This window comes from Mesorhizobium sp. B2-8-5 (assembly GCF_006440675.2).
GTDB lineage: Bacteria > Pseudomonadota > Alphaproteobacteria > Rhizobiales > Rhizobiaceae > Mesorhizobium.
Genome location: NZ_CP083951.1, coordinates 5,745,459 through 5,859,377, shown reverse-complemented (window position 1 = coordinate 5,859,377; position 113,919 = coordinate 5,745,459). Strand labels below are relative to the sequence as shown.

Here is a 113,919-nt window from a genome sequence, read left to right as displayed (position 1 = left end):
GAGGCCGTGCCGTGCAGCGGCAGCACCTGGCCGACATCGACATTGACGCGGTTGGCCTTGGCCGACAGTTCGACATGCAGCGTAAGCAGCGCGCCGGCGCTGAACTCGGACAGATGCACCGTCTCGCCGGTTTCGAGCGACAGCTCGCGGATGACTGGCGCGGCCAGCCGCACGAAGGGGAAATGCGCGTCGCGGATGCGCGCCAGCCGCGACAGGCCGGCGCCCAACCGGTAGCGGCGGCTGCGCGGCTCCTGCTCGATCAGCCGGTGCGCGGCAAGCGCCATCAGAAGCCGCCTGGCGGTGGCCTTATCGAGGCCGGCGCGGCGCGCGAGGTCGGAGAGGCCGATCTCCGGTTCGTGTAGCGTGAACAGCTCCAGCAGCGACACCGCCTTGCCCACCGTGCTCATCGCGCATTCTCCAGGATACTTCGCGTGTGAATTAACTTGACAGACGCCCTTCCTGCCTTCAGTGTTGTCTATAACATACAAAACGCTGGTTCAAATAGTGAACCGAATTGGGAACAGCTACGCGCTCCGGAATTTGGCGCGCCAGGGAGAGTTCAGCGCCGTGACGGTCGCCAGCAAGACCGCTTTGCAATCAGCAACGATCGAAGACCTGCTCGACCGCGAGCAGGCGCGGTTCCTCGACACGCATCCGCGCTCGGCGGCGGCCTGGGAAGAGGGCAAGACGCATTTCCTCTATGGCGGGCCGTCGCACTGGATGCGTCGCTGGGCCGGCGGTTTCCCGGTCTATGCCGCCTCGGCCCGTGGCGCGCATATCACCGACATCGACGCCCACGACTATGTCGACTTCGCGCTTGGCGACACCGGCGGCATGTGCGGCCATGCGCCCGAAGCGGTGACGCGCGCGGCAATCCACCAATTGCAGAACGGCACGACGATGATGCTGCCCACCGAGGACAGCCTCTGGGTCGGCGCCGAGCTCACACGCCGTTTCGGCCTGCCTTACTGGACGCTGACAACCTCGGCCACCGACGCCAACCGCGGCGCCATCCGCATCGCGCGCATGATCACCGGGCGCCCGAAAGTGCTGGTCTTCTCCGGCTGCTATCATGGCGGCGTCGAGGAGGCGCATGTCGAGATCCGTGACGGCAAGATCGGCATGCGCAACATGATCCATCCGAACGGCGTCGATCATTCAGCCGTCTCCAGGGTGGTCGAGTTCAATGACGTCGCGGCGCTCGAAGAAGCGCTGTCGCATGGCGACGTCGCCTGCGTGCTGACCGAGCCGCTGATGACCAATTTCGGCATGATCCCGGTCGCCGAGGGTTTTCACACCGCACTGCGCGAGATGACGCGCCGCACCGGCACGGTGCTGATCATCGACGAGACGCACACCATCTCCAGCGGGCCTGGCGGCTACACCGCGCTGCATGGGCTGGAGCCGGACATGCTGGTGGCCGGCAAGGCGATCGCCGGCGGCATTCCGGCCGGCATCTTCGGCGTCTCGCGGGAGATTGCCGAGCGGCTTTGGAAGATCGTGCCGATGGTCAACCCGCGCGTGCGCCAGTCGGCGCATCTCGGCATCGGCGGTACGCTGGCCGGCAACGCGCTCACCGTCGCCACCATGCGCGCGGTGCTGGAAGAAGTGCTCACGCCGGCCAATTTCGAGCGGATGATCGCCAACGCCACGCGCCTTGCCGAAGCCGCGAGCAAAATCATCGCCGTGAACAAATTGCCCTGGCACGTGACGCAGACCGGCGCCCGCGCCGAGATCATGTTCATGCCGAACCCGCCGCGCAGCGGCGCCGACGTCATCGCCGGCCGACGCGGCGACCTCGAGACGCTGCTGAATGCCTTCTATATGAACGAAGGCATACTGGTGACGCCCTTCCACACCATGTTCCTGATGTGCCCGGCGACGTCACCGGCCGATATCGACCGCCATACGGAAGTCTTCGGCCGTTTCGTCGATCTCGTCCGTGGCTCGGGCGTCGTCTGAACGATGGCGACCCCGTTCGATCTCACGGGCAGGGTGGCGCTGGTGACCGGCGGCGGGCGCGGCATCGGTGCCGCCATCGTCACGCGCTTTGCCGAGGCCGGCGCCTCGGTGGTCATTGCCAATCGAACGCTCGATGTCGCCGAGGCGCTTGCCGCGGAGCTCTCCGCGCGCGGCCTGCCCGTACGCGCCGTTGCGCTTCCCGGGCTCGACCGCGCCGCGCTTCACACACTTGTCGGCAATGTCGCGCGCGAGGCCGGCCGGCTCGACACCGTCGTCCACAATGCCGGCGGCTGCCCCTGGGCCTCGGTCGAGGAGCTCGACGAGGACAAGCTCGAAGAGGCGCTGGCTATCAACCTGAAAGCCTGTTTCTGGCTGGCACAGGCGGCGGCGCCCGCAATGCGCATCAACCGTTTCGGCCGCATCCTGGTCACCTCGTCGGTTTCGGCGCGCGTTGCCATGGCGGGCGGCGCGCACTATTCGGCAGCCAAGGCCGGCGTCAACGCCTTCATCCGTGGCGCCGCCTTCGAATTCGCGCGCGACGGCATCACCGTCAACGGCGTCGAGCCGGGCTTTATCGCCAAGCCCGGCCGCGGCACGATGAGCAAGCCGGAGGTGGCGGACCGCCTAGGCCAATTCATTCCCATGGGCCGTCTCGGCGAGGCGGACGACATCGCCTACGCGATGCTCTACCTCGCTTCGAGCCAAGCGAAATACACCACGGGCCAGACCATCGTCGTCGACGGCGGCTCGACCCTGCCGGAGACCGGCTACGCTGTCGAACGGCATTGGGGGCTGGCATGAGCCGGCGCCTCGAAGGCCGCACGGCCCTGGTTACCGGCGCCGCCACCGGCATGGGTCGCGCCACCGCCGAGCTGTTCGGGCGAGAGGGCGCCAGGGTCGTCGCCTTCGGGCATGGCGGCAAGGTGCTGGAGGAGGCGGCCGAGGCCAGCGGCGGCACCGCCGTGCGCGGCGACATCACGGATGCCAACGATATCGCTCAGGCCATCGATGCCTGCGACGGACGTCTCGACATCGTCGTCAATGCCGCCGGCGTCATGATCCTCGACGAGCCTGAGACGCTGAGCGACGAGACCTGGACCAAGAGCTTCGCCGTCAACGTCACCGGCTCTATGATGGTCTGCCGCGCCGCGCTGCCGCTGCTCAAGGCGCGCGGCGGCGCGATCGTCAACATCGCCTCGGTCGGAGCCTTCAACGCCAGCGGCCAGAACGCCGCCTATTCGGCGAGCAAGGCGGCGCTCGTCTCCTACACCCGCTCGCTCGCGTTCGCGCACGGCGTCGACGGCATCCGCGCCAATGCGGTGGCGCCCGGCTGGGTGCGCACGCCGATGAGCGTCTACGAGATGAAGGTGGCAGCAAGCGCCAACGGCTCGACTCCCGACGAGGAGTTCAAGGCGCTGACCAACCGCATCGCCCTGCGCCGCGTCGCCGAGCCTGAAGAGATCGCCTCCTGCTGCCTGTTCCTTGCGTCGGACGAAGCGTCCTTCGTCACCGGTGCGGTGCTGGTCGCGGATGGTGGCGGCCGCGCCCCGACACAGAACAGGGCGGTGTGACGTGAATTGAAACTTGCTCGCTCGCCAGCATGAGGGTGCGGTTAGCGGAGAGGAGGAGAGAGAATGCTCGACAGAAGCGCCGACCTGGTTTTCACCAATGGCCGCATCTACACGCTCGACCGCAAGCGGCCCTGGGCCTCGGCCGTCGCCGTCAAGGGCGGCCGCATCGTCGCGGTCGGCGAGGGCGCTGACGTCGCCGCGCTGACAGGCGCTACCACCCGTGTCGTCGACCTCAAGGGCGCGATGATGATGCCTGGCATCGTCGACGTGCATGCGCATCTGATGATGGGAGGCCAAGCCGAGCTTTTCGAGTTCCGCTTCCCGCCGACGGGGAGCTTCGAGACGCTGATCGCGCGCGTCGGCGAGGCGGCGGCCAAGGCGCCGGAAGGCTCCTGGATCATCGGCGGACAATGGGGCAGCGATCTGTTGCCGAAGCTCAACAGGCTGGAGGCGCTGGCGGCGCTCGACCGGGTGAGCCAGGGCCGGCCGGTGATGCTGCGTGACGACACCTATCACAACCGCTGGATCAACTCGCAAGCGCTTGGCTTGGCTGGCCTTTCCGCGTCGTCGCCCGATCCGGAGAAGGGCTCCATCGGCCGCGATCCGGCCACCGGCGCGCTGACCGGCATGATGATCGAATCCGCCGCCGGCATCGTCGAGCGCACCATCGCGCAATCCGGCCACTACACCGAGGAAATGGACCGCGCCGCGATGGCACGCTCGATCGCGACGCTCAACTCCTACGGCGTCACAGCATTTCTCGACGCCGCCGCCATGCAGCCGATCCTCGCGGCGCTGAAAGGCCTCGACGATCGCGGCGAGCTGACCGCCTGGTCGGTGTCGGCCATGCCGGCCGTCGAGCCCTCCTTCATGTTCGGCATTGCCGGCGACGAGCTGATCGCCCTGCGCGAGCAATATCGCGGCGTTCACGCGAAGCCGGATTTCGTCAAGATATTCCTCGATGGTGTGCCGGGTGCGCGCACCGCCGCTTTCCACGAGCCCTACACCAAGGACCCGGTGCTGGGCTGCTGCTTCCGCGGCTCGACCATCGTCACCGTGCCGGAGCTGATCCGCTGGATCGGCAAATGCGAGAAACTCGGGCTCGGGGTAAAGATCCACTGCGCCGGCGATGCCGCCGTCAGCCAGGCGCTCGACGCGATCGACGTCGCGCGCTCCTTCAATGGGCCGACCAAGCTGAAGCATCACATCGCGCATGCGAGCTACATCGCGCCGGACGATATCGCCCGCTTCGCCGAGCTCGGCGTTGTCGCCGATCTCTCGCCTTTCCTGTGGTATCCGACCAGCTTCCTCGAAGGCCACAAGCAGACCATGGGCGAGGCGCGGGCACTGCGCTTCTGGCCGAACAAGGACCTGCTTGCCGCCGGCGCGCTGCTGGCCGGCGGTTCCGACTGGCCGGTGATGCCTAACCCCGATCCGTGGGACGGCATCGAAGGCCTGGTGACGCGCCGCAACCCGAGCGGCGAATTTCCGGGCGCGTCGCTTTGGCCGGAGCAGGCGATCGATATCGCTACCGCGCTCGAAATCTTCACCATCAATTCGGCCCGCGCCATCGGTCTCGCCGAGACCGTCGGCTCGATCGAGATCGGCAAATCGGCCGATCTCATCGTGCTCGACCGCAACGTGCTGGAGACGCCGGCCGAGGACCTCGCCGACACAAAAGTGCTGACGACCTGGTTCGAGGGGAGGGTGGTCTATGAGCGCGCCTGATCCCTCAAGCGACGCGAGGATACCGGTGACAATCCTCACCGGCTTCCTCGGCAGCGGCAAGACGACGGTGCTCAACCGCCTGCTAGGCCAGCCCTCGCTTGCCGGCGCCGCCGTCATCGTCAACGAGTTCGGTGCCGTCGGGCTCGACCATCTGCTGATCGAGGCCAGCGAGGAGCAGTTCACGCTGCTCGACAATGGCTGCGTCTGCTGCACGGTGCGCGGCGATCTCGTCGCCACGCTGAAGGAGCTCGGCCGCAGGAGCCGGGCCGGCGAAACGCCACCGCTCAGCCAAGTGATCATCGAGACCACCGGTCTTGCCGACCCGGCGCCGATCCTGCACACGCTGATGGCCGAAGCTGAGCTCACGGCTCGCTTTCGCATCGGTGGTGTCGTCACCACCGTCGATGCGGTGAATGGCGCGGCGACGCTTCAGCGTCATCGGGAAGCCGCCAAGCAGGTCGCCGTCGCCGACCGGCTGCTGATCACCAAGACCGATCTCGTCTCGAACGAGGCACTCGGCGGCTTGCAGCACCGGCTGGAGCATCTGGCACCGGCCGTCGAGCAAACCGTTGCCCGCAACGGCGAAATCGAACTCGATCTGCTGAAGAGCCTGCCCGCCGATGCTGCGGCGGATGTGAACCGCATCGCCGCGCGGCTCGAAGCGGCTGATCACCACGACCATGAATGCGGAGCTGATTGCCACCATGGTCACGATCATCATCGCGACACACACCACGGCATCCGGTCCTTCAGCTTCATCATCGACAAGCCAGTCGAGTGGGCCGCTTTCGCCCGCTGGCTGGACTATGTCGCGGCGCTGAAGGGCGAGGATCTGCTGCGCTTCAAGGGCATCGTGCACACCACGGACGAGCCGGAGCCGCCACTGGTGCTCCACGGCGTGCAGCATGTCTTTCATCCGCCGGCGCGGCTCGACCGCTGGCCGTCGGCGGACCGCCGCACCCGGCTGGTGTTCATCGTCCGCGACATCGAGCGCGAGACCATCGCCCGCACGCTGGTGAAATTCGCCGCCATCGACGCCGCCAGCATTGCCGCGCCGGCGCTGGCTGCCGCCTGAAAACAAATAACGCATGACAAAAATGGGAGACTGAAACATGCATTGGAAATCGAGACTACTCGCAGCGGCATTTGCCGGCATCGGCCTTGCCGCCATGGCCGGCACGGCGTCCGCCGCCGGCCCAACCTGCAAGGATGGCGCCATCAAGGTCGGCGCGGTGTCGACCGTCACCGGCCCGGCTGATTTCTCCGAAGTGCCGAAGGCGACCCAGGCCGCCTTCGATGCGGTCAATGCCGCCGGCGGCATCAATGGCTGCAAGATCGACTACACCATCGCCGACGACAAGGCGGATCCGGCGGTCGCCGCGCAAGCCGCGCGCGACCTGATCGACAACAAGGAGGCGGTAGCGCTGGTCGGCTCGGCCAGCCTGCTCGACTGTGCCGTCAACTCCGCCACCTACAGCCGCAAGAAGATCCTCTCGGTGCAGGGTCTCGGCGTCGACGCCGCCTGCTTCTCCTCGCCCAACGTCGCACCCGTTAACGTCGGCCCTTACACGCTGTCGACGGCGATGGCCTACTACGCCACGAACGAATTGAAGACGAAGAAACTCTGCGCCTTCTTCATCATCATCGGCGGTACCCAGGAGGCCTACAAGAAGGCGATCGAGACCTGGGAACAGATCAGCGGCCAGAAGATCCACCTGATCGATCTGACGCTGCCCTTCCAGGGCGATCTCACGCCTTACGTCATCAAGGCGCGCGACGCCGGCTGCGACGCCGTGTTGACCAACCAGGTCGAGCCGCAGGTGGTGCAGCTGATCAAGACGGTGGATGCACAGAAGATCACCGGCATCAACTGGCTCTTCCTGGCGCCCGGCTACACCGAGCAGGTTGCCAAGGCGCTGGCCGACACAAAGCAGCCGATCTATGTCGGCACCGAGTGGGAGCCCTACACCGAGAAGAACTCGGCCGCCAACGCGCAATGGATTGCCGACATGCAGAAGGCGAACAGGCCGCTCACCGCCTTCTCGCAGGGCGGCTACCTCGCCGCCGAGCTGTTCCTCAAGGTGGTCGCTTCGATCGACGGCGAGGTGACGCGTGAAAGCGTGGCCAAGGCGCTGCACGACATGCAGCCGCTCACCAACTCGCTCGCCGGCTCGCCTTACGTGTTCGGCAAGGCCAAGACGCATTCGCCGATGCAGGCCACCAAGGTGATGAAGCTCGAGGCCGGCGCCTGGAAGGTCGAGACCCCGGACTGGATCGTGCTGCCGCAGGCCAAGTGATGGCCGCTTGAACCGGACGGCGCGGCTGGCCGCGCCGTCCTCCGGATCGGGATACGAGATGAACGCAATGCTCACATCCGCCGTGGCGGGACTGACGGCCGGGGGCACCTATGCCCTGCTCGGCGTCTGCGCCGTCTTCACCTACCGGCTCGTCGCCGTGGTGAATTTCACCGGGGCCGCCATCGGAACCGCGGGCACCTTCGTGCTGATCGCACTGTTCGAGGCCGGGTTCCCGATCTGGCCCTCGGTGCTGGCGGGGATTGCGGGGGGCACGGCGACCGGCGTCGCAATCGGCTACATCATGACGCGGTGGTTCGGCGAAGCGAGTGCTTCGACCAAGGCGGCCGTGACGGTGGCGTTGCTCGTCGGCCTGATCGCCATAGGTCTGCGCCTGACAGGCGGCCAGCATCCGCATAACATGCCCGAGTTGTTCCCAGGCTCGGCCTTCCGCCTCGCCGGCGTAGAGGTGACCATCGCCTCGGTGCTCACCATCGGGCTCGCGGTGCTGTTCACCATCCTTTCCGACCTCTTCCTCAACCGGACTAAAATCGGCCTCAATCTGCGCGCGCTGGCCGACCGGCCTATGGCGGCGGAACTGCTCGGCGTGCGGGTGCAGATACTGTCGCTGCTGGTATGGGGCATGACGGGCGCCTTCACCACTTTCGCGCTGATGATCATCGCGCCGCAGCGCTCGCCGAACTTCATGACGCTTAGCCTGCTTGTCGTGCCGGCGCTCGCCGCGGCACTCATCGGCGTCTTCCGCAGCTTCTGGTGGACGCTGGCCGGCGGCATTGCGCTCGGCATCGTCGAAGGGCTGGCGAGCTCCATCGACAGCATCAGCCAGTATCGCAGCGCCATTCCCTTCCTGGTGGTGCTTGCCGTTCTTCTCTGGTCGCAGCGGGAGGCCCGTTGGGATGAAGCGCGCTAGTTTTCGGGCCTCATTGACCCTCATCGTCGTGGCGCTTATCGCCGGCGGCGTCGCCTATGCCGGCCTCCTGCCGTCTTATTGGGTGTTCCTTGCAACCTCGGTCCTGATCACTGGCGTCGCGCTGCAGAGCCTCGGCCTCGTCGCCGGCCGCACCGGCATGATCGCGCTCTGTCAGATGTCCTTCGCCGGCGTCGGCGCCTGGACGGTTGGCTATCTCAACCTCGCCGAAGCGCCAGGTGGCCTCGCCACATGGATCCTGGTCGGTGGCCTCGCGGCCGTGCCGTTCGGCGTTGCCATCGGCCTGCCGGCGCTGAGGCTGCGCGGCATCAACCTCGCCATCGTCACGCTCTCCTTCGCCACCGCCTTCGACACCATCCTGGCCACCATGACCTATCCCGGCCAGACCGACTTCCTGCAGGTGCCACGGCCGGAACTGTTCGACAGCGACGAGGGCTATTTCGTCTTCGTGCTGCTGTTCTATGTGGCGATCGCGGTTTCGCTCGAATTCATCAGCCGCGCGCGGCTCGGCGCGTCCTGGCTGGCGGTGCGTCACTCGGAGCGCGCCGCCGCCGCGCATGGCGTCCGCATCGCCACCGCCAAGCTCACGGCTTTCGCGCTGAGCGCCTTCGTCGCCGGCATTTCCGGCGGTCTGCTCGCTGGCTATCTCGGCACGCTGGTCGCCGAGAATTTCAGCATGATGCAGTCGCTCTCGCTCTACGCGGTGTCGGTGATGGCCGGCGCGCATTTCGCCGAGGGTGCGATCATCGGCGGCCTGCTCGTCGTCATGTTCCCGGAAATCCTGCGCCGGCTGGACTGGCCGCAGGACATCGGCAATGTGCTGTTTGCCATCGGCGCAACCCAGGCGCTGTCGACCGGCGAGACGATGAGCGAGACCTTCCGGCGCCAGTTCCGCAAACTGCTGCCGGCGCGCGCGCCGAAAGCCGCTGCCGCGTCCGCCTCCGACCTGCCGGCAGCAGTCGAGCGTGCCGCCGGCCCGGTCCTCGCCATCGAGGGATTGACGGTTCGCTATGGCAGCGTGGTCGCGCTGAACAATGTCAGCCTGAGCGTTGCCGCCGGTACGGTTGCCGGCTTGATCGGCCCCAATGGCGCCGGCAAATCGACCTTCATTGATGCCGTCGCCGGCTTCCTATCGTCCTATCAGGGGAGCGTGCGGCTGGGCGGCAAGCCGCTCGAAGACGTGCCGGCGCATCTGCGCGCCCGAGAAGGCGTGCGCCGCACCTGGCAGACCAACCGCATCGCGCCGGAGCTGACCGTCGGCGGCTACCTGGCGCTGGCGGCCAAGGGCCTGTCGGTGATCGAGACCAAAGCTGTGCTCGACTGGCTCGACTGTCCGCATCCCGACACGCTGGTGGCTTCGGTCGATGCCGGCACAAGGCGGCTGCTCGACGTCGCGGGCGTCGTCGCTGCCCGCCCGGCCGTCGTGCTGCTCGACGAGCCGGCCGCCGGCCAGTCGCATGAGGAAACGCTGCGGCTTGGCCGGCGCATCGCCGAGATCCCGAAGCTGTTCGGATCGGCGGTGCTTCTGGTCGAGCACGACATGGACCTGATTCGGGCCGTCTGCTCGGAGGTCACCGTGCTCGATTTTGGCCAGGTCATCGCCTCAGGCCCGCCGGCCAAGGTGCTCAGCGAGCGGGCGGTGAAGAAAGCCTATCTCGGCATTGAGGAAGAGAGCGTGGCGGCATGAGCAGGCTCGTCGTTTCCAACCTGTCGATCAACCGCGCCGAGTTGCCCGTCGTCACGTCGGTCGATCTCACCGCCGAAAGCGGCGCGATCAGCGTCGTGCTCGGGGCCAATGGCGCCGGCAAGACAACGCTGCTCGAAGGTCTGTCGGGCATCATCCCGGTCGCAGGCGGCAGCATCGCCATCGATGGCCGCGAGCTGCAGAAGGCACGGCCCGGCGCCCGCTCGCGCGAAGGGCTCGCCCATGTCGAGCAGGGCCGCACCGTCTTCCGCCAGCTGACGACCGAAGAGAATTTGCGCGTCAGCCTGCATCCCGGCGCCGACATAGCGGAAGCCTATGCGCTGTTTCCCGAGCTGGTGCAGCGCCGCACGGTGAAGGCGAGCCTGCTTTCCGGCGGCGAGCAGCAGATGCTGGTGATCGCGCGGGCACTTCTCACCCGCCCGAAAGTGCTGCTCATCGACGAAATGTCCGCCGGTCTCGCCCCGGTCATCGTCACGCGGCTGATGACGGCCGTGCGCAAGCTCGCCGATGACGGCCTGGCCGTCGTCCTCGTCGAGCAGTTCGCGGCGCTTGCGCTGTCGATCGGCAACCGCGCCTATGTCATGCGCCGCGGCCGCGTCGTCTATGACGGCGATTGCGCGAAGCTGCGCCAATCGCCCGACGAACTGCACCGGCTTTATCTCGGAGAGGCGGAGATGGCTGCCACATCCTGATCCTGCTCAGGACGAATTCTCGCCGATCACGTCGAAGCGCTCGACCGTGCAATGTTCACCGACTACGGCCAGCGCTTCGGTCGAAGGCCTTTCCGCGTCGGGCTGCTTCCATTGCACCTTGAAAGAAAATACGAAGCGTTGGTGGTCGACGTCATGTTCCATGCCCACGAAGCGGGCATCGTAGCCAAGCGGCCGCACAATGTCCGGGAGATCGGGCGGCGAGCTTTTCGGCCATGAGACCGACAGGATCGCCTTGTGGTTGCGCGCGATCTTGAGGTCGACCCATTTCAGCGCCTGCAACGTCACCAGCGTCAGTACCGTCGCGATCGCGCCGAGGCCGTACTGGCCGCCGCCGAAGGCAAGGCCGATCATGGTCATGATCCACATCGTCGCGGCTGTGGTGACGCCGGTGACCAGATCGCCGCGCCGCAGGATGGCGCCACCGCCGATGAAGCCGACACCGGTGAGCACGCCCAGCGCAAAGCGCATGACGTCCATGCGCACGAAGGAATCCGGCCCCTTGCCGGAAACATCGAGCAGCATGTTGGCCTGGATCATGGCCACGCAGGCCGCCAAGCCGACCAGAATGGTTGTCCTCAGCCCGGCGGAATGCCCGCGCGCCTCGCGATTCAAGCCTATGAGAAAGCCTGCCAGCAACGTGACCAAGAGCCGCCCGACGAGGTCCGGCCAGGTCGGATGAAGCGGCATGTCGCAGCAAAGCGTCTCGAACATGGTTTCGACACGGCGGTGAACGGTCGCCGCGCCTCAATTTCGTCTGCGACGTTCAACCGGCGGAGCCGGTGATGGTTCCTTGGCGCAAGCCCGGCTTTTCGCGGGCGCCAACCCTCAATGCGCGGCGAGACTGACCACCAGCGCCAGCACCACGATACCGACCAGCCCTGCGATGAAGATGATGCGTTGCGTGCGCGTATGCAGGATGATCTCGCCCTGCCGGGCATTCTGGCCGGAGAAAACCGGCCCTTCGTCGTCGCGATCCTTGCTCATGACGTGCTCCTTCCCTTCGATGGGTGCGGAAGGTCTCTGAGCAGGAACCACTTTGTTGGCTTGAAGTTCCGCCCCGCTTCGGTGGGGTACATGCCCGCGACCGGGATCGAACCGGTCGCGGGGATTGATCGGCTCAGCCGAATTTCGGATCCAGGCTGCCCGACTTGTAGCGCTTGGCCATGTCCGCCAGCGGGATCGGCTTGATCTTCGGCGCGTTGCCGGCGGTGCCGAACTGCTCGAAACGCTCCTTGCAGAGCTTCTTCATGGCCGCCATGGCCGGCGTCAGATATTTGCGCGGATCGAATTCCGACGGATTCTCGGTCAGCACCTTGCGGATGGCGCCGGTCAGCGCCATGCGGTTGTCGGTGTCGATGTTGATCTTGCGCACGCCATGCTTGATGCCGCGCTGGATCTCTTCCACCGGCACGCCCCAGGTCGGCTTCATCTGGCCGCCATATTTGTTGATGATCTCCTGCAGATCCTCCGGCACCGAGGACGAGCCATGCATGACCAGATGCATGTTGGGCAGGCGGCGGTGGATCTCCTCGATCACGTTCATCGCCAGCACCGCGCCGTCCGGCTTGCGCGAGAATTTATAGGCGCCGTGGCTGGTGCCCATGGCCACCGCCAGCGCGTCGACATGTGTGTCGCGCACGAATTGCTCGGCCTGCACCGGATCGGTCAGCAACTGGTCATGGCTGATCGCGCCTTCGACGCCGTGGCCGTCTTCCTGCTCGCCGCCGCCGCTTTCCAGCGAGCCGAGCACGCCGATCTCGCCTTCCACCGACACGCCGCCCCAATGCGCCATGTCGACGACGCGGCGCGTGATGCCGGAATTGTAGGCGTAGTCGGCCGGCGACTTGCCATCCTCCTTCAGCGAGCCGTCCATCATCACCGAGGTGAAGCCGTACTGGATCGCGGTGACGCAGGTGGCTTCGTTGTTGCCGTGGTCGAGATGCATGCAGACCGGGATGTCGGGATGGATTTCGACCAGCGCGTCGATCAGCTTGGCCAACACCACGTCATTGGCATAGGCGCGAGCGCCGCGGCTGGCCTGCAGGATGACCGGCGACTTGGTCTCCTCCGCCGCCTCCATGATGGCGAGGCCCTGTTCCATATTGTTCATGTTGAAGGCAGGCACGCCATAGCCATGTTCGGCGGCATGGTCGAGCAATTGTCTCAGTGTGATGCGAGCCAACGAATAGTCTCCCGTATCTGGTTCGAGCCCGTGTTTGAAAAGGCCGCCCGGGCGTCGGGCGGCCCCGTTGCTTCTGGCCGGATTTCGGGCCCACCGCAACCTTTCGGAGCCTTTTCGGCCGCAATTCTTGTTGCAGGGGCTGAAAACCGGCCGCGGCCGGGCCTAAAGCGCGTCGCGCTGAAACGGATTCAGGCGCCGCGCTTTAGGTTTTTGCTTTCATGCGGCGATGCGTGAGCGCGCGGCGAGGATCTCGACGCAGGCCTTCGCCGCTTCCTTGCCCTTCACGGTGAAATGCTCGTGGAAGAAGCGATGGTGCTCGGCGCTGTCATGGTAGTTGTGCGGCGTCAGCACCGCCGACAGCACCGGCACGCCGGTCGCAAGCTGCACGTTCATCATGCCGTCAATGACGGCGCTCGCCACGAAGTCGTGCCGGTAGATGCCGCCATTGACGACGAAGGCGGTGCCGAGGATCGCGGCGTAACGGCCGGTCTCGGCAAGCGTCTTGGCGTGCAGCGGGATCTCGTAGGCGCCCGGCACGTCGAAGGCCTCGACGGCAAAGCCGCCGAGCGCGGCAAGCTCCGTCCCGAAGGCCGCCACGCATTGGTCGACGATATCGGCATGCCAGCGCGCCCGGATGACGGCGACATGACGGACAGTATGGTCTTTGAGGAAATGCTGATTCATGGGTCCTTCCTTCCGTTTCGAACCAGAATCAGGACGCACGACGCAAAAACCCGGCCCGCGCCAGCGAGCCGTCTTGCGTACGTTCTCTTCCATCCGGACTGTAACCGTCGGCTCCGGAATCGCACCGGATCTGCTGACCCTTCCGTTTAGCGGAAGGCGCTCGCGGGCTTGAGCGATCGAAATCGCCCTTACCGCCGGTGGGGACTTTCACCCCGCCCTGAGAACATTAACGCACGTTTTATGGGAGAGCAGGGTGGCGCTGTCAATTGGCGATTAGCCGATCTCCCCCCTCGTGGGGGAGATGCCCGGCAGGGCAGAGGGGGCGCGAAGGATCGCGGCGGGACAGGATCAAGGTTCCTCGCCCCAGGAATGTGGGGAGAGGTGGCTCGGCGAAGCCGAGACGGAGAGGGGAGCGCCCTACGAAGGCCCCTTTCCGTCCGCTTCGCGGCCACCTCTCCCCGCCTTTGGCGGGGCGAGGAACCCAAGCATAGATACGTCGGCGGACAGTGCCCCACCTGTCCTGCCGGACATCTGCCCACGAGGGAAAGATTAGCTAATCACCCCCGCTCCGGAAACATCGCCTTCAGCCCCTCGCGCGAAGCCTTGGCCACGCCGCGCTCGGTGATCAGCCCGGTCACCAACCTTGCCGGCGTCACGTCGAACGCCGGATTGGCCGCCGGCGTCGCATCCGGTGAGACCCGCACCTGCGCGACCTTTCCGTCAGCCGTCTTCCCCCACACCAGCGAAACCTCGTCGCCCGAGCGCTCCTCGATCGGGATTTCCTTCAGCCCGTCGGCCACTGTCCAGTCGATGGTGGGCGAGGGGAGCGCGACATAGAAGGGCACATCATTGTCGGCGGCCGCGAGTGCCTTGAGATAGGTGCCGATCTTGTTGCAGACGTCGCCATCGGCCGTGGTGCGGTCGGTGCCGACGATCACCATATCGATGTCGCCGCGCTGCATCAGGTGGCCTCCGGCATTGTCGACGATCAGCGTGTGCGGTACGCCGTGTCCCGCCATTTCCCAGGCGGTGAGCTGGGCGCCCTGGTTGCGCGGCCTGGTCTCGTCGACATAGACATGCACCGGAATGCCGGCCTCGGTCGCCAGGTAGATCGGCGCGGTGGCGGTGCCGTAATCGACCGTCGCCAGCCAGCCGGCATTGCAATGGGTGAGGATGTTGACGCTCTCGCCCGGCTGCTTGCGTGCCGCGATCTGCCTGATGATCGCAAGCCCGTTTTCGCCGATGGCGCGGTTCAGCCCGACATCCTCATCGGCGATCTCGGCGGCCCGTCTGTAGGCCGCTTCGGCACGCTCTGCAGGCGCGAGCGGCTTGAGGTGCCGGCGCATCTCGTCCAACGCCCAGCGCAGATTGATCGCCGTCGGCCGTGTCCTATGCAGCGTCTCCCACACCGCGTCGAGCGCTTCGTCCGATGGGTCGTCCATCATCTGGATGGCGACGCCATAGGCCGCGGTGACGCCGATCAGCGGCGCGCCGCGCACCCACATGTCGCGGATCGCGGTGGCGATGCCGGTGACGCTTCCGATCTTCTCGATGCGGAATTCATGCGGCAGCCAGCGCTGGTCGATGATCTCGACCGAGCGCTTGTCGTCGCTGAGCCAGATGGTGCGATAGTGGCGTTCGCCGACGTTCAAAGGCTCTTCTCCTGTTCGATCAGCGCGGCCAGCTTGTTGACCTCGTCGATGCTGTGGATCTGGCGCCGGTTGACGGCGATATGGCGGCCGAAGCGCAAAGCCTTGGCTTCACATCTGGCGCGCAGGTCTTGATCGGCAATGGTCTCGAAATCGGCATTGTGGGCGAGACCCAGGATGCGCCGGTGCACCTCGATGCCGGCAAAGCCGAGCAGGTCAGTCCAGATGGAATGCAGCATGTGGTCGAGCGCCTGTTCGGAGCCGAGCAGGTCGCCCTGATCCTCGAACAAGCTCCGCTGGTAGAGCATGCCGCTGCGCTCGGTCCGCCACAGATGCGAGAACTCGGCGCGGAAGGTCGCCCAGGTCTCGCCAGTGACGCCGAGCAGATAGGCGCGCATGGAGTCGCGGCTGCCTTTCTGCTCATGGCCGCGCTGCGAGAAGAAGGCCATCCAGAAATTGGCAAGCAGCATCCCGACGTCGAAGGCGATCGGGCCGTAGAAGGCGAATTCCGGATCGATCATCCGGGTTTCGCTGTCTGTCACCATGATCGAGCCTGAATGCAGGTCGCCATGCAGCAGCGTCTCGGCATTGGCGGCGAACAGATGCTTCAGCCGCTGCGCCTCGACCTTGAGATCGCGGTCGGCGCGCAGCTCGGCGACTAGGCCGTCGAGCTGCGGCGAGGTATGCCGGTTCATCTTGGCGTCGAAATAGGGGTCGGAGAACACCAGGTTCTCGGTGATGTCGCACAGCTCGACATTGTCGGCGAACAGCGCAAGATCGGTCTTGCGCTCCTTGGCTGCCATCGACAGGTCGGAGCCGCGGAACAGCGTGCGCGCCATGAACAGGCCGATGTCGCGTGCGATGTTCGGCAGCTCGCGGCCGTCGATCAGCGCGCGCCTGAGAATGACGTGCGGCGGCGCCAGATACTCCATGACGATCAGCGCCTGGCTCTCGTCGAAATGGTAGATCGCCGGTACCGAGCCGGGCGCACGGCGCTCCTGCCTGGTCAGCGCATGATATTCAAAGAAGGAGCGTTTGAGCGGCAACGGCCAGCTGTCGCCGACCAGCCGCACATAGGGCAGCGCCTGCTTGACCACCGCGGCACCCTTGTCGCCTTCGACGATGAAAACGAGGTTGAGATTGCCGTCGCCGACCTCGCGTACTTTCCAGCGGCTGGTGTCCTTGCCGATGCGCTCCGTGAGCGCCGCGGTCTCGCCAAGGCGCTTCGGCAGCGTTTCCACCGACAATGCTTCGAACTTCCCCGTCATGCTCTCCCTCCTGCGCGTGGTTTCCGACGATAGCGGAGCCACAGTGGCGGGGCCAAGCTAGGAAGCGCTCTGGCAAATGTCAATCGTGTTGACAATTGCCGAATGAGCCCATAGCGTCACGATCCGGGAGGAATGGATGGGCGCAGATGCCGTGTTCCATGTGGAGGGCCTGAGGAAATCCTTCGGCCAGAACGAGGTGCTTGGCGGCATCTCGCTCGACCTCTTTGCGGGCGAGGTGACCGTGCTCATGGGCGCCAACGGCGCCGGCAAATCCACCCTGGTCAAGATCGTCAGCGGCGTCTACGAACACGGCGCAGGCTCGATGCGGCTTGCCGGCAAGGCCTTCGACCCGCAGACACCCGCCGAAGCCATCCGCGCCGGTGTCGTCACCGTGCACCAGAACATCAATGACGGCGTCGTCGCCGACCTCGACGTCGCCACCAATCTGACGCTCGACCGGCTAAGCGGCAAAGGCGCGTCGTTGCTTTTCAAGCCTGCCAATGTCCGCGCCGAGGCGAGAGCCGTCGCCGACCGCATGGGACTTGCCATCGACCTCAAGGCGCGCGTCAGCGACTTGTCGTTGGCGGATCGGCAGATGGTGGCCATCGCCCGCGCCATGGCGCATCGGCTTAAGGTCCTGATCCTCGACGAGCCGACCTCTTCGCTATCGAGCGCCGAGGCCGATCGGTTGTTTTCGCTCATTGATCGGCTGCGCGGCCAGGGCGTCGCCATTCTCTATATCTCGCACCGCATGTCCGACATAAGGCGGCTCGCCGACCGCATCGTGTCGATGCGTGACGGTGTCGTCTCCGGCGTCTTCGACAAGAAGCCGCTCGACTATGAGGGCGCCGTCAACGCCATGCTTGGCCGCAAGATCCATCTCGACCGGGTGGTGGCGAGAAGCTCGGCTCGAGCCGTCTTCACCGCCGAAGGGCTGCAACTGGCGCAAGGGTCGAGGCCGATCTCGATGACGCTCGGCGCCGGCGAGGTGGTGGCTATCACCGGCTTGGTCGGCGTCGGCAAGACGGCTTTGGCGGAGACGCTGTTCGGCGTGCGCCGGCCGCTCGCCGGCACCATGCATATGGACGGCAAGTCCTATGCGCCGGGCGCGGCGCGCGAGGCGATCGCTGCCGGCGTCTTCCTGGTCGCCAAGGACCGCGCTGCGAGCGGCATCGTCGGCGGCTTCAACGTCGAGCGCAACATCAGCCTGCCGTTCCTCAAGCGCATGTCGGGCCTCGGCGTGATGAAAAAGCGCGCCGAGCGCGTCGTTGCCCGCCGCCAGATCGACGAACTCGGCATCGTCTGCCGCTCGGAGAAGGACGAGCTGTCGGCGCTTTCCGGCGGCAACCAGCAGAAGGTCATGGTGGCGCGCTGGATGTCGCAGGCCTCGCGGCTCTTCATCCTCGACGAGCCTTTCCAGGGCGTCGACATTTCGGCGCGCCGCGACATCGCGGCGAAGCTTCGAGCCAGCGCCGACGGCCGCGCGACGCTGATCTTCGTCACCGAGATCGATGAGGCGCTGGAGACCGCCGACCGCATCCTGGTGATGTCGGAACACACGATCGTCGGCGAGCACCGGAATGCCGATATCGACCTCGACCGGCTGCTGGCGGAAGTGGCCGGCGGACCGCTCCACAGCGCGGCATGAGGTCGAGGGATTTGCATGGAGTGGAGTTGGAATGAGCTTTTGTCGGACAGCCGCGCGGCGGGGCGCTGAGTGATGTTGCGCGACTACGCCATCCGCTACGGCTTCATCGTCCTGTTGGTCGGGTTGATCGCCTATTTCGCGGTCGCCGCCGATGGTTTTGCTTCGCCGCAAAGCGCCGTCTTCATCTTCCAGTCGGTGGCCATCACCGGCGTGCTGGCGCTCGGCGTCACCGCGACGCTGGTCGTCGGCGGCTTCGACCTGTCGATCGGCTCCGTCGCCACCAGCGCCATGATGGCGGCTTCCTACGCCATGGTCGTGCTGGAGCAGAACGCGATCGTCGCCGTCATCGCCTGCCTTGTCATCGGCGTCATCGTCGGCCTGATCAACGGCTGGCTGATCGTCTATATGCGCGTGCCCGACCTGCTCGCCACGCTCGGCATGATGTTCCTGCTGCTCGGCCTGCAGCGCATCCCGACGGAAGGCCGCTCGATCGCCACCGGCATGACCATGCCCGACGGCTCGGTCGCCAACGGCAAGTTCTCGGAAGCCTTCCTGGCGCTCGGCCGCCACCGCATCGATTTCTTCATCCCGAACCTGATCCCGGTTTCGGTGGTGGTGCTCGTCGTGCTCGCGGCGCTGATCTGGTTCTTCCTCGAATACACGCGCTTCGGCCGCATGATGTATGCCGTCGGCAGCAACGAGCGGGCTGCCGAACTCGCCGGCGCGCCTGTCAAGGCATACAAAATCTGGGCCTATGTGATTTCGGGAGTTTTTGCCTCGATCGGCGGGATTTTGCTCGCCGCCCGGCTTGGACGCGGCGACATCGCCTCGGGTAATAATCTCTTGCTCGACGCTGTCGCCGCGGCGCTCATCGGCTACGCGGTGCTCGGCGCCGCCAAGCCCAACGCCTTCGGCACGGCCGTAGGCGCGGTGTTCGTCGGCGTCTTGCTGCAAGGCCTGACGATGATGAACGCCCCCTACTACACGCAGGATTTCGTCAAGGGCGCGGTGCTTGTCGTCGCCCTTGTCTTCACCTTCGCCCTTTCCGGCAGGGGCAAGAGATAGTTTCGACCGGGGCATTGAGACAAAACGGAGGAAAACGAAGTGAGCATCACAAGAAGACTTTTGGGGAAGGCAGCACTCGGCCTTGCCGGCGCGGCGCTGCTGATGCAGGGCACGGCATTGGCGGCGGACAAGCCGGCGCCGTTCGACAAGCCCGGCGTCAAGATCGCGCTGGTGCGCTATCTGTCGACCGGCGACTTCTTCCAGGCCTATCTCTCGGGCGTCGAGGCGCAGGCCAAGGCGCTCGGCGTCGATCTGCGCGTGCTGGACAGCCGCCAGGATGCCGCACTCCAGGCCGATATGGTCGACCAGGCGATCGCGCTCGGCGTGCAAGGCATCATCATCCAGCACGGCCTGACGGAATCGATGAAGGACGCCGCCCAGCGCGCGGTCGATGCCGGCATCAAGGTCGTCGCCTTCGACGTCAATGTCGAGAACCCGAAGATCCCGCAGATCGAGCAGTCGGACAAGGATCTCGCCAAGCTCGCGCTCGAGCAGGCGGTGAAGGACAATGGCGAGAGCTGGAAGGCCGGCTATGTCTATGTCGCCGGCATCGCGCCGCTCGACCGCCGCAACGAGACCTGGGTGGACGTGAAGAAGAAATATTCGGGCATCAGCGAGGTCGCCCAGTTCGGCACGCTCGACAACCCGATCGCCAACTCGGTCGCCAACCAGGCGCGCTCGGTGCTGCAGGCGCATCCCGACATCAAGGTGATGTTCGCGCCCTATGACGAGTTCGCCAAGGGCGTGAAGATCGCCGTCGACGAGGCCGGCCTGAACAAGGGCATCAAGATCTATTCGGCCGATATCTCGACCTCGGATATCGCCGCGATGCGCGAGCCGGACAGCGCCTGGGCGGCCACCGCCGCCACCAACCCGGCCGTCGTCGGCCAGGTCTCGGTGCGCGCGCTGGCGCAGCTTCTCGCCGGCGAGGATCCCGGCCACAACGTCATCGTGCCGCCGACGCTGATCACCCAGAAGGAGCTGATCGACAAGGACATCAAGAACATGGAAGACCTGTCGGCCAAGCTGCCGCAGTTCGCCCATGCCGATGTCGCGATGCCCGCCTGGATGCCGAACCCGAACGCCAAGTAAGGTCCGGGCAGCCGGAAAACGAAGAGAGCGGTCCAACGGGCCGCTCTCTTTTGTTTCTGCTCAGGCCGTTCCGGCCTCACCGCTGCCAGAAGGGCAATTTGGCGATCTCCGCCTCGACCTCCTCTTTCGTCAGTCCGATATCGTCGATCAGATGCGGATTGTCCGTCGCCATGCGCTTGAGCCCGAAGCGGAAATAGGCCTGCTTGCGGCGCTCGGCGAGGAGGCTGCGCAGGGCTGAGAGGCTATAGCGCCGGCGGCCCTTCATCTCGGCTGGGCGCGCCGCCAGAGATGCGCAAGGCGCGAAGGTATCGTTCATGGCAACCTCCATGCGGCAGAGAGTTTGAAGGCCCTCGACCTGATTGAGATTGCAGTGTGCCGCAGGTGGCCGGCGGCGTAATTAAGCCCTCCCAAATAGTTCTCAAAACTTCCAAATCGGCTATAGATCGCCGCATGCAGGGATCGCGCTTTGCTTTTGGACCGTTCGTGTTTGATCCTGGCGCGGGAACGCTGCTCCGGGGCGACGTCCCCGTTGCCGCCGGTCACCGTGGGCTGAAGTTGCTGGAAGCGCTCGTTGCGCGTCCGGGCGAAATCCTCGCCAAGGCCGAGTTGATGGACGCGGCGTGGCCGGGCACCGCAGTCGAGGAAGGCAATCTCACCGTGCAGATCGCGCAGCTCAGGAAGCTGCTCGGTCCGGCGACCGGTGGTGGCGAGTGGATCGCCACGGTGCCGCGTGTCGGCTATCGTTTCATCGGTGCGGTCGAACAGCCCGACGCGACGCGCAAACCCTTGCCGCTGCCCGACAAACCGTCGATCGCCGTGCTGCCCTTCATCAATCTGAGCAACGATCCCGAGCAGGACTCTTTCGCCGATGGCCTGACCGAAGACTTGATCACCGATCTCTCGCGGATCCCGGGCCTCTTCGTCATCGCGCGCAACTCGGTGTTTGCCTACAAGGGCAAGGCCATGGACGTGCGCGCCATCGCCGGGGAGCTTGGCGTGCGCTATCTGCTGGAAGGCAGCGCAAGACGGGCCGCGGGACGCGTGCGCATCAACGCCCAGCTGATCGAAGCGCTGAGCGGCGAGCATCTGTGGGCCGAGCGCTTCGATCGCGGCCTGGAAGACATCTTCGCCGTTCAGGACGAGGCGACGGCCAAGATCGTCGAGGCGCTGCTCGGTCGATTGCGCGCGCCGCCGGCGCGCAACCGGCCGAAGAACCTCGAGGCCTATGATCTCGTCGTGCGCGCGCGAAAACTGTTCGACGAGTCGCCGCAGATGGCGCGCGAAGCGCATCTGATGCTGACGCGCGCGGTTTCGCTCGACCCGGACTACGCCGAAGCCTATCGCTGGCTTGCGATGAACCACTGGATGCGATGGGTGCATTGGGGGGAGCCGTTCGAGCCTGCCCGCAGCACGTCCCTGGAACTGGCGCGCAAGGCCGTGGCGATCGATCCCAACGACGCCGGTTGCCGCTGGGTTCTGGCGAACCTTCTTGCCTATGAACGCGATTTCGAGCAATCCGATGCGGAATTCGCCAAGGCAATCGAGCTCGACCCGAACGAGGCCGATATCTGGGCGACATTGTCCGACATCGTGGTTCTGGCCGGCAGGATCGAGGAGGGACTCGAGCACATTCGCAAGGCGTTCCGGCTCAACCCCTTTCCGCCGAGCTGGTATTATCTGACGCTCGGCCAGGCGCAATATGCGGCCAGCGACTATGAAGCCGCCGTCGAGACGCTGCGCCGCGACGAGACCTACCGCACTAGCTCACGCCGCTTCCTGGCTGCAAGCCTGGCGCAGCTCGGCCGCCTCGACGAGGCACGCACAGAGGTTGCGCTGTTCCTTGTCGGCAATCCACATTTTTCCACCCGCCGCTGGGTCGAGACGGAACCGTTCCGGGACGACGCGACACTCAAGCATTTCGAGGATGGCTTCCGCGCGGCTGGCCTGCCGGAGTGATGCGGCCGGCCACGGTGACGGGCTAATTTAGTCGCCCCAGCACAGGGATTTTGACCGGCCGGCTCTGTTTGCGTTGGCAGGTGGCATGCGTTGGAGATTGGCCTAAACGCCCATCGCGATCGTCATTCTAGGGTCTGCGCCGCGTCGCTTCGCTCCTTGCTCCGCCATAGAATGACGAGGTTGGGGGGCGGCTTCGATCAATCCCCGGCGTTTGCGCTGATTTCACGCAAATGAACGGAAAATCTTGTATCAAGACAAGCGGCAACCTTTCCAATCCCTGTGTCGGGGAACTAGTCGCTCCTGCGTCCAGTTTCTCAAACCTTTTGCCTCAACGGCCGGCGCGCGCCAGCCCGTGCGCCACCAGGCGCTCGATAACCTCCGGATAGCTGACGCCACTCGCCGCCATCGCCTTGGCGTACATGCTGATATTGGTGAAGCCCGGAATGGTGTTGAGCTCGTTGATCAGGAAATTCGTGTCCGGCATCAGGAAGAAATCGACGCGGGCCATCCCGTCGCAGCCGAGCGCGCTGAACGCCCTGGCGGCCATATCGCGCATGGCATTCTCGACTTCCAACGGCAGCTCGGCCGGCACGATCAGGGCCGCGCCATTCTCGTCGATATATTTGGCGTTGTAGTTGTAGAAGCCGTGACTTTCCGCGGGCACGATCTCGCCCGGCCGCGAGACGAAGAGTTCGCCCGTGGGGCTCTCCAGCACGCTGAATTCGATTTCGCGGCCACGAACGAATTCCTCAGCCAGGAGCTTGCGATCGTGCTGGAAGGCTTCCGCCAGCGCGCGCTCGAACTCCTGACTGCCATTGACCTTCGCAACGCCGACCGACGAGCCCTGCCGCGCCGGCTTGATGAACAGCGGCAAGCCGAGCTTGTCTTCCAGTTCGGCAAGCGAAGGCAGCCGACCCTCATCGATCGTCACCGAGCGCGCGACCGGCAGTCCCGCCGCCTTCAGCAGCCGCTTGGCGACGTCCTTGTCGAGGGCCGTGGCCGAGCCCAGAATACCGCAGCCGGCGAGCGGCACGCGCGCCACTTCGGCCAATCCCTGCACCGCGCCGTCCTCGCCATGCAGACCGTGCAACACTGGAAACAGGATATCGATGACGGGCAGGTCATGGGGTGCGCCGCTGGCAGGGATCGCCAGAATCCGCCCTTGCCCACCCGGCACCAGGCACAGCTGTATGCCAACCGACGGCGTCGCCAGCGCGCCGTCCACGAAACGGCTGAGCAGCCATTGGCCGTCGCGCGTGACGAAGATCGGCACGACGTCGTATTTCGCCGCATCCAGCGCCTGCATGACGTTGGCCGCCGAAAGCAGCGACACCTCATGCTCGGCGGATCGACCGCCGAACAGCACACCTATACGCAGTCTTTTCGCGGGCATCGACAACTCCACCAATGATCGGGGTTGGAACTCGCACGCGAAACACCAGATATCCCCCTTCAACCGTCCGAGTAGTAACCGAAGGATTGGAGTGGGACTTTGACCGGTTGAAGCAGTTTTTCAGCAGAAGCGCGAAAGGCCTTCCGTTCGGAACCGTGTCAAGACGAGGAGCGGTTCATCCGTTTATGAAACGATGAACCGCTCCAAGGTCGTGTCTTTACTTCGTCAGCGCAACGCCGCCGCGATGTTGCCGCCGTCCACCGTCGTCACATCCGCTGTGGTGCGTTCGGCCAGCGCCTGGTGCAGGAATGCCTGTGCCACGTCGTCGGCGGTCACTTCCTGTCCGAGCAGATTGCCGGACATGTATTCCTTTTCCGACACGCCGCGCGCGCCGGACCGGCTGGCGATCATCGTGTCGGTCAAAAGCCCGGAGCGGATGCGGTCGGCGTTGACCGCATTTGAGCGGATGCCATAGGCGCCGTAGTCAAGCGCATATTGCCGCGACAGGAACAAGGTCGCCGCCTTCGGGATGCCGTAGGCGCCGAATTTCGGGCCGGGGTTGATCGCCTGCTTGGATGTGTTGAACAAAAGCACGCCACCGGTGCCCTGTTCCAGCATGATGCGCACCGCATTCTGCGCCGCCGACTGGTGGGCGAAGAAGTTGAGCTCAAAACTCTTGCGCAAAGTGGCGTCGTCGAGCTCGCCGATGCGGCCTTCCCAGGCCGCGCCCGCATTCGAGACCAGGATGTCGACGCCGCCATAGACGGCGACCGCCTTGTCGAAGGCGGCGCGCATCTCGGCTGGATTGGTGATGTCGGCACCGACGCCGATCGAATTGTTACCGGCCGCCTTCGCCGCGTCCGCCGCCTTGGCCGGATCGAGGTCGACGATCACCGCATGCGCGCCGTTGGCCGCGAATAGTTTTGCCGTAGCAGCGCCGATGGCGCCGGCGCCGCCGGTGATCAGCACGACCTGGCCGGTCAGCGGCTTCGGCTTGTTCGAGGCGAGCTTGGCCTGCTCCAGCGACCAGTATTCGAGCGGAAAGAGGTCGGCCTTGGACAGCGGATGGAAATTGCCGACGGCCTCAGCGCCGCGCACCGCCTCGATCCACATCTCGCCGACATCGGAGGCGATCTTCGCGTCCTTCAGCGTGCGGCCATGGCCGAACATGCCCAGCCCCGGCACCAGCGTCAGGCGCGGCATCGGGTCGAGCATGGTGCGCTTGACGTCGTCCAGCGCGTCATTGGTCTCGAAATAGGCGGTGTAGTCCTTGACGAAGACCTCGACATGGCTGCGCACCTCGCCCTTGTAATCGCCAAGCTTGCCGGCATCGGGAGCCGGCACCGCCATCGGTCCGGTCTTGATGCGGATCGACAGATCGGGCGTCGACACGCCGCGGCCGGCATAGTCGGCGATCTTGGCCGAATTGATGAAATCGACGATGGCATCCGAGGTGCGGAAGTCGCTGATCATGCGGTCGAAGCGGCCTTCGCCGCGCGCCACCGCGACTGCGCCGCGCAGCATCGGCGCGATGTCGCTCGGCCGGGCGAGCTTTGCCGGCAGCGCCGCCTTGACCGCCTGCGGCTTGCCGTTCCTGGCGACATAATCCTCGGCCATAGTCACATAGTGGATCATGCGGTCATAGGCCTGCCTGGCATCATCGCCGAAAGTGAAGATGCCATGCTTGTCGAGGATCAGGCCCTCGACGTTCGGGTCGGCGTCGAACACCTCCGCTGCGACCTTGGCGAGGTCGAAGCCCGGCTTGATGTAGGGCACGTAACCTAGTCTGTCGCCGAACACGGTCTCGATCAGCGGCTTGCTGTCTTCCTGGTCGACGATGGCGAGGATCGCCGTGGAATGCGTGTGGTCGACGAATTTGTGCGGCAGGAAGGCGTGCAGCAGCGTTTCGACCGATGGGTTCGGAGAGGCGGGGTCGATGAGGTTGGAGCGCTGCAGCGCCACCATGTCCTCGTCGGCGAGCTGGTCCAGGGAGCGCGCCTTGAGCAGCGCGCCCATCTTCACCGCCGGCAGGCCTTGCGGCTCGATGACGGCCATGTCCCAGCCGCTGCCCTTGACGCAGAGCACGTCCCATTCGTCGCCGACGAGATCGGTGGCCTTGGTCTTGCAGGAGGTGTTGCCGCCGCCATGCAGCACCAGCCGCGGTTCGCCGCCAAGCAGGCGGGTCGTGTAGACGCACAGCGCAAGGTCGCGGGCGACGCCCTTCTTGGCATAGTCGGCAACCATCTTTTCCGCGTCGGCGTCATTCCAAAGGTTCTGCATGTCGTTCCGTCCGGTTCCGTCTTTTTTGCTCATGAACAGAAAGCCGCGACGTCTTGATGACAGAAGCGGCGAGGGTGGTTTTTCTAGGATGCCTTTTTGCCGGCTTCGCCCGCGTGATTGAGCAGGCGCTCGGCCATGTGCGCGCCGATCACCAGATGCGTGCAGAGCCCGCCGGCGACGGCCGCAAGCAGCGGCTCGAATTTGGTGTCTTCCTGCACCACCATCAGCCGCTTCTCGATCGCGCGCAGCGAGGCGAGTTCGGCGGAAATGACGCGCCGGTTGTAGCTGCAGTCGAGCACCTCGCCCTTGGCGTCGATGATCTGCCCGGCGATAACGCCGGCAGCCCCTTGGCTGCGCAGCGCTTCCATCTCGCCTGCGGACAATGCGCCGCATTTCACCAGATGGCTGTCGGCGTCGACAGCGCCGACGGAATAAAGCGCGAGGTCGCAATCGGCAATGCCGGCAAGCTGGTCGCGGATCACCGGCTCGGCGCGCAGGCCTTGCGCCAGTTCCTCGGTGGAGAGCACCAGCGGCGCATAGAAATTGAGGCCTTTGGCGTTCAGCCGCCGCGCGATCTCCATCGTGCATTGGTCGGGCCGGTAGGAATAGGGCGCGCCGAGATTGCCGCAGAGCTGCACCACGGTGACGTCCTGCAGGTCGGCATAGGACATGATGTCGGCGATGGTGTAGACGGTGCGGCCCCAGGCGACGCCGATACGGTCGCCTTTCTTCACCAACTCGAGAAAGACGCTCGCCGCCAGCACGGCGATATCGGCCGAGGGATCCGCGAGATAGGCATTTTCCGGCGCGATCCAGACGGCGTCGAGATCGAAGGCGTCTTCAAGCCGGCGCGCCGTGACGTCGTCAGTGAAGAGCTGCGTCGAGGTCGAGATGTTGACGATGCCGGTCTCGCGCGCCTTGCGCAGATACATGGCGACCGAAGCGCGTGAAATGTTGAGCTGGCTCGCCACTTCGTCCTGACGAAGGCCGTGGGCATAGTAAAGCCAGGCGGCCTTGTGGATGATCTGTTCTGCCGGTCTGATCGCCATGCCGCCTCCTCGGCTGACATTAGTCACGGCTCTCGACAAAAGTCAAATTTGCCTGCGTGAGCTGCGATCGCCTCACGGCGGGGCATCATCCGGATCGCCATTCCACCAAGCCGGCGCAGCATAGCATTTTCAGCCGAGGAAGGGGGATAGCGTGACGAGGGGCCTAAGGTTAGAAGGTTCGAAAAGAACTTTGGGGAGAACGGGATGGCCAATCCCTACGAACAGGATCTCGACAGGAACGCCGCCAACCACCAGCCGCTGACGCCGCTCACCTATCTCGAGCGCGCGGCCAAGACCTATCCCGACCATGTCGCCATCATCTATGGCAACCAGCGCATCACCTATCGCGATTTCTGGCGCCGCTCGCTGAAGCTCGCCTCGGCGCTGTCGAAGCACGGCATCGGCAAGGGCGATACGGTGACGGTGATGCTGTCCAACACGCCGCCGATGCTGGAAGCGCATTTCGGCGTGCCGATGACCAAGGCGGTGCTGCATTCGCTGAACACCCGCCTCGACGCCGCCGTTATCGCTTTCCAGCTCGACCATGCCGACAGCAAGGTGCTGATCGTCGACCGCGAGTTCTCGGGCGTCGTCAGGGAAGCGCTGGCCTTGGCCAAGGTGAAGCCGTTGGTCATCGACTATGACGATCCTGACTATGCGGCCGCCGCGCCCTATCCGAAAGGAGAGCGCATCGGCTCGGCCGATTATGAAGAGTTCGTCGCCGGCGGCGACGAGGCTTTCGCCTGGTCGATGCCCGATGACGAGTGGGACGCCATCTCGCTCAACTACACTTCCGGCACGACGGGCAACCCGAAGGGCGTCGTCTACCACCACCGCGGCGCGGCGCTGATGGCCTACACCAACACCATCCATGCCGGCATGGCCAAGCACGCGGTCTATCTGTGGACGCTGCCGATGTTCCACTGCAACGGCTGGTGCTTCCCCTGGACTTTAGCCGTGCAGGCCGGCACCCATGTCTGCCTGCGCTGGGTGCGGGCAAAGCCGATGTATGACGCCATCGCCGACCATGGCGTCGCGCATCTGTGCGGCGCGCCGATCGTCATGTCGGTGCTGATCAACGCGAAGGACGAGGACAAGCGACAGTTCGCGCAGACCGTCACCTTCAACACGGCCGCGGCGCCGCCGCCGGAGGCCGTGCTCTCCGGCATGGCCGACGCGGGCTTCGCCGTCACTCATCTCTATGGCCTGACCGAGACCTACGGTCCTGCCGTCGTCAACGAATGGCACAATGAGTGGGACGCGCTGGAGAAGGGACCGAGGACGGCAAAGAAAGCGCGCCAGGGCGTCCGCTACGCCTCGCTCGAGGGGCTTACGGTGATGAACCCGCAGACCATGGTGGAGACGCCGGCCGATGGCGAGACCATCGGCGAGGTCATGTTCCGCGGCAACATCGTCATGAAGGGCTACCTGAAGAACAGGAAGGCGACCGACGAGGCCTTCGCCGGCGGCTGGTTCCACTCCGGCGATCTCGGCGTCATGCATCCCGACGGCTACGTCCAGCTCAAGGACCGCTCCAAGGACATCATCATCTCGGGCGGCGAGAACATCTCTTCCATCGAAGTCGAGGACGCGCTCTATAAGCACCCGTCGGTCGCTTCCTGCGGTGTGGTTGCCCGCGCCGACGAGAAATGGGGCGAGGTGCCGGTCGCCTATGTCGAACTGAAGCCGGGCAAGGCCGCGACCGAGGCCGAGATCATCGAACATTGCCGAGGTCTGCTGGCGCGCTTCAAGGTGCCGAAGACAGTGGTGTTTGCCGAAATCCCGAAGACGTCGACGGGCAAGATCCAGAAGTTCAGGTTGAGGGAAATGGCGAAGGGGACATGAGCCTCAAATGGGCGATGCCGAGTTCCCGCCCACCCCCCTCTGGCCTGCCGGCCATCTCCCCCGCAAGGAGGGAGATCAATCTCGTCACCGCTTTCGCCAACCGCCAAAGTCGCAAGGTGAAGCGCCGTCGCTGAAGCTGCCCATCTCCCCCCTTGCGGGGGAGATGTCCGGCAGGACAGAGGGGGGTGCGAAGGATCGCTGCGCTTAAGAATAATCTCTTTCTCATCACACCGCAGACCTCGTAACTGTCACCATCTGTCACCAAATTATACGCGTACGTCGATTTCGCGTTGACTCTCCGCTGCTTTCGTTTTACGACTGACGAAAATTGAAATTCGTCACTCGTAAAACGAAAGCGTCATGTCAGAAGCCGCCAACATCGTGGCAGACCCCGCCAGACAGGAGAATGTGACGCGCATTCTCGACTGCGCCGAGCGCCTGTTCCGCCACTACGGCTACGGCAAGACCAACGTCGCCGACATCGCCCGCGAACTCGGCATGTCGCCGGCCAACATCTACCGCTTCTTTGCCTCCAAGGTCGAAATCCACCAGGCCGTCTGCGGCCGCATGCTCGGCGCCAGCTACAAGATGGCCTACGAGATCATGCACCTGCCGATCAGCGCCGAGGAGCGCCTGCGCCGCTACATCCATGCCCAGTACAAGATGACGCTGGAGGTCATGCTCGACCAGGAGAAGGTGCATGAGATGGTGATCGTCGCGCTGGAGCGCGATTGGGGCGTCATCGACAAGCATGTCAACAGCATCCACGACCTCTACGCCGAGGTGATCCGCGAGGGCATCGAGGCCGGCGAGTTCAGGGAGCAGGATCCCGAGACGGCTTCGCGCTGTTTCGGCGCCGCCACAGTCATTCTCTGCCATCCGCAGATGGTGGCGCAGTGCCTTGCCAAGACCAATCGGGCGATGCCCGACGAACTTATCGACTACGCCATCAGGGCCTTGAAATAGAAGCTGTCCGCCGAGTGCCGGCAGACGATCATCTCCAGTTCGGGAGTGCTAAGGTGTCATTGTCCAGTTCCATCGTCCCCAGTTTCATCCTCCGAATGCTGCCGGCCGCCGGCCTCCCAACCGCCGCCATCGTCGCAGCAGTGCTCAGCCTCGCCGGCTGCAGCCAGGAGAAGGCCGAGGTCGTCCAGGAAGTCGTCCGGCCGGTGAAGGTGGTCGAGATCGGCGAGGCGCAGACCACCCGTCAGCTTGATTATTCCGGTTCGGTGCGCGCCCGCACCGAGATGAATCTCGGCTTCCGCATCGCCGGCAAGGTCACCGAGCGTCTGGTCGATATCGGCCAGCATGTGAATGAGGGCGACGTGCTCGCCCGCGTCGATCCAGCCGATTACGAATTGTCGGTGAAGAGCGCTGCTGCCAGCCTCGACGCTGCCGAGCGCCAGGTCGAGACCGTCGACCTCGCCAGGAAGCGCGCCGAACAGCTCTATGCCAAGAACTTCGCGCCGAAATCGCAGCTCGATCAGGCGCGGCTGACCTACGACCAGGCGGTGGCGACGCGCGATGCCGCGCGCTCGACGCTAGCCCAGGCGCAGAACCAGGTCCAGTATGCCGATCTCAAGGCCAGCAAGAACGGCATCGTCACCGCCATCTCCGCCGATGTCGGCCAGGTGGTCGCCGCCGGCACGCCGGTGATGACCGTCGCGGTCGACGGCGAGAAGGAAGTGTCGATCGCGGTGCCGGAGATGGATATCGCAGGCTTCAAGCCCGGCAAGGAGGTCAAGGCGAACTTCTGGTCGGACGAAGGGCTCACCCTTGACGGCAAGGTCCGCGAGGTCGCCGGCAGCGCCGATCCGCAGTCGCGCACCTTCGCCGTCCGGGTTTCGCTCCCCAACGATCCGCGCGTGCTGCTCGGCATGACCGCCAATGTCCAGGCGACCGTCGGCAGCAAGGCGCAACTGGTATCGATCCCGCTGACCGCGATGACCGAGAAGGACGGCAAGCAGATCGTCTGGACGGTCGATCGCGCCTCCGACACGGTGCATCCCCGTCCGATCAAGGTCGCCAACTTCACCGCCGACGGCGTCGCCGTGGCCGACGGCCTGAAACAGGGCGACGTGGTGGTCGCGGCCGGCACCCAGTTCATGACCGAAAACCTGAAGGTCAAGCTTTCCGGTGACGCCCAGCAATCCGCCTCGGCGGATGACGTCACGACCACCAGCAGCCTGCACTGATGCTTGTCGCCCAAAAGTGCGAAGCGGTTTTGGGACAACGACAAGCATCGAACTAAGACCTGAAGTCAGGCGCAACAGACGCCTTTCCCGCTCTCGCTGCGTCAAGCCGCGAGCCGGGGAGGGCATGGGTTCCGGGCGGCGAACGCCCGATCGTGAGATGCCGGCATGTTGGCTCCCCCGCAGCAGTGCCGCGTCCAGCGCGATTTGCGAGTCTCTCTCCGCTTGAGGGGTCTCGCCGCCCGGAAGCCACCGAACTTAGAAGCGGCATGCCAAGCGAGCGTGCCTTGCCGATCAATTGGACTGGACGTGTGCCATGACCACCACCGACAGCAGCACTGAAAAGCGGCCCTTCAACCTTTCGCGCTGGGCGATCGGACATCCGAGCATCGCCCGCTTCCTGTTCGGGCTGATCATCCTGGCCGGCGCGCTCGGCCTGATGCGCATGGGCCAGAAGGAAGACCCGGATTTCACCTTCCGCGTCATGGTGGTGCAGGCGGTGTGGCCCGGAGCCTCGATCCAGGACATGGAGGACCAGGTCGTCAACAAGATCGAGCGCAAGCTGCAGGAAACGCCGCATCTCGATTTCGTCCGCTCCTACACCCGCGCCGGCAGCGCCATCATCACCTTGCAGGTCAAGGGCGACACCAATGCCGAGGACGTGAAAGATGCCTTCTACCAGGTGCGCAAGAAGGTCGGCGACATCGCCAATGAATTGCCGCAGGGCCTGCTCGGCCCCTATTTCAACGACGAGTTCGGCGACACTTTCATCACGCTGCATTCGATCAGCGGCGACGGCTTCACCTATCCGGAGCTGAAGAAATTCGCCATCCAGGCGCGCGACATGCTGTTGACGACGCCTGGCGTCGAAAAGGCCGTCATCATCGGCGACCAGCCGGAGAAGATCTATATCGACGTCTCGTCCAAGGCGCTGGCCGAGCGCGGCCTGACCATTGTCGACCTGCAGAACGCCGTAAAAGGGCAGAACGCCGTCGATCCGGCGGGCTCCGTCGACACCGGCCTGCGCTCGGTGCGCATCTCGGTCGAGGGCGACGTCACCAAGGCTGCCGATATCCGAGAGCTGAGGCTACGCTCCGGCAGCCAGGTGACGCGCCTCGGCGACATCGCCACGGTCTCTTCCGGCCTTCAGGATCCTTACGACAACAAATACCTCTTCAACGGCCATGAGAGCGTCCAGCTCGGCGTCGTCATGGCCAAGGGTTTTAACGTCAGGGACGTCGGCAAGGATGTCGAGGCGACCTATCAGCGCTTCGAGGCAGGGCTGCCCTACGGCGTGTCGGTCGACCAGATCTCCGACCAGCCCCAGGTCGTCAAGGACGCGGTGAGCGAGTTCATGGAGGCGCTCGGCGAGGCGCTGCTCATCGTCCTTGCAGTCTCGCTGCTGTCGATCGGTTGGCGCTCGGGCCTGGTGATAGCCATCGCCATCCCGCTCGTCTTGGCCGCCACCTTCGCCATCATGTACGAGATCGGCATCGACCTGCAGCGCATCTCGCTCGGCGCGCTCATCATTGCGCTCGGTCTTTTGGTCGACGACGCCATGATCGTCGTCGAGATGATGGAGCGAAAGCTCGAGGAAGGGCTGGTAAAGGTCGAGGCGGCAAGCTTCGCCTACACCTCGACCGCTTTCCCGATGCTGACCGGCACGCTGATCACCACGGCCGGCTTCATCCCGGTCGGCTTCGCCGCCTCGACCGCCGGCGAATATGTGCGCACGCTGTTCTATGTCGTCGGCATCGCGCTCGTCGTGTCGTGGTTCGTCGCGGTCTATTTCACGCCGTGGCTGGGCTACATGATCCTCAAGCAGCGCAAGCATGCCGGCACCCATCATGATGTCTTCGATACCGGCTTCTACCGCCGCCTGCGCGCGACCGTCGCCTGGGCCGTGCGCCACCGCATCATCGTTCTGGTGATGACGCTGGTCACCTTCGCCACCAGCCTCTGGGCCTTCCAATTCATCCCGCAGAACTTCTTCCCGCAATCCTCGCGCCCGGAAATCCTGGTCGACCTGTGGCTGCCGGAAGGCACCTCGATCAAGGAAGTCGAAAACCAGGCCAAGTCGTTTGAAGGCAAAATGGCGGACGATCCGGACAAGCGCTTCATCGCCACCTATATCGGCGAAGGGGCGCCCCGCTTCTTCCTGCCGCTCGACCAGCAGCTCCGCAATCCGAACTTCGCCCAGCTCCTGGTGATGGCCAAGGACGAGCCGGCGCGCGAGCGGCTGATCGTCAAGATGCGCAAGATCCTGGCGCAGGATTTCCCCTCGATCCGCGGCAAGGTCGACCGTCTCTTCCTCGGTCCGCCGACGGGCTGGCCGGTGCAGATGCGCGTCATGGGTCCGGACCGCAAGGAAGTGCGCCGCATCGCCGACGAGGTGAAGGCGAAGTTCCAGGCCAATCCGCTGCTCGGCGCCATCCATGACGACTGGCTGGAACCGGTGCCGGCGATGAAGCTGGTGATCGACCAGGATCGCGCTCGCGCCCTTGGCGTCACCTCGCAGCGCATCCGCCAGATGCTGCAGGCCACCATGTCCGGCGCGCCGCTCGACGACTTCCGCGACGGCGAGGAGACGGTCTCGATCGTCGCCCGCGAGCCGGACGCCACCCGCAAGCTGTTGTCCTCGGTCGACTCCGTCTATATCCCGACCGACTTCGGCGGCTCGGTGCCGTTGTCGCAAGTGGCCAAGGTCGTGCCCGTCATGGAGCAGGGCATCGAATGGCGGCGCGACCGCTTGCCGACGATCAGCGTGCGCGCCACGCTGCCGGACGGCGTGCAGTCGAACGACGTCGTCACCAAGATGTACAACGACATGAAGGACCTGCGCGCCGGCCTTGCGCCCGGCTACAAGGTCGAAATCCAGGGCGGCGCCGAGGATTCGGCCGAGAGCCAGGCCTCGATCGCCGCCAAGGCGCCGATCATGCTCGCCATCATCGTCGTGCTCCTGATGGTCCAGCTGCAGCATTTCGGCAAGTCGATGCTGGTGCTGGCCACTGGCCCGCTGGGCATCATCGGCGCCGCCGCGGCGCTGCTGATCAGCGGCGCGCCGTTCGGCTTCGTCGCCATCCTCGGCGTCATCGCGCTGCTCGGCATCATCATGCGCAACTCGATCATCCTGGTCGACCAGATCGACCAGGATATCGCGGCCGGCATGGAGCGATCGGAAGCGATCGTGGGTGCTGCCGTGCGACGCTTCCGGCCGATCATGCTGACGGCGCTGACCGCCGTGCTGGCGCTGATCCCGATCTCGCGCGCCGTCTTCTGGGGGCCGCTCGCCTACGCCATGATGGGCGGCATCCTGGTCGCCACCGTGCTCACCATCCTGGTGCTGCCTGCCGGCTACGCCCTGTTCTTCGGCCGCGCGCCGAAAAAGGCCAAGACCGACGAGCAGGCGCCCGAGCCGGAGAAGATCGAAGGCATTGAAAGACCGCAACTGGCCCTGGCCGCGGAATAAGGTGGCAACCTGGAATCATCCGCCATCGTCATCGGACGGTGGCGGATGATCTGCATGTACGGGCAACCACGTCTTGACGACGCCGTGCGCCGGTCAGTCTTCGCTTACTGGCGCCAAATGAAATGAGACGGGCGCGCCGAGGCGCGCCCGTCTCTTTCAATTGCCATGTTAGATGACGAACACCCAGTTGGCGATCAGCATCACCGCCACGCCGGCGATCAGCGTCAGGTAAGGCAGCATGCCCGCTTTCTTGACCGAGAGGTCGGCGCCCGCCATGCCGAGGTCGGCCAGCATGTGATCGGGGAACTTGCCCTTGTCCTGGATGTAGTGACGGAAGCAGAACACCGGGATGATCAGCGCCGCCGTGATCAGGCCGGCCCACAGCGCCATCGGGTTCCACACCTTGGCGCCGGCGCCCATGAAGATCGCGTTGACATAGGCGAAGATCGCGCCGATGCCGAGCAGCCAGGTCGGCGCCTTCCACGGCCGATTGATATGGCCGTTGTCGATGCGGTGGATCCAGCCGGCATTGAGGTTGAGGAAGTTGAAGATGATGTAGCCGCAATTCGACACGGCGAGGATGAAGAAGAAGCTCGTCGCGTCGGCCGAGGCGATGGCCAGCACGATCAGGTTGAAGCAGAGGTCGGTCCACATGGCCCGCGTCGGCGCGCCATGCTCGTTGACATGGCTGAGATAGCGCGGCAGCCAGCCGTCGACCGAGCCCTGGTAGAGCGTGCGCGAAGAGCCGGCCATCGCCGTCATGATGCACAGCACCAGCGCCAGGATCATCAGCATCACCAGCAGGCTGTGGATCAGCTTGCCGCCGCCGACCATGCCGGCCAGCGCGTCGGCGACGCCCGAGCCGTCGACGATCGGCGTCGCCAGCATGCCGTTCAAGCCCAGCACGCCCTGGAAGGTAAAGGGTACCAGGATGAACAAGAGCATGCAGAGCAGGCCGGAGTAGAAGATCGCCTTGAAGGTATCGGTGCCGGGGTTCTTGAATTCCGACGTGTAGCAGACCGCGGTTTCGAAGCCGTAGGTCGACCATGCGGCGATGAACATTCCGCCGAGCGCCAGCGTCCAGCCGGCAATGTTCCACGAGCCGGGATCTGGCGCATAAGCGGCGGCCAGCGGCACCAGCGGCGAGAAATTCGCCCAGTCGATCTGGCCGGTGAAAATTGGCACGACGCCGACGATCAGCATCGGGATGATGACGAGCAGGCCGATATATTTCTGCACACTGGCCGTGCCGAGGATGCCGCGATGCTGGATCGAAAAGATGATCAGCATCAACACCGCGCCGATGAAGAAGGTGGCGTTGAAGGTGAACGACACCGGGCCGAGCGTGTGGCCCCACAGCGACCATGTGCGGATCGCCGGTGTCGCGGCGGCCGTGGCCGCGGCGATCGCGTCGGCGGGTGCGGTTCCGGCATGCGCGGCGATATAGGCGATCACTTCCGGCGAGGTGTCGGTGAAGATCGGCACCGGTGCCAGTGCATTGAGGATATAGGCGGCCGCGATCGAACAGCCGAGCGACAGCACCGGCGTCCAGGCGAACCAGTTGCACCACACCGACAGCGGCGCGATGAATTTCGAGTAGCGCAACCAGGCGGTAGCGCCGTAGATCGAGGCTCCGCCCGACTTGTTCGGAAACAGGCCGGCGATCTCGGCATAGGTGAAGGATTGCAGGAAACCCATGATCATGGACACTGTCCAGATCAGGAAGGCGAGCTTTCCGGTCGTCCCGGCAATGCCGCCGATCGAGAACAGGACCAGCGCTGGAACGCCGCTTGCCACCCAGAAGGCGCCACGCCAGTCGATATGCCTGAGCAGCTTGCTTTCGGCAGGCTGCTCGAGGGCCGTGCTTATCGTGCTCATATCTTGTGTCTTCCCCTTTTTGTTGTTCCCCGCCAGCGACGCTTCGGCTCTCGCGAAGCTTGCTCCCCGGCAAATCAGCGTCGACCCGTCGTGTTTCCACTCAGTCGTATTTTTTTCTTAAGAGTGAAGATTGATCCGGCGCGCTTTCGCGTCAAGCGTTTTGTGAATGTCATGCACATCACGCTTGCGAAACATTGACCCGACCGCCGCCGGTGGCGGCCGGCGAGGGTCGGATCCGCCTTGGGAGGCTTTCAGAAACCCAGCTTTTAGGAACGCGGTTTGGTCTTCTGCGGATCGTAGTGGGCGAAGGCCACGACACGCGCCGGCAGCCGCTTGGCATGGCCGTCGAGCTTGCCGATCTCGACCTCCGTGCCGATCTCCGCGTGGGTGACGTCGAGCCGAGCCAGCGCGATGGTCTTGCCGAGAACCGGCGAACGCATGCCGGAGGTGACGACGCCGATCTGGGCGCGGCCGACATGGACGCAGTCGCCATGGCCGACCGGGACGTTGGCGTCGACGTCGAGCCCGACGAGCTTGTGCTGCGGGTGCTCCTTGCGCCGAATCAGCGCGTCGCGGCCGATGAAGTCGTCGGCCTTGGTCTTGAGCGGCACGGTGAAGCCGATGCCTGCCTCGAACGGATCGGTCTGGTCGGAAAATTCGTAATCGGCGAAGATCAGCCCGGCCTCGATGCGCACCATGTCAAGCGCCTGCAGGCCCATCGGCTTCAGCCCGTGCGGCTGCCCGGCTTCCCAGACGGCGTCGAAGACCTTTTCGGCGTCGCGCGGATGGCACCAGATCTCGTAGCCGAGCTCGCCCGTATAGCCGGTGCGCGAGACCACGACCGGAATGCCGTTGCCGCCGCCGATGCGCGCGACCGCGAAGCGGAACCATTCGAGCTCGCCGATCGAGGGCTGAACCGGCGAGGTCCAGACGACTTCCTTCAATATGTCGCGGCTCTTCGGTCCCTGCACGGCGATGTTGTGCATCTGGTCGGTGGAGGAGCGCACCAGCACGTTGAGGCCGAGTTTTTTCGCCGTCTCGCGCAGCCATTCGCCGGAAAGATCGTCGCCGCCGACCCAGCGGAAATTGTCCTTGCCGAGGCGAAGCAGCGTGCCATCGTCGATCATGCCGCCATGCTCGTAGCACATCGCCGTATAGACGACCTGGCCGACGCCGAGCTTCTTGACGTCGCGCGTCAGCGTGTATTGCAGCAGCGCTTCGGCATCCGGCCCGGTGACCTCGAACTTGCGCAGCGGCGACAGGTCCATGATCACGGCCGCCTGCCGGCAGGCCCAGTATTCGGCGATCGGACCCTCCTTGGCGAAGGAATTGGCAAGCCAATAACCCCGGTATTCGACGAAGTCGCGCGTGTGCTTGGCAAAGCTCGAATGAAAGGCTGTCTCGCGGGTCATTTTCGGTTCCGAGTCGGGCTTCATGCGTCTGGCGATCGCTCGCGAGAATTTGTGCTGGCCGGAATAGGTCCGCACATGGATGTCGGTCAGGTCCCAGCCATTGGCGGGCGTGGTGTCGTCCGGGCAGGCCGAGGACACGCAGACGATGTCGGTGAGCGCCCTGAGCAGCACGTAGTCGCCCGGCCGCGACCACGGCTCGTCCGACACCATCACGCCATGCGCGTCGATCGCCGTGTTGAAGAAGAAGTTGATCGCCATCCAGCCCGCGCGGGGCGTCACGCCTTTGTCCGACAGCGCCTTGTTGAAATTCTCAGAGCAGTTGGTGTGGCCGGGATAGCCGATATCGTCGTAATATTTGGCGGCGCAGGCGAGCGCGAAAGCGTCGTGCCGCCCGCATGTGTCCTGCACCACCTCGACCAGCGGCTCCATGTCCTGGTCGTAATATTTCGAATGCAGGCCGGGCATCGGATAGGCCGAGCCCATGAGCGTGCGGGTCGTCGTGACGTCGAGCGGCAGGTCGCGGCCCTTGTCCAGCTTGCGCGCCGAAAAACACTGGAAGTCGGTGCATTGCCGGCCATCGACATCGATGATCTGCAGATAGTCGCCGGCCTTGACGAAATAGGATTCGGCGGTCGCCGAATGCACTCTGAGATCGAGCACCGGATCGGCGAGCGGATCGGGAAGCTGCGACCTTGTCTTCAGCCGGATCGTGGCGCGGCGCATCATGACGGTGAGCGGCGTCGCCGTGTTGTGGCCGTCGACCACCATCGGCCCGCCCGGCGCCGCGATCAGCAGCGCGCCGTCGCGCTGGACGGAAAAGCTCTGCTCGGTGCCGGCTGGCGTGGCGCCGCCGAACACGCGCACGGCCTTTGGCTGGTCGAGCTCTACCTTGCGACGCTCGAGGCTGAGGCGCAGCGCCGAAAGGCTGTCGTCGCCCTCGGCGAGCAGCGCCTTGATGCCGGCTGCATTGCTGTTCGACCGTTCTCCGAAAATGCCGGGATCGGTCGTGCCGGATGTATCCCAGGCCAGAAGCTCGCAGGGCTGCCCACCCTCGACATTGGTCACGCTGACGCTGTCGCCGGCCTCGACGTCGATCAGCACCGCGCCGTTGCCCTGCACGGTATAGCGTTCCATCCCCGGCGGCAGCGCGATCTGGCCGGGCCTCAGGATCAGGCTTGGACGGGGCGGTCCGGACAGGACGGCGGGGTAGGGCGACTGGCTCATCTCAAACCCTCCTCCGAGCGAGAAACAAGTTTGCCTGTGTGTAAAATTATTTTCGCTGAGAGAATAGCAGGGCGATGGCGTTTGGCAAGGCGAGAAGGGAAAGGCGCGTCGCTATGCCAACTCTTCGGAATGGCTGATCGTGACGCCATACTCGGCAGCCGAGTCCAGAATCGTGTGCCACAGGCTCTCCGCGAAGGTCGCGAACACCAGGAGATTGAACACGGCGCGTCCGTCCGCCAGGTCGTCACCGCGCCACAGCGTGACGCTGGTATGATCCATCGATGTGGCAGCCGCCGCGCCGACGCCGAACACATCCGGATGCAGATCGATCGACGACTGCTTCGCAAGCATCGCGCGCGCCTTCTCGCCAGAGACGCTGATCAGCGCCCGCGCATGCGACTGGTCGGACAGCGAGGCCGAGCCGGCAAAGACAGGCGCAAGCCCATCCATCGTGTACTTGCCGCCTTTGGACAGCACGAGGAACTGGCCGGGTCCCGACCAGATCAGTGTCGCGTCGGCCGCGTCGACCGCCCTGGGCGTTTCCGGCGCGGCAACGCCGAAGCGCGTCTTTGCGGCCTTCGCCATCTCGGCGGCGTTGCCGCGCCGCGCCATGACCTGCACGAGGTCGAAATTGCGGATCTCGGTCAGCGAAACGCCGACTTCGCCTTGCGCGCCGTAAGCGCCGGCGACCAGCGCGCGGTCGAGCGGGCTGCGGACATCCCAGGAAAAATCAGCCACGCTGGCGCCCTCCATCCGGATCGTAGAAGACGGAATTGCAGAGCTCGACATCATAGTCCTCGCCGCGCAGCGGATCATGCGCCCGCACGATCTCGCCGATGCGCTCGCGGCCGCGCTCGACAAGGCCGAGCCCGATCCACTGGTCGAGCACCGGCGAGAAGCAGACCGAGGTGACATACCCCTGGTCGTTGTCGGGGCCAGGGGTCTCGCCCTTCGGAATGATATGCGCGCCGGAGCGCAGGCGGCGCGCCTTGTCGGTCGGCTTGATGCCGACGACCACCTGCCGGTTCGGCGCGACCAGCGCCTCGCGGCCGGCCATGACGCGGCCGATGAAATCCTTCTTGGTCGACATCATCTTGCCGAGGCCGAGATCGCCAGCCGTGGTGGTGCCGTTGAGCTCCGGCCCGGCGACGTGGCCCTTTTCGATGCGCATCACGCCGAGCGCCTCGGTGCCGTAGGGCGTCACACCGAATGGCTTGCCGGCAATCATCAGGTTGCGCGCCATCGCCTCGCCGTAGCGCGCCGGCACCGAAATCTCGAAGGCCATCTCGCCGGAGAAGGAGATGCGGAACAGCCTCGCCTTCAAGCCGCCGCGCAACGCAACTTCCCGCGCGCCCATGAACGGAAAACCTTCATTCGACAGGTCTTCGGCCGGATCGACGATCTCCTTCAAGAGATCGCGAGTCTTCGGCCCGGCGATCGAGAACTGCGCCCACTGGTCCGAAACGGAGGTCAGCTGCACGTCGAGCTCGGGGAACAGCACCTGCCGGCAGAATTCGAGGTGCTGCATCACCAGCCCGGCCTTGGCGGTCGTGGTGGTGAGGAAATAATGGTCCTCAGCCAAACGCGAGGTCGTGCCGTCGTCATAGACGATGCCATCCTCGCGCAGCATCAGCCCGTAACGCGCCTTGCCGACGGCAAGGCTGGAGAAGGCGTTGATGTAGACGCGGTCGAGGAAGGTGCCTGCGTCTGGCCCATGCACGTCGATCTTGCCGAGCGTCGAGACATCGCAGAAGCCGACGCCGTTGCGCACGGCCTTCACCTCGCGGGTGACCGATTCCAGCCAGTCCTTCTCGCCCGCGCGGGGGTACCACTGCGCGCGCTTCCAAAGGCCGGTGTCGACAAACACTGCGCCCTGTTCGGCCGCCCAGTGATGCGAGGGCGTCAGCCGGGTCGCATGGAAATTCTCGTCACGGTGGTGGCCGGCAAAGGCGCCGATGGCGACCGGCACGTAAGGCGGCCGGTAGATCGTCGTGCCGGTCTCGGGAATGGATTTGCCGCTGACCGCGGCCATGATGGCGAGGCCGGCGACATTCGACGTCTTGCCCTGGTCGGTCGCCATGCCGAGCGTCGTGTAGCGCTTCAGATGCTCGACCGATTGAAAACCCTCGCGCTGCGCCAGCTCGACATCGGAAGCGGTGACGTCGTGCTGCTGGTCGACGAAGGCCTTGCCCTTGCCGGCGACATGCCAGACCGGGGTGATCGAAAAGGCTTCGTCGTCGGCGACCGGCATCGATCCGGTATTGCCGCCGCGTCCGGCATCGCGTGCCGCGGCAGCGCCGACTTCAAACCCTTCGCGCAGGCAGGTGCCAAGTCCGAAAGCGCCGTTGGCGGCGCCCGCCGCGACCATGCCGGGCGGTGCGCCGTCGGGCACGAAGGCGGCTATGTCGTCGCGCCATTTCGGCCGGCCGCGATGATAGGAGGTGAGTCCGACCGCCGGATTCCAGCCGCCGGAGACGGCGAGCCCGTCCGCCTCGACCTCGGCGCGCGCGCCGCCGGTCAGCGAGACGGAGATCTTGCGCACGCCGCCCTTGCCGCCATCGACGCCGCTGACGGCGCCGTGCAGCACCGGGAAGCCGCCCTTGCTGGCCAGCGAGCGATGCGCCGGCGAAACGTCCGGCCGCGCATCGATCACCGCCGCGACCTGCAGTCCGGCGGCGATCGCCGTTTCGGCCGTGCGCCAGCCATCCTCGTTGTTGGTGAACAGCGCGATCCGCCGGGACGGCGTGGCGGCGTAGCGGTTGATGTAACTGCGCATGGCCGACGCCATCATCACGCCGGGCGTGTCGTTGCCGGCAAAGACGATCGGACGTTCGATCGCGCCGGCGGCGACCACGCAGCGCTTGGCCACGATGCGCCACAGCCGCTGCCGCACCTGATGTTCCGGCGGCACCGGCAGATGGTCGTTGACGCGCTCGATCGCACCATAGGTGCCACCGTCATAGACGCCGAACAAAGTCGTGCGCGTCATGACGCGCACATCCGGCATCGCCGCCAGTTCGGCGACCGCGCGCGCGACCCATTCGGCGGCCGGCAATCCGTCGATCGTGCCGCCATCGGCGAGCAGGCGGCCGCCGAGGACGAAATCCTCTTCGCACAGGATGACGCGCGCGCCGCAGCGCGCGGCGGCAAGGGCAGCCGCCAGGCCCGCCGGGCCAGAACCGGCGATCACCACGTCGCAATGCGCCCAGGCCTTGTCATAGTGGTCGGGGTCGGAAACCTGCGCTGCGCGGCCGAGACCGGCGGCGCGCCGGATCGCAGGCTCGTAGATCGCCTCCCAGAACTTCGCCGGCCACATGAAGGTCTTGTAATAGAAGCCGGCGACGAAGATCGGCGCGAACAGCTGGTTGACCGACATCACGTCGAAATTGAGCGACGGCCAGCGGTTCTGGCTGGCGGCTTCGAGACCCTCATAGAGCTCAGCCGTCGTCGCCTTGGTGTTCGCCTCACGCCTTGCGCCGCTGCGCAGCTCGACCAGCGCGTTGGGTTCTTCCGAGCCCGCCGTCAGGATGCCGCGCGGGCGATGGTATTTGAACGAGCGGCCGACCAGCTTGATACCATTGGCGACAAGCGCGGACGCCAGCGTGTCACCCTTGAAGCCCGAGAACGTCTTGCTGTCGAAGCGGAAATTGAGCGGGGCCGAGCGGTCGATAAGACCGCCATTGTTCAGCCGGTTTGCCTGATCGCCGCGCATCACGCACCAACCTTGGAGGCACCGGCGCCCGCCGCCGGCTCGACGGCCGAAATCTCATGCGTCAGCGTGTTGCGGGTGACCTTCAGCCAGGCCCGGCAGCCGCCGCCATGGTACCAGTGCTCGCTCATCACGCCGGCGATGTTGTCGCGCAGATAGACGTAATCGTAGACGGCGTCCTCGCCGGCATCGGCCGCGGGACGTTGCGGCTTGGCGTCGCCGAGATAGGTGAACTCGCCGAGTTCGCGTTCGCCGCAGAAGGGACAGGTAATGCGCATCGGTTTCCGGCTGTCCTCAGAGCATGATGCCAAAAAGTGTGGAGCGGTTTTTGGATAACATCGTGCTCTATCTCTAATGCAGGTTCGGTTGGGCGCCCTGGCCCTTCTCGTCGATCATGGCGCCGCGCTGGAAGCGGTCGAGGCGGAAAAGCGCGGCTTCCTTGTGCGATTGATCGCGGGCGATGAGGTGGGCGAAGACCAAGCCCGAGCCGGGCGTCGCCTTGAAGCCGCCATAGCACCAGCCTGCATTGATGTAGAGGCCGTCCACCGGGCTCTTGTCGATGATCGGCGTGCCGTCCATCGACATGTCCATGATGCCGCCCCACTGACGTAAGAGCCGCACGCGGCCGATCATCGGGATCAGCGCCATGCCGCCTTCGCAGACATCTTCCATGACCGGCAGGTTGCCGCGCTGGGCATAGGAGTTGTAGCCGTCGATGTCGCCGCCGAAGACCAGCCCGCCCTTGTCCGACTGGCTGACATAAAAATGTCCGGCGCCGAAGGTCATCACGCCGGGGATCAGCGGCTTGATCGCTTCGGAGACGAAGGCCTGCAGCACATGGCTTTCGATCGGCAGACGCAGGCCAGCCATCGCCGCGACGCGCGAGGAAGAACCCGCCACCGCCATGCCGACCTTGCCGGCGCCGATCTTGCCGCGTGAGGTCTCGACGCCGGTGACCTTGCCATTGGCGTCGCGCGTGAAGCCGGTAACCTCGCAATTCTGGATGATGTCGACGCCGAGTTCGCTCGCCGCATGCGCGTAGCCCCACACCACGGCGTCATGCCGCGCCGTGCCGCCGCGCCGCTGCAGCAGCCCGCCTTGCACGGGGAAACGCGCATTGTCGAAATTCAGGAACGGCAGCATTTTCCTGAGCGCCGCCTGGTCGAGCAGCTCCGCATCGATGCCGTTGATGCGCATGGTGTTGCCGCGCCGGGCGAAAGCGTCGCGCTGCGCGTCGGAGTGATAGAGGTTGAGCACGCCGCGCTGGCTGACCATGGCGTTGTAGTTGAGGTCCTGCTCCATCCTCTCCCACAGCTTCATCGACAATTCGTAGAAGCCGGTGTTGCCGGGAAGGCCGTAATTGGAGCGGATGATGGTGGTGTTGCGGCCGGCATTGCCGGAGCCGATCCACCCTTTTTCCAGCACCGCGACATTGCGGATACCGAACTCGCTGGCGAGAAACCAGGCGGTCGCGAGCCCGTGGCCGCCGCCGCCGATGATGATCACGTCATAGCGGTCCTTGGGCGCAGCATCGCGCCAGGTCGGCTGCCAGTTCTTGTGGCCGGAAAGGGCGGCGCGGGCGAGCGAGAAGATCGAATATTTCATCAGTTCATTCCGAGGTCGCTCGCACCGCCGAGATATCAGATATCCAGCGTGTGGTCGCGCTCCCACTGCGTGAAGTGCGAAGCATAGGAATTCCATTCCTGCTGCTTCAGCTTTAGATATGCCGACGAGAATTCCTCACCCAGCGCCGCCTTGAGCGATTTGTCCTTGTCGAATTCGCGCAGCGCATCGAGCAGGTTGAGCGGCAGTTTCGGCGCGTCCGTAACGGTATGGCCGAGCTGATACATGTCGATGTCGTAGCGCTTGCCGGGGTCGGCCTTCGAGCGGATGCCGTCGAGGCCGGCAGCGATGATGACGGCCTGCAGCAAATACGGATTGGCGGCGCCGTCCGGCAGGCGCAATTCGAAACGGCCAGGCCCGGGCACGCGCACCATGTGCGTGCGGTTGTTGCCGGTCCAGGTCACCGTGTTCGGCGCCCAGGTCGCGCCCGAAATGGTGCGCGGCGCGTTGATGCGCTTGTAGGAATTGACCGTCGGGTTGGTGATCGCGGCAAGCGCGGAGGCATGCTTCATGATGCCGCCGAGGAAGTTCCTGCCCTTGGCAGACAGGCCGAGCTCTTCCGAATTGTCGGCAAAGACATTGGTCTTGCCGGTCTCGTCCCACACCGAGATGTGCGCATGGCAGCCATTGCCGGTCAGGCCCTGGAAGGGCTTGGGCATGAACGTCGCGCGCAAGCCGTGCTTTTCGGCGATCGACTTGACCATGAACTTGAAGAAGGAGTGCTTGTCGGCGGTCGCCAGCGCGTGATCGAACATCCAGTTCATCTCGAACTGGCCGTTGGCGTCCTCATGGTCGTTCTGGTACGGGCCCCAGCCCAGCGCCAGCATATGGTCGCAGATCTCGGCGATGACGTCGTAGCGCCGCATCACCGCCTGCTGGTCGTAACAGGGTTTCGAGGCTGTATCGTATTCGTCGGAGATCGCCCTGCCGTCGGGCGAGATCAGGAAGAACTCGGCCTCGACGCCGGTCTTGACATGCATGCCGTCGCGGGCGGCTTCGTCGATCAGCCGCTTCAGCGTGTTGCGCGGCGCCTGGTCGACCTCTTTGTCGTCCATGATGCAGTTGGCGGCTACCCAGGCGACGTCCTTCTTCCACGGTAGTTGGATGACCGAAGCCGGATCCGGCACCGCCAGCATGTCCGGATGCGCTGGCGTCAGGTCGAGCCATGTGGCGAAGCCGGCAAATCCTGCACCGTCCTTCTGCATGTCGGCGATCGCCTGCGCCGGCACCAGCTTGGCACGCTGCCCGCTGAACAGGTCGGTGTAGGAGATCATGAAATATTTGACGCCGTTCTCCTTGGCGAATGCGGCGAGATCGTTCCCCATTATGTAGTTCCTCGCTTATGTGTCTTGGAAGTTTGTCCTAGAAGCCGTTCTTCCCCGGTATCCAGTTGGTACCGGCTAAAGGCACGCCGGCCATGGCGGCGGCTTCGATCGAGAGCGCGACGAGATCCTCTGGCTCGAGATTGTGCAGACTATTCTTGCCGCAGGCGCGGGCAATCGTCTGCGCTTCGAGCGTCATCACCTTGAGGTAGTTCGCCAGCCGCCGTCCGGCCGCGATCGGGTCGACCCGCTTCATCAGCTCGGGATCCTGCGTGGTGATGCCGGCCGGATCGCGACCCTCGTGCCAGTCGTCATAGGCGCCGGCCGTGGTGCCGAGCGCACTGTACTCCGCCTCCCAGCGGGGATCATTGTCGCCAAGCGCGACCAGCGCCGCCGTTCCGATCGACACAGCGTCGACGCCGAGCGCCAGCGCCTTGGCGACATCGGCGCCATTGCGGATGCCGCCCGAGACAATGAGCTGCACCTTGCGGTGCATGCCGAGGTCCTGCAGCGCCTGTACCGCCGGCCGGATGCAGGCAAGCGTCGGCTGGCCGACATTCTCGATGAACACTTCCTGGGTGGCAGCCGTGCCGCCCTGCATGCCGTCGACCACCACGACATCGGCGCCGGCCTTCACCGCGAGCGCGGTGTCATAGTAGGGGCGGGCGCCGCCGACCTTGACGTAGATCGGCTTTTCCCAGTCGGTGATCTCGCGCAGCTCGAGGATCTTGATCTCGAGATCGTCCGGCCCGGTCCAGTCGGGATGGCGCGAGGCCGAGCGCTGGTCGATGCCCTTGGGCAGGGTGCGCATCTCGGCGACGCGATCGGAGATCTTCTGTCCGAGCAGCATGCCGCCGCCGCCCGGCTTCGCGCCCTGGCCGACGACCACTTCGATGGCGTCGGCGCGGCGCAGGTCGCGCGGGTTCATGCCGTAGCGAGACGGCAGATACTGGTAGACCAGTTGCTTGGAATGGCCGCGTTCTTCCTCGGTCATGCCGCCGTCGCCGGTCGTGGTCGAGGTACCGGAGAGAGTCGCGCCGCGTCCGAGCGCCTCCTTGGCCGGGCCGGAGAGCGATCCGAAACTCATGCCGGCGATGGTGATCGGGATCTTCAACTCGATCGGCTTCCTGGCATGGCGCGAGCCGAGCACCACCGAGGTGTCGCAGCGCTCGCGATAGCCTTCGAGCGGATAGCGCGAGATCGAGGCGCCGAGGAACAAGAGGTCGTCGAAATGCGGCAGCTTGCGCTTGGCGCCGGCGCCGCGGATGTCATAGATGCCGGTTGCTGCCGCGCGGCGGATTTCGGAAAGCGTGTAGTCGTCGAAGGTCGCGGATTTGCGCGGCGTCGTCGGCGGGTTGCGGTAGGTCATCTTGCCTCAATACGCGTCGGCGTTGTCGATATTGAAATTGTAGAGTTTGCGGGCCGAGCCGTAGCGCTTGAACTCCGACGCCTTGACGCCGGTGACGCCGGCCTTGTCGAGCAGGCCCTGCAGCAATTCGATATGCTCGGGCCGCATCTCCTTGGCGATGCAGTCGGCGCCGAGGCTTTCCACCTTGCCGCGCACGAAGAGCCGCGCCTCGTAGATGGAATCGCCCAGCGCATCGCCGGCATCGCCCAGCACGACCAGATTGCCGGACTGCGCCATGAAGGCCGACATGTGGCCGATATTGCCGTGCACGACAATGTCGATGCCCTTCATCGAAATGCCGCAGCGCGACGAGGCGTTGCCCTCGATGACGAGAAGACCGCCGCGGCCGGTGGCGCCGGCATACTGGCTGGCGTCGCCCTTGATGACGATCGAGCCCGACATCATGTTCTCGCCGACGCCGGGACCGGCAGAGCCGTGCACGGTGATCGCGGCGCCGTCATTCATGCCGGCGCAGTAATAGCCGACGCTGCCGCGCACATCGATGCTGACCGGCTGGTCGACACCGACCGCCACAGAGTGGCTGCCTTTCGGGTTGAGCACTTCCCAGGCGGTCTCGTTGGAGCCGGGCGTGAGCTTGTGCAGCGCCTGGTTCAGTTCGCGCAGCGACTGTTGCGAGAGGTCGAAGACCCTCGCATGGCTCTGATCCCGCTCGGCTTTCGACATTGTGGTTGCCGGCATCGGCTCAGTGCTCCCAGAAATAAACGGTTGCGGGCTCGGGCTCCCAGACCCGCGCATTGTCGATGCCGGGCAGCTTGGTCAGCGCGCGATATTCGGAGCCGAAGGCGACATACTGGTCGGTCTCGGCCATGACGGCGGGCTTGCAGGCGATCGGATCGCGCACCACGCCGAAGCCGTTCTTGGTGCCGACGACGAAGGTGAAGAAGCCGTCGAGGTCGGAGAGCGTGCCTTCCAGCGCCTCGCCAAGATTCTTGCCGTGCGCCATCCGGTTGGAGAGATAGGCGGCCGCCACCTCGGTGTCGTTCTCGGTCTCGAAGGTCATGCCGTCGCGGATGAGTTCGCGCCGTACGTTGTTGTGGTTGGACAGCGAGCCATTGTGCACCAGGCACTGGTCAGCGCCGGTCGAGAACGGATGCGCGCCCATCGTCGTCACCGCCGATTCCGTCGCCATGCGGGTGTGGCCGATGCCGTGGGTGCCGGTCATGGAGCGTACGTCGAAGCGGTCGACGACGGCTTCCGGCAAACCGACTTCCTTGTAAATCTCGACTGCTTCGCCGGCGCCCATGATGCGGATGTCGGGCCGCAGCGTCTGCAGCGCCTCGCGCGCGGCGTCGACCTTGTCAGGCGCGGTACGGATGACGGCGTGGGTGGATTTCGTGGCAAGACTGACGGGAGCGCCGATCGCCTTGGCGAGCTCGACATCGAGGCCGCGGAAATCGCGCTCCGGCTTGGCCGACTGGATGGTGATCTTGGCTTCATTCTTGGAAGGGGCGCCATAGATAGCGATGCCGGCACTGTCCGGGCCGCGGTCGCTGAGCGACACCAGCATCTCCGACAGCATCGCGCCGAGCTTCGGCTCCAGCGCCTTGTCCTTCAAGAAAAGTCCGACGATTCCGCACATGCCAACCTCCGGCGTTTTTTGGCTCTCAGATGATGTACCCAATGAGTTGGCCAAATTCAATTGGTATGAAAGAAATTTTCCTGTCGTTATATATTCGACGGCACATCACCTTTGGCACTATCGCCGTCCGGACGCGCCTTGTGAACCCAGATCGCATGGCGGATGCGCGCGATCCTGTAGGCGTCGAGGATCGAGAGGGCATAGATCAGGAAACCGCCGGCATGGCGGCCGATGAAGCCGGCTTCGGCCGGCGCCAGCTTGGTCGTTACCCAACCAAGGATCACCATGAAGAACAGGAACTGCAGGCCGCGCACCGGCACGCCGAGCATGACATGGCCGCTTGCCGGCAAAACAATCGCCGCGCCGAGCACGAGATACGGATTGGCCGGGGCGGAGGAAGCGGTTTCGTCGGTCATGCTGCCTGCCTTTCGCGCCGGTTGATGGCTTCGCGCAGGCCCGAGGCCACCGCGAGCAGGCGTTCGATCGAGGCAGGATCGATCCTGGTATCGCCGAACGCCGCCTGCCGGAACACGCCGTAGCGGGCGCGTTCGGCCTCCGCCAGCAGCCAGACGATGCGCACGCCGTTCGGCGTGACCAGCAATTCCTTGGCGCGACTTTCGGCAAAAATGCCGGTATGCACGGCGATCAGGTCCTGCGGGAAAGCGACGCCCTTGCGGTCCGTCCTGAGCACTGCGTCGGCGGGAAAGCCGAGCACCTTCGGCAGCGTGTGCGCAAGATGATCGAAATTGGAAAACGTCGTTGCCGAATTCGGCCGCATCATCATGTCGAACGTACCCGGCACCGCGACCGGCTCGGTGATCGAAACGCTGAGCCAGCGTGTCGGCAGCTTTCGTGTCGCCAGCGTGTCGACGATGGTGCGCAGCTGGACGCGCTGGCCGTTCCAGGAACCGGCCCAGGTGACGACGCCGGCCGTGCCGTCGGAAATGTCGGCGGCGTCCGCAATGACGCTGCGAACGCTGGCCGCATCGGCGGCCAAGTCAGCCTTCGCCCTGTCGCGGCCGGCACGCGCCAGCCAGGCGATATGGACGACGACGCCCAGTGCGATCGCCCCGGTAAGCAATACTGACGCCAGCTCGGACATCGCGACACGCCACGGCCCGCCATCGAAAGGCGGGCCTTCACTCCACTCAATAACCCTGCGGCTTCGGCCACGGCATGGAGAACTGGTCGCCGCGCCGCACGAACTTGTAGCGGTAGAAGTGGAACCACAGCGAAATCAGGAAATAGAACACCGTCATCGCGATCAGCTGCGAGCCGAAGCCGAGGAAGATGGCGAAGAACGTCACCATGCACAGGCAGAACAGCACGATCGCGGGCAGCGGGTGGAAGGGGTGTGTGTAGCCGCGGCGGATCGAACCCAGTGGCCACTTCTTGCGGAACATCATGATGTTGATGCTCATGAAGGTGTATTGCAGCACGCCCGACAGGATCGAGAAGGTGATCGCCTGGTTGAGGTCGGCGATGAAGGCGAAGGCCAGCGCGATCGGCAGCAGGAACAGGATCGAGCGGTAGGGCGTGCGATACTTCGGATGCACCGCCGAGAACCAGCTCGGCAGATAGCGGTCGCGGCCGAGCGAGAACCAGGCGCGCGCCGCGTCGTTGATGCAGCCATTGGCCGAGGCAAGCGCGGCAAGCAGCGTCGCGATGAAGAGCAGGTTTTCGAGCAGCGGGCTGCCGGTCAGCTTGCCGGCATCCCACAGCGGATAATAGGTGATGCCGAGATATTCCCAGGGCATCAGCGAGGCGCAGACATACCAGGTCATCGCGGCGGCGATCAAAAGCGTGATCATGCCGGCCATGGTGCCGTAGGGCAGGGAGCGCGCCGGCGAGCGCACTTCCTCGGCCGCCTGGGTCGTTCCCTCGATGCCGAGATAGTACCAGATGCCGAACTGGAAGGCGGCGATCACGCCGATCCAGCCATAGGGCAGCGCATTGGCGGGGGTGACCAGCTCGTTTAGTTTCAGCACCGCGCCTTGCGTCCACGGGCTGACCGAGAAGAACAGGATGACGATCGAGACATAGGCGATCGCGGTGATGACGAAATTGACGTTGAGCGTCATCAGCACGCCGCGATAGTTGAGCCAGGCGAGCACGACGATGGTGGCGGCGATGAAGGAATTGTGCGTCAGTCCTTCGACGCCGGCCTTGGCGACGATCGTGTCGCCGAGGAGGATCGCGTCCGACACCTCGAGCATGGTGTAGGCGAACACCAGGAACAGCGCGACGTTGAAGGCCATCAGCGGCCCGACGATATGCTTGGCCTGCGCATATTGGCCGCCGGCGGCGGCGACCGTCGACGTCACCTCCGAGTCGATCATCGCGACCGAGGTGTAGAGCAGTCCGACGACCCAGCAGACGATCAGCGCGGCGAGCGCGCCACCCTTGTCGGCGGAGAAATTCCAGCCGGTGAACTCGCCGACCAGCACGATGCCGACGCCCAGCGCCCACACATGCGCCGGGCCGAGCACCCGAAGCAGCGAGACCCTGTCGCCGTGGATTGTCGTCGTTTGTCCCGTTTCAACCGCAGCCGTCATATCGTCCCCACTCAGATCCGGTGTTTTTCGGAAACGGCTTCAAGCTCACCTTCACGGGAAGACGTCAAAGTCTCCTCGGAATAGGTCGTATCGACCTTGAACCAGTCGTAGAGCATCCACAGCGCAAGCACGACCGAGATGGCCCAGCAAACGTAAGACAGTCCCATCCACATGATGTTTTCCCCGAACTCTTTATCGTCGAAAGTCTCTTTGTCGTCGAAGTCTACTTGTCGTCGAACTTCTCGTTGATGACCTCGCGATATTCCTTGTCGGAGGCGCGGAACAGGAAAACGAAATAGGCGATCAGCACGATCGCCATGATGATCAGCGTCGGCCAGTCGATGATGTAATGGAAGCGGTTCTGGATGATGTCGTGCGCCGTCTCCGGCGTGTAGCCCAGCTTCTCCCAGATCGAGGCCATGGTCGCGTTCTGGCCGAGCGCGTCCCAGGTCTTGGCGTCGAGCGCGTCGATCGACTTCGCCGCCCCGGCAAAGCCGAGTTTCAGCGGCAGCCAGAGCGCCACGAAGATTGCGACCACCACGACCGCGATGTCGAGGACCTGTCCGGCCTTGCTCTGCTCCGGCGGGATATAGCGAGGCATGGTTTCTCCCTTCACGATTGACGGTTGCGGGCGGCGTCGGCGTTCTTGATGTCGAGCCCGTAGATGAAGTCCTTGTCTTCCTTGTAGTGGTTGAGCATGGCGAGGATCGCGGCGGTGTTGAAGATCAGCACCGCGGCGGCCGCAACCGCCACCACGAGCTTGATGCCGCTGTGCGGAATGTACGGCCATGTCATCAGGAGGACGAAGAGGATCGTCGCCCACAGGCACACGATCAGGAGCACGGATCCACGCAAGTCGGAACGGTACAGCGCTTCGATGCGCTGCTGCATATCGGACATCGGTTTTCCCCTTCTGGCGACGTCCGGCCATACACCCCGACCGGGCGCCCACTCTTTCAACAGAGTGAAATTTTTTTCATAAATTCCGCTCGATTCCCGTAATTGTCAAGCCGGATTTACGCATCGTAAACCGTTTGTTCAGGTCAAGAAATTTGCCTGACAATGAAATTTTTTGCTTCAAGGGGATTGCAGGGCTTCGCCGTTTGCGGTCAATTCGACCAAGCTCCGCCACCAAGCAGGAGCAGGGAACGGCAACGACTTAAATCGCACGGAGGACGATCGGATGACGGCATCCTGGAGATTCTCGACCCTGGCGGACCGCCATCGCGCGCTCGGCTCGAAACTCGAGGACTGGAGCGGCATGGGCACCGCCTGGACCTACGACAAGGATGCCGACGCGGAATATGTCGCGATCCGCACCAAGGCCGGGCTCATGGACGTCTCCGGCCTGAAGAAGGTCCATATCACCGGGCCGCACGCCTCGCATCTCATCGACCTCGCCACGACGCGCGACGTCGAAAAGATCTATCCCGGCAAGTCGGCCTATGCCTGCATGTTGAACGAAGCCGGAAAATTCACCGACGACTGCATCCTCTACCGCATCAGCCCGAACTCCTGGATGGTCGTGCACGGCTCCGGCACCGGCCACGAGGAACTGCAGCGGGCGGCGATGGGCCGCGATGTCTCGCTTCGCTTCGACGACAATCTGCATGACCTGTCGCTGCAGGGGCCGACCGCCGTCGACTATCTGGCCAAGCACGTGCCTGGCATCCGCGACCTCAACTACTTCCACCACATGCACACGCAACTCTTCGGTTTCCCGGTGATGATCTCGCGCACCGGCTATACCGGCGAGCGCGGCTACGAGATCTTCTGCCGCGGCCAGGACGCCGGCACGATCTGGGACAGGATCCTCGATGAGGGCAAGAGCGCCGGCATCATTCCGTGCCGCTTCACCACGCTCGACATGCTGCGCGTCGAGAGCTACCTGCTCTTCTACCCCTACGACAATTCCCAAAAGTATCCGTTCGAGAACGAAGGCCCCGGCGACACGCTGTGGGAACTCGGCCTCGACTTCACCGTCAGCCCCGGCAAGACCGGCTTCCGCGGTGCCGAGGAACACTATAGGCTGAAAGGCAAGGAGCGCTTCAAGATCTACGGCGTGCTGCTCGACGGCAAGGAGCCGGCGGACGAAGGCGCGCCGGTCTACCGCGACGGCAAAAAGGTCGGCGTGGTCACCTGCGCCATGTATTCGCCGCTGGTCAAGAAATCGATGGGCATCGCCCGGCTCGACGTGGACTGTGCCGTCAAGGACACCAAGCTCGAGATCCACAACAAGAGCGGCTCCATCAAGGCGACGGCGCAGCCATTGCCGTTCGACGATCCGAAAAAGACCAAGCGGACCGCCAAGGGCTGAGGCATCATCAAGGGGGAGGGATTTCGAGGCACGAAGGAAAGAATGGCAGCCAAGACGATCATCAGCCGGCCCATCTACGGAACGCTCTCTCCGCAGCCCGGCAAGCATCATCTTTTCATCGCCGACGCAGAAGGCGCGCTGGCGATAACGAACATGGCCGGCAAGGCTCCGCCCGGCTTCTTCGACGGAGCCGAGATCGTCTTTATTCCCGACCCCGAGGGCAAGCACATCTCAGCGCTTGAGGCGCTGAGGCCGGCCCAGCTCCATCTGCCGCCATCCTTCGCCAGCCTCCTGCCGCGGCTCAGGCAGACGCTGACCAACGCCCATATGGGGTTGCGCCTCTATCTTGCCGGCACCGAGGGCCTGATCGGCCAGGCCATGCAGGCCGCGCTTGAAGCCGGCATCGACCACACCTCGATTGAGACCGAGCATCGCGGCTCGCTGGCGCGGCGCATGCAGTGCGTGCACTGCAAGGGCATCACCGAGAATGTGACCACGCAGCCGGCGCTCTGTTCGCATTGCGGCCTGCTGCTCCTGGTGCGCGATCACTATTCGCGGCGCCTCGCCGCCTTCCAGGGCGTGTGCATCAACGCCGAGGATCGCTCCGAGATCCCTCCAATGGAGGAGGCCTTCCCATGAGCACGGGCACCACCAAGCTCGACGTCGTCGTCAGCGACGTCGTTCCCGTCAACGATCTCGTCACCCGCTTCCATTTCCGTCGCCGCGACGGCGAGTTGCTGCCGACCTTTTCCGGCGGCGCCCATGTCGTGGTCGAGATGCGCGACGGCGACCGCACTAGGCTCAATCCCTATTCCCTGATGGGCTCGCCGCTCGACACGCGCGAATACACGATTTCCATCCGGCGCGACGATGTTGGCCGTGGCGGCTCGCTGTTCATGCATAGGTCCGTCAAGCCTGGCCTGGAGATGGTGATCAGCTATCCTGTGAACCTGTTCTCGCTCGATCTGAGAGCAAAAAAACACCTGATGCTGGCTGGCGGCATCGGCATCACGCCCTTCATGGCGCAGACCGCGCAACTGGCAGGGGGCGGCGGCAATTTCGAGTTGCACTACACCTGCCGCACCGCTTCGCTCGGCACCTATGCCGATGTGCTCCGAGAGCGCTACGGCAACCGGGTCAGGCTCTATCACGACGACCGCGAGGAGCGCATCGATCTCGATCGGCTCTTGTCCTCGCAGCCGCTCGGCACGCATCTCTATGTCTGCGGCCCGGCCGGCATGATCAACTGGGTGCGCGATCGGGCAGCAAGCCTGGGCTGGCCGCCCGAGACTGTGCATTTCGAGCACTTCGCGGCTCCGCAACCCGGCGCGCCGTTCGACGTCGAGTTGGCTGTCAGCGGCAAGACGATCCGCGTCGGCGAGCAGCAGAGCCTGCTCGAAGCCATCGAAGCCGCCGGCGTCGACCCGCCCTACCTGTGCCGTGGCGGCGTCTGCGGCCAATGCGAGACCAATGTGATCTCTTCCGACGGCAAGTTCATCCACAACGATCACTGGCTGAGCGAGGAAGATCACCGTTCAGGCTGCAAGATCATGCCTTGCGTCTCGCGCTTCGAGGGCAAGTTGCTGGTCCTGGAAAGATAGGAGGCGTCAATGGGCATCACCTTTCGCAAGGAAACTTTTCGCGACGACTTCACCTTCAAGAACAGCCCGGAGCACATCAGGCGCTTTCCGTTCCCGTTCAACGAAGACGCCTACATGTACGCGGTCAACATCGAGCCGCATGTCGTGGGGCCGAAGGGCAGCGTTCTCGAAAACCTGATCGACGTTGACGAGCACTATGTCGCCGAGATGCAGGACCGCGCGCTGGTGCTGGCCGAGGATCCGCTGCGCTGCCAGTCGCTGCCGCACATGACGCTCGCCGGCTGGGACCTGCTCGAGCTCCTGATGGAGCAGCAGGCGCTGGGATATCCCGAGCATTTCACGCTGGAGCGAAACGGCGACCGCTGGCGCTGGATCAACCGGCCGCTCGGCATCGACGACACCTTCACTTTCGGCGACACCTCGACGCTGCCCTACGGGCCGATGGAATACATCACCCGCCAGAGCCAGGGCGACTTCTGCATCCTCGACCAGCGCGACGGCAATCTGTGGATGGATGCCGGCATGGTCACCACGCAGGCCGACTGGTCGCTCGACTTCGACATCGGCATGAACTTCTTCGAATGGCACGCGCCGGTGCCGTTGGCGCATGAGAAGGGCATTTTCACCCGCGCGCTGAAATTCCTCACCAACATCCAGCAGGGCAAGCCGGCCAGGCGCCTCAACTGGACGATGACCATCAATCCGCGCCTCGACACCAGCCCCGAGAATTATCACAAATGGGGTCCGGACCGCGCCACGGTCACGCCGGAGAATGTCGGCGACAAGGTGCATCTGCGCGTCGAATTGCAGAGCTTCTGGCGTCTGCCGCGCTCCAACGGCATCGTCTTCCCGATCCGCTGCTACCTGATCAAGATGGACGAGTTGGTCACGCAGCCGAAATGGGCGCGCCGCCTGCACCGCGTCATCCGCGACCTGCCGGAAGAGCTCGCCACCTACAAGGGCCTGACGCGGTATCGGCCGACGCTGGTCGACTGGCTCTCGAAGCTCGACGACGGCAGCCCGACCAGCCCGGGGTTTGGACCGGACTGAACCGCTGATCTCCGCCTTGGGCGCCCCGGCGCCGACGTTGGAGATTGGCCGAAACCCCCATGACGTCGTCATACTCGGGCTTGACCCGAGTATCCATGCCATGACCTCGGGTGTAGGGTGCAAGGGCGCGGAATTCCGTAACCGTTGCAACGCCTTAGCGTCGCGGCATGGATTCTAGGGTCTGCGCGCGTGCCGCTTCGCTCCTTGCTTCGCCCTAGAATGACGAACGCGGTAAGGGCCGGATCAGCCAATCACCCAGCGCTGTTTTGCGGATAGCAGATAATCGACAGATAGCGCATCGGCAGTTGCGTCAGCTCTTCCGGTCCGTGCGGGGCGTCGGCGTCGAAGAACAGGCTGTCGCCCGGCTTCATCGCATAGAGATTGTTGCCGTGCCGGTAAACAACCTCGCCTTCGAGCATGTAGAGGAACTCCATGCCGGCATGCTGGAAGGTCGGGAACACGTCCGAATTCTCGGTCAGCGTGATGAGGTAGGGCTCGACGACGACGCCGCTGGTGTTGGCGCCGATATGTCCGAGCAGATTATACTGGTGGCCGGCGCGCGTGCCGCGCCGCTCGACGTCGACACCCTGGCCGGCCTTGACGAAAACGGCGCTGTGCTCTTCCTCGAAACGGCGGAAGAACGCGGTCACCGGAACGCCCAGCGCCCGTGACAGCGCCTGCAGCGTCGTCAGCGACGGCGAGGTGATGCCGTTCTCGATCTTCGACAGCATGCCAAGTGAAATGTCGGTGGCGGTGGCGAGATCGGCGACGGTGATGCCGAGCTTCTTGCGGAACGCGCGCACCTCATGGCCGATCGCCACTTCCAACACTTTCTCGCGCGTGTCGCGGATGGCGTGCGGATTCTGCGTCAATGGCGTGCGGATCGTGCGCCCGTCCGCCGAAACGCGCTTCGGCGGCGCGTTGCCCTTCGCTGCCGCATCGGTGGACCTGGTGCCGGAATTCTTGTTCGCCATGTCGCCCCGACCCTCGCGGATTTATTTCACTCAAGGTGAACATATGCGGTGGCGATACAAGAGCGCAACCGCGACAGCAAGCCACTGTATGTCTCATGGTGCAACTACTTCAACGCGACCGCCGCCGCCTTTTGCGCAGAAAAACCGTTCACGCAAACGCCGTTGCCGCAGATGTCTGTTGACAGCACCGAAGGCCCAATTACTGTCACTGTGAGTGAAATTTGTTTCGCTGGGGAAATCAAAAAGAGGAGGCCCGCAATGAAAACTCGTGTTGCCGTCATCGGAGCCGGACCGTCGGGCCTGGCGCAGCTAAGGGCCTTCAAGTCGGCAGCCGACAAGGGCGCCGAGATCCCGGAAATCGTCTGTTTCGAAAAGCAGAGCGACTGGGGCGGCCTGTGGAATTACACCTGGCGCACCGGCCTCGACGAGCATGGCGATCCGGTGCATGGCTCGATGTACCGCTATCTCTGGTCGAACGGCCCGAAGGAATGCCTCGAATTCGCCGACTACACGTTCGAGGAGCATTTCGGCAGGCCGATCGGCTCCTATCCGCCGCGCGCCGTACTGTGGGATTATATCAAGGGCCGCGTCGAGAAATCAGGCCTGCGCGAATGGGTGCGTTTCAACAGCCCGGTGCGCATGGTGACGTTTTCGGACGAGACCAAAAAGTTCACCGTCACCGCGCATGACCGCGGCAACGACGTCACCTACTCCGAAGAGTTCGACAATGTCGTCGTCGCCTCAGGGCATTTCTCCGTGCCCAACGTGCCCTATTTCGAGGGTTTTTCGACATTCAACGGCCGCATCCTGCACAGCCACGATTTCCGCGACGCGATGGAATTCAAGGGCAAGGACATCCTGATCATCGGCCGCTCCTATTCGGCCGAGGACATCGGCTCGCAATGCTACAAATACGGCGCCAAGTCGATCACCTCCAGCTATCGCTCGAAGCCGATGGGCTTCAAGTGGCCGGAGAACTGGAAGGAGGTGCCGCTCTTACAGAAAGTCGTCGGCAAGACGGCGCACTTCAAGGACGGCACCACAAAGGACGTCGATGCCATCATCCTGTGCACCGGCTATCTGCATTCCTTCCCTTTTCTCACCGACGACCTGAAGCTCAAGACCGCCAACCGGATGTGGCCGCTCGATCTCTACGAAGGCGTCGTCTGGGAGAAGAACCCGAAGCTTTTCTACATCGGCATGCAGGACCAGTTCTACACCTTCAACATGTTCGACGCGCAGGCCTGGTTCGCCCGCGACGTCATCATGGGCCGCATCAAGCTGCCGTCGGCCCAGGCGATGGCCGAGCACGGCGCCAAGTGGCGCGCACGCGAGGAGACGCTGGAGGACGCCGAGCAGATGATCTGGTTCCAGGGCGACTACACCAAGGAGCTGATGGACCAGACCGACTATCCGGGCTTCGACGTCGAGGCGGTCAACCGCACCTTCATGGAGTGGGAGCACCACAAGATGGAAAACATCATGACCTTCCGCGACAACGCCTATCGCTCGCTGATGACCGGCACCATGGCGCCGATCCACCATACGCCCTGGCTGCAGGCGCTGGACGATTCCATGGAGAGCTATCTCGAGGTGAAAGGCGTGGCGGCGGAGTAAAGGCGAGGGCCGGCAGCGCCACGACGTGGCCCTCAAAACTCGCAGGCCTTGGGGCGCTTGACGGCGGACCAGTCCTTCAACGGCACCGGCCTGAATTTGCCCTTGATCGGTTTGCCCTCTTCCAGATCCTTGGAGGCGGTGGCCCTGCCGGTGAGATAGTTGATGTCGCAATCGCCAAGCGTCGTCTCGACGCCGCCTGACGTCTGCTGGTTCCAGTCCCAGTTGCGGCTATAGCCGCCGACCAGAAACTTGCCGTGGCGATTGACGATCGTCAGCGTCTCTTCCGTCGATTTGCTGGCGCCACAGCCGAAGCATGACGTGACCGCCAGCGATCCCTTGCCCTTGCTTTGGAGGTCGATGACGCGGTCTTCTGTCAGTCCTTTCCTGACGAAATCCGGCTGGCGCGCGGGATCGGGCTTCTCCTCGCCCAGATAGATGTAGAGATCGGCGGGACCGCCAGCCTCCTGCACCACGACCGCCCGGTCGGTCTTGCCATCCTGGTCGATGTCGAGCTTCAGTTCGAGACCGGGAGCATTTTCGGCAAACGCTGGCATCGGCGTCGCCGCCAGGACGACAAGCCAGGGCCAAACCGCATGATGGAATGCTTTCCTCATAAGCAGACGTCCGCCGCGCGCCGCAAAATAGCACCGCCGCGGGGCGGACGCAAAAAGCGAAACTCAGGCTGAGCCAGGTCCTGGCCGGTCGAGCATGAAGTTCAGAAATAGCCGTCCGACGCCGCCGTCGCTTCCTTCGGGATTTCCACGCCGTCGACCAGGATCTTGTCGACCAGTTCATGGTGGAAGCAGACCAGCCCCTTGATCCGCTCGGCCTCGTGCACCGGCTCTGGATAGTACCAGACCAGGTTCTCGTGCCGCTTCTTCGGGGTCGTCACATGGTAATAATTGGAGATGCCCTTGTAGGGGCAGCGCGAGATGTAGCGGCTCAGCGAAAACATATCGAGCCGCGTGTCCGAGATCGGCAGATAATGCCGTACCGGATGTCCGGTCTCGAACAGGAACACGCCGCGCCGCGAATCGGCCACCTGCTCGCCGTCGAGGATCACCTGCACGCGCCGCGATGAAGGCAGGCAGTCGACGCGGCGGAACGGATCGCGGGCGTGCACGAAGATCTCTTCGTCCTCTTCATACCAATGGGTCATCTTCGGCCAATAGAAGGAGATGTAGTCGCCGATCGGCGGACAGCCCTTGACGGGGTCGAGGTAGCGCCAGGCGCCGTCCTCGACCAGCGTGATGCCGGTGTTCAGCGAGTAATGCGTGGCGACACCCTTGAACGGGTCTTCGGTCGTCGTCCGGCTCGGCAGCAGGAACTCTTCCCGCACGTCGCTCATCGGGAAGTAGTATACGGGCAGATGGTCGCTCTCCTGGAATACCAGCGCCTTGGTGGTATCGGCGACGATCATCGACCCGACCTGCACGCGCAGCCGCTTGGGCGAGGGCATGGTGAAGGCGACATAGCCCGGTTCGAACTCGTACTGCACGATGTTGTCGAGCACCGGGAAATGCGGCCCGCGGCCGCGCAGATGGGGCTTGCGAATGGTCGTCGTCCTCTTCTCGTCGCCTGCGGCCGGGTTCTTTCGCGCAACCATGGTCATGACGCCACCGATACACGATCGAGCAGCAGGCCGGCGGCGATCGGCGGCAGGCCGCTGACATTCTTGCGCACCGGCACCAGGAGGTCCGGGAAATAGCTGAAGATCACCGGCGTCTCGTCGAGCAGCAGCTTCTGGATGTCGGAAGCGGCCTTGCGCTGCGCGTCGAGGTCGAGCGCCTTCAAATAGCTGGCGACCATGCCGTCATAGGTCGCGTTCTTGAAATGCGCCGCGTTCCACGGGCCATCGCTGACCAACGGGCTCTTGAGGAAGACGTTCGGCACGCTGCGGTGCGCGTAGTCGGTGATGCCGAGCGGGCTGTCCAGCCAGTCCGACTGGCCGAACACCGCCTTGCCGTAGTATTTGTCCTGGTCCTCGATGTTGAGCGAGATGCGGGCGCCGATCTCCTTGGCGAAGTTCTGGAACAGTTGCGCGTAGCCGGGAATGTCGGAATAGCGCAGCGTCGTCAGCGTCATGTCGAAGCCGTTGGCGAGCCCCGCCGCTTCCATCAGTTGCTTGGCCTTGGCGATGTCCTGCGTGCGTTGCGTTACCGACTTGTCGGTGACCGGGAAAGCCGGCGCGAACGGGCTGTCATTGCCGGTAGCCGCCATGCCGCGGCAGAGACCGTCGACCAGTTGGGAGCGGTCGATGCACAAGGCCAGCGCCTGGCGCACGCGCTTGTCGGTGAAGGGCGCCATGTCGCAGCGCATATGGAACTGGCGATGCGCGGTCGAGGCGACGCGCAGCACGGTGATGTCGGGATTGCCCAGCACCACCTGGCTGACGTCGAGCGGGATCGCGTCGAGAACGTCGACCTCGCCCGCCTGCAGCGCCAGGATGCGAGGCTGCACGTCGCCGTAGAATTTGAACTCGAGCCGGTCAGGCAAGGCCTTCTCGCCCCAATAGTCGGGATTGCGCACGAAGCTCGCGCCGACCTTCGGCGTGTAGCTTTCGAGCCGGAACGGACCGGTGCCTTCGAAGGTCTTCTCGTAGTCGCCCTTGTAGCTCGCCGGCAGGATGACGGCGTTGTAATTGTCGATCGACACCGAATAGGGGAAGCTGCCGTTCGGCGCGTCGAGATGGAATTCGACGGTGTGGTCGTCGACCTTGCGCGTGCCGCCCTTCGACAGCAGGCCCTTGAACACCGAGAGAGCGTTGGACGTGCCGTTCGGGTCGGCAAGGCGATCGAAGGTTGCCACGACGTCGTCGGCTTTGAAAGTCTCGCCATTGTGGAATTTCACGCCCTTGCGCAGCTTGAAGATCCACACGCTGCCGTCAGCGTTGGGCGACCAGCTTTCGGCCAGCACCGGCTTCAGCGTCAGGTCCGGCTGCGTCACGCAGAGGAACTCGGCAGTCTGGAAAACCAGCTGATAGCTGCCGCTGTCATAGAAGGTGACGGGATCGATGGCACCGCCCGGCACGGCGACGCCGGCGCGCACCGTGCCGCCGGGCTTGCCTTCGGCGCGCGCCTGCGGAGCGCCGAGGCCGGCCGCCGAGGCGATGCCGCCGAGGAAGGGCAGCGACAGGCCGAGCACGCTGCCATGGCGCAGGAATTCGCGCCGGCCGATCCTGCCGGCAAGCAATTCGTCGACAGCGGAATTTTCGATTGCGCCGAGGGTTTTGCGAGCGGCGTCGATCGTCCTGAAATGCTCCGGCATGGCGGCATTCCTTGTTTGTCGCGGGGGCATTGGCATTTAGGCCACTGTTGACCGCGACCGGAAAGCGATATTTTTTGATTGCAGCCATCGGAATTTTCGATGGCATCCACTGAAAAGGCGAGGAACCATGGACACCGAGACTCTGCGCAGTTTCCTGGAGGTCGCGGCGCATGGCAGCTTTACCGTCGCCGCTCATCGGCTGAACCTCGCCCAGTCCACCGTCAGCGCGCGCATTCGCGGCCTCGAGGAACAGTTGGGGCGCAAGCTGTTCGTTCGCGATAGTGACGGCATCACGCTGACGCCGGCCGGCCGGCAATTCCTGCCGCATGCCTCGACGATCACCCGCACCTGGGAGCAGTCGCGCCAGGACATCGCCGTTCCCGATGGTTACGAAACGCTGCTGAGACTGACCGCGCCCGCCTATCTCTGGGATAGCATCACTTCGCCTTGGATCGAATGGATGCGGGCGAAGCGGCCGAATGTGGCGCTCAGGCTGGAAGGCAGTTTCCCGGATCTGGCGGTCGACCAGATCGCCGAAGGCCTGCTCGACATCTGCATCCTCTATTTGCCCAAGCCGCATCCCGGCATCGTCTACGAGACATTTGCTGTCGATCAGGTGGTGCTCGTCCAGCACGCCGAGCAGCCAGGATCGTGGACCGACAACTACATCCTGATGGACTGGGGGCTGGAGTTCCGTATCGAGCACGACCGTGCCTTTGCCGGCATGGTGAAGCCGGCGATCTCGGCCGGGCTGGTGTTCATCGGCCTGCAGCACGTCCTGTCGCAGAAGGCGGCCGCTTACTTGCCGCTCAGCGCGGTCAGCTCGCATATCGAGCGCGGCGAGCTGAAGCGCGTCGAGGATACGCCGGTGTTCCAGCGCCCGATCTATCTTGCCTATCCCGCCAATCCGGCATCGTCCGATGCTCTCGACATTGCGCTGAAAGGCCTCCGCATGCTGGTAAGGGACTGGTCGGACGCAAGCGGCTTCGCCGAGGGAGATCGCGCCCTCAGTATGGCGGACGCGTCCGCACCTTAGTTGCTGTCACGCCGGCTCCACGGCCTTCGGCTTTTGCAGCCTCGCCAGTTCGGCGAAGGGGATATGGCAGCGGATCGTGTGGCCTGGTTGGGCCTCGGTGAGGTCAGGCTCCTGCGTCTCGCAGATGGCGCCGATCTTGCGTGGGCAGCGCGTGTGGAAGACACAGCCCGTCGGCGGGTTGGCCGCACTTGGGATTTCGCCGTCGAGACGGATGCGCGAGCTCTCGGTGCGGTCGAGTTTTGGAACCGCCGACAGCAGCGCTTCGGTGTAGGGATGGTGCGGGCCGGAAAACACCGCCTCCGACGGCCCGAACTCCATGATGCGGCCAAGATAAAGCACTGCGATCTTGTCGGAGAGATAGCGCACCACGCCAAGGTCGTGCGAGATGAAGATATAGCTGACATCCTGCCTCGACTGCAGGTCGGCCAGAAGGTTGAGGATCGCCGCCTGCACCGAGACGTCGAGCGCCGAGGTCGGCTCGTCGCACACGACGATGCGCGGATCGCCGGCGAAGGCGCGCGCGATCGCCACGCGCTGCTTCAGCCCGCCCGACAGCTGCCTCGGCTTCACCGCGAGATGCCGGTCGGTGAGCCGCACCGAGCGGACGAGCTCTTCCAGGCGTGTATCCAGCGTCTTGCCGCTGAGCCCGCCCAGCCGCTTCAGGGCTCGGCTCAATATATGCCGGATCGAATGCGAGCGGTTGAGCGCCGAGTCCGGATTCTGGAAGACGATCTGCACTGCCTTGACCTGGTCTTCCGAGCGGCTGGCGAGCCGCGGCGCCAACTGCTTGCCCTCGAGCTCGATCGAGCCGCCGTCGTCCGGTGCGACGAGGCCGAGCAGGAGCCGCGCGAAGGTGGTCTTGCCGCTGCCGGATTCGCCGACCAGGCCAAGAGTCTCGCCGGGGCTCAGGCTGACCGAGACGTCCTTCACCGCCCGCAGCGGGCGGCCGTGGCTGGCATAGGTCTTGTTCAGCCCCTCGACCTGCAGCACCGGCGGCGCCTGCTTCGGCGGGACGGCAGCGATCTCGGCGGGCGTGGCGCGCGGCAGCGACTGCGCCTTGTCGTGATAGTGGCAGCGCGACAGGCGGCCATCGCCGAGCTCGTAGAGCGGCGGCGGCTCGGCGCGGCAGCGTTCGGTGGCCAAAGCGCAGCGGTCGGCGAAGGCGCAGCCGGTGATGGTGGCGCCGATGCCGGGCAGGAAGCCCGGAATGGTGTCGAGCCGGCCCTGGTCCTTGCGCTGGCCGCCGCGCGGCAGGCAGCGCAGCAGCGCCACCGTGTAAGGATGGCGCGGATCGTTGAAGACGTCCTTGGTCGAGCCTTCCTCGACCAGCATGCCGGCATAGAGCACGCCGACGCGGTCGCACATGTTGGAGACGACGGCGAGGTTGTGGCTGATGAACAGGATCGAGGCAGACAGCTCGCGCCGCAACTGCCCGATCAGGTCGAGCACTTCCGCTTCGACCGTGGCGTCGAGGCCCGTCGTCGGCTCGTCGAGGATCAGCATCGAGGGGTCGTTGGCCAAGGCCATGGCGATCGCCACGCGCTGCTGCATGCCGCCGGAAAGCTGATGCGGATAGCGCTGCATGACGCTGGCCGGATCGGAGATGCGCACCCGGTTCAGCATGGCGAGCGCCTTGTCTTGCGCCGCCTGTCCGGTGACGCCGGTAAGCTCGAAAATCTCGGTCAGCTGGCGGCCGATGCGCAGCGACGGGTTCAGCGCCTTGCCGGGATCCTGGTAGACCATCGACACGCTGTCCGCGCGGGCGCGCCGCAGCGCTTCCGCGTCGAGCTTCATCACATCCTTGCCGTCGAGCGCGATCGAGCCGCCGGTGATGGAGCCGTTGCGCGGCAGATAGCGCACCACCGAAAGTGCCACGGTGGATTTGCCGCAGCCGGATTCACCGACCAGCCCGTAGGCTTCGCCGGCCCCGATGGTCAGGTTGACGTTGCGCAGCACCGCGCGGTTGCGGCGGCCGACGCGATAGGCGACCGAGAGGTCCTTCAGCTCGAGCGCGTTGGCGGCTTGGCTAGGCTCAGTCATTGAACGCTCCATGCACGCCGTCGGCCACCAGGTTGACGCCGATCACCAGCGAGGCGATGGCCAGGGCATCGAACAGCACCGTCCACCAGAAGCCGCCGCCGATCATGCCGTAATTGGAGGAAATCGACAGGCCCCAGTCGGGCGAGGGCGGCTGGATGCCGAAGCCCATGAAGGAAAGCGTGGCCACCGCGAAGATGGCGTAGCCCAGCCGCACCGTCGTCTCGACCAGGATCGGCGGGATGACGTTGGGCAGGATCTCGACGAACATGGTGTGCAGCGCGCCCTCGTGGCGCAGCTTTGCCGCGGCCACGTAGTCGAGCTCGCGTTCGGCCAGCACCGCCGAGCGCACGGTGCGCGCGATGATCGGCGCGAAGCTCAGGCCGATGACGACGATGACGGTGATCTTCGAGGTGCCGAGCGCGACGATGGCGAGCAGCGCGATGATCACCACCGGGATCGCCATGAAGGCTTCGAGCACGCGGCTGACGACGTCGTCGACGATGCCGCGGAAATAGCCGATGACGAGGCCGAGCGCGGTGCCGGCGATGGTCGCAAGGATGGTGGCCAGCGGCGCCACCGTCAGGATGTCGCGCGAGCCGACGATGACGCGCGAGAACACGTCGCGGCCGAGCTGGTCGGTGCCGAACCAGTGATCGGCCGCCGGCGGCGTGAGGGCGTTGATGATGTCGCTTGCCAGCGGGTCGTAGGGGACGAAGTGCTGGCCGAACAGCGCGCAGACGACCCAGAACAAAAGGATGAAAAGCCCGGTTAGGAAGGTGCCGGACCTGGAGAGCGAATGCAGCACTTCGCCCCAAGGGCTGCGCTGTGCGGTATCGGGCGCCGGCAGGCTGGCTTGGGTGTCTGTCGCGCTCATTGCTCTGCTCCCAGCCGGATGCGCGGATTGAGCACGGAATAGAGGAAGTCGGCGATCAAGGTCGCCACCGCATAGACGATGCCGATGGTGAGGATGCCGGCTTCGAGCATCGGAAAGTCCTTGCCGCGCGCGGCAGTGAAGATCAGCGAGCCGATGCCCTGGTAGCGGAACAGCGTCTCGATCACGACCAGGCCGCCGATGAGATAGCCGGTCTGGGTGGCGATCACCGTGATGGTCGGCAACAGCGCGTTGCGCAGCACATGGCGCCAGATCACCGTTCGCCAGGGCAGGCCCTTCAGCACCGCGGTGCGCGTATAGTCGGAATCGAGCGCCTCGATCATGCCGGAGCGCGCCATGCGCGCGATATAGCCGAACAGCACCAAAAACAGCGGCAGCGAGGGCAGGATGAGATAGTAGAGCTGGGTGAGGACGCCGGCGCCCTTTGGCCAGGCGGCGGCGATCGGCAGCCAGCGCAGCCACACTCCGAAGATCAGGATCAGGATGATGCCGGTGACGAACTCGGGCAGCACCGTGACCGACAGGCCGCCGAGGCTGATGATGCGGTCGAGCGGCCGGTTGAAATTGAGCGCGGCGATCACCCCGCCGAGGATGCCGATCGGCACCACCAGCACGAAGGCGACCAGCGCCAGCTTCATCGAATTGCCCAAGGCATCGACGACGAACGGCGCCACCGGCGCGCGAAAGACATAGGAGGTGCCCATGTCGCCGTGGAGAAAATTCCAGATCCAGCTGCCATATTGGACGAGCAACGGCCGGTCGACGCCGAGCGAATGGTTCAGCGCATCCACCGCGCGCTGGTCGGCGAACGGCCCCAGAATGGCCCGCCCGACATTGCCAGGCAGCACCTGGCCGCCAAGGAACACCATGACGCTGAGCAGGAACAGCGTGACGAGCGACAGTGCCAGGCGCCGGACGAGGAAAGCTAGAATGGCAGCGTCTCCTTACGAAAGACCTTTGCGCCCAGCCGGGCCGGATGCATCGGACAAGCTCATAGTGGCAGGCGGATCGAAGGCTGTCACGGGCGGAACGGCTCCCGTAAACCGCGACACCTGAACCAGCGTCGAATTGCAGGTCGGCGATTGCGCAAGCCGCGACGTGCCGCGATCGGGCGTCAGCACATTCGGATTGCCGTGCTTTTCGAGGCCCTCCGGCTCGCCCGGCCGGGCCGGATCGAACCAGGCGCCGGTCGGCAACTGCACGACGCCGGGGATCAGGCTGTCGGTGAGCACGGCGCCGGCGAGGCACGATCCGCGATCATTGAAAACTTTGACCACCGCGCCGTCCAAGATGCCGCGTGCCGTCGCGTCCTCGCGATTGATCAGCAGCGGCGCGCGGCCCGCGACCTTGTTCGCCCGGCTGACTGACCCATGGTCGTACTGGCTGTGCAGCTTGTCGGCCGGCTGCGGCGACAAGAGATGCAGCGGAAAATTCTCCGCCAGGCCGGTATTGCCCAGCCACTCCCGCGGCTCGCGCCATACGGCGTGGCCGGGGCAGTCGTCATAGCCGAACGACTCGACCGTCGCCGAGAAAAGCTCGATGCGTCCGGACGGCGTCGCCAAGGGATGCCGCTCCGGATCGGCCCGGAAGGCGCCAAGGAAGGTCTGCGATGTCACCGAGCGCACGAGCTCGGCATGGCCGTCCTGCCAGAACCGGTCGAAGGGCGGCATCTTCACACCGGCCGCGCCGGCATTCTCCACCGCCTGGCCGTAGAGATGCCGGATCCATTCGTCGGCGCCGCGCCCTTCGGTGAAGGCATCGCTCGTGCCGAGCCGCACTGCCAAATCGGCGAAGATGGCAAAATCGTCGCGCGCCTCTTCGAACGGCTCGATCGCCTGCTTCATGGCGACGATGAGGTTTTCACGGTTCGAGAAGGCGAGGTCGTTGCGCTCCAGCGCTGTCGTCACCGGCAGCACGATGTCGGCATGACGCGCCGTCGCCGTCCAGAATTGCTCGTTGACGATCACCGTCTCGGGCCGCCGCCAGGCCTCGACCAGACGATTGAGATCCTGGTGGTGGTGGAACGGATTGCCGCCGGCCCAGTAGACGAGCCTGATGTCGGGATAGGTCAGCGCAGCGCCGTTGAAGTCGAACGATCCGCCTGGATTGAGCAGCATGTCGGCCATGCGCGCGACAGGGATGAAATGCGCCACGGCATTCTTGCCCTGCGGCACCGAAGGCCAGCGGAATCCCATCTCCGGCCTGCCGGCGCCATTGGTCGACGAATAGCCGAAGCCGATGCCGCCGCCTGGCAGCCCGATCTGGCCGAGCAACGCGGCGAGCGTGATCGCCGCCCAATAGGGCTGCTCGCCATGATCGGCGCGCTGCAGCGACCAGCTGACCATCAGCATGGTGCGCTTGGCGGCCATCTCCCCGGCGAGTGCTTCGATCGTCGCCGCGTCGACGCCACTGAGTTTCGCCGCCCAGGCCGGATCCTTCGGCTGGCCGTCGCTTTCGCCCATGAGATAGGCGCGCACGATGTCGAAGCCGGTGCAATAGCGTGCGAGGAACGCTTCGTCGTGCAGACCCTTGCCGATCAGCGCATGGCAAAGCGCCAGCATCACGGCGGTGTCGCTGTTCGGCCGCAGCGGCAGCCATTCGGTGTCGACGCCGCGCGGCGCGTCGTCGCGCACCGGCGAGACATTGATCAACCGTGCGCCATTGGCGACGGCGTTGCGCAAGGCCGCCGACGCCTCGTGCCGCGCCGAGCCGCCGCCCTGCACCTGCGTGTTGCGCCATGGCAGCCCGCCGAAGGCGACGATCAGCTTGGCATGTTCTTCGATTCCGTCCCAGGTGGTGTGGTTGCCGGTCAGCGCGTCGGTGCTGCCCAGCACATGCGGCAGGATCATCTCGGCCGCGCCATAGGAATAACTCAGCACCGAGCCGGTATAGCCGCCGATCGTGTTGAGGAAGCGGTGGACCTGGCCCTGCGCATGGTGGAAGCGCCCGGCGCTCGCCCATCCATACGAGCCTGCATAGATCGCGCTGTTGCCATGCGTCGAGCGAACGCGCTCCAGCTCAGCCGCCACGATGTCCAGCGCGATTTCCCAGGACACTTCCACGAAGGGCTCGTCGCTTCGCCGGCTTGCCGGGCTGGACCTGTCTCCCTCCAGCCAGCCGCGCCTGATGGCCGGGCGGGCGACGCGCAGCTCGCCTTGCACCGTGCCGAGCATCGATCGGCCAATCGGCGACGGGTCGGGATCGCCGCTCCACGGCTCGACGCCGACGAGCCGGCCGTTCTCGGCGCGGATCTCGTACGTCCCCCAATGCATGGTGGTGAGCAGGGTTGCGGTTCCCATGGGACGCATCATCCAGCCACGACGGTCGGGGCAGGGTGCCTTGTCGCCCTGCTCCGACCGGCCGCGAACCGCCAGCCCCCTTTCGAGACTGGCGGTGCGGGATCTATGCTTGCCTCATGCTCAGCCTTTCGACGCCTTCTCGAGGAACAACTGCGACATGGCGGTGGGCTGCACGCCCGCCACGCCTTTCGCCGTCGCCGTCAGGTAGTCGTAGAAATAACCGAAGATGACCGGCGTTTCCTCGAGCAGCAGCTTCTGGATCTTGCCGGCGGTGGCCTTCTGCGCCTCGAAGTCGAGGGCCGCGATATAGCTCGCCGCCATCTGGTCGTAGTCCTTGTTCTTGAAGTGGGCGGCATTCCAGGTGCCGTCGCTCTTCAAGGGTGCCGCCAGATAGACGTTGGGCACGCCGCGGTGGCCGTAATCGGTGATGCCCATCGCCGAATCCAGCCAGTTTGACTTGCCGAACACGGCATCGCCATAATAGGCGCTCTGGTCCAAGATGTTGAGCTCAAGCTCGATGCCAATTTCCTTGACCCAGTTCTGGATGAGCTGGGCGTATTCCGGGATTTCCAGATAGCGCTCGGTGGTGAGCGTCATCTTGAAGCCCTGGCCGGCGCCCGCCGCTTCCATCAGTTGCTTGGCCTGGGCGATGTCCTGCTTGCGTTGCGGCACGCTGGTGTCCGTCGAAGGGTAGACAGGGGCGAATGGGCTATCGTTGCCGAGTGCCGAACGCCCTTTCATCAGGCCGGCGGCGAGCTTTTCACGGTCGAGGCAGAGCGCGATGGCGCGGCGCACGCGAGCGTCCTTGGTCGGGCCCTCGTCGCAATGCATATGCAGCTGCTGATGCGCGGACGACTTCAGGCTGATGACGTCGACATTCGGATCGTTCAGCACCGCGACGCCCGCCAGCACCGGCATCTGGTTGATGATGTCGATCTGGCCGCCCTGCAGCGCCAGGATCTGCGGCTGGATGTCGGTGAAGAAGGTGAATTCGGTGCGGTCCGGCAGAGCCTTTTCGCCCCAGTAATCGTCGTTGCGCACGAAGGAGGCGCCGACCTTGGGCGTGTATTTTTCGAGCTTGAACGGCCCGGTGCCGTCGAAGCTCTGCTCGTAGCCGCCCTTGTAGCTCGCCGGGATGATGACGGCGTTGTAGTTGTCGGAGGACAGCATGTAGGGGAAGTTGCCGTTCGGCGCATCGAGGTGGAATTCGACGGTGTAGTCATCGACCTTCTTCGAGGCGCCCTTCTGCAGGATACCTGTGAATACCGACAGCGCGTTGGACGAGTTTGCCGGATCGGCAAGCCGGTCGATGCTGGCCACCACGTCGTCGGCCTTCATCTCGCCGCCCGAGTGGAATTTCACGCCCTTGCGCAGCTTGAAGGTCCACACCGTGCCGTCGGTGTTCGGCGACCAGCTTTCCGCCAGTGCCGGCTTCAGAACGAGGTCCGGACCGTCGACGCAGAGGAATTCCGCGACCTGTTGCATGACGAGCAGGCCACCGGCGTCGGCGATGGTGACCGGGTCGATCGCCGCTGCCGGCACGCTGCTGCCGACGCGGATGGTGGCGCCGGGCGCGCCGGCGCGAGCGAGCGAGGGTGCCGCGCCGAAGCCGGCGGCCATGCCGATGCGGCCGAGCAGCGGCAGCGACAGGCCGAGCAGGCTGCCGTGGCGCACGAATTCGCGGCGGCTGATGCGGCCGTCGATCAGGCCGTCGATGAGGTGGTTTTCGAGTGGCGTCCGGCCGCGCCGGATCAGATCGAGAATGCGATAGTTCTTGCTCATGGGTCTAAGCCCTTTCCCCAGTTGTTATGGTTGGCGGGTGCATTCCAGTAGACGAGTTCCGTGGAGTTCTCCGGTCCAGGCACTCGGTATCGGTCGATATACAGTAGCATGCGGTTCCGACCGGTCCATCCGCTCCTTGGGACGGAAAAGTCAGATTTTCTTGATGGATTGTCTGTCGGCCAGGCGGCCCGTGGCCGCCCTTTTTTCGATAAGTCCTGTTTACTTTTCGACATCCTCCTAATTCAGCGGCAATCTGCGGTAGGTCCCGGGCTTTTCCGGGTCGTGATATTTGTTGCAGGGGCCGTTTTCGACGAAGTCGCGATGGCAGGCGGCAAGCCGTTCCCGCGACAGCGTGACCCCGAGGCCGTGGCCTTCAGGCACCCGTACGACGTTGTTTTTCGGCGCGAACGGGCCTTCCTCGATGATGTCCATCGGCTGCATGCGAAACAGCGACTGGTTGGGCTCCCTGATCCAGCCGAGCGCGGCGCACAGATGCAGGTAGCAGGCGCTGCCGATGCCGGTGTCGCCGCTGTAGCACCAGTAATCGATGCCGGCGTGCTCGCAGGCGCCGACGAAGCGCAGCATCCGGTTTATGCCGCCATGCGCCGTCGGGTTGCCGACGAAGGCGTCCGGAACCTTCAGCTCAATGGCGCGGGCAATGTCGATGTTATGGGTCGAGAACGGGATCGAGGTGTGGCGGCGAAGCTCGCGCATCTCCTCGTTGGTCGCCACCGGATCCTCCCAGTTGCGCACGCCGAGCTCTTCCAGCGGCCGCGTCAACTGTCTGGCGGTCGCCAGCGAATAGGCCTGGTTGGAATCGATGCGGATCATCGCATCGTCGCCAAGCTTCTTGCGGATGAGCTCGACCATCTTCAGCGAAACTTTCGGATCGTGCGTCGAGAACTTGCCCTCGAAGAAGGTCGTGCCGTGGCGCTCGTTGAGTTCGACGCAGTAGTCGGCGACTTCTTCCGGCGTCTTCTCGCCTTTCACCTTGGCTCCATCGCCGCGCAGCGAAAAATAGTCGGTGAAGGGAATGTCCTTGCGCATCGCACCGCCGAGCAACTGATAGAGCGGCTGCTTCCAGGCCTTGCCGCGCAGGTCCCACAGCGCCATCTCGATGGCGCCGAAGGCCATGATGCGGATGCGGTCGTTGGTCGATTGCACGCCGCTCCAGAAGGGCAGGCAGACTTCCTCCGCTCCGGCGATGTCGAAGGCGTCGCGCCCGGCAAGCCTCGGCGCCAGCACGTCATTGATGACGGCGGCCGCGCCTGGCGTCGGCGCCTCGCCGATGCCGACAAGTCCGTCCTCGGTCTCGACCTCGACGATGGTCGGCGAGAAACCGTCGAGCTCGCCAAAAACCCAGACATAAGGGGCCTCCAGCCTGTAATTGATCGGTGTTGCCTTGACGCGCCTGATCTTCATTTCAGCCGATCTCGAAGAAGGGTTCGCCGAGCAGGCCCGGGTCGACGTCGATGCCGAGGCCGGCGCCGTCGGGAATGCCCATATGGCTGCCGGTCACCGGCGGAGCATTCCTGGCGGTGCGCACCGTCACCCATTCGTGGAAAGCGATCGCATGCAGCCGGCGCTCTTGCGGCGTCGACAGCGACAGATGCGCCATGGCCGCGGTGTCGATCTCGGCGCCGCCCGTATCCTCGACCGTGATCATGAAGCCGAGATCGACGGCAACGTCGCGGATCAGCCTTGTCTGCGTCACCCCGCCCAAGCGCGAAATCTTCAGCGTCAAACCGTCGGCGGCACCCCTGCGGTGGATCTCCAGCATTTCGCCCAGCGAAGTGACGGATTCGTCCAGCACCATCGGCTTGTCGAGCATGCGGCGCACCGACATGTTCTCCTCGATGGTCGTGCAGGGCTGCTCGAACGTGTAGTCGATGCCTCGCGTGGCGTCGGCGAACTGCCGCGCCTGGTAAGGCGTCCAGCCGGCATTGGCGTCGCAGAAGATCACCGTGCCCTTCGTCACGGCGGCGGCCACCGCCGTGACCCGCTCGATGTCGTCATGCACATTGCCGCCGACCTTGACCTGCAGGCGCCGGCACCCTTCGGCGATGATCCGCTTGGCCAGCGCCGACATCTGGTCGAGCGTGCCGTGGGTGACGACCCGGTAGGTCTCCGCCATGTCGCTCTCGCGCCCGCCGAGCATCGTCACCAGAGGCACGTCGGCCGCGCGAGCGGCGAGATCCCAGCACGCCATGTCGAGCGCCGACTTGATGTAGGGATGGCCCTTGAACACCGTGTCCATCAGCCGGCCGATGCCGGCCAGCCCGCGCGGATCCTGGCCGATGAGATGCGGCGCGATCTCCGGCACGCCCGCGCGTGTTCCCGCCGGAAACGCGGCCGAATAGAAATTGCCGAGCGGCGCCATCTCGCCCCATCCGGTCACGCCGCTGTCGGACGTGATGGCGACGATCACCGCGTCGAAGCAGTCGGCAACGCGCCCCTTGGACATGCGGTAAGGTCCGTCCACGAAGGGCTGGACGACATGATAGGCCTTGATGCTCTTGATCTTCATGTTCGTGTCCGTTGTCCGTACGTCTGTCAGTTCTTCGATGCGCGCTTTTCGAGGCCGCGCGCATAGGCAAGAAGCTCTTCGAAATCGAGGCCGATATGCTCGCGCGCATGGCGCTGGGCGGCGCGCATGTCCGAGCCCTTCATCAGCGCCACATAGGTTTCGTGCACATCCTCGGCCGGCACCGGCTCGTTGCGGGCGCGCTGGTGCAGGGCGAAATACATCTGCAGCCGGCTGGTCAGGCGCTGCCAGGTCTCCAGCAGCACCGAATTGTCGGCCCATTCGTAGATCAGCCCGTGCAGCTGCAGCGCCGTCTCGATCTGGCGCGTGGTGTCCTTCGCCCGCGTCGCCTGCTTCACCGCTTCATGGCGGCGGTCGAGCTCGTCGAAGAAGCGCTGGTCGCGCTGCGGCCAGGTCTTCTCGATGGCGAACTCGTCCAGCACCTGGTTCAGGGAATAGGCGTCGACGATATCCTTGGCGGTGACCTCGATGACGAAGGTTCCGGCATAGGGGATGCTGGTCAGGATGCCTTCCTGCACCAGCTCGCGCATCGCCTCGCGCAATGGCGCGCGGCTCACCCGCATCTGTTCGGAAATCCTGAGCTCATTAAGCTTTTGCCCCGGTTCCAGCTGTCCGGTCAGGATGGCGCGCCTCAGCAGGGCGACGATCTCCGCCCTGCGCGTCGTATCCGCGATCGGACTGAAATCCGGCTTTGCCATGTGTCGACTCCCGAGAGGAACTTCTGCAAGACAAGCAGATTGTCGACAATCTAACAAGAGCCGATTTCCGTGAATTCCGGGTTTTGAACCGGCAGCCTCAAGCCGCTCGCCCGTAGAAGCCGATCCGCTCCTCATCGGTGAACATGACGCCAGGACGTTCGTAATAGGAAAACACCGCGATCATGCGCTCGCGGTTGCCTTCAACGGTGGTCACGCGGTGCGCGGTGTTCTTGCCGCGGAAGACGTTGAGCGTGCCGGCATTGATGCGCAGGATCTTGGCTTCGGGATCGCGTCCCTCGAGCAGCTTGGCCACGCCGTCATAGTTCGGGTTGTCGTCCGAGCGCAGGTCGGTGCGGTATTCGAAGTCGCCGCCGACCTCCGGGGCTTGCAGCAACAACGTCGTGGTGAATTCCGAGCGGTCGAAATGCCAGTTGAGCGCTTCGCCGGCGCGGTAGCCCATGACATTGGCGCGGGCCAGCGGATCCTGCATGACATGCAATTGCGGCTTGTCCATCGTCGCCGCCAGGAACCGCGCCAGCGGCGCGTATTCGTAGATTGAAAGCACGGTGCTGCCGGGAATCTGGTCGGCGCAGACCGTATGGCTGATCGTCTCGACCTTGCGCAGCGCCGGATGGTCCGGCGAAAGCTCCGGGATCGACGGCTTGAAGTAGATGTTGTGCATGCGCCTGTGGACATGCGAGCGCGTGTCCATTACCGGCCGGATCTCGGCGACCGCCTTTTCGGCAATGCCCGGGCGCAGGAACCCTTCCAGATTGAACATGCCGTTTGCCGCCAGCGCGGCCTTGGACTCGTCCACCAGCCGCTGCCATTCGGCACTGCCCTCGCGGTCGAGCGGGTAGCGGTCCAGGTCGAGAATGTTTTCGATCATAGCGTCCTCCGAAATCCGAGGTCACTACACGGCAAGGAAATCTTTGCCGCAACGCGGAAAATTGTTAGGCTCTCCCAAGAAAAACTTTCGAGGGAAACGTGGACAAGCTTCCGCCATTGAACGCGATGAGGACTTTCGAGGTCGCTGCGCGCGCCGGCAGCTTCACGCTCGCCGCAAGCGAGCTCGGTGTGTCGTCGGCCGCGGTCAGCCAGCAGATCCGCAACCTGGAAGACTGGTTCGGCAAGCAGCTCTTCATGCGCAACGGCAATCGCATCGCGCTGACCGATGCCGGCCACGCTATCTATCCGCAGACGGCGCACGCACTGGGCGAGATCGCGGCGGTCGGCCGGCGCATGCTGGAAGGCGGCTTGCGCACGCGCCTCGTGGTGAGCGTGCCGTTCTCGCTTGCCGAGCTGTGGCTGGCGCCGAGGCTTGGCGTGCTGCTCGACGGTTTTCCGCGGATGGCGATCGATGTGCGGGTCGAGGACGATCCCGTCGACGTGGTGCGCCAGAATATCGACCTGCGCATCTCCTATGGCGACTACCACTATCCGGCGTTGAAGATGGTGCGGCTCGTTCATGACGAGGTGCTGCCGGTCGCCGCGCCCGATTTCTGGCAGCGTCACGGCAATGGCGCCGCCAGCTTGGCGGACGTGCATGAGAGCCACTTCATCCACACCAATTGGGGGCCGAACTATGCCTCGCACCCGAGCTGGGCGGACTGGTTCGCCGCCGCCGGCGGCAGCCGCGCGCCGGACCCTTCGCATGGCCGCCGCGTCGGCCTGTCCAGCCTGGCGATCGGCGCGGCGCGGCTGGGGTTGGGGGTAGCCCTGGGACAAAGGGTGATGGCGAATGCCGATCTTGAGGCGGGCCGATTGATCGCCCTGTCGTCCGTCTCGGTTCGTCTCGGCCAGCCTTATTGCGCCTTCATGCTGCCGGCGAAGGCGGAACGCGCGGATATTACCGGATTGGTCGCGCTGCTTGGCAAGTAATTCCACTAAGCCGCGCACGGAGCCAGCGTCGGGAGCCGCCTGAACCCTCATAGCAAAAACGGCGCCCTCGACGTGGGTGTCGAGGGCGCCGTCGGACCGGAAACTGATGGGGGTTATCAGCTGGCCGGTTTCGGTTGCGGCAAGGGAGAGACCGGCATTCCGGGTCCGATTTTCTGCAGATTGCCCGTGATCACCTGATCGGACTCGGAGATTCCGGAGGTCACGGAAATCAGGTCGCCATCGGTAGGCCCAAGCGACACCAGCTTCTGGTCGACGGTGTTGCCCTTGCCGATGACATAGAGGTACTTGCCGAGCTGGCTGGAACCCAGCGCCACCTGCGGCACCATCAGCGTGTTGGGCTGCTCCTTCACATGCAGCCGCACCCGCACATACTGTCCCGGCAGCAGCGTGAACTTGGCGTTGCCGATCGTGGCGCGCGCCGTGATCGTGCCGGTCGAGTGGTCGATCGTGTTGTCGATGAAGGTGAGCTCGCCCTTCTGGCTGGGCTGGGTCTCGCCAGGCAGGAGCACGTCGACGGCGATCGGACCGTTGGCCTTCGCCTGCTCGATCTGGACGAGGTCGGTCTCGCTCGGATTGAAGGTCACATAGATCGGATCGAGCTGCACCAGCGTGTTGAGCACCGTTCCGGCGACGCTGACCAGCGTGCCGACCGAGGCCTGGTTGCGGCCGATACGACCCGGGAACGGCGCCTTGATCTCGGCATAGCCGAGATTGAGCTCGGCCGTCCGCACCGCCGCCTGGTCGACGGCAAGGGCGGCTTGCGCCGTGCGCAGATTGCTGGTGCGCTGGTCGAAACTGTCCTTGTCGAGGTAACCGGCCTTGGCAAGATCGGTGCCGCGGCCGAGATTGGATTTTGCATAGTCGAGCGTCGCGGTATCGCGCTGCACCTGGGCCTTCGCCTGGTCCAGCGCGGCCTGATAGTCATCGGGCGCGATGCGGTAGAGCATATCGCCCTGCTTGACGTCGCTGCCGTCGGCCGCGGTCTGCTCCTGCAGATAGCCCGGCACGCGCGCCTGCAGCGTGATGCTGCGGATCGACTCGACCCGCGCGGCGTAGTCGAGATAGATCGGCAGCGTCCTTTTCACGACATTCACCACTGGCACCGGCATGACGAAGGCTGCCGGCGCTGGCGCGGCGCCCGCCGTGCCTCCGCTGAGATTGCCCATGTCGAGCAGGTGGACACTTGCCACCGAGATCGCGCCCAGCGCGACGGCCGTCCCCAAAGCGATTTTCCATCTACGCATTTTTTTCTCCAATCCTTATTCAGCCGCCTGGCGAGCTATTCAGCCGCCTGGGCCAGCGGCTGAAGCGCCGGCTCGGCGGTCGGTTCAATTTCTTCTGGCCGAGGGGCGTCATGGTGGCCCTTGTCCGGTTCCTTTTCGCCGCGTTCGCGCAGCTGCTCGATCACCGCGTAGAAGACCGGCACGAAGACCAGCGACAGGATCGTCGCCGCCACCATGCCGCCGAAGACGGTGGTGCCGATCGACTGACGGCTGGCCGCACCGGCGCCGGTCGCGAACATCAGCGGCAGCACCCCGAGGATGAAGGCGAAGGCCGTCATCAGGATCGGCCGCAGGCGAAGCCTCGCGGCTTCCATCGCCGCTTCGACGATGGTGAGCCCTTCCTCGCGCCGGCGTCTGGCGAACTCGACGATCAGGATCGCGTTCTTGGCCGCCAGGCCGATCAGCATGACGAAGCCGATCTGCGAGTAGACGTCGATCTGCATGCCGCGCAGCAGGAGCACCACGAACGCGCCGAACAAAGCGAGCGGCACGGCGAGCAGCACCATGAAGGGCATCGCCCAGCTTTCATACTGCGCCGCCAGGATCAGGAAGACGAAGACGATCGCCAACCCGAACACGACCGAAGCGATCGATCCGGCCTTGAGCTCCTGATAGGTGATGCCGGTCCACTCGTAGCCGAAGTCGCGCGGCAGCACGTTCGCTGCCGCCCGCTCCATGGCCGCCACCGCCTGTCCGGACGAGAAGCCGGGGGCAGCGCCGCCATTGATGAGGGCCGAGGCATTGTTGTTGTAGTGCGGCACGGTCTCTGGACCGACGATCGGCACCAGCCTGCCCAGCGTGCTCAGCGGCACCATGCCGCCCGACGCATTGCGCACATAGAGCCGCGAGATGTCGGTGGCGTCGGCGCGCGCGTCCTTGTCGGCCTGGATGGTCACGCGGAAGGTGCGGCCGAACAGGTTGAAGTCGTTGACGTAGAGCGAGCCGAGATAGATCTGCAGCGTGTTGAACACGTCCGGCAGGTTGAGGCCGAGAAGCTTCGCCTTGCTGCGGTCGAGGTCGTAGTTGAACTGCGGCGTCGAGGTCGAGAAGGACGAGAACAGCTGTTGCGGGTTGAGCTCCGGCTGCTTGCGCGCCTCCGCGATCAGCGCCTGCGTGACATCGTTCAGCGCCGCACTGCCGCGTCCGGAGAGATCCTCCACCTGGAACTCGAAGCCGCCGGTGGTGCCTATGCCGGGGATCGAGGGTGGGTCGAAGGACAGCGCGAACGCATCCGGCATCTGCAACAGCTTGCCGCGCACCTGCTCGACCAGTTTCGACGCGCTCTGGTCTGGGCCGCGTTGGTCCCATGGCTTGAGGATCGCGAACTCCACGGCCGAGTTCGATTGGGCGGCGCTGGTCAGGAAGTTCAGGCCGCTGATCGAGCCCACGATGTCGACGCCGGGCGTGTTCTGCAGGATGTCGCGTGCCTTCTGCGCCACCGCATCCGTGCGTTCGAGCGAAGCGCCGTCCGGCAGCTGGATGACGACGAAGAAATAGCCTTGGTCTTCGACCGGCAGGAAGGTCGAGGGCAGTTTCTGCCAGACGAAATAGGTGGCGACCAGGCCGGCCGCGAACAGGCCGAGCATCGCCCAGCGCAGCTTGATCAGGATACGCACGCCATGCGCATAGGCATGCGACAGCCAGTCGAAGCCGGCGTTGAACCAGCGGAACAGCACGAACTGGGTCTCGCCGCGATGGCGCAGGAAGGCGGCGCTCAGCGCAGGCGACAGCGTCAGCGAGTTGAAGGCGGAAATGCCGACAGAGATCGCGACTGTCAACGCGAACTGATTGTAGAGCCGGCCGGAGACGCCAGGGATGAAGGCGACGGGAACGAACACCGCCATCAGCACCGCCGTGGTGGCGATGATCGGCCCGGTCACCTCGGCCATCGCCGCGCGCGTCGCGGCAAGCGGCTTGAGCCCGGCCTCCAGCTGTCGCTCGACATTCTCGACCACGACGATAGCGTCGTCGACCACAAGACCGATCGCCAGCACCATGCCGAGCAGCGAGAGCATGTTGAGCGAGAAGCCCAGCATATACATGATCGCCAATGTCGCGATCAGCGAGACGGGAATGGCGATGGTCGGGATGATCGTGGTGCGCCAGCTCTGCAGGAAGACGAACACCACCGCCACGACCAGCACCAACGCTTCGCCGAGCGTGATCAGCACGTCATGCATCGAAGCCGACACGAAGCGCGTCGTGTCGTAATGCATGGCGTAGTTGACGCCCTTCGGGAAGCGCTGCGACAGCTCCTGCATCTTGTCCTTGACCCGCTGCTGCAGGTCGAGGGCGTTGGAGCCGGGCATCTGGTAGACGGCCAAAACCACCGTCGGGTCCTTGCCGAAGAAGGCGGAGGAAGAATATTGCAGCGCGCCGAGCTCGATGCGGGCAACGTCGCGAAGGCGCACCAGCGAGCCGTTCTGCGAATTGGCGCGCACGACGATGTCACCGAATTCCTTCGGGTCGCTGAGGCGGCCGACGGCGTTGACCTGCATTTCGAAGGCGGTGCCGGCGGGCGCCGGCGACTGGCCGATCTTGCCGGCCGCCACCTGCACGTTCTGCTCGGCGATCGCGTTCTGCACGTCGACGGCGGTGATGCCGAGATTGGCAAGCTTGTCCGGGTCGAGCCAGACGCGCATCGAATAGCGGCGCTCGCCGAAGATCTGCACGTCGCCGACGCCGGGCAGGCGCTTCAGCGGATCGACCACCTGCAGATAGGCGAGGTTGCTCAGCGCCACCGGATCGACCGAGCCGTCCGGCGAGGTGAGGTCGACGATCAGCACGAAATTGGGGTTTTGCTTCTTGATCGTCACGCCGCCCTGGTTGACGATGGCCGGCAGGGAGGATGCCGCTTGCGAGACGCGATTCTGCACGTCGACGGCCGCCGTGCTCAGCGGATAGCCGACGTCGAAGGTGATGGTGATGGTCGAGGAGCCATCATTCGAGCTCGTCGACGACATGTAGGTCATGCCCTGCACGCCGTTGATCTGCTGCTCGAGCGGCGTGGTGACCGTATCGGCCACGACCTGCGCGCTGGCGCCCGGATAATGGGCGCTGACCACGACTTGCGGGGGCGTGATGTCGGGGAACTGCGAGACCGGCAACAGGAAATAGGCGATCGCACCGGCGAGCACCATGATGATGGCGATCGCCGACGCGAAGATCGGGCGGTGGATGAAGAAGTTCACCATGATGCGGACGCCTCGCCGAACGGTTTCGCGAAATGGCGCAGGCGCCGGGCCCGGCCGGAGCCGGAATCCGCCAGGAAGGATGGCGGGTCATCGTCGCCCGGCGCCTGTTCCGCCGCGCGTGAGCGCAGCATCCGTTCGAAGGCTTTGGGGTCGATCCCGTCCGCCTTCATCACCAGCCGGATCATCGGATCCCGGATGGCTTCGTCGATCGTCAGGTCTTTGCGCTTTTGCATAGGAGCGGCTCCTTGCTCGGCCCGCATCGATTGATCACGGGCCGCTTTTTCTCGTTCTTCACCGGCCGAAGCCGCATGACAGGCAGGTTTTGCGTCCTATCTCACTCTGGCAGGGCTATCGGAGGCCTTGTCGTTTGACGGCGAGCGATATAGGTGTTACCAGTAAGTAACATGCTGGAAGTTACAGACCGGTAACACCCTAGTCAAGAGGTGGCGACGGTTTTTTTGGAAACGACGAAAGGAGATCATGATGACTGACGGCGTCGCGGAGCGTTCCCGCCCCCGGGATCGAATCCTGGAGACGGCGCAAGACATGTTCCACAAGCACGGCATCAAGGGTGTTGGCGTCGACGCCATCACCGAGGCTGCCGGCACGAACAAGATGACGCTTTACCGTCACTTCGAATCCAAGGACGAATTGATCGTCGAATGCCTGCGCGCCACGGCGGCGAAGGCGTCAAGGATCTGGGACGAGTTCGAGGCCAAGCATCCCGGCGACAAGCTCGCCCAGTTGCATGCCTGGGTCCAAAAGGCTTCCGAACTGCTCAGCGCCGACAGCCGCGGCTGCGACATGGCCAATGCCGCCGTCGAGCTCACCGAGACCGATCACCCGGCCAGGCGCGTCATCAAGGAACTGAAGGAGGCCCAGCGCGAGAAGCTGGTTGCGCTTTGCCGCGATGCCGGCATCGGCCAGGCCGAGCTGCTCGCCGACACACTGTCGCTGCTGCTCGAAGGCGCGCGCGTCTCGATGCAGAGCGTCGGCGCCGAAGGCCCGAGCGCGCAATTCGTGCGCATGGCCGAAAGCCTGATCGCCTCATTCCGGGCGCGCTGATGTCTTCGCCTCATCCTGACTCTGTGATCCTGTCTCAGAATCAGGCGCCCGGCCATGCAATGGGTCAGGCAAGTTTTCCGGAGATGTATGAGCGCTGGCTCGTGGGTCCTCTCTTTCGCCCTTGGGCCGAAGTGACCTTCGAAGAGGTAAGGCTGTCCCCAGGCCATCGTGTCTTGGACATCGCTTGTGGTACAGGGATAGTTGCGCGCGTTGCCAAGGAACGGCTTGGTGCCGCCGGATATGTTGTCGGCATCGACATCAGCCCGGATATGCTCGCCGTCGCGCGCACCGTGGCGCCGGACATCGACTGGCGCGCCGGCAATGCCAGTGCGCTGCCACTCCGTGACGGAGAGCAGTTCGACGTGGTCGTCTGTCAGCAGGGGCTGCAGTTCGTTCCCGACAAGCCCGCTGCGGCGGCGGAGATGCGGCGAGCGCTGGCGCAGGGCGGCATGTTGGCGGTTGCCACTTGGCGGTCCGATGAGGAAATCCCCTTCTTTCGAGAACTCCGCCGCGTCGCCGAGCGACTCCTCGGCCCAATCGCAGACCTGCGCCACAGCTTTGGGAACTCGGCGCCGCTCGAGGCGCTGCTCCGGGACGTCGGCTTCCACGACGTTCGATCAAGGACAATATCGCGTATCATACGCTTTGAGGACGGCGCGCCCCTCCTGCGATTGAATACGATGGCGCTGGTCGGCATGAGTGCTGCCTGCAAGGCAATGACCGATCAGGAACGCAAGCGCGTTGTGGAGGACATCGTGAGCGGGAGCGCTGCCGTGCTGCAGTCCCACTCCGATGGATCGGGAGTCGCTTTCGAACTCAGCGCCAACCTGGCGACAGCCAAAGCCTAGAGCAATTCAAGGAAAAGTGTGAGCGGTTGGGCTCCGCGCCTTCGCTGTAACGTCGGATGGACGCTCGCTCCACGGGGCTGGCGCCGCCTCCGCATCATCGCCGTGCGGGCAAAGAAAAAGCCCGCTGCCGGGAGGAGGTGGCAGCGGGCTTGATTTCGAATACGGCACGGGAGGAGGTGTGCCGTACTCAGCGTCGGCATCACATCTGGGAGGAGGAGACGGCCGACACCCAGACAAATACGGGCTGCCTAACGATTCGGCAATTGCGAAACCTGCATAGCTGGTGTGCAGAATTGCGGGATCAATCGTCGGACAAATGCTAAAGCGCGTCGCGCTGAAGCGGATTCAGGCGACGCGCTTTAAGCCTGTGTTTTCATGCATGTCGTTATCGCAAAACCGCTGCACACTTTTGCGCGACATGCATTAAGGCCGCCTTCGTGCGCCCACCCGCTGGTTTATTGCACCGGCACGTTTTCCTTGAAGATCAGCCGCGGCTCGATGAACTTTTTCGTCAGATACGGCGCCGACGACGCGATGGATCCGAGCAGGCGGATCACCGACTGCTCGGCGATCAGCCGCGCATTCTGGTCGATGACGACGTCGGCGAGATCGTCGACGAGATAGCGGCGCGTTTCCTTGGTCAGGTCGTGGCAGATGAAGACCGGCTTCTTGCGCGGCTTGACCTCGAGCAAGGCCTTGGCCACGCCTGATCGTCCGGCGCCGACGCAGTAGATGCCGAGCAGGTCCGGTTCGTTGTGCAGCGCCTTGATGGTCGCGCGGTAGCTGGCGTCCGGGTCGTCATTGCTCTCGGCGGCGCTTGAGACCGTGAGATTGGGGAACTCCTCGCTCAGCACCGAACGAAAACCCATCTCGCGCTCCTCGTGGCCGCGATAGGAGCGCGAGCCGACCACCATCGCCAGATGTCCTGTACGGCCGCCGAGGAAGCGGCCCATCAGCAGCGCCGCGGTGCGGCCCGCCACCCGGTTGTCGATGCCGACATAGGCCGAGCGCGGTGCCGCCGGCACATCCGAGATCAGCGTGACCAGCCTGATCCCGGCATCGACCAGCTCGCGCAGGATGTTGCGCGTGCGCGGGTGGTCGACGGCGATGACGCCGACGCCGTTGGCTTTGAGCGACAGGTTCTCCACCGCGCCTTGCAGCGCGCCCGGCGAAATGCCGGCAAGGTTGTGGATGCGGCAGGAGGCGACCAGCGGCAGGCGTGCCGCATAATCCTCGATGTGATGCGCAAGATCGGCCATGAAGCCGTTGGACCCGATCGGCAGGAAGAATTCCAGGTGCGCCGGCTTCGACGGCAAAACCACCTGATCGAGCGTTGGCAGATAGCCGAGCTGCTTGGCCGCCTCCATCACCCGCTGCCGGTTGGCAGCACTTGCCCCTGGCCGGTTGTTGAGCACCCTGTCGACGGTCGCGGTCGACAGGCCGCAGCTTCTGGCGATGTCGGCTACCGTGGCTTTCATGAGTCCAGTCATAGGATGGGAAGCGAGCCCCTGTCAGGACAATTCAACGTCAGGCCAAACGGACACCGGGCCAAATCGACGCCAGACCGTCAGCCATGCCGCTGCGGGCCGTCGGAAATCGCGTCCCGGATCTCCTTGTCCGACATGCCGGTGATGACGCGTTCGACCTCGGCGACCGTCGTCTTTTTCGGATCGATGTCGTCGGCCACCACCTTGCCCCGGCGCATCACCACGATGCGGTCGACCACCTGGAAGACGTGATGGATGTTGTGCGCGATGAAGATGCAGGAGTGCCCGGAATCACGGGCGCTGCGCACGAAGCTCAGCACCCCTTGCGTCTCGGCGACGCCGAGATTGTTGGTCGGTTCGTCGAGGATGATGAGATCGCTGTCGAAATGCATGGCGCGCGCGATCGCCACGGCCTGCCGCTCGCCGCCCGACAGCGAGCCGATCGGTGTCGTCGGCGGGATGTTCTTGGTGATGCCGACCTGCCTGAGCAGGTCGCGCGCCACCGCGTTCATTGCGTCCTGGTCCATGCGGTTCAGGAAGCGCGGCGCCCTGATCGGCTCGCGCCCGAGGAACAGGTTGCGCGCGATCGACAGCTGCGTGACGAGGGCCGAGTCCTGGTAGATCGTCTCGATGCCGTGAGCGATGGCGTCGCTGGTGCTGCGCAGCGTGACCTTCTTGCCGCGGATGAAGATGTCGCCGCTGGTCAGCGGCACGGCGCCCGACAGCACCTTGATCAGCGTCGACTTGCCCGCGCCGTTGTCGCCGAGCAGGCCAACGATCTCCTTTTCGTTGACGTGGAAATTGGCGTCCACCAGCGCCTGCACGCGCCCGTAGGACTTGCGGATGTTTTCCATGCGGATCAGTGGTTCGGCCATGGTTCAGGTTCCTGCCTGGTGCCGGCGTTCGAGCCAGGAGTGCAGCGCCATCATGCCGAGGATGATCGCGCCGATGAAGATGTTGTAGGCGAGCCCCGGCACGCCGATCAGCACGATGCCGTTGCGCATGACGCGCAGGATCAGGATGCCGAGCACCGTGCCGATGATGGTGCCGCGTCCGCCGGTCAGCGCCGTGCCGCCGATCACCACCATGGCGATGACCTCGAGCTCGTAGCCGGTGCCGCTGTTGGGGTTGGCCGCGGACGTGCGCAGCGACGAGATGACGCCGGCGAGCGACGCCATCACCGCCGACAGGATGAACAGGCCGACCTTGACGCGGTTGACGTTGACGCCGCGCGCGCGGGCCGCGTTCGGATTGCCGCCGGCGGCCTGGATCCAGTTGCCGGTGCGGCTCTGCGTCAGCACATAGCCGAGCACGATCGCGGCGCCGATGAACCAGAACAGCGAGGCATAGATTCGGAACGGGCCGACATAGAAGTCGCCGACCAGGATGTTCGCCAGCCAGCTGCCTTCCGCGCTCCAGGTGCGCTGTGGGAAACCGTCGGTGATGAACAATGCCGTGCCGCGCACGACCAGCAGCATGCCGAGCGTCACCAGGAAGGACGGGATCTTGAGCTGGGTGACGAACCAGCCATTCACCAGCCCGACCAGGGCAGCGACGATCAGCGCGATCAGCAGGCCCATCTCCAGCGAAGTGACGCCGCTGTTGAAGAGCGTCCACATCAGCACCGGCGAGAAGCCGAACAGCGAGCCGACCGAGAGGTCGAATTCTCCGGATGTCATCAGCAAGGTCATTGCCAGCGCGATCAGGCCGAGCTCGACTGTGAAGGCCAGGATGTTCGAAATGTTCTGCGGCGACAGGAAGTCGGGATTGATGCCCCAGAAGACGACGAGCTCGACGACGAGCAGCACCAGCGGACCGAATTCCGGCCGCGCGACAAGGCGTTGGACGAAGGAATGGTTTTCCATTGAACCCGCGACGTAAGCGCGGCCGCCCGATGGGGACGGCGCGGGGAGAAGGAAAAACGGTCGCGACAGGGTGTCGCGACCGTTTCGCTTGAGGATTATTTGCCGGACAGGATCTTGTCGTAGACGCCGGCGGTGTCCTTCTCGTAAAGCGCGCCGGTGATGACGTTGAAGCCCGGGGGGATGCCGCTGGCGGCCATGTTGGCCATCGACAGCGCAATATAGCTGGTCGCCTGCGGGTCCTGCCACTGCCCGGCATTGACGTAGCCGTTCAGCACTTCCTGTGTGGTGTCGAGCGAGTTGCCCCAGCCGACGACTGGGATTTCGCCCGGCTTGACGCCGACCTGGTCGAACACGCGCTTGATCGAGCCGGTGACGAGATCGCCGAGGCCGATGATCGCCTTCACCTTGCCCTTGTGAGCGGTGAGGTAGTCGACCATGCGGTTGATCGCTTCGGCTTGGTCGAGCGTCGCCTCGGTCACCTCATAGGTGATGCCGGCCGGCTCGAACACGCTCTTGATGCCTTCTTCTTCCTGCACGCCATAGGTGGCGCCAGGGATCTCGACCGGCATCCAGACGAAGTCGCCCTTCTTCACCAGGCCCTTGTCGACCAGATACTGCGCCCAGTGCTTGCCGAAGGTGACGTTGTCGCCGCCGACATAGGCGTTGAAGTTGGCTTTCGGATCGGGCGTGTTGAAGTTGATGATCGGGATGTTGGCCGCGCGGGCCTCCTTGACGATCTCGACCAGGCTGCCCGGATCGGGGCTGGTGGTGGCGATGCCGTCGGCCTTGGCCGCGATCGCGGCGCGCACGGCTTCCTGCTGGGACGCGACGTCGCCATTGTGGAACGAGGTGTTGACCGTGTTGCCCGTGTCCTTGGCCCATTGCTTGGCTCCGGCCAGGAAGTAGGTCCAGACCGGATCGGCCGGGCCGCCATGCGAAATCCAGTAGAACGTCTTGGCCTCGGCCATCGCCGGAATGGCGAGTGCCGCGATCAAGCCAAGCACGAGTAGTCTTAGCCGCGAAAGCATTCGATTTCCTCCCATGTTGAAACTCCTGGATCAGCGCGATGCGACCTTGGAACCCGCATCTCCTGCCAGCGCCGACCGGAACGTCCAGAGCATTCTCTTTTTCGGGCGGTGGCAAGCCTCCATCGTCAGTGGATGTTGGCACAGGCGCGCACGCCATCACCAATCCCATCAGATTGCATCAGCAACGGTGATATTCGTTGGGCAAGCGGCACCATCGACCATCCGCTGCACGGTGGCCTCCAAGCAAACGCCCTTCTGGTGCGGCGTTAGAGAAGGCCCGCCTTGGCCAGGTCGCGCATCAGGTGGCTGGCGCCGTAGGTCCAGTGCGGGCAGTCCGGCGACAGGCGCACGCGGTTGGTGAGCGCACCGAGCTTTTCCGACGAGATGGTGACGATGTCGCCGACCTTGTGGGTAAAGCCCTTGCCCTTCTCGCCGCGATCCTTCGACGGCACGAACATGGTGCCGAGATAAAGCGCCAATCCGTCCGGATACTGGTGATGCGGCCCCATCGCGGCCTTGACCAGCTCTTCCGGCGAGCGGCTGATTTCCGCCATCGAGCTCGCGCCCTGCAGCGAGAAGCCGTCCTCGCCCTCGACGCTGAGCCGCACCGTGGCGCGCTTCACGTCGGCGATGGAAAACGTCTCGTCGAACAGCCGGATGAAGGGGCCGAGCGAAGCGGAAGCATTGTTGTCCTTGGCCTTGCCGAGCAGCAGCGCCGAGCGCCCCTCGACGTCGCGCAGATTGACGTCGTTGCCGAGCGTGGCGCCGACGATGCGCCCCGAACTGTCGGCGATCATGGCGATCTCCGGCTCCGGATTGTTCCAGGTGGAGACCGGATGCAGTCCGACATCGGCGCCGAAGCCGACCGAGGCCATAGGCTGGCATTTGGTGAAGATCTCGGCATCCGGGCCGATCCCCACTTCCAGATATTGCGACCAGGCCCCGCGCGAAATCAGCTTGGCCTTGATCTCCATCGCCTCCGGCGAGCCGGGCTTGAGCTTCGACAGGTCGTGGCCGATCAGCCCGGCGATGTCGGCGCGGATGGCGTCGGCTTTTTCGGCCGAACCGCGCGCCTGTTCCTCGATGACGCGCTCGAGCAGGCTGACGACGAAGGTGACGCCGGAAGCCTTCACCGCCTGCAGGTCGACGGGCGAAAGCAGGATCGGCCTCTTCGCATCGCGTTTGTCTTCGAAGCTGTTGGCCGCGATCTCGGCGAGCGCGCCGATCGCCTTGCCCTTGGCCGAGCGCAGATAGCCGGCCGGATCCTTCAGCTCGCAGACATCGCGCACCGTGGGCGCCGCGCTCGAGGTGATGTCGATGACCTGGCCGTCGCGCACCGTGACCACCAGCGGATGAGTAGCTTCGCTTGTCCTGGCGCGGCCGACGAAGAGGCCGTCGGCGGGCAGGCGGGTCGGATCGGTCATGGTGATGCTTCCTCTCAACTGTCGCGCGGCACTTTCCCCGGATTTGGGTCAAACGTCCATGCCGTTTGTAGCCCGGTTCGTGGGCCAGTTGTCCCTGTCATCAAAAGCGTAGCCGGCTGGCCCATCGAAACGCGCTTTCAAATTCATGAAATCAACAATAGGATTTTCACGAAGTTCCAGCGCCGAGGTGATCTTTGCCCGCAGCCTTTTCCGATCCGATTTGGCAAAGGCCGCAGGCTGCCCTGGCATTTCAATCGAGCTTGTCGGCTGGCGGCACGCTCGACGCGGTCATCGTCGGCGGCGGCATCATGGGATTATCGACGGCGCTGCATGCGGCGCGCGAGGGGCTTTCCATTCAGGTGCTTGACGCCGGCGCGATCGGACAGGGCGCTTCGGGCCTCAATGGCGGCCAGGTCATTCCAGGCCTCAAAAACGATCCCGAATGGCTGCTCAGGCATTTCGGCAAGGAGCGCGGCGAAGCCCTGGTGGAATTCGCCGCTTCGACGGCCGACGCCGTGTTCGATGTGATCCGCGACGAGAAGCTGGCGGTGCCGTTCACGCGCAACGGCTGGATCCAGGCGGCCCACACCGAAACCGCTTTGACCGCGGCAGCGAACCGGGATCGCCAATGGCGCTCGCGCGGCGCCGACGTCGAGCTGCTCGACAAGGCAGGGATCGCGGCGATGACCGGCGCCAGGGGCTATCTCGGCGGCTGGCTCGACCGCCGCGCCGGCGTCATCGATCCGCTGTCCTACACGATGGAATTGGCGCGCGTCGCCTCGGCCGCCGGCGTGAAGAGCGCCGAGCAGCAAAGGGTGGTGAAACTCGCCAAGGAGGCCGGCGTCTGGCGGGTTTCGACGCAAGGCGGCGCCGAATTGCGCGCCAGGTCGGTCGTGCTCGCCACCAACGCCTATACGGACGGCCTGCTGCCTGGCCTCGCACAGACGATCGTGCCGCTGCATTCCTTCCAGATCGCCACCGCGCCGCTGCCGGCGGACCTTGCAGCCAGCATCCTGCCGGGCGGGCAAGCCGTTTCCGATTCCCGTCGCATCCTCGTCTACTATCGCCGGAGTCCCGATGGCCGGATGGTGCTGGGCGGCCGCGGCCGCATGGCGCTGCCCTCCAGCCCTGCGGACTGGGCGCATTGCGAACGCGCGCTCACCCGCCTCTATCCGGCGCTCGCGGGCGTCGCCATCGAAAAGCGCTGGTTCGGCCGCGTGGCGCTGACACCGGATCATCTGCTGCATCTGCATGAGCCGGAGAAAGGTCTGCTCGCGGTCGTCGGCTGCCAGGGCAGGGGCGTCGGCCTGATGAGCGCGCTGGGCAAGCGCATGGCGAATTACCTCGCGAGCGGCGATGCCAGGCAATTGCCGTTCCCGCTGTCGCCGATCAAGCCGATCCCGTTCCACGCTTTCCGCCAGGTCGGCGTCGCCGCGGCGATCACCTGGTACCGGATGCTCGACGCGTTCGAGCGCTGACCCCGAACGCGTGCGGCGCACAAGCGATTCAGCTTGACAGTTTCAGGAATATGAAAAATCATTGGGTTATTTCAGAATTTCGATGGACAGTTCGATGTCGTCGACCATCGCTGCAACGCGGCCCCTGCCGGAAAACCGCATCTCGCCGGTGTTTCGCTTCGCCATGCTGCTGCCGGGCGGACTGGTCACCTTCTTCCTGATCCTGTTCGCGCTTGGCCTGGTGGTCTTCCTCGCCTTCAGGGGCAATGACGGCTCGCTGCTCGGCGTCGGCCTGACGGCGGAGAATTTCGTCACCGTCGCTACCGATCCGCTCTACTGGACGGTGACGCTGCGCTCGCTGGTCATCGCCGGCCTGGTCACGCTCGCCACCGTCGCCACCGCCTATCCCGTCGCCTATTACCTCGCCTTCCACGCCGGCCGGCGGCGCAACCTGCTGCTCTTCTTGGTCACGTTGCCGTTCTGGACCAGCTATCTGCTGCGCGTCTTCGCCTGGAAGATCGTGCTCGCCTATAATGGCGTTCTGAACTCGGCCTTCATCGAGACCGGCCTCTGGTCACAGCCGACGCTTGCCTTCCTCAACACGCCGGCAGCGGTGGTGGTGACGCTCGCCCACGCCTACGCACCTTTCGCCATTCTGCCGATCTATGTGGCGCTGGACACGATCCCGAAATCGCTGCTCGAAGCCGCGTCCGATCTTGGTGCGCGGCCGTTCACCAGCTTCCGCCGCGTCGTGCTGCCGAATTCCATGCCGGGCGTGCTAGCGGCAGCACTCGTCGTCTTCGTGCCGACGGTCGGCGATTATGTGACGCCGGCCATGGTCGGCGGTCCTGCCAGCACCATGATCGGCACGCTGATCCAGTCGCAGTTCGGCAAGGCCAATGACTGGCCGTTCGGCGCCGCGCTCTCGGTCTGCGTCATGCTGGTCATCCTCTGCGTGGTGCTCGTCGCGCGCGGCGCCGACAGCAGATTTGGCAGTCGCACATGAGCGCCCGGGCTGACACCAGCAGCGACGGCCGCTGGCTCGGGCTCTATGTGCTTGGCTATCTCGTCTTCCTCTATCTGCCGGTGCTTTTGATCCCGCTGTTTTCCTTCAACAACTCCATCCAGGCGGCGTTTCCGCTGCGGGGCTTCACGCTCGAATGGTACCGCACGCTCTACGGCAACCCGGCGCTTTCCGGCGCTTTGGCCAACAGCCTGGTCATCGGCGTCATCGCCGCCTCCGGCGCGACGCTCTGCGGCATCACTGTCTCCTATATGGACCTCTACGGCCGCTCGCCGCTCGCTGCCACGATCAGCGCCATCGCCCGGCTGCCGATCCTGATCCCGGGCGTCATCGTCGGCATTTCGCTGTTGATCCTGGTCAACCTCATCGGCCTTGGGCCATCGCGCGTTTCCATCGTGCTCGGTCACATCCTCGTCGCGCTGCCGACCACCGTGGTGGTGATGCGCAGCCGCTTCGCCGCCATCCCGAAGACGATCCGCGAAGCGGCGCTCGACCTCGGCGCTTCCGACTGGACGACGTTCCGGCGCGTCATGCTGCCGCTCAGCCTGCCAGCCGTGCTGTCGGCTTTCATGCTCTCCTTCCTGATTTCCTTCGACGAGTTCATCGTCGTCTTTTTCCTCGCCGGCACCGAGCCGACGCTGCCGCTCTACATCTGGAGCCAGCTGCGCTTCCCGCGCTCGCTGCCAACCGTGATGGCGCTCGGCACGGTGATCCTCACTGTCTCCTTCATCATCGCCGGCACCGCCGAAATCCTTCGCCACCGCGGTCTTGGAACTGCGCGCCGCAATCCAGCCTGAACCACAACAAAGAAGAGGAGAACGAAAATGACATTCCACCTGAAATCGATCGCCGGACACAAAGCCCGGGCCGGCCTTGCCGCACTGGCGCTCGCGCTGTCGTCGACGGTCGCTCTGGCCGCCGACAAGCTGCAATACTTCACCTGGTCGGGCTACGAATTGCCCGACTTCAACAAGAGCTTCCTTGCCGCGCATCCCGATGGCGTCGAGGCGACGATCTTCGGCGATGACGACGACGCCTTCACCAAGGTCAAGGCCGGCTTCCGCCCCGACATCGCTCACCCCTGCTACGACAAGGTGGCGCGCTGGAACAAGGAAGGCCTGCTTCAGCCGATCGACACCAAGCGCATCAAGAACTGGGATTCGATCTTCCCGGTGTTCAAGAACTTGCCCGACCTGCAGGCCGGGGACGGCAAGGTCTGGATGGTGCCGTGGGACTGGGGCAACACCTCGATCCTCTACCGCACCGATCTGGTGAAGAACCCCGAGGCGAGCTGGAACCTTCTGTGGGACAAGCAATATGCCGGCCGCATGGCGACCATCGACGCCGTGCACGACACGCCGATCGTCGCCGCCCTCCTGGCCGGCGTGAACCCCTTCGACATGACGCCGGACCAGATGGACAAGGTGGCCGAAAAGCTGCGCGAGCAGCGGCCGCTGCTGTCGAGCTACACCACCGACATGACCTCGGTCGAGCAGGCTTTGGCGAGCGGCCAGCTGGTCGCCGCCATGACCTGGAATGCCTCGGCCACCTCGCTGAAGAAGCAGGGCGTGCCTGTCGAATTCATGAAGCCGAAGGAAGGCATGCTGACCTGGGCCTGCGGCTTCGTCATGCTGAAGGACGCCAAGAACGTCGACCTCGCCTATGACTTCATCAACAGCCGGCTCGACGCCGACTCCGGCAAGTTCCTGATCCAGTCCTACGGCTATGGCAGCTCGCTCTCGACCGCCTTCGCCGGCGTGTCGAAGGAGGAGCTCGACAAGCTGCAACTGCCGGCCGATCCGGACGTGATGCTGAAGAGCACCATCTTCACCGGCCCGATGAAGCAGAATGACGACGTGGCCAAGATGTTCGAAAAGGTGAAGGCAGGGGGCTGAGCGATTAATTGCCGAAGTTTTGCGCTGCCCCTCACCTGCCTGCCGGCATCCTCTCCCCGTATAGTGACGGGGAGAGGGGCGCTGTCGCCGGCGGTTTCGCCAATCACCTCGTCGCAGGACTGGCGCCAGCGTTGCGGCCAGTTCCTTCTCCCCGTCACTATACGGGGAGAAGGAACTGGCAGGGCGATGAGGGGCAGTGCCAGCGTCCGGCAGGATAAGAAACTTAATAATGAGGCCGGCTTGGTCAATTGCCGGCCTAATTGACTGCAACGAGGACCATTGCATGGACATTCTCGACGAAGCGGCGGCGAAGCCGAAAGACGATGCCGATATCCGCGTCGGCCGGCGCGTGCGGGCGCTCAGGCTCGAGCGCAAGCTGTCGCTGGCCGAGCTCGCGGCCAAGGCCGGCATCTCCATCGGCGCGCTCAGCCAGATCGAGCGCGGCATGTCCTCGCTGCGCGTCAAGGTGATCTGGCCGCTCGCCGCCGCGCTCGACATCGAGCCTTCGGCGCTCATCGCCGACGGCAATGAAGCGGTCAACGATCTCTATTGCGTGCGCGCCGACAAGCGGCGCGCGATCCCGGTGAAATCCGAGGGCATCGCCAAGGCGCTGCTGTCGCCGCCTGCCGCGACGCTCACCGGCATGCTGGTCACGGTCGAGGCCGGCGGCGGCACGGCGGAAGCCTATGCCCATGCCGGCCATGAATTCGGCTTCGTGATGGCGGGCGAGGTCGAACTGGTGGTGGACGCCACGACCTATGTGCTGAAAGCCGGCGACAGTTTTGCCTTCAAGAGCACGCTGCTGCATGCCTTCCGCAATCCCGGCGCCGAGCGCTGCCAGATCCTGTGGGTCAACACGACAAAACCGTCAGAGGTGCGCGATGGCGCGTGACGCCTCAGAGCAATTCCAGGAAAAGTGTGAAGCGGTTTTCCGTCCGGAATTGCGAGAACCATTGGTTCGGCTCCGGAAAGTCTCGAAAGTCTTTCCCGGTGGCGTGGTCGGCCTCGATGCCGTCGATCTGGATATCGCCACCGGTGAGTTCCTGACCTTGCTCGGTCCGTCCGGCTGCGGCAAGACGACGAGCCTGCGGGTCATCGCCGGCTTCGAAAGTCCGACCAGCGGCAATGTCCTGCTCGATGGCCGCGACATCACCGGGCTGCGGCCCTTCGATCGCCCGGTCAACACCGTCTTCCAGGACTATGCCTTGTTCCCGCATATGGACGTCGCGGCCAATGTCGGCTTCGGCCTGTCGCTGCGCAAACTCACCGGAGCCGAGCAGGCCAAACGGGTCCGCGAGGCTCTCGACATGGTAGGCCTCGCCGACAAGCTGCGCGCCCGCGTCTCGGAGCTTTCCGGCGGCCAGCGCCAACGCGTCGCTTTGGCCCGCGCCATCGTCTGCGAGCCGCGCGTGCTGCTGCTCGACGAGCCGCTGTCGGCGCTCGACGCGCATCTGCGCGAGCAGATGCAGGTCGAATTGAAGCGGCTGCAGTCGCGGCTCGGCACCACCTTCGTCATGGTCACGCATGATCAGACCGAGGCGTTGTCGATTTCGGACCGCATCGTCGTCATGAACAAGGGCCGCATCGAGCAGACTGCTGCGCCGGCGACGCTCTACGATCGGCCGGCGACGCGCTTCGTTGCTTCCTTCATCGGCACGATGAACCTCTTACAGTCGCATTTCGTCGGACGCGACGGCGAGCGCCTGCGCTTCGCCGCAGGTGAGTTGCCGCTGGAGGCTACATCCGACAGCGGCGAGACGCCGGCTGTCGGCGACACGCGCACCATCGGCGTGCGGCCGGAGGATCTTCTGGCCGCCGGTGAAGCCGCCGAGGGAACCGCGCCGGTACGGGTGAGCGGCGTCGTCTTCCATGGCCGCACGCTGCGCCTGCATGCCGAACTGGGTGAGGGGACCGCGATCGTCATCGATGCCCCGCGCCGTGCCGACGGTTCACAATTCAGCGTCGGCGACGTGGCGCATGTCAGCCTGCGGCGCGGCGCCAACTGTCCCATGCTTTCCAACTGATGCGAAAGCGTTGGTTCAAGACGCCTTGGCGAAGAATCCCTGATAATCGGACTTGGCCTGCAGCAGGCGCAGGATGTTCTCGCGCGAGCCGCGCACATGCGAACGGGCGCGCTCGCCGGCCAGCGTGACATCGCCGGCGCAGATCGCGTCGACGATGCCGGCATGTTCCTCGCGGGTGAGCTTCCATTCGTCCAGCCACAGAAGCTCTGTCCAGACATATTGCTGGCATTTGTCGAGGATGCCGCAAAGCATGCCGTGCAGCATCTCGTTGCCGCTGATCTCCGCGATCACCCGGTGCAGGTCGATGCCGACCTGCAACTCCTCGAATTTCTCCCTGGTGCTGCGATCCGGAATCGCCGCCAGCCGTTCGCATTCGGCGAGCATGTCGCGCAGTTTCGCCTTGTCGGCGGCGGTCGCGTTGGCTGCCGCCAGTTCGGTCGCGCGCCCGTCGAGCAGTTCGCGGATGTCGAAAGCCTCGCGGAACATGGTGAGATTGAACTCTGCCACCACATAGCCCTGGCGCGGCCGCCCGATCACCAGCCCGTCGCGCTCCAGCCGGTTGAAGGCCTCGCGCACGGGCGTGCGGCTCACCTTCAGGCGCTCGGCGATCTCGTTTTCCGTCACGCGGCCGCCCGGTGGGATCTGGCCGGTGATGATCAACGCCTTCAGCGCCTCGAACACCGAGTCGCGCAGCGTGTTCTTTCTCTCCTTCAAGCGTTCCGTCTCCAACGTTGCGTCACGGATTCGCGAGCTTAGTTCGTTTTAGGGCAGGCTTGAACAGGAGCATTTCGCCGGAGGCATTGCCCCCGCGGAACGGTCGTCCTCTACCGCAACCAAAAAACGCGAAAACCCGAGTTGACATCGGCCTCCGAAAAAATACACTCAAAATTGTATACAAATTCGCATACCAAATCAACGATAACGGGAACACCGGTTGGAGAAGCGAAAATGACGAAGAGACTTTGTATTCACGGGATGGCCGTCGCCGGCCTGCTGGCCACGGTCGTCGTTCCGGCGTCGGCCGCCGACACCATTACCGTCGCCTCATGGGGCGGCACCTATCAGGAAGCGCAGACCAAGGCCTTCTTCGATCCGACGGCCAAGGAACTCGGCATCACCATCAAGCAGGACACCACCAACGGCCTCGACGACGTGCGCCTGCAGGTCACCGGCAATGCCGTCAAATGGGACATCACCGAGCTTGGCGCCGACGAATGCGCGCGCGGCTCCAAGGAAGGTCTGTTCGAAAAACTCGACTACAACGTCATCGACAAGAGCGGCATCAACCCGAAGCTTGTCCACGACGACTGGGTCGGCATCTCCTACACCTCCGTGGTGCTGATCTATCGCACCGATGTCTTCGGCGACAAAGGCCCGAAGACCTGGGCCGATTTCTGGGACGTCGAAAAATTCCCCGGCCGCCGCGCGCTTTCCGGCAGCCAGTCGACCGAAACGCTGAGCGTTGCGGCACTCGCCAAGGGCATTCCGATCGACAAGGTCTATCCGGTCGACATCGACGGCGCGCTGCAGTCGGTGGACAAGATCCGCGGCCACATCGATGCCTGGTGGACATCCGGCGCGCAGGCCATGCAGCTCGTCAAGGACGGCGAGGTCGACATGGCGAGCATCTGGAACGGCCGCGCCGGCACCTTGAAGAAGGAAGGCGCGCCCGTGAGCTTCTCCTTCGACCAGGGCGTGCTCACCGCCGACTGCATGGTCATCCTGAAGGGGTCGAAGAACAAGGACATCGCGATGAAGGCGCTGGCCAAGTTCGTCAGCCCCGATCTCCAGGCCAATCTGCCGCTCTATGTCGACAATGGCCCCGCCAACGAGAAGGCCTTCGAGACCGGCAAAATCCCGCCGGAGCGCATCAAGGACATCAATTCCGCGCCCGAGAACGTCAAGAAGCAGGTGCTGCAGGATCCAGCCTTCTGGCGCGACACCCTCGTCGAGGCGACCGAGAAGTTCAACAACCTGATCCAGCAATAGCGATCCTGTTGGAGCGGCGTCGGCGAGACGCCGCTCCGCATCGTTTCGCGAAAAATGATCCGGAGTTGAAGGAGATGCTCTTGTCTCTCGCGCAGACCGCGCTTCCCATCGGTATCAGCGGTATCGAGAAGCGCTTCGGCGGCGTGTCCGTGCTGCATGACCTCGGCCTCGATGTCGCCGCGGGCGAGTTCCTGACGCTGCTCGGGCCGTCCGGCTCGGGAAAGACGACGCTGTTGATGATCCTGGCCGGTTTCGTGCGGGCCAATGCCGGCTCTATCAAGGTCGGTGGCGAGGAGATCATCACCATGCCGCCGCACAAGCGCAACATCGGCATGGTGTTCCAGAACTATGCGCTGTTCCCGCATATGAACGTCTTCCACAACATCGCCTTTCCGCTGAAGCAGCGCCGCGTGTCGACGGCCGAAACGGTCGAGCGTGTCGAGAGGGCGCTGGACCTTGTGCAACTCAAAGGCCTCGGCGAGCGCCGTGTCGACCAGCTCTCCGGCGGTCAGCGCCAGCGTGTGGCCTTGGCCCGCGCCATTGTCTTCGAGCCGCGCATCGTGCTGATGGATGAGCCGCTGTCGGCGCTCGACAAGAGCCTGCGCGAGCATATGCAGATCGAGCTGCGCAACCTGCACCGAAGGCTCGGCATGACGACGGTCTATGTCACGCACGACCAGCGCGAGGCGATCACCATGTCGGACCGCGTCGCCGTCATGAATGCCGGGCGCATCGAGCAGATCGACCAGCCCGAAGCCCTTTATGCGAGGCCGAAGACCAAATTTGTCGCCGGCTTCATCGGCGAATCCAGCTTCATTCCGGTCGAATGCCGCAATGGCGGCGTCTGGCATGAGGGGAGCAAGCTGCGCATGAAGAATCCAATGCCGTCATCGGGCCGGCACCTGATGGTGGTGCGGCCAGAAAAGCTGCGCGTGATCGCCGGCGAACCTGCAGGCGACGTCAATGCGCTGCCGGCAATTGTCGGCGATGTCATTTACCAGGGCGACAGCTTCGTCTGCTACGCGACGCTCAGGGATGGGCGACAGGTGACGTTGCGCGACTATTGCCGTTCCGACGTGCTGGCGAAACTGCCGGCGCCGGGCGAGCCGATAACGCTCGGCATCGACGCCCAAGACGTCGTTCTGGTGGCAGACCAATGAGCCTCGCATCCGCCAGTCTCAGTCATGCCGGCCGGCCCGATAGGGCGATCAATGCCGATGCGCTCAACGCCGACGCGCGACGGGAGGCGCGCGGCCTGCTCGCGCTTTTGTCGCCCGGGCTGCTTCTGGTCTTCGCCGTCATCATCGTGCCGATCGGCTGGCTGTTCTGGCTGTCGCTGTTCGACGAGGCCGGCCAACTCAGCGCCGCCAATTACGCGCGCTTTTTCGAGCAGGCCTCCTACATCAAGACCTTCGTCACCACCTTCAAGGTGGCCTTCGTCGTTACCGGCGCCTGCGTGCTGTTCGGTTATCCGCTGGCCTATATGCTGTCGCAACTGCCGCGCCGCGCCGCGGGGGTCTGCCTGATCTTCGTCATCCTGCCGTTCTGGACCTCGGTGCTGGTGCGCACCTATGCCTGGCTGGTCATCCTGCAGCGCAAGGGCCTGGTCAACAGCTGGCTGATCGACCTCGGCGTCATCTCCCAGCCGCTGCCGCTCGCCAACAATTTCGCCGGCGTGGTCATCGGCATGACCCACATCATGCTGCCCTTCCTGGTCCTGCCGCTCTACGCGTCGATGAAGAGCATCGACACCGACTGCCTGCGCGCCGGCATGAATCTCGGCGCCAGCCCGGCCGCCACTTTCCGGCAGATTTTCCTGCCGCTGTCGCTGCCCGGTCTCGCCTCGGGCGTGGTCATCGTCTTCGTGCTGTGCCTCGGCTTCTTCGTCACCCCGGCGCTGATGGGCGGCGGCAAGGTGATCATGTGGGCGATGCGCATGGAGCAGACCACCAGCCTCTATTCCAACTGGGGCGCGGGCGCCGCGCTCGGCGTCGTGCTGCTTGGCGTCACGCTGGCGCTGCTTGGCCTCTTCCAGTGGCTGCTCGGCGCCCGCGCCACCGGGGTCTGGAGCCGGCGATGAGCATGGAAAACGCCCTGCCCATCTCGCATCGGCAACGCCTCTGGCTCTACGCGCTCGGCTGCCTCGTCATGCTGTTCCTGATCGCCCCGTCGGTGATCATCGTCATCATGTCCTTCTCCGGTTCGACGCTGCTGCAGTTCCCGCCGCAGGAATGGTCGCTGCGCTGGTATGAGAGCTATTTCGGCTCCGTCGAATGGCGCGACGCCACCATCGTGTCGGTCAAGGTCGCGGTGATGACGGCGATCGTCGCAACCCTGCTCGGCACCGCCGCGGCCTACGCCATCAACGCCCGCACGCTGCGGCTGACCGGCTTGATCAACGCGCTGCTCACCGCCTCGCTGATCATCCCGGTCATCCTGATCGGCATCGGCACATTCTTTCTCTATGCCCGCATCGGCCTCAACAACACGCTGACCGGCCTCGTCATCGCGCACACAGTGCAGGCGCTGCCGCTGGTCGTGCTGACCGTGCTCTCGGGCTTGCGGTCCTATGACATGAACCAGGAGATGGTCGCCCGCAGCCTCGGCGCCGGCCGTTTCTCCGCCTTCTTCCAGGTGACGATGCCGCAAATAAGATTCTCCATCGTCTCGGGCGCACTGTTCGCCTTCATCACCTCCTTCGACGAGGTGGTGGTGTCGCTGTTCATCTCCGGCGGCGAGACCACGACGCTGACGCGCCGCATGTTCAATGCGCTGCGCGACCAGATCGATCCGACGATCGCCGCCATTTCGACTTGCCTGATCGTGCTATCGATCGTCTTGTTGTCCGCTGCCCAACTTTTCGGCCGCGGACGTTGATACAGGGATACCCAGAACCGCATGCGTGACTTCCAGTTTCCAGGCCGCTCGCCGGTTCGCGCCACCGAGGCCGTGGCCGCGACCTCGCATCCGCTCGCCACGCTTGCGGCAATCGACATGCTGCGCTCCGGCGGCAACGCCATGGACGCCGCGGTCTGCGCGGCCGCGGTGCAGGCCGTGGTCGAGCCGCAATCGACTGGCATCGGCGGCGATTGCTTTGTCCTCTATTGCCCGAACGGCGACGGCAACGTGCTGGCCTTCAACGGCTCGGGCCGCGCACCCGCCGCCGCGACCGTCGACTGGTACCGGGACAAGGGATTCAGCGAACTGCCGAAACAGGGGCCGCACGCGGTCACCGTTCCCGGCGCCATCGACGCCTGGTGCCGCTTGTTGGAGGATCACGGCCGCAAGGGTTTGGCCGACGCGCTCGCTCCGGCCATTCGTTACGCGGAAGAAGGCTATGTCGTGCACGACCGCGTCGCCTTCGACTGGGAGGATCCCGAGACCGACCTGTCGGCCGACGAGGTCGCGACGCGCATCTTCCTGCCGGGCGGCAAGCCGCCGAAGGCGGGTGACGTCCATCGCCAGCCGGAGCTGGCTGAGACGCTGCGCGTCATCGCCAGGAAAGGCCGCGCCGGTTTCTACGAGGGCGCGGTCGCGGACGATCTGGTCGGGCGGCTTCGCGCGCTCGGCGGCCTGCATACGCTCGACGATTTCGCCGCCACCAAGGGCGATTACCGGACCCCGGTCAGCACCTCCTATCGCGGCTACGACATCCACCAGATGCCGCCCAACAATCAGGGCCTCACCGCGCTTCTGATGCTGAACCTGCTCTCGGGCTTTGATCTGGGCAAGCTCGATCCGGACGGCGCCGCGCGCCTGCACCTCGAGATCGAGGCGGGCCGGCTCGCCTACCAGGACCGCGATGCGTTTTTCGCCGATCAGGATCATGTCGACGTGCCGGTCCAGGCGCTGCTTTCCGGCGCCTATGCCGATCGCCTGCGCGCTGCGATCGATCCCGAGCGCGCCATGACCGATCTGCCGCGCCTGGATCTCCCTGGCAGCGACACGGTCTATATCAGCGTCGTCGATCACGACCGCAATGCGGTGAGCTTCATCAACTCGACCTATTATTCCTTCGGCAGCGGCGTCGTCGGCCCGAAGACCGGCGTCGTGCTGCAGAACCGCGGTTCCAGCTTCCGCCTCGATCCGAAGCACCCGAACGCAATCGCGCCGGGCAAGCGGCCGATGCACACGATCATGCCGGGCATGGTGACGGGCAACGGCCGCGCCATGATGCCCTTCGGCGTGATGGGCGGCGGCTATCAGCCCTTCGGCCATGTCCATGTGCTGACCAACATGATCGACTTCGGCATGGACCCGCAGCAGGCGATCGATGCCGCGCGGGTGTTCTACAACCACGACGTCGTCGAGGCCGAGCGAAGCGTGCGTGCCGAGACGATCGGAGACTTGCGCCGGCTTGGCCACAAGGTGGTCGAGCCCGGTCATCCGCTGGGCGGCGGTCAGGCGGTGCTGATCGATTGGGAAAAGGGCACGCTGACCGGCGCGTCAGATCCGCGCAAGGACGGCCTGGCGCTCGGATATTGAGCAGCGCTGGACATCGGCCGATCGTTCGAAACATAGTCTGGAACCATGACAAACAGCGAAGACGCCACCGATCTCGCCCATCGCCTTGCGCCTGGCGCCGACGACGCGCCGGCCATCGCCGCGCCCGAACGGACGGCCCTTTCGCATGGCGGACTGCGCCGCCTGATCGGCGATACCGTGGCGCGGCTCAACGCGCTGGGCATCGGCCGCGGCGACCGTGTCGCCATCGTGCTGCCGAACGGTCCGGAAATGGCGACGGCTTTCATCGCCGTTGCTGCGGCCGCGTCCACCGCGCCGCTCAATCCGGCCTACCGGGCCGACGAGCTCGATTTCTATCTGAGCGACATCGGCGTCAAGGCGATCCTCGTCGGCAGGGACGAGCAGGGCCCTTCGGTCGAAGTCGCCGGGCGCCTCGGCATCCCGGTGCTGCGGCTGGCGGCGCCGCAAGGCGCGCCGTCCGGCGTGTTCACGATCGAGGGCAACCCCGTCGGGCCGCCTGTCGCATCCGGTCTGGCCGCCGACGGCGATGTCGCGCTCCTTCTGCATACCTCCGGCACCACGTCGCGTCCGAAACTGGTGCCGCTCAGCCACGCCAATCTCGCGGCCTCGGCAACGCATATCGGCGCGACGCTCGGCCTGACGCCAGCCGACCGCTGCCTCAACATCATGCCGTTGTTCCACATCCATGGCCTGATCGCGGCGGTGCTCTCCTCGCTCGCCGCCGGCGGCAGCGTTTTCTGCACACCCGGTTTCAACGCGCTGCGTTTCTTCCAGTGGCTCTCCGAAGCCAAGCCCAGTTGGTACACCGCCGTGCCCACCATGCACCAGGCGATCCTGCCGCGCGCCGCCCGCAACCCCGAGCAGCTCGCCGAAGCGAAGCTGCGCTTCGTCCGCTCGTCGTCGGCTTCGCTCCCGGCGCAAGTGATGGCCGAGCTCGAATCCACCTTCGCCTGTCCGGTGATCGAGGCCTACGGCATGACCGAGGCCGCGCACCAGATGGCGTCCAACCGCCTGCCGCCTGGACTGCGCAAGCCCGGCAGCGTCGGCGCGTCGGCGGGACCGGAAGTCGCCGTCATGGCGCAGGACGGGCGGCTGCTCAAACCCGGCGAGATCGGCGAGATCGTCATTCGCGGCCCCAACGTCACCGCCGGCTATGAGAAGAACCCGGACGCCAACGCCAGCGCCTTCGCTCATGGCTGGTTCCACACCGGCGACCAGGGCGTGCTCGACGAGGACAGCTACCTGCGCGTCACCGGCCGGCTGAAGGAGATCATCAATCGCGGTGGCGAAAAGATCTCGCCGCTCGAGGTCGACGAAGTGCTGATGGACCATCCGGCGGTGGCGCAGGTCGTCACCTTCGCCATGCCGCATGACAAGCTGGGTGAAGAGGTAGCATCCGCTGTCGTGCTTCGCGAAGGCCAGAGCGCCAGCGAGGCAGACATTCGCGGCTTTGCCTCGACGCGGCTCGCCGATTTCAAGGTGCCGCGCAAGGTGCTGATCCTCGACGAAATCCCGAAGGGCGCGACCGGCAAGCTGCAGCGCATTGGGCTGGCGGCCAAGCTCGGTCTCGGCTGATGCGCATCACTGTCTTCGGCGCCGGCGCCATCGGTGGCTATCTCGCCGCGAAGCTCGCGATCGCCGGCTCGGTCCATCTGTCGATCGTGGCGCGCGGCGCGCATCTGGAGGCGATCGAGGCCGATGGACTTCGCCTGATTGAAAACGGCAAGGAAACGGTGGCGCGGGTCAGGGCGGCGGCACACGCCGAGGAACTCGGCGTACAGGACTATGTCGTGCTGGCGCTGAAGGCGCATTCGCTGGCGCCGGCGCTCGATCAGATCGCGCCGCTGCTGGGCGAGGGGACCGCCGTCGTCACCATGCAGAACGGCGTGCCCTGGTGGTATTTCCACAAGGCCGGCGGCGCGCTCGAAGGCATGCGGCTCGACGCGGTCGATCCTGGCGGTGCGATCTGGGATCGCATCGGGCCGGAGCGGGTCATCGGCTCGGTTGTCTATCCCGCCGTCGAGGTCGACGCGCCCGGCCTGATCCGCCATGTCGAGGGCGCGCGCTTTTCGCTGGGCGAACCGTCGGGCCAGAAGAGCGAGCGAGCCACCGCGCTTGCCCGCGAAATGGTCAAGGCCGGACTGCAGGCGCCGGTGCGCGAGGACATCCGCTCGGAGATCTGGGTGAAGCTTTGGGGCAATCTCTCCTTCAATCCGATCTCGGCGCTGACCGGCAGCACGCTTGCCGCGATCGTCGCCGATGAAGCGACGCGCGCCGTGGCCCGCGCCATGATGCTGGAGGCGCAGGCGATCGGCGAGAGCCTCGGCGTGCGCTTCCTCATCCCGGTCGACCGGCGCATCAAGGGCGCCGGCGATGTCGGCGAGCACAAGACCTCGATGCTGCAGGACCTCGAGCGCGGCCGCCCGATGGAGATCGACGCGCTGGTTACCGCCGTGCAGGAGCTCGGCCGCCTGACCGGTCAGCCGACGCCGACCATCGACACCGTGCTGGCGCTGGTGCGGCGGCTTGCGATCGAGCGCGGGTGTTATTCTCCCTTGTAGATTGTTCTTGATTTGTTCTAATCTGATCCTTTGGACGATATCCGAAAGGGATCAGCCATGAACGAACAACCGTGGTTCGGGATCGGCAGGAATGGGCAGGCTTTTTTTCGTTGGGACGAGCCCAGTCAGGAGCCCAACGACCGACTGTTCTTCGCCATCCTTCTCGAAGAGATGATTGCTCGTATGCTGGCCTCACGAGCCGTGACTTGGCAGCGGGAGTTAGGGCTCGGCGGAAAGCTCATTCGAACCAGGCATCTGCATATTTCGCTTGTCATGCTCGGCGATCACGATGGATTGCCAAGATCTCTGGTCGACGCCGCTTGCTCGGCAGGCTCTCTCGTCCGAGGTCAAGCCTTTGATGTGTCGTTTGACCGTCTGTCGGCTTTTGGTGGCGGCGCTCTCGTTCTGCGCGGCAGTGACGGCGTTCCCGCATTGCAGGCCTTCTGGCGAGCGCTCGCCGCTGTGCTGTCCGACAGCCCGTTTAAGCCGCTTGTCGGGAAGTCGATCGAGCCGCACGTCACATTGCTGCGTGACAAAGTGCGTGTTCCGAAAGTCAATGAGCGGCCAATTGAGCCGATTGGTTGGACCGTGCGCGAGTTCGTGCTGATACACAGCTTCCTGCGTCAGGACCGCTATCAGGTCATCAGACGCTGGCAATTGAACGGTCAGGATGACGCGCATGCTGTCATGTGAGCATCTCAAATCGTCCTTATCGTCAGCGCGCAGGCCTCGCCATGCTGACAGGAATTGTCACCTGCGAAGCGACCGAGCCGTGGCGGGCGAACGATCGATACCTACTTGATGTCTGGTCCAAACCGGGAGGATCCCATGACCACTGCCGAAATTGCCAAGGACTTCACCGAACTCCTCAAGCAGGGCGACAGCCATAGCGCCGCCGCGAAATACAATGCCGACGACATCGTCAGTTACGAAGCCATGGAAGGCCCGATGGCCGTGTGCAACGGCAAGGAAGCCGTCAAGCAGAAGGGCGAGTGGTGGGAAGCGAACCACGAGGTCCACGGCGGCTCGGTCGAGGGTCCCTATGTCAATGGCGACCAGTTCGCCTTGCGCTTCAGCTTCGATATTACGCCCAAATCCACCGGCGAACGTGTCAAAATGGACGAGGTCGGCCTCTACACGGTCAAGAACGGCAAGATCAGCGAAGAGCGTTTTTACTATTGAGGCCGATGCGCTGAGGCTTTTTGCTTCCTTTCGCTCGTAAATTTGAAATCAGGGATGGCGACCGGGCAGATATTCCGGTCGCCGTGCCAGCTTCTCAAATCGTCTTCACATACTGAGCCAGCTGGTCGGCCACCGCGCCCCAGCCGTCGAAGAAACCCATCTCCTCGTGGCTGTTGCGCGTCGCCTCGTCGCGGTGGATGGCGGTGGCGGTGTAGCGCGTGCCTTTGCCTTCCGGTGTCAGGGTAATGACCGCGGTGATGAACGGCTTGCCCGACGGCCGGTAGCCCGGCAGCAGCGCGTCGGTCCACACCAAGCGTTCGTTCGGCACGATCTCGAGATAGCAGCAATGGCGGTCGCTCACCTCCTTGCAGTCGGGCGACTGGATGCGCGTGCGGAACAGGCCGCCCGGTCTGAAGTCGATCTCGCAATCGGTGATGACCCACGGTTTTGGCGTGAACCACTGCTTGACGTGCTCCGGCGTCGTCCAGGCGCGCCACAGCAATTCGCGTGGCGCATCGAGAAAGCGCTCCAGCGTCAGGTCCAGTTTCGGGTTCGGCTTGAACGGATAGCTCACTTTTCACTCTCCTTGAGGCTCATCACATAGGCGTCGAACTGGTCGAGGCGGCGCTCCCACAGCGCGCGCTGTTCGGCGAGCCAGTTTTCCGCAAGCTTCAGCGGCTCGGGCGAAAGACTGTAGGTTCTGACTCGGCCGGTCTTTTGCGACTGCACCAGCCCGCAGCCCTCCAGCACCTTGAGATGCTCGACGAAGGAGGGCAGGGCCATCTCGAACGGCTCCGCCAGTTCGCTGACCGAGGCTGGGCTTCTGTTCAGCCGCTCCACGACACCCCGGCGCGTCGGATCGGCAAGCGCGCGAAAAATGCCGTCGATGGGCGGCGGGCTCTGGCTGGCGGTATCAAGGCTGATCATTGGCCCTCGGTTCTGGCGTTTCGAATAATACTTAGGAAAAAACCTTAGTGTTGGCAAGAGCCAAAAACGAGCCTTCGTGAAGCGCTGGCAAAGCTGCTGCTGCGGGCCTAGGATTCGCTCAGATTCGCAAACCCACCGAGGCCTGCCTTGCCCATCACTATGTACGGCATCACCAGCTGCGACACGATCAGGAAGGCGCGCGTCTGGCTGGAGAGCCATGACGTGCCGTATCGCTTCCATGACTACCGCGCCGAAGGGATCGAGGCGGAAAGGCTGAACGGCTGGGTCGGCAAGGTCGGCTGGGAAAAGCTGCTCAACAAGGGCAGCACCACTTTTCGTGAGCTGACGGAGGCGGACAAGGCCGGGCTGGACGAGAAGAAGGCGAAGAAGCTGATGCTCGCCAAGCCGACGATGATCAAGCGCCCGGTGCTGCAGGTCGGGGATCGGATTTTGGTAGGGTTCAAGCCGGAGGTCTATGAGGAGGCGGTGAAATAGGGGCCGGACGCCGACGCTGCCAATCTCCCCCCTTGCGGGGGAGATGGCCGGCAGGCCAGAGGGAGGTGTGAAGGAACGCGGCGTTGGCCAACGTCGCGACGCGAACCTGCCTCGGGTAAGCGGTTTGATTATTGAGGGGTTTGAGGGACAGCACCCCCCTCTGCCCTGCCGGGCATCTCCCCCGCAAGGGGGGAGATCGGACGTCGTGTCGGCTTTCGTCAATCGCCGATAGGTTGCGCAGAGATCCTCTCACGCCCCTCGCAAATATCCCGCCAGCGCCACCGCGTTGTTATGTGCCTCGTCATGCGCGCCGTAGAGCAGCGTCACCTTGCCCCTGCCGAGTAGCGCACGCAGCTCTGCCACCGCGTCGCCATTCGCATCGAGCTCAGCCCGATATCGCTTCTGGAACTCTGCCCAGCGCTCCGGCTCGTGCCCGAACCATTTGCGCAGCGCGTCGCTCGGCGCGATCTCCTTCAGCCATAGCGTCAGTTCGGCGTCCTTCTTGCTGACGCCACGCGGCCAGATTCGGTCGACGAGCACCCGCTGGCCGTCGGCTTTCGCCGGCGGCTCGTAGACGCGCTTCACCGCTATGTCGAAGGCCATGAAATCTCCGCTGGCAGACCTCTTACGCCCACTCGCCCTTGCGCATCACCGGCACGCGGCCGCCGTCCTTGGCGACGCCGTCAATGTCGATCTTGTCGGAGCCGATCATCCAGTCGATGTGGATGAAACTCTTGTTGCCGCCGCGCTCGGCGATCTCGTCCTGGCTGAGCGAAGCGCCGTCGACGAAGCACTTCGAATAGCACTGTCCGAGCGCGATGTGGCAGGCGGCGTTTTCGTCGAACAGCGTGTTGAAGAACAACAGCCCACTCCGCGAGATCGGCGAGGAATGCGGCACCAGCGCCACTTCGCCGAGGCGGCGCGCGCCCTCGTCGGTGTCGAGCACCTTCTTCAAGACGTCCTCGCCCTTCGAGGCCTTGGCCTCGACGATCCGCCCGCCCTCGAAGCGCACGGAAATCTCGTCGATCAGTGTGCCCTGATAGGAGAGCGGCTTGGTCGAGGAGACATGGCCCTCGACGCGCCTTGCATGCGGCGTGGTGAAGACTTCCTCGGTCGGGATGTTCGGGTTGCAGATGACGCCGTTCTTCGCCGTCGAGGCGCCGCCCATCCATTCATGGCCATCCGCCAGCCCGACGGTCAGGTCGGTGCCTGGACCGGTGAAATGCAGCGCGTGGAAACTATGTCCGTTCAGCCATTTCGTGCGCTCGGCCAAGGCGGCGTTGTGTGCCTTCCAGTTGCCGATCGGGTCCTCGACGTCGACCCGCGAGGCCGAGAAGATGGCGTCGGCGAGCTTCACCACCGCGACGTCGTCCGCCTCGCCCGGAAAAACCTGTTTTGCCCAGGCAAGGTCGGGATAGGCGACTATGTTCCAGTTGATGTCGAAGCCGGTGATTTTTTCCAGCGCCGGCTGGTAGGCCATCGAGTTCGCCTTGTTGGCGCGCGCCACCTTGGCCGGATCTTGCGACGAGAGCAGCGACGGATCTTCGCCGCGCACGGCGAGCCGCGCCGCATTGTTCGAGAAGGCCTTCGCCATGCCTTCATACAGCCAGCCGGCGGCGCGGTCGAAGCCGGCGTCGGCGCCGTAGCGGAAACGCGCCAGCGTGATCTCGTCGTCGTTGAAGATCGGCGTCACCAGCCCGGCGCCGGCCTTGTAGGCGTGCTCGACGATGCGGCGGGTCAGCGGCAGCGCCGCGATCGACGAGGTCAGCACCAGATCCTGTCCGGGCTGCAGCTGCAGCCCGACCTTGATGGCGACTTCCGCCAGCCTGTCGAGCTTCACCGGGTCGATGGTTGCCGAAACGCCGCGCGAATGTGTGGTCATGGTCCTGCCTGCCGTTTGTTGGGGTCCGGTCCCTACATAGACCGCTGCGGTTGGCCTTTCCACCGCGATCGACTGGGCCTGATTCAGGCGGCGCTGTCCAGCGCCCGGAACTGCGCCATGGTCGCCTCGATCTCCTCGCGGATCCAGGCCTTGAAGTCGCGCACCTTGCGGCTTTCGCTTTTTGTGGCTGAGGTCACCAGCCAGTAACCCAGCCCGCTCTCGGCCCGCACACCGAAGGGCGCGACCAGCCGGCCGTCGGCCAACGCGTCGGCGGTGAGCAATTGCCAGGCGAGCATCACGCCGTGGCCGGCGATCGCCGATTCCAGGCACAGCATCGGATCGGTGAAACGCGCTCGCTTCTGGAAGGTGACCGGCTCGACGCCGGCCGCCTCGAACCAGCGGTCCCAGCTGAACATCGCCCGTTCGTCGGTGATGGCGCAGGTCTGCGCCAGATCGCCGATCGACTTCAGCCTGGCCGCGATCGATGGCGCGCAGACCGGAAACACTTCCTGGGCAAGCAGAAGCTCGGCGCGGTCGCCCGGCCATTTGCCATCGCCAAGCCGGATGGCGATATCGACGTCCGAGCGGTCGAGATCGGCGACCCTGGCCGAGGCGTCGATGCGCAAAAGCACGTTCGGGTGTCGGGAGAAATGCCGCGATAGCCGGGGCAGCAGCCATTTCGAGGCGAAGGCCGGCGCCACCGAGACGACCAGCGTGCATTCGTTGGCCTCGTCGGCCAGCGCCACCGCTTGCGCGATCTCGCGGAAGCCGGCGCTGAGCCTCGCCGTGAAGGCGGCGCCGAATTCGGTCGGCACGAGCCCGCCCGGCGTCCGTTCGAACAGCGCCTGCCCCAGCTGCTTTTCGGTGCGCTTGACCTGCTGGCTGACGGCGCTGACCGAGACATTCAGTTCGGCGGCCGCTCCCGCCAGCGATCCCAGCCGAGCGACGGTTTCCACGGCACGCAGGCCGTTGAGATGGACGCGATTGAGCACAGCCATTCAGTTTTTCTAAAGTAGATGGATCGGAATCTCAATTGAAACCCCACAGGAAAGGGCGGAATTTAACAGGAATAGCCTTGAGCCAGGAGGTGGCCCATGAAGATTTTATCCTTGCTGAAAGGGCTTTCCGGCGCCGAGGCAAGGCCGCGCGATGACGATGTGATGACCCGCTGGATCACCGATCCGCTGTCGCATCCGGTGCTCGACATCATGTCGGAGCGCGAGCTCGGCGACATGCCCTTCCGGCTGACGGCCCGCCGCACCGCATACGAGATCGTGGGCACAACCTGTCTCTGACGCCATTCGGCCCGGTTGCGGGGCAGCGCTGGCCCAACGCAAGCACATTGTTTCGCGGACGCGCGCACTTATTGTGCGCCGCAATGAACGCCACCTCGCCATCTCCGCTGCGCCTTGCCCTTGCCGGCATGATCGCGCTCGCCGTTGCCATGGGCATCGGCCGCTTCGTCTACACGCCGATCCTGCCCGGCATGATGGAGGAACTGCACCTGACGCCGGCCGATGCCGGCTGGATCGCTTCCGCCAATTATCTCGGCTACCTCATCGGCGCGCTCGCCGCGGCCGGCGGCTGGGCGCATGGCCGCGAGCGCCTGCTGATGTTCGCCGGCCTTGCCGCCAGCGCCGTGCTCGCGGCCCTCATGGGGCTCAATGAGACCATGGCCGCCTTCCTCGTCATCCGCTTCCTCGCCGGCCTCGCCAGCGCCTTCGTCATGGTGTTCATGGCCTCGATCGTCTTCAGCCATCTGGCTGAGGCCGGCCGCGGCGATTTGCAGGCGCTGCATTTCGGTGGCGTCGGTCTCGGCATTGCCGCGTCCTCGGCGTTGCTGGCGATCCTCGTCTCCGAACACGCGGGCTGGGCCGCCGGCTGGCTCTGGTCCGGAGCGCTTTCGGCGGTCGGCCTGCTCGTCGTCATGCTGCTCGCCGGCTCGACCACGCCGGCCAATGTCACCGACGGGCGCGAGCCGGCGCTGCCGAAGGACGGCTCCCTGGTGAAGATGATCGTCGCCTACGGGCTGTTCGGCTTCGGCTATGTGGTGACGGCCACTTTCCTGGTCGCCATCGTGCGCCAAGGCGGCGGCGGGCGCGTCTTCGAGGCCACCGTCTGGATGGTCGCCGGCCTTGCCGGCTTTCCCTCGACTTGGGCGTGGCAGAAGCTCGCCGGCCGGATAGGGCTTTATGCCGCTTATGCCGCGAGCTGCCTGGTCGAGGTGGTCGGCGTCACCGCCAGCGTCGTCGTCAAGGGCGCAGCCGGACCGTTGATTGCCGGCGTCCTGCTCGGCGGCACCTTCATCGCCCTCACGGCGCTGGGCATACAGATGGGCAGGCAGCTCGCGCCGCGGGCGCCGCGCCGCATCTTCGCGGTGATGACGGCAGCCTTCGGCCTTGGCCAGATCGTCGGCCCGATCGCCGCCGGCCTGCTTGCTCAGGCATCGGGCAATTACGTGCTTGCCTCGATCATGGCGGCGGCCGCCTTGCTGCTCTCCGGCGTCATTGCCTGGTCGGCTGCGCCAAAATCGCCATGATTTGCGGCCTTGTTCGATGCCGGGCATCGGGCACGGGCATTTTCTTTCCCCCTATTGTGTGACCTTATGCCCGCCGAACAGCAACGCCGCTGATTTGCGGTCAGACCGAGGAAACCCGCCACAGTGTTCGTATCTTTTTTCCCGCAGCCGAAGCTCTTCTTCACCTCGGCCGCCGTCTGGAGCCTTGCGGCGATTCTGTTCTGGTTTTTCGGCGGCGAGCAACTGGGAGCCGTCTTAGGCTTCCCTCCCGCTGCGGCCGGCGCGCCGCCCATCATCGGTATCGCGGTGCTGTGGTCGAAGCCCTTCCTGTGGTTCTACATCTACTTCGCGGCCTGCGTGGCGGTCTTCTATGCGTTCTGGAGCTGGTATGCGCCGCATCCGTGGCAGAACTGGTCGATCCTTATGACCGCCGTCATCCTGTTCTTCATCTATTTCAACGTGCAGGTCTCCGTCGCGGTCAACAACTGGTATGGTCCTTTCTTCGACTACGTTCAGGGCCTGATGTCGGGAACGACAGCCTCGACCGACACCGAATTCTACAAGGGATTGGCCGACTTCTCCTGGCTGGCGCTGGTCGGCATGAACGTGCAGGTGATCAACGCCTTCATCGTCAGCCATTGGATCTTCCGCTGGCGAACCGCGATGAACAATTACTTCGTGGCCAACTGGAGCCGGCTGCGCCATATCGAGGGCGCCTCGCAGCGCATCCAGGAAGACACGATGCGTTTCTCGCAGATCATGGAGGACCTGGGCTCCAGCTTCGTCCAGTCGATCATGACCCTGATCGCCTTCCTGCCGGTGATGATCCAGCTTCAGGCGCACATCACCGAGCTGCCGATCATCGGCGCGGTGCCGCAGCCTCTGGTCGTTGCGGCTCTGGGCTGGTGCCTGTTCGGCACGGCCTCGGTGATGCTCGCAGGCATCAAGCTGCCGGGCCTCCAGTTCCGCAATCAGCGCGTCGAGGCGGCTTACCGCAAGGAACTTGTCTACGGCGAGGATCATCCCGATCGGGCGCAGCCGGCGACGACGGCGGAGCTGTTCACCAATGTGCGCCGCAACTACTTCAGGCTCTATTTCCACTACATCTATTTCAACGTCGTCCGGTACACGTACCTGCAGGCGGACAACATCTTCTCGCTGCTGATCCTCGGCCCATCGCTGGTCGCCCATAAGATCACCTTCGGCGCGCTCAACCAGATTTCGAATGCCTTCGGCAAGGTGACGAATTCGCTCCAGTTCCTGCTGAATTCCTGGTCGACCATCGTCGAACTGCAGTCGGTCCACAAGCGCCTGCGCGCCTTCGAGGCGACGCTCCAAGGCGAGCCGCTTCCAGACATCGACCGGCGCTATCTGGCTCGGCAGGGCGCTGAGGACCCGGCCTGATCTGGAGCAACCCAGGAGAGCGTAAAGATAAGCGATCCGGCGGGCGGCTCAGCCGCCCGCGGTCGCCTGTGCCTGGCCGGCGCGCCGGCGTGCGACATAGTCGCGGAAACTGATGCACTCGACTTGCTGCATCACGCAGACCTCATCCGCAAAGCGCTCCAGCGCATTCCAGTACGCGCCGTTATTCATCAGGGTGAAGTGGAAGCCGAGCTCCAGCGGCAGGCGCTTGCTGTTGTACTGAGCCTCGAAAGCGGCGTGGAACGCCTGGTAGGCGCGCTCGGCGAATGCGTCCGCCATGGCCGGCTTCTCGGTACCGTCCGAGTGGCGGACATAAAGATTGTAATCCATGGCGATCACCGGCTTCGCCTTCGGTCCCTCCGGGATGAGCGGCAGGGCAAAGCGGGTTGTCCCATTCAGGGTCGGCGGGACGGTCGGGCCTTTGGAGACACCGCTGGCGTCATACTGGAAACCGGCCTCGGGCAGGGCTTCGTAAAGCGCCTTGCCGGTCGAGAGATAGGGCGCGCGGAACCCGACCAGCGCATGATGCGCGAAATCGTGCCAGCCGGCCGGCTCCTGGATGCCGTTGATCGCATAGGCGTTCTCGAAAATGCGCCGGACGGATGCGAATTCGGCCAGCCAGTCCGCCTTGCTCCACGCGTTGCCATCGAAATGGCCGCAGGCATGGCTGCCGATGTCGTGACCCTCGGCCGCGGCCAGCCGGACCTGCTCCAGCCGGTCGGCCACGTCCTGTTTCGAGGCGCCGAAGCCGACATTGGATTTGCCGGCGCCCTTGCCGGGGCCGGCATAGTCCTGCCGCGTCTCCGGCGAGAGCAGGAACACGCAGGACAGGAAATAGGTGAAATGCGCGCCCGTGCGCTTTGCCAGCGCACGGCTGCGTTGCCATTGCGAGATCTCGCGGGCGGCGTCGAACGAGATCAGCACCACCTGCTTGGGTCTGGCGGGCGAAGCGGCCGGCGATTTCGGCGGATCGGCGAAGGCTGCATTGGCCGAGGCGAGCGAGGCGAGACTGAATGCAAGGAAGCGGTACATACGAAGCATTGGCAACCTCTGGCGGGACGTCTCCGGCTGATCGGAAGCCGGCTATCGCGCAAATGTGGCGCGGTTGCGTTCAGGCAAGGGCTGTGGGCGCCCGGCATTCCAAGCCGATTTTCCGGTCCGCCCCCTTCCATGCCGACAAAATTTCGCTAAAACGCGGGCTCAAGAGGCGCCCCCTTCCGGGGCAGCAATGGTTTTGATTGATGTCGGACGACAGTTTTATCCGCGAAGTCAACGAAGAGATGCGTCGCGAGCAGGCGCAGAAGCTATGGGACCGTTTTGGCCCGGCCATTCTCGGCCTTGCCATCCTCATCGTGCTCGGCACCGCCGCTGTCGTCGGCTACCGCTACTGGGACGAGACCCGCGCCAACCGCTCCGGCG

The 113,919-nt window shown here is 64.6% G+C and carries 101 protein-coding genes and 1 riboswitch (2 of these 102 running past the window's edge); of the genes, 46 read left to right on the top strand and 55 right to left on the bottom strand.

Going from position 1 to position 113,919, the window contains the following annotated elements; genetic code table 11:
- Positions 1–407, bottom strand: the 5' portion of a protein-coding gene (locus tag FJ430_RS28955; RefSeq protein WP_140657317.1) for an IclR family transcriptional regulator. 340 nt of this gene lie to the left of the window's left edge; the window shows 407 of its 747 coding nt (coding positions 1–407); its start codon is at positions 405–407; the stop codon falls past the left edge of the window.
- Between the two features lie 160 nt (positions 408–567).
- Between FJ430_RS28955 and FJ430_RS28950 the strand changes: the two genes are divergently transcribed.
- From FJ430_RS28950 to FJ430_RS28910, 9 genes are all read left to right on the top strand, one after another.
- A complete protein-coding gene (locus tag FJ430_RS28950) occupies positions 568–1,962 on the top strand; it encodes a transaminase (RefSeq protein WP_226891945.1) in 1,395 nt (464 codons plus the stop codon).
- 3 nt (positions 1,963–1,965) lie between these two features.
- A complete protein-coding gene (locus FJ430_RS28945; RefSeq protein WP_140705051.1) occupies positions 1,966–2,763 on the top strand; it encodes an SDR family oxidoreductase in 798 nt (265 codons plus the stop codon).
- Positions 2,760–3,533 carry an SDR family NAD(P)-dependent oxidoreductase gene (locus FJ430_RS28940; RefSeq protein ID WP_140705053.1) on the top strand — a complete coding sequence of 258 codons (774 nt, stop codon included), beginning with the start codon at positions 2,760–2,762 and terminating at the stop codon, positions 3,531–3,533. Before FJ430_RS28945 ends, FJ430_RS28940 begins: the two co-directional genes overlap by 4 nt.
- Before the next feature lie 63 nt (positions 3,534–3,596).
- Entirely contained in the window at positions 3,597–5,261 is a 1,665-nt protein-coding gene (locus tag FJ430_RS28935; RefSeq protein ID WP_140705055.1) for an amidohydrolase, read from the top strand.
- The gene (locus tag FJ430_RS28930) at positions 5,248–6,336 is read left to right on the top strand and encodes a CobW family GTP-binding protein (RefSeq protein ID WP_140705057.1); all 1,089 of its coding nucleotides are present in this window, start codon (positions 5,248–5,250) and stop codon (positions 6,334–6,336) included. The genes FJ430_RS28935 and FJ430_RS28930 overlap by 14 nt, the downstream gene beginning before the upstream one ends.
- 37 nt (positions 6,337–6,373) lie before the next feature.
- Positions 6,374–7,558, top strand: coding sequence for an ABC transporter substrate-binding protein (locus FJ430_RS28925; RefSeq protein WP_140705059.1), 1,185 nt, complete (start codon positions 6,374–6,376; stop codon positions 7,556–7,558).
- A gap of 58 nt (positions 7,559–7,616) precedes the next feature.
- On the top strand, positions 7,617–8,486 hold the full coding sequence (locus FJ430_RS28920; protein WP_140705061.1) for a branched-chain amino acid ABC transporter permease: 870 nt from the start codon (positions 7,617–7,619) through the stop codon (positions 8,484–8,486).
- Complete coding sequence (locus FJ430_RS28915; protein ID WP_140705063.1) at positions 8,473–10,191, top strand: ABC transporter permease subunit; 1,719 nt, start codon at positions 8,473–8,475, stop codon at positions 10,189–10,191. Before FJ430_RS28920 ends, FJ430_RS28915 begins: the two co-directional genes overlap by 14 nt.
- Positions 10,188–10,901 carry an ABC transporter ATP-binding protein gene (locus tag FJ430_RS28910; RefSeq protein WP_140705065.1) on the top strand — a complete coding sequence of 238 codons (714 nt, stop codon included), beginning with the start codon at positions 10,188–10,190 and terminating at the stop codon, positions 10,899–10,901. Before FJ430_RS28915 ends, FJ430_RS28910 begins: the two co-directional genes overlap by 4 nt.
- 6 nt (positions 10,902–10,907) lie before the next feature.
- Here the strand turns inward: FJ430_RS28910 and FJ430_RS28905 are convergent, their stop codons facing one another.
- The 6 genes from FJ430_RS28905 to mtnK all read right to left on the bottom strand — a co-directional run bounded on the left by FJ430_RS28905 (position 10,908) and on the right by mtnK (position 16,705).
- Entirely contained in the window at positions 10,908–11,633 is a 726-nt protein-coding gene (locus FJ430_RS28905; RefSeq protein WP_140705067.1) for an MgtC/SapB family protein, read from the bottom strand.
- A 114-nt stretch (positions 11,634–11,747) separates the two neighbouring features.
- Complete coding sequence (locus FJ430_RS28900; RefSeq protein WP_140705070.1) at positions 11,748–11,906, bottom strand: peptide ABC transporter permease; 159 nt, start codon at positions 11,904–11,906, stop codon at positions 11,748–11,750.
- 133 nt (positions 11,907–12,039) lie between these two features.
- On the bottom strand, positions 12,040–13,104 hold the full coding sequence (fba, locus tag FJ430_RS28895) for a class II fructose-bisphosphate aldolase (RefSeq protein ID WP_140675387.1): 1,065 nt from the start codon (positions 13,102–13,104) through the stop codon (positions 12,040–12,042).
- Positions 13,105–13,320: 216 nt separating this feature from the next.
- Positions 13,321–13,788, bottom strand: a complete 468-nt coding sequence (locus FJ430_RS28890; protein ID WP_140705072.1) for a 6,7-dimethyl-8-ribityllumazine synthase — start codon at positions 13,786–13,788, stop codon at positions 13,321–13,323.
- Between the two features lie 77 nt (positions 13,789–13,865).
- Positions 13,866–14,017, bottom strand: a riboswitch (FMN riboswitch).
- Positions 14,018–14,345: 328 nt separating this feature from the next.
- A complete protein-coding gene (mtnA, locus tag FJ430_RS28885; protein WP_140705074.1) occupies positions 14,346–15,440 on the bottom strand; it encodes an S-methyl-5-thioribose-1-phosphate isomerase in 1,095 nt (364 codons plus the stop codon).
- Positions 15,437–16,705 (bottom strand): S-methyl-5-thioribose kinase, encoded by a 1,269-nt coding sequence (mtnK, locus tag FJ430_RS28880; RefSeq protein ID WP_140705077.1) that lies wholly within the window; start codon positions 16,703–16,705, stop codon positions 15,437–15,439. Before mtnK ends, mtnA begins: the two co-directional genes overlap by 4 nt.
- Before the next feature lie 136 nt (positions 16,706–16,841).
- Here mtnK and FJ430_RS28875 point away from each other — a divergent pair, with 136 nt between their 5' ends.
- The 3 genes from FJ430_RS28875 to FJ430_RS28865 all read left to right on the top strand — a co-directional run bounded on the left by FJ430_RS28875 (position 16,842) and on the right by FJ430_RS28865 (position 20,510).
- On the top strand, positions 16,842–18,353 hold the full coding sequence (locus FJ430_RS28875; RefSeq protein WP_140705079.1) for a sugar ABC transporter ATP-binding protein: 1,512 nt from the start codon (positions 16,842–16,844) through the stop codon (positions 18,351–18,353).
- Positions 18,354–18,422: 69 nt separating this feature from the next.
- A complete protein-coding gene (locus FJ430_RS28870; protein ID WP_140646854.1) occupies positions 18,423–19,418 on the top strand; it encodes an ABC transporter permease in 996 nt (331 codons plus the stop codon).
- A gap of 39 nt (positions 19,419–19,457) precedes the next feature.
- A complete protein-coding gene (locus tag FJ430_RS28865; protein WP_140705080.1) occupies positions 19,458–20,510 on the top strand; it encodes a substrate-binding domain-containing protein in 1,053 nt (350 codons plus the stop codon).
- A 76-nt stretch (positions 20,511–20,586) separates the two neighbouring features.
- On the opposite strand, the gene FJ430_RS28860 is transcribed toward FJ430_RS28865, so the two are convergent.
- The gene (locus FJ430_RS28860; protein ID WP_140705081.1) at positions 20,587–20,826 is read right to left on the bottom strand and encodes a DUF1127 domain-containing protein; all 240 of its coding nucleotides are present in this window, start codon (positions 20,824–20,826) and stop codon (positions 20,587–20,589) included.
- A gap of 134 nt (positions 20,827–20,960) precedes the next feature.
- Between FJ430_RS28860 and FJ430_RS28855 the strand changes: the two genes are divergently transcribed.
- The gene (locus FJ430_RS28855; protein ID WP_140705083.1) at positions 20,961–22,466 is read left to right on the top strand and encodes a winged helix-turn-helix domain-containing tetratricopeptide repeat protein; all 1,506 of its coding nucleotides are present in this window, start codon (positions 20,961–20,963) and stop codon (positions 22,464–22,466) included.
- A gap of 328 nt (positions 22,467–22,794) precedes the next feature.
- Here the strand turns inward: FJ430_RS28855 and FJ430_RS28850 are convergent, their stop codons facing one another.
- The 3 genes from FJ430_RS28850 to FJ430_RS28840 form a co-directional block, all read right to left on the bottom strand.
- Positions 22,795–23,859 (bottom strand): D-alanine--D-alanine ligase family protein, encoded by a 1,065-nt coding sequence (locus FJ430_RS28850; RefSeq protein ID WP_140705085.1) that lies wholly within the window; start codon positions 23,857–23,859, stop codon positions 22,795–22,797.
- 225 nt (positions 23,860–24,084) lie between these two features.
- On the bottom strand, positions 24,085–26,139 hold the full coding sequence (locus tag FJ430_RS28845; protein ID WP_140705087.1) for a bifunctional aldolase/short-chain dehydrogenase: 2,055 nt from the start codon (positions 26,137–26,139) through the stop codon (positions 24,085–24,087).
- 83 nt (positions 26,140–26,222) lie between these two features.
- A complete protein-coding gene (locus FJ430_RS28840; protein ID WP_140705089.1) occupies positions 26,223–27,188 on the bottom strand; it encodes a sugar-binding transcriptional regulator in 966 nt (321 codons plus the stop codon).
- Positions 27,189–27,392: 204 nt separating this feature from the next.
- Between FJ430_RS28840 and FJ430_RS28835 the strand changes: the two genes are divergently transcribed.
- The 4 genes from FJ430_RS28835 to FJ430_RS28820 all read left to right on the top strand — a co-directional run bounded on the left by FJ430_RS28835 (position 27,393) and on the right by FJ430_RS28820 (position 34,694).
- A complete protein-coding gene (locus FJ430_RS28835) occupies positions 27,393–29,033 on the top strand; it encodes an acyl-CoA synthetase (RefSeq protein WP_226891944.1) in 1,641 nt (546 codons plus the stop codon).
- 360 nt (positions 29,034–29,393) lie between these two features.
- Entirely contained in the window at positions 29,394–29,999 is a 606-nt protein-coding gene (locus FJ430_RS28830; protein WP_140645136.1) for a TetR family transcriptional regulator, read from the top strand.
- A gap of 95 nt (positions 30,000–30,094) precedes the next feature.
- Positions 30,095–31,228, top strand: coding sequence for an efflux RND transporter periplasmic adaptor subunit (locus FJ430_RS28825; protein ID WP_140705510.1), 1,134 nt, complete (start codon positions 30,095–30,097; stop codon positions 31,226–31,228).
- Positions 31,229–31,541: 313 nt separating this feature from the next.
- Positions 31,542–34,694, top strand: a complete 3,153-nt coding sequence (locus FJ430_RS28820) for an efflux RND transporter permease subunit (RefSeq protein ID WP_140705091.1) — start codon at positions 31,542–31,544, stop codon at positions 34,692–34,694.
- Between the two features lie 168 nt (positions 34,695–34,862).
- Here the strand turns inward: FJ430_RS28820 and FJ430_RS28815 are convergent, their stop codons facing one another.
- From FJ430_RS28815 to FJ430_RS28740, 16 genes are all read right to left on the bottom strand, one after another.
- Positions 34,863–36,572 carry an APC family permease gene (locus FJ430_RS28815; protein WP_140645133.1) on the bottom strand — a complete coding sequence of 570 codons (1,710 nt, stop codon included), beginning with the start codon at positions 36,570–36,572 and terminating at the stop codon, positions 34,863–34,865.
- Positions 36,573–36,838: 266 nt separating this feature from the next.
- Positions 36,839–39,208 (bottom strand): DUF1989 domain-containing protein, encoded by a 2,370-nt coding sequence (locus FJ430_RS28810; protein WP_140705093.1) that lies wholly within the window; start codon positions 39,206–39,208, stop codon positions 36,839–36,841.
- 111 nt (positions 39,209–39,319) lie between these two features.
- A complete protein-coding gene (locus FJ430_RS28805; RefSeq protein WP_140705095.1) occupies positions 39,320–39,946 on the bottom strand; it encodes a sarcosine oxidase subunit gamma in 627 nt (208 codons plus the stop codon).
- Entirely contained in the window at positions 39,939–42,920 is a 2,982-nt protein-coding gene (locus tag FJ430_RS28800) for a sarcosine oxidase subunit alpha (protein ID WP_140705097.1), read from the bottom strand. The genes FJ430_RS28805 and FJ430_RS28800 overlap by 8 nt, the downstream gene beginning before the upstream one ends.
- Positions 42,920–43,195, bottom strand: coding sequence for a sarcosine oxidase subunit delta (locus tag FJ430_RS28795; protein ID WP_140705099.1), 276 nt, complete (start codon positions 43,193–43,195; stop codon positions 42,920–42,922). Before FJ430_RS28795 ends, FJ430_RS28800 begins: the two co-directional genes overlap by 1 nt.
- Positions 43,196–43,268: 73 nt before the next feature.
- Complete coding sequence (locus FJ430_RS28790) at positions 43,269–44,522, bottom strand: sarcosine oxidase subunit beta family protein (protein WP_140705101.1); 1,254 nt, start codon at positions 44,520–44,522, stop codon at positions 43,269–43,271.
- 35 nt (positions 44,523–44,557) lie between these two features.
- Entirely contained in the window at positions 44,558–45,865 is a 1,308-nt protein-coding gene (gene glnT, locus FJ430_RS28785) for a type III glutamate--ammonia ligase (protein WP_140705103.1), read from the bottom strand.
- 37 nt (positions 45,866–45,902) lie between these two features.
- Positions 45,903–47,231 carry an FMN-binding glutamate synthase family protein gene (locus FJ430_RS28780; protein WP_140705105.1) on the bottom strand — a complete coding sequence of 443 codons (1,329 nt, stop codon included), beginning with the start codon at positions 47,229–47,231 and terminating at the stop codon, positions 45,903–45,905.
- Positions 47,232–47,237: 6 nt separating this feature from the next.
- On the bottom strand, positions 47,238–47,969 hold the full coding sequence (locus tag FJ430_RS28775; protein WP_140705107.1) for a GXGXG domain-containing protein: 732 nt from the start codon (positions 47,967–47,969) through the stop codon (positions 47,238–47,240).
- A 4-nt stretch (positions 47,970–47,973) separates the two neighbouring features.
- Complete coding sequence (locus FJ430_RS28770; RefSeq protein WP_140645125.1) at positions 47,974–48,870, bottom strand: class II glutamine amidotransferase; 897 nt, start codon at positions 48,868–48,870, stop codon at positions 47,974–47,976.
- 86 nt (positions 48,871–48,956) lie between these two features.
- Positions 48,957–49,286, bottom strand: a complete 330-nt coding sequence (locus FJ430_RS28765; RefSeq protein WP_140705109.1) for a hypothetical protein — start codon at positions 49,284–49,286, stop codon at positions 48,957–48,959.
- On the bottom strand, positions 49,283–49,972 hold the full coding sequence (locus tag FJ430_RS28760) for a hypothetical protein (protein WP_181175340.1): 690 nt from the start codon (positions 49,970–49,972) through the stop codon (positions 49,283–49,285). Before FJ430_RS28760 ends, FJ430_RS28765 begins: the two co-directional genes overlap by 4 nt.
- 46 nt (positions 49,973–50,018) lie before the next feature.
- Complete coding sequence (locus FJ430_RS28755; protein ID WP_140657749.1) at positions 50,019–51,425, bottom strand: APC family permease; 1,407 nt, start codon at positions 51,423–51,425, stop codon at positions 50,019–50,021.
- Positions 51,426–51,436: 11 nt separating this feature from the next.
- On the bottom strand, positions 51,437–51,592 hold the full coding sequence (locus FJ430_RS28750) for a hypothetical protein (RefSeq protein ID WP_181175375.1): 156 nt from the start codon (positions 51,590–51,592) through the stop codon (positions 51,437–51,439).
- Positions 51,593–51,648: 56 nt separating this feature from the next.
- Positions 51,649–52,026: a hypothetical protein gene (locus tag FJ430_RS28745; protein WP_140705111.1), complete on the bottom strand. Its 378-nt coding sequence runs from the start codon at positions 52,024–52,026 to the stop codon at positions 51,649–51,651.
- An 11-nt stretch (positions 52,027–52,037) separates the two neighbouring features.
- Entirely contained in the window at positions 52,038–52,325 is a 288-nt protein-coding gene (locus FJ430_RS28740; RefSeq protein WP_140705113.1) for a hypothetical protein, read from the bottom strand.
- A gap of 283 nt (positions 52,326–52,608) precedes the next feature.
- Between FJ430_RS28740 and FJ430_RS28735 the strand changes: the two genes are divergently transcribed.
- The 4 genes from FJ430_RS28735 to FJ430_RS28720 are packed head-to-tail and all read left to right on the top strand — an operon-like array spanning position 52,609 to position 56,393.
- Positions 52,609–53,742, top strand: a complete 1,134-nt coding sequence (locus FJ430_RS28735) for an aminomethyltransferase family protein (protein ID WP_140705115.1) — start codon at positions 52,609–52,611, stop codon at positions 53,740–53,742.
- A 42-nt stretch (positions 53,743–53,784) separates the two neighbouring features.
- The gene (locus FJ430_RS28730; RefSeq protein WP_140705117.1) at positions 53,785–54,381 is read left to right on the top strand and encodes a dimethylamine monooxygenase subunit DmmA family protein; all 597 of its coding nucleotides are present in this window, start codon (positions 53,785–53,787) and stop codon (positions 54,379–54,381) included.
- Complete coding sequence (locus FJ430_RS28725; protein WP_140705119.1) at positions 54,378–55,343, top strand: PDR/VanB family oxidoreductase; 966 nt, start codon at positions 54,378–54,380, stop codon at positions 55,341–55,343. Before FJ430_RS28730 ends, FJ430_RS28725 begins: the two co-directional genes overlap by 4 nt.
- Positions 55,344–55,352: 9 nt before the next feature.
- Positions 55,353–56,393, top strand: coding sequence for a heme-dependent oxidative N-demethylase family protein (locus FJ430_RS28720; protein WP_140645117.1), 1,041 nt, complete (start codon positions 55,353–55,355; stop codon positions 56,391–56,393).
- Between the two features lie 251 nt (positions 56,394–56,644).
- Here the strand turns inward: FJ430_RS28720 and FJ430_RS28715 are convergent, their stop codons facing one another.
- Complete coding sequence (locus FJ430_RS28715; RefSeq protein ID WP_140705121.1) at positions 56,645–57,367, bottom strand: helix-turn-helix domain-containing protein; 723 nt, start codon at positions 57,365–57,367, stop codon at positions 56,645–56,647.
- A 258-nt stretch (positions 57,368–57,625) separates the two neighbouring features.
- On the opposite strand from FJ430_RS28715, the gene FJ430_RS28710 reads away from it, so the two are divergent.
- Positions 57,626–58,984, top strand: a complete 1,359-nt coding sequence (locus FJ430_RS28710) for an NAD(P)-binding domain-containing protein (protein WP_140705123.1) — start codon at positions 57,626–57,628, stop codon at positions 58,982–58,984.
- 32 nt (positions 58,985–59,016) lie between these two features.
- On the opposite strand, the gene FJ430_RS28705 is transcribed toward FJ430_RS28710, so the two are convergent.
- The 3 genes from FJ430_RS28705 to FJ430_RS28695 all read right to left on the bottom strand — a co-directional run bounded on the left by FJ430_RS28705 (position 59,017) and on the right by FJ430_RS28695 (position 62,251).
- Positions 59,017–59,598: a hypothetical protein gene (locus FJ430_RS28705; protein WP_140705125.1), complete on the bottom strand. Its 582-nt coding sequence runs from the start codon at positions 59,596–59,598 to the stop codon at positions 59,017–59,019.
- A gap of 101 nt (positions 59,599–59,699) precedes the next feature.
- A complete protein-coding gene (locus FJ430_RS28700) occupies positions 59,700–60,590 on the bottom strand; it encodes a DUF427 domain-containing protein (RefSeq protein ID WP_140705514.1) in 891 nt (296 codons plus the stop codon).
- 2 nt (positions 60,591–60,592) lie between these two features.
- Positions 60,593–62,251: an ABC transporter substrate-binding protein gene (locus tag FJ430_RS28695; RefSeq protein ID WP_140705127.1), complete on the bottom strand. Its 1,659-nt coding sequence runs from the start codon at positions 62,249–62,251 to the stop codon at positions 60,593–60,595.
- Between the two features lie 127 nt (positions 62,252–62,378).
- Here FJ430_RS28695 and FJ430_RS28690 point away from each other — a divergent pair, with 127 nt between their 5' ends.
- A complete protein-coding gene (locus tag FJ430_RS28690) occupies positions 62,379–63,287 on the top strand; it encodes a LysR family transcriptional regulator (protein WP_140705129.1) in 909 nt (302 codons plus the stop codon).
- 6 nt (positions 63,288–63,293) lie between these two features.
- Here FJ430_RS28690 and FJ430_RS28685 read toward each other — a convergent pair whose 3' ends face one another.
- The 9 genes from FJ430_RS28685 to FJ430_RS28645 all read right to left on the bottom strand — a co-directional run bounded on the left by FJ430_RS28685 (position 63,294) and on the right by FJ430_RS28645 (position 75,432).
- Entirely contained in the window at positions 63,294–65,327 is a 2,034-nt protein-coding gene (locus FJ430_RS28685; protein WP_140705131.1) for an ABC transporter ATP-binding protein, read from the bottom strand.
- Complete coding sequence (locus FJ430_RS28680) at positions 65,320–66,201, bottom strand: ABC transporter permease (RefSeq protein WP_140705133.1); 882 nt, start codon at positions 66,199–66,201, stop codon at positions 65,320–65,322. The genes FJ430_RS28685 and FJ430_RS28680 overlap by 8 nt, the downstream gene beginning before the upstream one ends.
- Positions 66,198–67,088 carry an ABC transporter permease gene (locus tag FJ430_RS28675; protein WP_413467810.1) on the bottom strand — a complete coding sequence of 297 codons (891 nt, stop codon included), beginning with the start codon at positions 67,086–67,088 and terminating at the stop codon, positions 66,198–66,200. Before FJ430_RS28675 ends, FJ430_RS28680 begins: the two co-directional genes overlap by 4 nt.
- Positions 67,089–67,163: 75 nt before the next feature.
- Complete coding sequence (locus tag FJ430_RS28670) at positions 67,164–69,518, bottom strand: molybdopterin guanine dinucleotide-containing S/N-oxide reductase (protein ID WP_140705137.1); 2,355 nt, start codon at positions 69,516–69,518, stop codon at positions 67,164–67,166.
- Positions 69,519–69,638: 120 nt separating this feature from the next.
- Positions 69,639–71,300, bottom strand: coding sequence for an ABC transporter substrate-binding protein (locus FJ430_RS28665; protein ID WP_140705139.1), 1,662 nt, complete (start codon positions 71,298–71,300; stop codon positions 69,639–69,641).
- Positions 71,301–71,537: 237 nt separating this feature from the next.
- On the bottom strand, positions 71,538–72,722 hold the full coding sequence (locus tag FJ430_RS28660) for a mandelate racemase/muconate lactonizing enzyme family protein (protein WP_140705141.1): 1,185 nt from the start codon (positions 72,720–72,722) through the stop codon (positions 71,538–71,540).
- 1 nt (position 72,723) lies between these two features.
- Positions 72,724–73,827 carry a mandelate racemase/muconate lactonizing enzyme family protein gene (locus tag FJ430_RS28655; protein ID WP_140705143.1) on the bottom strand — a complete coding sequence of 368 codons (1,104 nt, stop codon included), beginning with the start codon at positions 73,825–73,827 and terminating at the stop codon, positions 72,724–72,726.
- A gap of 26 nt (positions 73,828–73,853) precedes the next feature.
- Positions 73,854–74,543, bottom strand: coding sequence for a GntR family transcriptional regulator (locus FJ430_RS28650; RefSeq protein ID WP_140645104.1), 690 nt, complete (start codon positions 74,541–74,543; stop codon positions 73,854–73,856).
- 97 nt (positions 74,544–74,640) lie between these two features.
- A complete protein-coding gene (locus FJ430_RS28645; RefSeq protein ID WP_226891942.1) occupies positions 74,641–75,432 on the bottom strand; it encodes a 2OG-Fe(II) oxygenase in 792 nt (263 codons plus the stop codon).
- Positions 75,433–75,530: 98 nt separating this feature from the next.
- Here FJ430_RS28645 and FJ430_RS28640 point away from each other — a divergent pair, with 98 nt between their 5' ends.
- Positions 75,531–76,424, top strand: coding sequence for a LysR substrate-binding domain-containing protein (locus FJ430_RS28640; RefSeq protein ID WP_140705145.1), 894 nt, complete (start codon positions 75,531–75,533; stop codon positions 76,422–76,424).
- Between the two features lie 116 nt (positions 76,425–76,540).
- Here FJ430_RS28640 and FJ430_RS28635 read toward each other — a convergent pair whose 3' ends face one another.
- Genes FJ430_RS28635 through FJ430_RS28625 form a run of 3 tightly spaced genes read right to left on the bottom strand, consistent with a single transcriptional unit; the run spans position 76,541 to position 81,182 of the window.
- Positions 76,541–77,689, bottom strand: a complete 1,149-nt coding sequence (locus FJ430_RS28635) for an efflux RND transporter periplasmic adaptor subunit (RefSeq protein WP_140645102.1) — start codon at positions 77,687–77,689, stop codon at positions 76,541–76,543.
- A 35-nt stretch (positions 77,690–77,724) separates the two neighbouring features.
- Complete coding sequence (locus FJ430_RS28630; RefSeq protein WP_140705147.1) at positions 77,725–80,922, bottom strand: efflux RND transporter permease subunit; 3,198 nt, start codon at positions 80,920–80,922, stop codon at positions 77,725–77,727.
- The gene (locus FJ430_RS28625; RefSeq protein WP_226891941.1) at positions 80,916–81,182 is read right to left on the bottom strand and encodes a hypothetical protein; all 267 of its coding nucleotides are present in this window, start codon (positions 81,180–81,182) and stop codon (positions 80,916–80,918) included. The genes FJ430_RS28630 and FJ430_RS28625 overlap by 7 nt, the downstream gene beginning before the upstream one ends.
- Before the next feature lie 223 nt (positions 81,183–81,405).
- On the opposite strand from FJ430_RS28625, the gene FJ430_RS28620 reads away from it, so the two are divergent.
- Positions 81,406–81,987 (top strand): TetR/AcrR family transcriptional regulator, encoded by a 582-nt coding sequence (locus FJ430_RS28620; protein WP_140544202.1) that lies wholly within the window; start codon positions 81,406–81,408, stop codon positions 81,985–81,987.
- A 173-nt stretch (positions 81,988–82,160) separates the two neighbouring features.
- On the top strand, positions 82,161–82,835 hold the full coding sequence (locus FJ430_RS28615; RefSeq protein WP_181167005.1) for a methyltransferase domain-containing protein: 675 nt from the start codon (positions 82,161–82,163) through the stop codon (positions 82,833–82,835).
- A 455-nt stretch (positions 82,836–83,290) separates the two neighbouring features.
- Here the strand turns inward: FJ430_RS28615 and FJ430_RS28610 are convergent, their stop codons facing one another.
- The 5 genes from FJ430_RS28610 to FJ430_RS28590 form a co-directional block, all read right to left on the bottom strand.
- Positions 83,291–84,313 carry a LacI family DNA-binding transcriptional regulator gene (locus tag FJ430_RS28610; RefSeq protein WP_140645099.1) on the bottom strand — a complete coding sequence of 341 codons (1,023 nt, stop codon included), beginning with the start codon at positions 84,311–84,313 and terminating at the stop codon, positions 83,291–83,293.
- An 89-nt stretch (positions 84,314–84,402) separates the two neighbouring features.
- The gene (locus FJ430_RS28605) at positions 84,403–85,197 is read right to left on the bottom strand and encodes an ATP-binding cassette domain-containing protein (RefSeq protein ID WP_140645098.1); all 795 of its coding nucleotides are present in this window, start codon (positions 85,195–85,197) and stop codon (positions 84,403–84,405) included.
- A gap of 3 nt (positions 85,198–85,200) precedes the next feature.
- Positions 85,201–86,187 carry an ABC transporter permease gene (locus FJ430_RS28600; RefSeq protein WP_140705151.1) on the bottom strand — a complete coding sequence of 329 codons (987 nt, stop codon included), beginning with the start codon at positions 86,185–86,187 and terminating at the stop codon, positions 85,201–85,203.
- Between the two features lie 95 nt (positions 86,188–86,282).
- Positions 86,283–87,215, bottom strand: a complete 933-nt coding sequence (locus FJ430_RS28595; protein WP_140657693.1) for a substrate-binding domain-containing protein — start codon at positions 87,213–87,215, stop codon at positions 86,283–86,285.
- A 266-nt stretch (positions 87,216–87,481) separates the two neighbouring features.
- Entirely contained in the window at positions 87,482–88,639 is a 1,158-nt protein-coding gene (locus FJ430_RS28590; RefSeq protein WP_140705153.1) for a fumarylacetoacetate hydrolase family protein, read from the bottom strand.
- A 260-nt stretch (positions 88,640–88,899) separates the two neighbouring features.
- Between FJ430_RS28590 and FJ430_RS28585 the strand changes: the two genes are divergently transcribed.
- The 6 genes from FJ430_RS28585 to FJ430_RS28560 all read left to right on the top strand — a co-directional run bounded on the left by FJ430_RS28585 (position 88,900) and on the right by FJ430_RS28560 (position 95,039).
- Complete coding sequence (locus FJ430_RS28585) at positions 88,900–90,117, top strand: NAD(P)/FAD-dependent oxidoreductase (protein ID WP_413467809.1); 1,218 nt, start codon at positions 88,900–88,902, stop codon at positions 90,115–90,117.
- A 94-nt stretch (positions 90,118–90,211) separates the two neighbouring features.
- Positions 90,212–91,102: an ABC transporter permease gene (locus tag FJ430_RS28580; RefSeq protein ID WP_140705157.1), complete on the top strand. Its 891-nt coding sequence runs from the start codon at positions 90,212–90,214 to the stop codon at positions 91,100–91,102.
- The gene (locus FJ430_RS28575; protein WP_140705159.1) at positions 91,099–91,917 is read left to right on the top strand and encodes an ABC transporter permease; all 819 of its coding nucleotides are present in this window, start codon (positions 91,099–91,101) and stop codon (positions 91,915–91,917) included. Before FJ430_RS28580 ends, FJ430_RS28575 begins: the two co-directional genes overlap by 4 nt.
- Before the next feature lie 27 nt (positions 91,918–91,944).
- Complete coding sequence (locus tag FJ430_RS28570; protein WP_140705161.1) at positions 91,945–93,015, top strand: ABC transporter substrate-binding protein; 1,071 nt, start codon at positions 91,945–91,947, stop codon at positions 93,013–93,015.
- Between the two features lie 283 nt (positions 93,016–93,298).
- On the top strand, positions 93,299–93,907 hold the full coding sequence (locus FJ430_RS28565) for a cupin domain-containing protein (RefSeq protein ID WP_140657679.1): 609 nt from the start codon (positions 93,299–93,301) through the stop codon (positions 93,905–93,907).
- 61 nt (positions 93,908–93,968) lie between these two features.
- On the top strand, positions 93,969–95,039 hold the full coding sequence (locus FJ430_RS28560) for an ABC transporter ATP-binding protein (protein WP_226891940.1): 1,071 nt from the start codon (positions 93,969–93,971) through the stop codon (positions 95,037–95,039).
- 15 nt (positions 95,040–95,054) lie between these two features.
- Here FJ430_RS28560 and FJ430_RS28555 read toward each other — a convergent pair whose 3' ends face one another.
- Positions 95,055–95,753 (bottom strand): GntR family transcriptional regulator, encoded by a 699-nt coding sequence (locus FJ430_RS28555; protein ID WP_181167006.1) that lies wholly within the window; start codon positions 95,751–95,753, stop codon positions 95,055–95,057.
- Between the two features lie 234 nt (positions 95,754–95,987).
- On the opposite strand from FJ430_RS28555, the gene FJ430_RS28550 reads away from it, so the two are divergent.
- The 9 genes from FJ430_RS28550 (at position 95,988) to FJ430_RS28510 (ending at position 105,256) form a co-directional block, all read left to right on the top strand.
- Positions 95,988–97,028, top strand: coding sequence for an ABC transporter substrate-binding protein (locus tag FJ430_RS28550; RefSeq protein WP_140705165.1), 1,041 nt, complete (start codon positions 95,988–95,990; stop codon positions 97,026–97,028).
- 80 nt (positions 97,029–97,108) lie between these two features.
- Entirely contained in the window at positions 97,109–98,188 is a 1,080-nt protein-coding gene (locus tag FJ430_RS28545; RefSeq protein ID WP_140705520.1) for an ABC transporter ATP-binding protein, read from the top strand.
- A complete protein-coding gene (locus tag FJ430_RS28540) occupies positions 98,185–99,108 on the top strand; it encodes an ABC transporter permease (protein ID WP_140705167.1) in 924 nt (307 codons plus the stop codon). Before FJ430_RS28545 ends, FJ430_RS28540 begins: the two co-directional genes overlap by 4 nt.
- Positions 99,105–99,905 carry an ABC transporter permease gene (locus tag FJ430_RS28535; RefSeq protein WP_140705169.1) on the top strand — a complete coding sequence of 267 codons (801 nt, stop codon included), beginning with the start codon at positions 99,105–99,107 and terminating at the stop codon, positions 99,903–99,905. The genes FJ430_RS28540 and FJ430_RS28535 overlap by 4 nt, the downstream gene beginning before the upstream one ends.
- Before the next feature lie 21 nt (positions 99,906–99,926).
- Positions 99,927–101,513 carry a gamma-glutamyltransferase gene (gene ggt, locus FJ430_RS28530; protein ID WP_140705171.1) on the top strand — a complete coding sequence of 529 codons (1,587 nt, stop codon included), beginning with the start codon at positions 99,927–99,929 and terminating at the stop codon, positions 101,511–101,513.
- Between the two features lie 45 nt (positions 101,514–101,558).
- A complete protein-coding gene (locus FJ430_RS28525) occupies positions 101,559–103,088 on the top strand; it encodes an acyl--CoA ligase (protein WP_140705173.1) in 1,530 nt (509 codons plus the stop codon).
- A complete protein-coding gene (locus FJ430_RS28520; protein ID WP_140705175.1) occupies positions 103,088–104,074 on the top strand; it encodes a 2-dehydropantoate 2-reductase in 987 nt (328 codons plus the stop codon). The genes FJ430_RS28525 and FJ430_RS28520 overlap by 1 nt, the downstream gene beginning before the upstream one ends.
- Before the next feature lie 57 nt (positions 104,075–104,131).
- Positions 104,132–104,767 (top strand): 2'-5' RNA ligase family protein, encoded by a 636-nt coding sequence (locus FJ430_RS28515; RefSeq protein WP_140705177.1) that lies wholly within the window; start codon positions 104,132–104,134, stop codon positions 104,765–104,767.
- 135 nt (positions 104,768–104,902) lie between these two features.
- Positions 104,903–105,256: a nuclear transport factor 2 family protein gene (locus FJ430_RS28510; protein WP_140645080.1), complete on the top strand. Its 354-nt coding sequence runs from the start codon at positions 104,903–104,905 to the stop codon at positions 105,254–105,256.
- A 94-nt stretch (positions 105,257–105,350) separates the two neighbouring features.
- Here the strand turns inward: FJ430_RS28510 and FJ430_RS28505 are convergent, their stop codons facing one another.
- Positions 105,351–105,830, bottom strand: a complete 480-nt coding sequence (locus FJ430_RS28505; protein WP_140705179.1) for an SRPBCC family protein — start codon at positions 105,828–105,830, stop codon at positions 105,351–105,353.
- Positions 105,827–106,183, bottom strand: coding sequence for an ArsR/SmtB family transcription factor (locus FJ430_RS28500; protein WP_140705181.1), 357 nt, complete (start codon positions 106,181–106,183; stop codon positions 105,827–105,829). The genes FJ430_RS28505 and FJ430_RS28500 overlap by 4 nt, the downstream gene beginning before the upstream one ends.
- 147 nt (positions 106,184–106,330) lie before the next feature.
- Between FJ430_RS28500 and FJ430_RS28495 the strand changes: the two genes are divergently transcribed.
- Positions 106,331–106,678 (top strand): ArsC family reductase, encoded by a 348-nt coding sequence (locus FJ430_RS28495; RefSeq protein WP_140705183.1) that lies wholly within the window; start codon positions 106,331–106,333, stop codon positions 106,676–106,678.
- A 249-nt stretch (positions 106,679–106,927) separates the two neighbouring features.
- Here the strand turns inward: FJ430_RS28495 and FJ430_RS28490 are convergent, their stop codons facing one another.
- The 3 genes from FJ430_RS28490 to FJ430_RS28480 all read right to left on the bottom strand — a co-directional run bounded on the left by FJ430_RS28490 (position 106,928) and on the right by FJ430_RS28480 (position 109,558).
- Positions 106,928–107,281, bottom strand: a complete 354-nt coding sequence (locus FJ430_RS28490) for a DUF488 domain-containing protein (protein WP_140705185.1) — start codon at positions 107,279–107,281, stop codon at positions 106,928–106,930.
- Positions 107,282–107,303: 22 nt separating this feature from the next.
- Positions 107,304–108,560 carry an aminopeptidase gene (locus FJ430_RS28485; RefSeq protein ID WP_140705187.1) on the bottom strand — a complete coding sequence of 419 codons (1,257 nt, stop codon included), beginning with the start codon at positions 108,558–108,560 and terminating at the stop codon, positions 107,304–107,306.
- An 83-nt stretch (positions 108,561–108,643) separates the two neighbouring features.
- Positions 108,644–109,558, bottom strand: coding sequence for a LysR substrate-binding domain-containing protein (locus FJ430_RS28480; RefSeq protein ID WP_140705189.1), 915 nt, complete (start codon positions 109,556–109,558; stop codon positions 108,644–108,646).
- A 96-nt stretch (positions 109,559–109,654) separates the two neighbouring features.
- On the opposite strand from FJ430_RS28480, the gene FJ430_RS28475 reads away from it, so the two are divergent.
- The 3 genes from FJ430_RS28475 (at position 109,655) to sbmA (ending at position 112,482) form a co-directional block, all read left to right on the top strand.
- Positions 109,655–109,855: a hypothetical protein gene (locus FJ430_RS28475; protein ID WP_140705191.1), complete on the top strand. Its 201-nt coding sequence runs from the start codon at positions 109,655–109,657 to the stop codon at positions 109,853–109,855.
- A gap of 83 nt (positions 109,856–109,938) precedes the next feature.
- On the top strand, positions 109,939–111,099 hold the full coding sequence (locus FJ430_RS28470) for a YbfB/YjiJ family MFS transporter (RefSeq protein ID WP_226891939.1): 1,161 nt from the start codon (positions 109,939–109,941) through the stop codon (positions 111,097–111,099).
- Positions 111,100–111,222: 123 nt separating this feature from the next.
- Positions 111,223–112,482 carry a peptide antibiotic transporter SbmA gene (gene sbmA / locus FJ430_RS28465; RefSeq protein WP_140645072.1) on the top strand — a complete coding sequence of 420 codons (1,260 nt, stop codon included), beginning with the start codon at positions 111,223–111,225 and terminating at the stop codon, positions 112,480–112,482.
- Positions 112,483–112,530: 48 nt separating this feature from the next.
- Here sbmA and FJ430_RS28460 read toward each other — a convergent pair whose 3' ends face one another.
- Complete coding sequence (locus FJ430_RS28460; protein WP_140705193.1) at positions 112,531–113,541, bottom strand: polysaccharide deacetylase family protein; 1,011 nt, start codon at positions 113,539–113,541, stop codon at positions 112,531–112,533.
- A gap of 200 nt (positions 113,542–113,741) precedes the next feature.
- On the opposite strand from FJ430_RS28460, the gene FJ430_RS28455 reads away from it, so the two are divergent.
- Positions 113,742–113,919: the 5' portion of a tetratricopeptide repeat protein gene (locus FJ430_RS28455; RefSeq protein ID WP_140645070.1), read on the top strand. The gene runs 488 nt beyond the window's last position; only the first 178 of its 666 coding nucleotides appear in the window; the start codon lies at positions 113,742–113,744; the stop codon falls past the right edge of the window.

What these genes read in the sequence shown, in the direction of transcription:
- FJ430_RS28660 (WP_140705141.1), bottom strand. Translation starts at nt 72,722, where the DNA reads ATGAAGATCAGGCGCGTCAAGGCAACACCGATCAATTACAGGCTGGAG.
- FJ430_RS28595 (WP_140657693.1), bottom strand. Translation starts at nt 87,215, where the DNA reads ATGCTTTCGCGGCTAAGACTACTCGTGCTTGGCTTGATCGCGGCACTC.
- FJ430_RS28675 (WP_413467810.1), bottom strand. Translation starts at nt 67,088, where the DNA reads ATGGTGTTCCTTGGCGGCCAGGTGCTGCCTGGCAATGTCGGGCGGGCC.
- FJ430_RS28795 (WP_140705099.1), bottom strand. Translation starts at nt 43,195, where the DNA reads ATGCGCATTACCTGTCCCTTCTGCGGCGAACGCGAACTCGGCGAGTTC.
- FJ430_RS28570 (WP_140705161.1), top strand. Translation starts at nt 91,945, where the DNA reads ATGACATTCCACCTGAAATCGATCGCCGGACACAAAGCCCGGGCCGGC.
- FJ430_RS28890 (WP_140705072.1), bottom strand. Translation starts at nt 13,788, where the DNA reads ATGAATCAGCATTTCCTCAAAGACCATACTGTCCGTCATGTCGCCGTC.
- FJ430_RS28665 (WP_140705139.1), bottom strand. Translation starts at nt 71,300, where the DNA reads ATGAGCAAGAACTATCGCATTCTCGATCTGATCCGGCGCGGCCGGACG.
- FJ430_RS28460 (WP_140705193.1), bottom strand. Translation starts at nt 113,541, where the DNA reads ATGCTTCGTATGTACCGCTTCCTTGCATTCAGTCTCGCCTCGCTCGCC.
- FJ430_RS28540 (WP_140705167.1), top strand. Translation starts at nt 98,185, where the DNA reads ATGAGCCTCGCATCCGCCAGTCTCAGTCATGCCGGCCGGCCCGATAGG.
- FJ430_RS28920 (WP_140705061.1), top strand. Translation starts at nt 7,617, where the DNA reads ATGAACGCAATGCTCACATCCGCCGTGGCGGGACTGACGGCCGGGGGC.
- FJ430_RS28620 (WP_140544202.1), top strand. Translation starts at nt 81,406, where the DNA reads ATGACTGACGGCGTCGCGGAGCGTTCCCGCCCCCGGGATCGAATCCTG.
- glnT (WP_140705103.1), bottom strand. Translation starts at nt 45,865, where the DNA reads ATGGGGAACGATCTCGCCGCATTCGCCAAGGAGAACGGCGTCAAATAT.
- FJ430_RS28825 (WP_140705510.1), top strand. Translation starts at nt 30,095, where the DNA reads ATGCTGCCGGCCGCCGGCCTCCCAACCGCCGCCATCGTCGCAGCAGTG.
- FJ430_RS28800 (WP_140705097.1), bottom strand. Translation starts at nt 42,920, where the DNA reads ATGCGCGGCGATCAGGCAAACCGGCTGAACAATGGCGGTCTTATCGAC.
- ggt (WP_140705171.1), top strand. Translation starts at nt 99,927, where the DNA reads ATGCGTGACTTCCAGTTTCCAGGCCGCTCGCCGGTTCGCGCCACCGAG.
- FJ430_RS28525 (WP_140705173.1), top strand. Translation starts at nt 101,559, where the DNA reads ATGACAAACAGCGAAGACGCCACCGATCTCGCCCATCGCCTTGCGCCT.
- FJ430_RS28740 (WP_140705113.1), bottom strand. Translation starts at nt 52,325, where the DNA reads ATGTCCGATATGCAGCAGCGCATCGAAGCGCTGTACCGTTCCGACTTG.
- FJ430_RS28515 (WP_140705177.1), top strand. Translation starts at nt 104,132, where the DNA reads ATGAACGAACAACCGTGGTTCGGGATCGGCAGGAATGGGCAGGCTTTT.
- FJ430_RS28840 (WP_140705089.1), bottom strand. Translation starts at nt 27,188, where the DNA reads ATGGCGATCAGACCGGCAGAACAGATCATCCACAAGGCCGCCTGGCTT.
- mtnK (WP_140705077.1), bottom strand. Translation starts at nt 16,705, where the DNA reads ATGACGGGGAAGTTCGAAGCATTGTCGGTGGAAACGCTGCCGAAGCGC.
- FJ430_RS28510 (WP_140645080.1), top strand. Translation starts at nt 104,903, where the DNA reads ATGACCACTGCCGAAATTGCCAAGGACTTCACCGAACTCCTCAAGCAG.
- FJ430_RS28735 (WP_140705115.1), top strand. Translation starts at nt 52,609, where the DNA reads ATGACGGCATCCTGGAGATTCTCGACCCTGGCGGACCGCCATCGCGCG.
- FJ430_RS28625 (WP_226891941.1), bottom strand. Translation starts at nt 81,182, where the DNA reads ATGCGGGCCGAGCAAGGAGCCGCTCCTATGCAAAAGCGCAAAGACCTG.
- FJ430_RS28905 (WP_140705067.1), bottom strand. Translation starts at nt 11,633, where the DNA reads ATGTTCGAGACGCTTTGCTGCGACATGCCGCTTCATCCGACCTGGCCG.
- FJ430_RS28710 (WP_140705123.1), top strand. Translation starts at nt 57,626, where the DNA reads ATGAAAACTCGTGTTGCCGTCATCGGAGCCGGACCGTCGGGCCTGGCG.
- FJ430_RS28725 (WP_140705119.1), top strand. Translation starts at nt 54,378, where the DNA reads ATGAGCACGGGCACCACCAAGCTCGACGTCGTCGTCAGCGACGTCGTT.
- FJ430_RS28565 (WP_140657679.1), top strand. Translation starts at nt 93,299, where the DNA reads ATGGACATTCTCGACGAAGCGGCGGCGAAGCCGAAAGACGATGCCGAT.
- FJ430_RS28815 (WP_140645133.1), bottom strand. Translation starts at nt 36,572, where the DNA reads ATGAGCACGATAAGCACGGCCCTCGAGCAGCCTGCCGAAAGCAAGCTG.
- FJ430_RS28770 (WP_140645125.1), bottom strand. Translation starts at nt 48,870, where the DNA reads ATGTGCGGAATCGTCGGACTTTTCTTGAAGGACAAGGCGCTGGAGCCG.
- FJ430_RS28940 (WP_140705053.1), top strand. Translation starts at nt 2,760, where the DNA reads ATGAGCCGGCGCCTCGAAGGCCGCACGGCCCTGGTTACCGGCGCCGCC.
- FJ430_RS28730 (WP_140705117.1), top strand. Translation starts at nt 53,785, where the DNA reads ATGGCAGCCAAGACGATCATCAGCCGGCCCATCTACGGAACGCTCTCT.
- FJ430_RS28935 (WP_140705055.1), top strand. Translation starts at nt 3,597, where the DNA reads ATGCTCGACAGAAGCGCCGACCTGGTTTTCACCAATGGCCGCATCTAC.
- FJ430_RS28500 (WP_140705181.1), bottom strand. Translation starts at nt 106,183, where the DNA reads ATGATCAGCCTTGATACCGCCAGCCAGAGCCCGCCGCCCATCGACGGC.
- FJ430_RS28605 (WP_140645098.1), bottom strand. Translation starts at nt 85,197, where the DNA reads ATGGCCGAACCACTGATCCGCATGGAAAACATCCGCAAGTCCTACGGG.
- FJ430_RS28910 (WP_140705065.1), top strand. Translation starts at nt 10,188, where the DNA reads ATGAGCAGGCTCGTCGTTTCCAACCTGTCGATCAACCGCGCCGAGTTG.
- FJ430_RS28590 (WP_140705153.1), bottom strand. Translation starts at nt 88,639, where the DNA reads ATGACCGATCCGACCCGCCTGCCCGCCGACGGCCTCTTCGTCGGCCGC.
- FJ430_RS28820 (WP_140705091.1), top strand. Translation starts at nt 31,542, where the DNA reads ATGACCACCACCGACAGCAGCACTGAAAAGCGGCCCTTCAACCTTTCG.
- FJ430_RS28685 (WP_140705131.1), bottom strand. Translation starts at nt 65,327, where the DNA reads ATGACTGAGCCTAGCCAAGCCGCCAACGCGCTCGAGCTGAAGGACCTC.
- FJ430_RS28630 (WP_140705147.1), bottom strand. Translation starts at nt 80,922, where the DNA reads ATGGTGAACTTCTTCATCCACCGCCCGATCTTCGCGTCGGCGATCGCC.
- FJ430_RS28775 (WP_140705107.1), bottom strand. Translation starts at nt 47,969, where the DNA reads ATGCCGGCAACCACAATGTCGAAAGCCGAGCGGGATCAGAGCCATGCG.
- FJ430_RS28655 (WP_140705143.1), bottom strand. Translation starts at nt 73,827, where the DNA reads ATGAAGATCAAGAGCATCAAGGCCTATCATGTCGTCCAGCCCTTCGTG.
- FJ430_RS28680 (WP_140705133.1), bottom strand. Translation starts at nt 66,201, where the DNA reads ATGAGCGCGACAGACACCCAAGCCAGCCTGCCGGCGCCCGATACCGCA.
- FJ430_RS28600 (WP_140705151.1), bottom strand. Translation starts at nt 86,187, where the DNA reads ATGGAAAACCATTCCTTCGTCCAACGCCTTGTCGCGCGGCCGGAATTC.
- FJ430_RS28830 (WP_140645136.1), top strand. Translation starts at nt 29,394, where the DNA reads ATGTCAGAAGCCGCCAACATCGTGGCAGACCCCGCCAGACAGGAGAAT.
- FJ430_RS28765 (WP_140705109.1), bottom strand. Translation starts at nt 49,286, where the DNA reads ATGACCGACGAAACCGCTTCCTCCGCCCCGGCCAATCCGTATCTCGTG.
- FJ430_RS28670 (WP_140705137.1), bottom strand. Translation starts at nt 69,518, where the DNA reads ATGGGAACCGCAACCCTGCTCACCACCATGCATTGGGGGACGTACGAG.
- FJ430_RS28485 (WP_140705187.1), bottom strand. Translation starts at nt 108,560, where the DNA reads ATGACCACACATTCGCGCGGCGTTTCGGCAACCATCGACCCGGTGAAG.
- FJ430_RS28750 (WP_181175375.1), bottom strand. Translation starts at nt 51,592, where the DNA reads ATGGGACTGTCTTACGTTTGCTGGGCCATCTCGGTCGTGCTTGCGCTG.
- FJ430_RS28575 (WP_140705159.1), top strand. Translation starts at nt 91,099, where the DNA reads ATGAGCGCCCGGGCTGACACCAGCAGCGACGGCCGCTGGCTCGGGCTC.
- FJ430_RS28520 (WP_140705175.1), top strand. Translation starts at nt 103,088, where the DNA reads ATGCGCATCACTGTCTTCGGCGCCGGCGCCATCGGTGGCTATCTCGCC.
- FJ430_RS28925 (WP_140705059.1), top strand. Translation starts at nt 6,374, where the DNA reads ATGCATTGGAAATCGAGACTACTCGCAGCGGCATTTGCCGGCATCGGC.
- FJ430_RS28470 (WP_226891939.1), top strand. Translation starts at nt 109,939, where the DNA reads ATGAACGCCACCTCGCCATCTCCGCTGCGCCTTGCCCTTGCCGGCATG.
- FJ430_RS28855 (WP_140705083.1), top strand. Translation starts at nt 20,961, where the DNA reads ATGCAGGGATCGCGCTTTGCTTTTGGACCGTTCGTGTTTGATCCTGGC.
- FJ430_RS28705 (WP_140705125.1), bottom strand. Translation starts at nt 59,598, where the DNA reads ATGAGGAAAGCATTCCATCATGCGGTTTGGCCCTGGCTTGTCGTCCTG.
- FJ430_RS28945 (WP_140705051.1), top strand. Translation starts at nt 1,966, where the DNA reads ATGGCGACCCCGTTCGATCTCACGGGCAGGGTGGCGCTGGTGACCGGC.
- FJ430_RS28695 (WP_140705127.1), bottom strand. Translation starts at nt 62,251, where the DNA reads ATGCCGGAGCATTTCAGGACGATCGACGCCGCTCGCAAAACCCTCGGC.
- FJ430_RS28650 (WP_140645104.1), bottom strand. Translation starts at nt 74,543, where the DNA reads ATGGCAAAGCCGGATTTCAGTCCGATCGCGGATACGACGCGCAGGGCG.
- FJ430_RS28860 (WP_140705081.1), bottom strand. Translation starts at nt 20,826, where the DNA reads ATGAACGATACCTTCGCGCCTTGCGCATCTCTGGCGGCGCGCCCAGCC.
- FJ430_RS28580 (WP_140705157.1), top strand. Translation starts at nt 90,212, where the DNA reads ATGTCGTCGACCATCGCTGCAACGCGGCCCCTGCCGGAAAACCGCATC.
- FJ430_RS28700 (WP_140705514.1), bottom strand. Translation starts at nt 60,590, where the DNA reads ATGGTTGCGCGAAAGAACCCGGCCGCAGGCGACGAGAAGAGGACGACG.
- FJ430_RS28810 (WP_140705093.1), bottom strand. Translation starts at nt 39,208, where the DNA reads ATGAGCCAGTCGCCCTACCCCGCCGTCCTGTCCGGACCGCCCCGTCCA.
- FJ430_RS28755 (WP_140657749.1), bottom strand. Translation starts at nt 51,425, where the DNA reads ATGACGGCTGCGGTTGAAACGGGACAAACGACGACAATCCACGGCGAC.
- FJ430_RS28535 (WP_140705169.1), top strand. Translation starts at nt 99,105, where the DNA reads ATGAGCATGGAAAACGCCCTGCCCATCTCGCATCGGCAACGCCTCTGG.
- FJ430_RS28475 (WP_140705191.1), top strand. Translation starts at nt 109,655, where the DNA reads ATGAAGATTTTATCCTTGCTGAAAGGGCTTTCCGGCGCCGAGGCAAGG.
- FJ430_RS28835 (WP_226891944.1), top strand. Translation starts at nt 27,393, where the DNA reads ATGGCCAATCCCTACGAACAGGATCTCGACAGGAACGCCGCCAACCAC.
- FJ430_RS28490 (WP_140705185.1), bottom strand. Translation starts at nt 107,281, where the DNA reads ATGGCCTTCGACATAGCGGTGAAGCGCGTCTACGAGCCGCCGGCGAAA.
- FJ430_RS28745 (WP_140705111.1), bottom strand. Translation starts at nt 52,026, where the DNA reads ATGCCTCGCTATATCCCGCCGGAGCAGAGCAAGGCCGGACAGGTCCTC.
- FJ430_RS28875 (WP_140705079.1), top strand. Translation starts at nt 16,842, where the DNA reads ATGGGCGCAGATGCCGTGTTCCATGTGGAGGGCCTGAGGAAATCCTTC.
- FJ430_RS28610 (WP_140645099.1), bottom strand. Translation starts at nt 84,313, where the DNA reads ATGAAAGCCACGGTAGCCGACATCGCCAGAAGCTGCGGCCTGTCGACC.
- FJ430_RS28850 (WP_140705085.1), bottom strand. Translation starts at nt 23,859, where the DNA reads ATGCCCGCGAAAAGACTGCGTATAGGTGTGCTGTTCGGCGGTCGATCC.
- FJ430_RS28780 (WP_140705105.1), bottom strand. Translation starts at nt 47,231, where the DNA reads ATGACCTACCGCAACCCGCCGACGACGCCGCGCAAATCCGCGACCTTC.
- FJ430_RS28480 (WP_140705189.1), bottom strand. Translation starts at nt 109,558, where the DNA reads ATGGCTGTGCTCAATCGCGTCCATCTCAACGGCCTGCGTGCCGTGGAA.
- FJ430_RS28645 (WP_226891942.1), bottom strand. Translation starts at nt 75,432, where the DNA reads ATGATCGAAAACATTCTCGACCTGGACCGCTACCCGCTCGACCGCGAG.
- FJ430_RS28900 (WP_140705070.1), bottom strand. Translation starts at nt 11,906, where the DNA reads ATGAGCAAGGATCGCGACGACGAAGGGCCGGTTTTCTCCGGCCAGAAT.
- FJ430_RS28790 (WP_140705101.1), bottom strand. Translation starts at nt 44,522, where the DNA reads ATGAAATATTCGATCTTCTCGCTCGCCCGCGCCGCCCTTTCCGGCCAC.
- FJ430_RS28845 (WP_140705087.1), bottom strand. Translation starts at nt 26,139, where the DNA reads ATGCAGAACCTTTGGAATGACGCCGACGCGGAAAAGATGGTTGCCGAC.
- FJ430_RS28550 (WP_140705165.1), top strand. Translation starts at nt 95,988, where the DNA reads ATGACGAAGAGACTTTGTATTCACGGGATGGCCGTCGCCGGCCTGCTG.
- FJ430_RS28715 (WP_140705121.1), bottom strand. Translation starts at nt 57,367, where the DNA reads ATGGCGAACAAGAATTCCGGCACCAGGTCCACCGATGCGGCAGCGAAG.
- FJ430_RS28930 (WP_140705057.1), top strand. Translation starts at nt 5,248, where the DNA reads ATGAGCGCGCCTGATCCCTCAAGCGACGCGAGGATACCGGTGACAATC.
- FJ430_RS28635 (WP_140645102.1), bottom strand. Translation starts at nt 77,689, where the DNA reads ATGCGTAGATGGAAAATCGCTTTGGGGACGGCCGTCGCGCTGGGCGCG.
- FJ430_RS28690 (WP_140705129.1), top strand. Translation starts at nt 62,379, where the DNA reads ATGGACACCGAGACTCTGCGCAGTTTCCTGGAGGTCGCGGCGCATGGC.
- FJ430_RS28915 (WP_140705063.1), top strand. Translation starts at nt 8,473, where the DNA reads ATGAAGCGCGCTAGTTTTCGGGCCTCATTGACCCTCATCGTCGTGGCG.
- FJ430_RS28720 (WP_140645117.1), top strand. Translation starts at nt 55,353, where the DNA reads ATGGGCATCACCTTTCGCAAGGAAACTTTTCGCGACGACTTCACCTTC.
- FJ430_RS28760 (WP_181175340.1), bottom strand. Translation starts at nt 49,972, where the DNA reads ATGTCCGAGCTGGCGTCAGTATTGCTTACCGGGGCGATCGCACTGGGC.